Source organism: Streptomyces sp. NBC_00878 (genome assembly GCF_026341515.1).
Taxonomy (GTDB): domain Bacteria; phylum Actinomycetota; class Actinomycetes; order Streptomycetales; family Streptomycetaceae; genus Streptomyces.
Window position 1 is genome coordinate 4,993,234 of the sequence record NZ_JAPEOK010000001.1, and the last position, 112,374, is coordinate 5,105,607.

Annotated in this window: 107 protein-coding genes, 3 tRNA genes, 3 rRNA genes, 6 pseudogenes and 1 riboswitch (2 of these 120 cut by a window edge); of the genes and pseudogenes, 48 read left to right on the forward strand and 71 right to left on the reverse strand. The window is 69.2% G+C overall.

The window, feature by feature from the left end; translation table 11 throughout:
* From OHA11_RS21165 to OHA11_RS21175, 3 genes are all read left to right on the forward strand, one after another.
* Positions 1 to 619, forward strand: partial view of an ABC transporter permease gene (locus OHA11_RS21165; RefSeq protein ID WP_266498625.1) — the 3' portion only. Its footprint begins 155 nt before the window's first position; only the last 619 of its 774 coding nucleotides appear in the window; its start codon lies beyond the left edge, outside the window; the stop codon is at positions 617 to 619.
* A 281-nt stretch (positions 620 to 900) separates the two neighbouring features.
* Positions 901 to 2,121 carry a sensor histidine kinase gene (locus OHA11_RS21170; RefSeq protein WP_266507340.1) on the forward strand — a complete coding sequence of 407 codons (1,221 nt, stop codon included), beginning with the start codon at positions 901 to 903 and terminating at the stop codon, positions 2,119 to 2,121.
* Positions 2,118 to 2,786, forward strand: a complete 669-nt coding sequence (locus tag OHA11_RS21175) for a response regulator transcription factor (RefSeq protein WP_266498627.1) — start codon at positions 2,118 to 2,120, stop codon at positions 2,784 to 2,786. The genes OHA11_RS21170 and OHA11_RS21175 overlap by 4 nt, the downstream gene beginning before the upstream one ends.
* Before the next feature lie 93 nt (positions 2,787 to 2,879).
* On the opposite strand, the gene rrf is transcribed toward OHA11_RS21175, so the two are convergent.
* From rrf to OHA11_RS21195, 4 genes are all read right to left on the reverse strand, one after another.
* Positions 2,880 to 2,996, reverse strand: a 5S ribosomal RNA gene (rrf, locus tag OHA11_RS21180).
* Positions 2,997 to 3,084: 88 nt separating this feature from the next.
* Positions 3,085 to 6,207: ribosomal RNA gene (locus OHA11_RS21185) — 23S ribosomal RNA — on the reverse strand.
* Positions 6,208 to 6,522: 315 nt separating this feature from the next.
* Positions 6,523 to 8,050 (reverse strand): 16S ribosomal RNA (locus tag OHA11_RS21190).
* The 16S, 23S and 5S rRNA genes sit together here, the layout of an rRNA operon.
* A 734-nt stretch (positions 8,051 to 8,784) precedes the next feature.
* Positions 8,785 to 9,333 (reverse strand): MarR family winged helix-turn-helix transcriptional regulator, encoded by a 549-nt coding sequence (locus OHA11_RS21195; RefSeq protein WP_266498630.1) that lies wholly within the window; start codon positions 9,331 to 9,333, stop codon positions 8,785 to 8,787.
* 148 nt (positions 9,334 to 9,481) lie between these two features.
* Here OHA11_RS21195 and OHA11_RS21200 point away from each other — a divergent pair, with 148 nt between their 5' ends.
* Positions 9,482 to 10,753 (forward strand): MFS transporter, encoded by a 1,272-nt coding sequence (locus OHA11_RS21200; protein ID WP_266507342.1) that lies wholly within the window; start codon positions 9,482 to 9,484, stop codon positions 10,751 to 10,753.
* An 81-nt stretch (positions 10,754 to 10,834) separates the two neighbouring features.
* Here the strand turns inward: OHA11_RS21200 and OHA11_RS21205 are convergent, their stop codons facing one another.
* The 3 genes from OHA11_RS21205 to OHA11_RS21215 all read right to left on the reverse strand — a co-directional run bounded on the left by OHA11_RS21205 (position 10,835) and on the right by OHA11_RS21215 (position 14,928).
* A complete protein-coding gene (locus OHA11_RS21205) occupies positions 10,835 to 11,665 on the reverse strand; it encodes a class I SAM-dependent methyltransferase (RefSeq protein WP_266498632.1) in 831 nt (276 codons plus the stop codon).
* Between the two features lie 125 nt (positions 11,666 to 11,790).
* Positions 11,791 to 13,440 (reverse strand): SpoIIE family protein phosphatase, encoded by a 1,650-nt coding sequence (locus tag OHA11_RS21210; RefSeq protein WP_266507344.1) that lies wholly within the window; start codon positions 13,438 to 13,440, stop codon positions 11,791 to 11,793.
* A gap of 123 nt (positions 13,441 to 13,563) precedes the next feature.
* Positions 13,564 to 14,928: an NAD(P)/FAD-dependent oxidoreductase gene (locus tag OHA11_RS21215; protein ID WP_266498634.1), complete on the reverse strand. Its 1,365-nt coding sequence runs from the start codon at positions 14,926 to 14,928 to the stop codon at positions 13,564 to 13,566.
* A gap of 377 nt (positions 14,929 to 15,305) precedes the next feature.
* Here OHA11_RS21215 and OHA11_RS21220 point away from each other — a divergent pair, with 377 nt between their 5' ends.
* Positions 15,306 to 16,109, forward strand: coding sequence for a TetR/AcrR family transcriptional regulator (locus OHA11_RS21220; RefSeq protein ID WP_266498635.1), 804 nt, complete (start codon positions 15,306 to 15,308; stop codon positions 16,107 to 16,109).
* Between the two features lie 352 nt (positions 16,110 to 16,461).
* Here OHA11_RS21220 and OHA11_RS21225 read toward each other — a convergent pair whose 3' ends face one another.
* On the reverse strand, positions 16,462 to 16,677 hold the full coding sequence (locus OHA11_RS21225; RefSeq protein WP_266498638.1) for a hypothetical protein: 216 nt from the start codon (positions 16,675 to 16,677) through the stop codon (positions 16,462 to 16,464).
* Positions 16,678 to 16,724: 47 nt separating this feature from the next.
* Here OHA11_RS21225 and OHA11_RS21230 point away from each other — a divergent pair.
* Positions 16,725 to 18,188 (forward strand): annotated as a pseudogene (locus tag OHA11_RS21230) (NPCBM/NEW2 domain-containing protein); the annotation flags it as partial.
* Positions 18,189 to 18,419: 231 nt separating this feature from the next.
* Here the strand turns inward: OHA11_RS21230 and OHA11_RS21235 are convergent.
* Positions 18,420 to 22,154, reverse strand: a complete 3,735-nt coding sequence (locus tag OHA11_RS21235; RefSeq protein ID WP_266498639.1) for a BTAD domain-containing putative transcriptional regulator — start codon at positions 22,152 to 22,154, stop codon at positions 18,420 to 18,422.
* 228 nt (positions 22,155 to 22,382) lie between these two features.
* The gene (locus OHA11_RS21240; RefSeq protein ID WP_266498641.1) at positions 22,383 to 24,467 is read right to left on the reverse strand and encodes an asparagine synthase-related protein; all 2,085 of its coding nucleotides are present in this window, start codon (positions 24,465 to 24,467) and stop codon (positions 22,383 to 22,385) included.
* Positions 24,468 to 25,239: 772 nt separating this feature from the next.
* Here OHA11_RS21240 and OHA11_RS21245 point away from each other — a divergent pair.
* The 4 genes from OHA11_RS21245 to OHA11_RS21260 all read left to right on the forward strand — a co-directional run bounded on the left by OHA11_RS21245 (position 25,240) and on the right by OHA11_RS21260 (position 30,654).
* Positions 25,240 to 26,664: an MFS transporter gene (locus OHA11_RS21245; RefSeq protein WP_266498642.1), complete on the forward strand. Its 1,425-nt coding sequence runs from the start codon at positions 25,240 to 25,242 to the stop codon at positions 26,662 to 26,664.
* A 248-nt stretch (positions 26,665 to 26,912) separates the two neighbouring features.
* Positions 26,913 to 28,124 (forward strand): L-2-hydroxyglutarate oxidase, encoded by a 1,212-nt coding sequence (lhgO, locus tag OHA11_RS21250; protein ID WP_266498643.1) that lies wholly within the window; start codon positions 26,913 to 26,915, stop codon positions 28,122 to 28,124.
* Between the two features lie 205 nt (positions 28,125 to 28,329).
* Positions 28,330 to 29,088 (forward strand): tRNA (guanosine(46)-N7)-methyltransferase TrmB, encoded by a 759-nt coding sequence (trmB, locus tag OHA11_RS21255; RefSeq protein WP_266498646.1) that lies wholly within the window; start codon positions 28,330 to 28,332, stop codon positions 29,086 to 29,088.
* Positions 29,089 to 29,262: 174 nt separating this feature from the next.
* Positions 29,263 to 30,654 carry a PrsW family intramembrane metalloprotease gene (locus tag OHA11_RS21260; RefSeq protein WP_266498647.1) on the forward strand — a complete coding sequence of 464 codons (1,392 nt, stop codon included), beginning with the start codon at positions 29,263 to 29,265 and terminating at the stop codon, positions 30,652 to 30,654.
* Positions 30,655 to 30,735: 81 nt separating this feature from the next.
* Here OHA11_RS21260 and OHA11_RS21265 read toward each other — a convergent pair whose 3' ends face one another.
* From OHA11_RS21265 to OHA11_RS21275, 3 genes are all read right to left on the reverse strand, one after another.
* Positions 30,736 to 31,773, reverse strand: coding sequence for a M23 family metallopeptidase (locus tag OHA11_RS21265; RefSeq protein WP_266498648.1), 1,038 nt, complete (start codon positions 31,771 to 31,773; stop codon positions 30,736 to 30,738).
* 11 nt (positions 31,774 to 31,784) lie between these two features.
* Positions 31,785 to 31,941: riboswitch (cyclic di-AMP (ydaO/yuaA leader) on the reverse strand.
* Between the two features lie 403 nt (positions 31,942 to 32,344).
* Positions 32,345 to 32,418 (reverse strand) — tRNA-Met (locus OHA11_RS21270).
* Between the two features lie 138 nt (positions 32,419 to 32,556).
* Positions 32,557 to 33,696, reverse strand: a complete 1,140-nt coding sequence (locus OHA11_RS21275) for a dihydrofolate reductase family protein (RefSeq protein ID WP_266498649.1) — start codon at positions 33,694 to 33,696, stop codon at positions 32,557 to 32,559.
* Between the two features lie 104 nt (positions 33,697 to 33,800).
* Between OHA11_RS21275 and OHA11_RS21280 the strand changes: the two genes are divergently transcribed.
* Both OHA11_RS21280 and ribA read left to right on the forward strand, forming a co-directional pair.
* Positions 33,801 to 34,316, forward strand: coding sequence for a MarR family winged helix-turn-helix transcriptional regulator (locus OHA11_RS21280; protein WP_266498651.1), 516 nt, complete (start codon positions 33,801 to 33,803; stop codon positions 34,314 to 34,316).
* A gap of 115 nt (positions 34,317 to 34,431) precedes the next feature.
* On the forward strand, positions 34,432 to 35,100 hold the full coding sequence (gene ribA / locus OHA11_RS21285; protein ID WP_266498652.1) for a GTP cyclohydrolase II: 669 nt from the start codon (positions 34,432 to 34,434) through the stop codon (positions 35,098 to 35,100).
* Positions 35,101 to 35,191: 91 nt separating this feature from the next.
* On the opposite strand, the gene OHA11_RS21290 is transcribed toward ribA, so the two are convergent.
* From OHA11_RS21290 to OHA11_RS21320, 7 genes and pseudogenes are all read right to left on the reverse strand, one after another.
* On the reverse strand, positions 35,192 to 35,983 hold the full coding sequence (locus tag OHA11_RS21290) for an ABC transporter permease (protein WP_266498654.1): 792 nt from the start codon (positions 35,981 to 35,983) through the stop codon (positions 35,192 to 35,194).
* The gene (locus tag OHA11_RS21295) at positions 35,980 to 37,056 is read right to left on the reverse strand and encodes an ATP-binding cassette domain-containing protein (RefSeq protein WP_266498657.1); all 1,077 of its coding nucleotides are present in this window, start codon (positions 37,054 to 37,056) and stop codon (positions 35,980 to 35,982) included. The genes OHA11_RS21290 and OHA11_RS21295 overlap by 4 nt, the downstream gene beginning before the upstream one ends.
* A gap of 194 nt (positions 37,057 to 37,250) precedes the next feature.
* Entirely contained in the window at positions 37,251 to 38,099 is an 849-nt protein-coding gene (locus OHA11_RS21300; protein WP_266498659.1) for a DUF4097 family beta strand repeat-containing protein, read from the reverse strand.
* Positions 38,100 to 38,224: 125 nt separating this feature from the next.
* The gene (locus OHA11_RS21305; RefSeq protein WP_266498661.1) at positions 38,225 to 38,749 is read right to left on the reverse strand and encodes a toxin-antitoxin system HicB family antitoxin; all 525 of its coding nucleotides are present in this window, start codon (positions 38,747 to 38,749) and stop codon (positions 38,225 to 38,227) included.
* A 306-nt stretch (positions 38,750 to 39,055) separates the two neighbouring features.
* Positions 39,056 to 39,796 (reverse strand): hypothetical protein, encoded by a 741-nt coding sequence (locus tag OHA11_RS21310; protein ID WP_266498663.1) that lies wholly within the window; start codon positions 39,794 to 39,796, stop codon positions 39,056 to 39,058.
* Positions 39,797 to 39,883: 87 nt separating this feature from the next.
* On the reverse strand, positions 39,884 to 40,036 hold the full coding sequence (locus OHA11_RS21315) for a hypothetical protein (protein WP_266498664.1): 153 nt from the start codon (positions 40,034 to 40,036) through the stop codon (positions 39,884 to 39,886).
* A gap of 18 nt (positions 40,037 to 40,054) precedes the next feature.
* Positions 40,055 to 40,234 (reverse strand): annotated as a pseudogene (locus OHA11_RS21320) (transcriptional regulator); the annotation flags it as partial.
* Positions 40,235 to 40,353: 119 nt separating this feature from the next.
* On the opposite strand from OHA11_RS21320, the gene OHA11_RS21325 reads away from it, so the two are divergent.
* Positions 40,354 to 40,917 carry a dihydrofolate reductase family protein gene (locus OHA11_RS21325; RefSeq protein WP_266498665.1) on the forward strand — a complete coding sequence of 188 codons (564 nt, stop codon included), beginning with the start codon at positions 40,354 to 40,356 and terminating at the stop codon, positions 40,915 to 40,917.
* 37 nt (positions 40,918 to 40,954) lie between these two features.
* Complete coding sequence (locus OHA11_RS21330) at positions 40,955 to 41,089, forward strand: hypothetical protein (protein WP_266498667.1); 135 nt, start codon at positions 40,955 to 40,957, stop codon at positions 41,087 to 41,089.
* 443 nt (positions 41,090 to 41,532) lie between these two features.
* On the opposite strand, the gene OHA11_RS21335 is transcribed toward OHA11_RS21330, so the two are convergent.
* The 4 genes from OHA11_RS21335 to OHA11_RS48540 all read right to left on the reverse strand — a co-directional run bounded on the left by OHA11_RS21335 (position 41,533) and on the right by OHA11_RS48540 (position 45,846).
* Positions 41,533 to 42,168, reverse strand: a complete 636-nt coding sequence (locus OHA11_RS21335) for a hypothetical protein (RefSeq protein WP_266498669.1) — start codon at positions 42,166 to 42,168, stop codon at positions 41,533 to 41,535.
* A gap of 306 nt (positions 42,169 to 42,474) precedes the next feature.
* Positions 42,475 to 43,182, reverse strand: a complete 708-nt coding sequence (locus tag OHA11_RS21340; RefSeq protein WP_266498671.1) for an ABC transporter ATP-binding protein — start codon at positions 43,180 to 43,182, stop codon at positions 42,475 to 42,477.
* 43 nt (positions 43,183 to 43,225) lie between these two features.
* Positions 43,226 to 45,328, reverse strand: coding sequence for a hypothetical protein (locus tag OHA11_RS21345; RefSeq protein WP_266498673.1), 2,103 nt, complete (start codon positions 45,326 to 45,328; stop codon positions 43,226 to 43,228).
* Between the two features lie 266 nt (positions 45,329 to 45,594).
* Complete coding sequence (locus OHA11_RS48540; protein WP_353962973.1) at positions 45,595 to 45,846, reverse strand: lactococcin 972 family bacteriocin; 252 nt, start codon at positions 45,844 to 45,846, stop codon at positions 45,595 to 45,597.
* A gap of 734 nt (positions 45,847 to 46,580) precedes the next feature.
* Between OHA11_RS48540 and OHA11_RS21350 the strand changes: the two genes are divergently transcribed.
* Both OHA11_RS21350 and OHA11_RS21355 read left to right on the forward strand, forming a co-directional pair.
* A complete protein-coding gene (locus OHA11_RS21350; RefSeq protein ID WP_266498674.1) occupies positions 46,581 to 48,074 on the forward strand; it encodes a glycosyltransferase family 39 protein in 1,494 nt (497 codons plus the stop codon).
* A 148-nt stretch (positions 48,075 to 48,222) separates the two neighbouring features.
* Positions 48,223 to 48,732: a phage antirepressor KilAC domain-containing protein gene (locus OHA11_RS21355; protein WP_266498675.1), complete on the forward strand. Its 510-nt coding sequence runs from the start codon at positions 48,223 to 48,225 to the stop codon at positions 48,730 to 48,732.
* Between the two features lie 111 nt (positions 48,733 to 48,843).
* On the opposite strand, the gene OHA11_RS21360 is transcribed toward OHA11_RS21355, so the two are convergent.
* Both OHA11_RS21360 and OHA11_RS21365 read right to left on the reverse strand, forming a co-directional pair.
* Positions 48,844 to 49,668, reverse strand: coding sequence for a DUF5753 domain-containing protein (locus tag OHA11_RS21360; RefSeq protein ID WP_323186601.1), 825 nt, complete (start codon positions 49,666 to 49,668; stop codon positions 48,844 to 48,846).
* 6 nt (positions 49,669 to 49,674) lie between these two features.
* Positions 49,675 to 50,003 (reverse strand): annotated as a pseudogene (locus OHA11_RS21365) (DUF6879 family protein); the annotation flags it as partial.
* A 523-nt stretch (positions 50,004 to 50,526) separates the two neighbouring features.
* On the opposite strand from OHA11_RS21365, the pseudogene OHA11_RS21370 reads away from it, so the two are divergent.
* Positions 50,527 to 50,753 (forward strand): annotated as a pseudogene (locus tag OHA11_RS21370) (DUF6415 family natural product biosynthesis protein).
* A gap of 521 nt (positions 50,754 to 51,274) precedes the next feature.
* On the opposite strand, the gene OHA11_RS21375 reads toward OHA11_RS21370, so the two are convergent.
* Positions 51,275 to 51,538: a hypothetical protein gene (locus tag OHA11_RS21375; RefSeq protein WP_266498677.1), complete on the reverse strand. Its 264-nt coding sequence runs from the start codon at positions 51,536 to 51,538 to the stop codon at positions 51,275 to 51,277.
* A 177-nt stretch (positions 51,539 to 51,715) separates the two neighbouring features.
* On the opposite strand from OHA11_RS21375, the gene OHA11_RS21380 reads away from it, so the two are divergent.
* The 12 genes from OHA11_RS21380 to OHA11_RS21435 all read left to right on the forward strand — a co-directional run bounded on the left by OHA11_RS21380 (position 51,716) and on the right by OHA11_RS21435 (position 58,859).
* Positions 51,716 to 52,207 carry a hypothetical protein gene (locus OHA11_RS21380; protein WP_266498680.1) on the forward strand — a complete coding sequence of 164 codons (492 nt, stop codon included), beginning with the start codon at positions 51,716 to 51,718 and terminating at the stop codon, positions 52,205 to 52,207.
* A gap of 146 nt (positions 52,208 to 52,353) precedes the next feature.
* Complete coding sequence (locus OHA11_RS21385; protein WP_266498681.1) at positions 52,354 to 53,463, forward strand: hypothetical protein; 1,110 nt, start codon at positions 52,354 to 52,356, stop codon at positions 53,461 to 53,463.
* An 88-nt stretch (positions 53,464 to 53,551) separates the two neighbouring features.
* Positions 53,552 to 53,698 (forward strand): hypothetical protein, encoded by a 147-nt coding sequence (locus tag OHA11_RS21390; RefSeq protein ID WP_266498683.1) that lies wholly within the window; start codon positions 53,552 to 53,554, stop codon positions 53,696 to 53,698.
* Positions 53,695 to 54,018 (forward strand): hypothetical protein, encoded by a 324-nt coding sequence (locus tag OHA11_RS21395; protein ID WP_266498685.1) that lies wholly within the window; start codon positions 53,695 to 53,697, stop codon positions 54,016 to 54,018. Before OHA11_RS21390 ends, OHA11_RS21395 begins: the two co-directional genes overlap by 4 nt.
* Entirely contained in the window at positions 54,015 to 54,389 is a 375-nt protein-coding gene (locus tag OHA11_RS21400; protein WP_266498686.1) for a hypothetical protein, read from the forward strand. Before OHA11_RS21395 ends, OHA11_RS21400 begins: the two co-directional genes overlap by 4 nt.
* Positions 54,386 to 54,583, forward strand: a complete 198-nt coding sequence (locus tag OHA11_RS21405) for a hypothetical protein (RefSeq protein WP_266498689.1) — start codon at positions 54,386 to 54,388, stop codon at positions 54,581 to 54,583. Before OHA11_RS21400 ends, OHA11_RS21405 begins: the two co-directional genes overlap by 4 nt.
* Positions 54,580 to 55,386: a hypothetical protein gene (locus tag OHA11_RS21410; protein WP_266498691.1), complete on the forward strand. Its 807-nt coding sequence runs from the start codon at positions 54,580 to 54,582 to the stop codon at positions 55,384 to 55,386. The genes OHA11_RS21405 and OHA11_RS21410 overlap by 4 nt, the downstream gene beginning before the upstream one ends.
* A complete protein-coding gene (locus tag OHA11_RS21415; protein ID WP_266498694.1) occupies positions 55,383 to 55,559 on the forward strand; it encodes a hypothetical protein in 177 nt (58 codons plus the stop codon). The genes OHA11_RS21410 and OHA11_RS21415 overlap by 4 nt, the downstream gene beginning before the upstream one ends.
* Entirely contained in the window at positions 55,556 to 55,882 is a 327-nt protein-coding gene (locus tag OHA11_RS21420; RefSeq protein ID WP_266498696.1) for a hypothetical protein, read from the forward strand. The genes OHA11_RS21415 and OHA11_RS21420 overlap by 4 nt, the downstream gene beginning before the upstream one ends.
* A gap of 2 nt (positions 55,883 to 55,884) precedes the next feature.
* Entirely contained in the window at positions 55,885 to 56,061 is a 177-nt protein-coding gene (locus OHA11_RS21425) for a hypothetical protein (protein ID WP_266498699.1), read from the forward strand.
* An 86-nt stretch (positions 56,062 to 56,147) separates the two neighbouring features.
* Positions 56,148 to 58,283 carry a cell division protein FtsK gene (locus OHA11_RS21430; RefSeq protein WP_266498702.1) on the forward strand — a complete coding sequence of 712 codons (2,136 nt, stop codon included), beginning with the start codon at positions 56,148 to 56,150 and terminating at the stop codon, positions 58,281 to 58,283.
* 330 nt (positions 58,284 to 58,613) lie between these two features.
* A complete protein-coding gene (locus tag OHA11_RS21435; protein ID WP_266498703.1) occupies positions 58,614 to 58,859 on the forward strand; it encodes a hypothetical protein in 246 nt (81 codons plus the stop codon).
* Positions 58,860 to 59,496: 637 nt separating this feature from the next.
* Here the strand turns inward: OHA11_RS21435 and OHA11_RS21440 are convergent.
* The 5 genes from OHA11_RS21440 to OHA11_RS21460 all read right to left on the reverse strand — a co-directional run bounded on the left by OHA11_RS21440 (position 59,497) and on the right by OHA11_RS21460 (position 62,208).
* The gene (locus OHA11_RS21440; protein ID WP_266498706.1) at positions 59,497 to 60,225 is read right to left on the reverse strand and encodes a hypothetical protein; all 729 of its coding nucleotides are present in this window, start codon (positions 60,223 to 60,225) and stop codon (positions 59,497 to 59,499) included.
* Positions 60,212 to 60,430 carry a hypothetical protein gene (locus OHA11_RS21445; RefSeq protein WP_266498708.1) on the reverse strand — a complete coding sequence of 73 codons (219 nt, stop codon included), beginning with the start codon at positions 60,428 to 60,430 and terminating at the stop codon, positions 60,212 to 60,214. Before OHA11_RS21445 ends, OHA11_RS21440 begins: the two co-directional genes overlap by 14 nt.
* A gap of 175 nt (positions 60,431 to 60,605) precedes the next feature.
* Positions 60,606 to 61,460 (reverse strand): helix-turn-helix transcriptional regulator, encoded by an 855-nt coding sequence (locus OHA11_RS21450; RefSeq protein ID WP_266498709.1) that lies wholly within the window; start codon positions 61,458 to 61,460, stop codon positions 60,606 to 60,608.
* Between the two features lie 6 nt (positions 61,461 to 61,466).
* The gene (locus OHA11_RS21455; RefSeq protein ID WP_266498711.1) at positions 61,467 to 61,982 is read right to left on the reverse strand and encodes a DUF6879 family protein; all 516 of its coding nucleotides are present in this window, start codon (positions 61,980 to 61,982) and stop codon (positions 61,467 to 61,469) included.
* Positions 61,957 to 62,208: a hypothetical protein gene (locus OHA11_RS21460; RefSeq protein ID WP_266498713.1), complete on the reverse strand. Its 252-nt coding sequence runs from the start codon at positions 62,206 to 62,208 to the stop codon at positions 61,957 to 61,959. Before OHA11_RS21460 ends, OHA11_RS21455 begins: the two co-directional genes overlap by 26 nt.
* Positions 62,209 to 62,444: 236 nt before the next feature.
* Between OHA11_RS21460 and OHA11_RS21465 the strand changes: the two genes are divergently transcribed.
* From OHA11_RS21465 to OHA11_RS21480, 4 genes are all read left to right on the forward strand, one after another.
* Entirely contained in the window at positions 62,445 to 62,834 is a 390-nt protein-coding gene (locus tag OHA11_RS21465; RefSeq protein WP_266498716.1) for a DUF6415 family natural product biosynthesis protein, read from the forward strand.
* Entirely contained in the window at positions 62,831 to 63,034 is a 204-nt protein-coding gene (locus OHA11_RS21470) for a hypothetical protein (RefSeq protein ID WP_266498718.1), read from the forward strand. The genes OHA11_RS21465 and OHA11_RS21470 overlap by 4 nt, the downstream gene beginning before the upstream one ends.
* Before the next feature lie 224 nt (positions 63,035 to 63,258).
* Positions 63,259 to 63,822: a DUF4352 domain-containing protein gene (locus OHA11_RS21475; RefSeq protein ID WP_266498720.1), complete on the forward strand. Its 564-nt coding sequence runs from the start codon at positions 63,259 to 63,261 to the stop codon at positions 63,820 to 63,822.
* Between the two features lie 80 nt (positions 63,823 to 63,902).
* Positions 63,903 to 64,142, forward strand: coding sequence for a hypothetical protein (locus OHA11_RS21480; protein WP_266498723.1), 240 nt, complete (start codon positions 63,903 to 63,905; stop codon positions 64,140 to 64,142).
* On the opposite strand, the gene OHA11_RS21485 is transcribed toward OHA11_RS21480, so the two are convergent.
* The 10 genes from OHA11_RS21485 to OHA11_RS21530 form a co-directional block, all read right to left on the reverse strand.
* A complete protein-coding gene (locus OHA11_RS21485; RefSeq protein ID WP_266498725.1) occupies positions 64,134 to 64,496 on the reverse strand; it encodes a hypothetical protein in 363 nt (120 codons plus the stop codon). The genes OHA11_RS21480 and OHA11_RS21485 overlap by 9 nt on opposite strands.
* The gene (locus OHA11_RS21490; protein ID WP_266498726.1) at positions 64,493 to 65,341 is read right to left on the reverse strand and encodes a RodZ family helix-turn-helix domain-containing protein; all 849 of its coding nucleotides are present in this window, start codon (positions 65,339 to 65,341) and stop codon (positions 64,493 to 64,495) included. The genes OHA11_RS21485 and OHA11_RS21490 overlap by 4 nt, the downstream gene beginning before the upstream one ends.
* 228 nt (positions 65,342 to 65,569) lie before the next feature.
* Positions 65,570 to 66,046 carry a sigma factor-like helix-turn-helix DNA-binding protein gene (locus OHA11_RS21495; protein WP_266498729.1) on the reverse strand — a complete coding sequence of 159 codons (477 nt, stop codon included), beginning with the start codon at positions 66,044 to 66,046 and terminating at the stop codon, positions 65,570 to 65,572.
* 316 nt (positions 66,047 to 66,362) lie between these two features.
* The gene (locus OHA11_RS21500) at positions 66,363 to 66,779 is read right to left on the reverse strand and encodes a DUF4326 domain-containing protein (protein WP_323186605.1); all 417 of its coding nucleotides are present in this window, start codon (positions 66,777 to 66,779) and stop codon (positions 66,363 to 66,365) included.
* 73 nt (positions 66,780 to 66,852) lie between these two features.
* A complete protein-coding gene (locus OHA11_RS21505; protein WP_266498731.1) occupies positions 66,853 to 67,251 on the reverse strand; it encodes a hypothetical protein in 399 nt (132 codons plus the stop codon).
* Between the two features lie 87 nt (positions 67,252 to 67,338).
* Positions 67,339 to 67,584: a hypothetical protein gene (locus OHA11_RS21510; protein WP_266498734.1), complete on the reverse strand. Its 246-nt coding sequence runs from the start codon at positions 67,582 to 67,584 to the stop codon at positions 67,339 to 67,341.
* Positions 67,585 to 67,930: 346 nt separating this feature from the next.
* Positions 67,931 to 70,024: a hypothetical protein gene (locus OHA11_RS21515; protein WP_266498735.1), complete on the reverse strand. Its 2,094-nt coding sequence runs from the start codon at positions 70,022 to 70,024 to the stop codon at positions 67,931 to 67,933.
* Positions 70,021 to 70,902, reverse strand: a complete 882-nt coding sequence (locus tag OHA11_RS21520) for a bifunctional DNA primase/polymerase (RefSeq protein WP_266498738.1) — start codon at positions 70,900 to 70,902, stop codon at positions 70,021 to 70,023. Before OHA11_RS21520 ends, OHA11_RS21515 begins: the two co-directional genes overlap by 4 nt.
* Before the next feature lie 235 nt (positions 70,903 to 71,137).
* Entirely contained in the window at positions 71,138 to 71,320 is a 183-nt protein-coding gene (locus tag OHA11_RS21525; protein WP_266498741.1) for a hypothetical protein, read from the reverse strand.
* Positions 71,321 to 71,489: 169 nt separating this feature from the next.
* The gene (locus tag OHA11_RS21530) at positions 71,490 to 71,705 is read right to left on the reverse strand and encodes a hypothetical protein (protein ID WP_266498742.1); all 216 of its coding nucleotides are present in this window, start codon (positions 71,703 to 71,705) and stop codon (positions 71,490 to 71,492) included.
* Positions 71,706 to 71,829: 124 nt separating this feature from the next.
* On the opposite strand from OHA11_RS21530, the gene OHA11_RS21535 reads away from it, so the two are divergent.
* Positions 71,830 to 72,621, forward strand: a complete 792-nt coding sequence (locus tag OHA11_RS21535; protein ID WP_323186606.1) for a helix-turn-helix transcriptional regulator — start codon at positions 71,830 to 71,832, stop codon at positions 72,619 to 72,621.
* Between the two features lie 452 nt (positions 72,622 to 73,073).
* On the opposite strand, the gene OHA11_RS21540 is transcribed toward OHA11_RS21535, so the two are convergent.
* Positions 73,074 to 73,583, reverse strand: a complete 510-nt coding sequence (locus tag OHA11_RS21540) for a hypothetical protein (RefSeq protein WP_266498745.1) — start codon at positions 73,581 to 73,583, stop codon at positions 73,074 to 73,076.
* A gap of 3 nt (positions 73,584 to 73,586) precedes the next feature.
* Between OHA11_RS21540 and xerC the strand changes: the two are divergent.
* Positions 73,587 to 74,003 (forward strand): annotated as a pseudogene (gene xerC / locus OHA11_RS48545) (tyrosine recombinase XerC); the annotation flags it as partial.
* 257 nt (positions 74,004 to 74,260) lie between these two features.
* Here xerC and OHA11_RS21545 read toward each other — a convergent pair.
* The 5 genes from OHA11_RS21545 to OHA11_RS21565 all read right to left on the reverse strand — a co-directional run bounded on the left by OHA11_RS21545 (position 74,261) and on the right by OHA11_RS21565 (position 80,053).
* Positions 74,261 to 74,333 (reverse strand) — tRNA-Lys (locus OHA11_RS21545).
* 262 nt (positions 74,334 to 74,595) lie between these two features.
* On the reverse strand, positions 74,596 to 76,131 hold the full coding sequence (locus tag OHA11_RS21550) for an amino acid permease (RefSeq protein ID WP_266498747.1): 1,536 nt from the start codon (positions 76,129 to 76,131) through the stop codon (positions 74,596 to 74,598).
* A 237-nt stretch (positions 76,132 to 76,368) separates the two neighbouring features.
* Positions 76,369 to 78,660, reverse strand: a complete 2,292-nt coding sequence (locus tag OHA11_RS21555; RefSeq protein ID WP_266498750.1) for a DEAD/DEAH box helicase — start codon at positions 78,658 to 78,660, stop codon at positions 76,369 to 76,371.
* 323 nt (positions 78,661 to 78,983) lie between these two features.
* The gene (locus OHA11_RS21560; protein WP_266498752.1) at positions 78,984 to 79,514 is read right to left on the reverse strand and encodes a hypothetical protein; all 531 of its coding nucleotides are present in this window, start codon (positions 79,512 to 79,514) and stop codon (positions 78,984 to 78,986) included.
* Positions 79,515 to 79,702: 188 nt separating this feature from the next.
* Entirely contained in the window at positions 79,703 to 80,053 is a 351-nt protein-coding gene (locus OHA11_RS21565) for a metallopeptidase family protein (protein ID WP_055637702.1), read from the reverse strand.
* A gap of 125 nt (positions 80,054 to 80,178) precedes the next feature.
* Between OHA11_RS21565 and OHA11_RS21570 the strand changes: the two genes are divergently transcribed.
* The 3 genes from OHA11_RS21570 to OHA11_RS21580 all read left to right on the forward strand — a co-directional run bounded on the left by OHA11_RS21570 (position 80,179) and on the right by OHA11_RS21580 (position 82,844).
* Complete coding sequence (locus tag OHA11_RS21570; protein ID WP_266498759.1) at positions 80,179 to 81,768, forward strand: metallophosphoesterase; 1,590 nt, start codon at positions 80,179 to 80,181, stop codon at positions 81,766 to 81,768.
* 80 nt (positions 81,769 to 81,848) lie between these two features.
* Positions 81,849 to 81,924 (forward strand) — tRNA-Glu (locus OHA11_RS21575).
* A gap of 272 nt (positions 81,925 to 82,196) precedes the next feature.
* Positions 82,197 to 82,844, forward strand: a complete 648-nt coding sequence (locus OHA11_RS21580; RefSeq protein WP_266498760.1) for a DNA-binding response regulator — start codon at positions 82,197 to 82,199, stop codon at positions 82,842 to 82,844.
* On the opposite strand, the gene OHA11_RS21585 is transcribed toward OHA11_RS21580, so the two are convergent.
* Positions 82,735 to 83,748: a sensor histidine kinase gene (locus OHA11_RS21585; RefSeq protein WP_266498762.1), complete on the reverse strand. Its 1,014-nt coding sequence runs from the start codon at positions 83,746 to 83,748 to the stop codon at positions 82,735 to 82,737. The two genes, OHA11_RS21580 and OHA11_RS21585, sit on opposite strands and share 110 nt — an antisense overlap.
* 566 nt (positions 83,749 to 84,314) lie before the next feature.
* On the opposite strand from OHA11_RS21585, the gene OHA11_RS21590 reads away from it, so the two are divergent.
* The 4 genes from OHA11_RS21590 (at position 84,315) to OHA11_RS21605 (ending at position 88,152) form a co-directional block, all read left to right on the forward strand.
* A complete protein-coding gene (locus tag OHA11_RS21590) occupies positions 84,315 to 85,583 on the forward strand; it encodes a beta-ketoacyl synthase (protein ID WP_266498763.1) in 1,269 nt (422 codons plus the stop codon).
* A complete protein-coding gene (locus OHA11_RS21595) occupies positions 85,580 to 86,803 on the forward strand; it encodes a ketosynthase chain-length factor (RefSeq protein WP_266498764.1) in 1,224 nt (407 codons plus the stop codon). Before OHA11_RS21590 ends, OHA11_RS21595 begins: the two co-directional genes overlap by 4 nt.
* A gap of 51 nt (positions 86,804 to 86,854) precedes the next feature.
* On the forward strand, positions 86,855 to 87,112 hold the full coding sequence (locus tag OHA11_RS21600; RefSeq protein WP_266498765.1) for an acyl carrier protein: 258 nt from the start codon (positions 86,855 to 86,857) through the stop codon (positions 87,110 to 87,112).
* Between the two features lie 95 nt (positions 87,113 to 87,207).
* On the forward strand, positions 87,208 to 88,152 hold the full coding sequence (locus OHA11_RS21605; RefSeq protein ID WP_266498768.1) for an aromatase/cyclase: 945 nt from the start codon (positions 87,208 to 87,210) through the stop codon (positions 88,150 to 88,152).
* 54 nt (positions 88,153 to 88,206) lie between these two features.
* Here OHA11_RS21605 and OHA11_RS21610 read toward each other — a convergent pair whose 3' ends face one another.
* The 5 genes from OHA11_RS21610 to OHA11_RS21630 form a co-directional block, all read right to left on the reverse strand.
* Positions 88,207 to 88,563 (reverse strand): antibiotic biosynthesis monooxygenase, encoded by a 357-nt coding sequence (locus OHA11_RS21610; protein WP_266498769.1) that lies wholly within the window; start codon positions 88,561 to 88,563, stop codon positions 88,207 to 88,209.
* Complete coding sequence (locus OHA11_RS21615) at positions 88,560 to 89,645, reverse strand: acyl-CoA dehydrogenase family protein (protein WP_266498770.1); 1,086 nt, start codon at positions 89,643 to 89,645, stop codon at positions 88,560 to 88,562. Before OHA11_RS21615 ends, OHA11_RS21610 begins: the two co-directional genes overlap by 4 nt.
* A gap of 62 nt (positions 89,646 to 89,707) precedes the next feature.
* Positions 89,708 to 91,378, reverse strand: a complete 1,671-nt coding sequence (locus OHA11_RS21620; RefSeq protein WP_266498771.1) for an FAD-binding oxidoreductase — start codon at positions 91,376 to 91,378, stop codon at positions 89,708 to 89,710.
* A 126-nt stretch (positions 91,379 to 91,504) separates the two neighbouring features.
* Positions 91,505 to 92,959: an MFS transporter gene (locus OHA11_RS21625; RefSeq protein WP_266498773.1), complete on the reverse strand. Its 1,455-nt coding sequence runs from the start codon at positions 92,957 to 92,959 to the stop codon at positions 91,505 to 91,507.
* Complete coding sequence (locus tag OHA11_RS21630; protein WP_266498776.1) at positions 92,956 to 93,648, reverse strand: DsbA family oxidoreductase; 693 nt, start codon at positions 93,646 to 93,648, stop codon at positions 92,956 to 92,958. The genes OHA11_RS21625 and OHA11_RS21630 overlap by 4 nt, the downstream gene beginning before the upstream one ends.
* A 64-nt stretch (positions 93,649 to 93,712) precedes the next feature.
* Between OHA11_RS21630 and OHA11_RS21635 the strand changes: the two genes are divergently transcribed.
* A complete protein-coding gene (locus tag OHA11_RS21635; RefSeq protein ID WP_266498777.1) occupies positions 93,713 to 94,120 on the forward strand; it encodes a helix-turn-helix domain-containing protein in 408 nt (135 codons plus the stop codon).
* A gap of 119 nt (positions 94,121 to 94,239) precedes the next feature.
* Here the strand turns inward: OHA11_RS21635 and OHA11_RS21640 are convergent, their stop codons facing one another.
* Genes OHA11_RS21640 through OHA11_RS21650 form a run of 3 tightly spaced genes read right to left on the reverse strand, consistent with a single transcriptional unit; the run spans position 94,240 to position 96,833 of the window.
* Entirely contained in the window at positions 94,240 to 95,292 is a 1,053-nt protein-coding gene (locus tag OHA11_RS21640) for an LLM class flavin-dependent oxidoreductase (protein WP_266507348.1), read from the reverse strand.
* 15 nt (positions 95,293 to 95,307) lie between these two features.
* Positions 95,308 to 96,048 (reverse strand): SDR family NAD(P)-dependent oxidoreductase, encoded by a 741-nt coding sequence (locus OHA11_RS21645; protein ID WP_266498778.1) that lies wholly within the window; start codon positions 96,046 to 96,048, stop codon positions 95,308 to 95,310.
* Positions 96,048 to 96,833, reverse strand: a complete 786-nt coding sequence (locus OHA11_RS21650; RefSeq protein WP_266498779.1) for an SDR family NAD(P)-dependent oxidoreductase — start codon at positions 96,831 to 96,833, stop codon at positions 96,048 to 96,050. The genes OHA11_RS21645 and OHA11_RS21650 overlap by 1 nt, the downstream gene beginning before the upstream one ends.
* 155 nt (positions 96,834 to 96,988) lie before the next feature.
* Here OHA11_RS21650 and OHA11_RS21655 point away from each other — a divergent pair, with 155 nt between their 5' ends.
* The gene (locus OHA11_RS21655) at positions 96,989 to 97,420 is read left to right on the forward strand and encodes a nuclear transport factor 2 family protein (protein WP_266498781.1); all 432 of its coding nucleotides are present in this window, start codon (positions 96,989 to 96,991) and stop codon (positions 97,418 to 97,420) included.
* Positions 97,421 to 97,486: 66 nt separating this feature from the next.
* On the opposite strand, the gene OHA11_RS21660 is transcribed toward OHA11_RS21655, so the two are convergent.
* Positions 97,487 to 98,293 carry an AfsR/SARP family transcriptional regulator gene (locus OHA11_RS21660; protein ID WP_266498783.1) on the reverse strand — a complete coding sequence of 269 codons (807 nt, stop codon included), beginning with the start codon at positions 98,291 to 98,293 and terminating at the stop codon, positions 97,487 to 97,489.
* Positions 98,294 to 98,523: 230 nt separating this feature from the next.
* Between OHA11_RS21660 and OHA11_RS21665 the strand changes: the two genes are divergently transcribed.
* Positions 98,524 to 99,441, forward strand: coding sequence for an MBL fold metallo-hydrolase (locus tag OHA11_RS21665; RefSeq protein WP_266498786.1), 918 nt, complete (start codon positions 98,524 to 98,526; stop codon positions 99,439 to 99,441).
* Here the strand turns inward: OHA11_RS21665 and OHA11_RS21670 are convergent.
* From OHA11_RS21670 to OHA11_RS21680, 3 genes are all read right to left on the reverse strand, one after another.
* The gene (locus tag OHA11_RS21670) at positions 99,432 to 99,944 is read right to left on the reverse strand and encodes a flavin reductase family protein (protein WP_266498788.1); all 513 of its coding nucleotides are present in this window, start codon (positions 99,942 to 99,944) and stop codon (positions 99,432 to 99,434) included. The genes OHA11_RS21665 and OHA11_RS21670 overlap by 10 nt on opposite strands.
* A 178-nt stretch (positions 99,945 to 100,122) precedes the next feature.
* Positions 100,123 to 100,800, reverse strand: a complete 678-nt coding sequence (locus OHA11_RS21675; RefSeq protein ID WP_266498789.1) for a response regulator transcription factor — start codon at positions 100,798 to 100,800, stop codon at positions 100,123 to 100,125.
* Positions 100,797 to 102,023, reverse strand: coding sequence for a sensor histidine kinase (locus OHA11_RS21680; RefSeq protein ID WP_266498791.1), 1,227 nt, complete (start codon positions 102,021 to 102,023; stop codon positions 100,797 to 100,799). The genes OHA11_RS21675 and OHA11_RS21680 overlap by 4 nt, the downstream gene beginning before the upstream one ends.
* A 295-nt stretch (positions 102,024 to 102,318) precedes the next feature.
* Between OHA11_RS21680 and OHA11_RS21685 the strand changes: the two genes are divergently transcribed.
* A complete protein-coding gene (locus tag OHA11_RS21685; protein ID WP_266498794.1) occupies positions 102,319 to 104,553 on the forward strand; it encodes an MMPL family transporter in 2,235 nt (744 codons plus the stop codon).
* Positions 104,554 to 104,555: 2 nt separating this feature from the next.
* Here the strand turns inward: OHA11_RS21685 and OHA11_RS21690 are convergent, their stop codons facing one another.
* The 8 genes and pseudogenes from OHA11_RS21690 to OHA11_RS21725 all read right to left on the reverse strand — a co-directional run bounded on the left by OHA11_RS21690 (position 104,556) and on the right by OHA11_RS21725 (position 108,411).
* Entirely contained in the window at positions 104,556 to 104,831 is a 276-nt protein-coding gene (locus OHA11_RS21690; RefSeq protein WP_266507349.1) for a gas vesicle protein K, read from the reverse strand.
* 193 nt (positions 104,832 to 105,024) lie between these two features.
* Positions 105,025 to 105,183, reverse strand: a complete 159-nt coding sequence (locus OHA11_RS21695; RefSeq protein ID WP_266507350.1) for a gas vesicle protein — start codon at positions 105,181 to 105,183, stop codon at positions 105,025 to 105,027.
* A gap of 178 nt (positions 105,184 to 105,361) precedes the next feature.
* A pseudogene (locus OHA11_RS48550) lies at positions 105,362 to 106,036 on the reverse strand (GvpL/GvpF family gas vesicle protein); the annotation flags it as partial.
* Positions 106,033 to 106,314, reverse strand: a complete 282-nt coding sequence (locus tag OHA11_RS21705) for a gas vesicle protein (RefSeq protein WP_266507351.1) — start codon at positions 106,312 to 106,314, stop codon at positions 106,033 to 106,035. The pseudogene OHA11_RS48550 and the gene OHA11_RS21705, both read right to left, overlap by 4 nt.
* Before the next feature lie 109 nt (positions 106,315 to 106,423).
* A complete protein-coding gene (locus tag OHA11_RS21710; protein WP_266498797.1) occupies positions 106,424 to 106,690 on the reverse strand; it encodes a gas vesicle protein GvpG in 267 nt (88 codons plus the stop codon).
* A gap of 15 nt (positions 106,691 to 106,705) precedes the next feature.
* Positions 106,706 to 107,419, reverse strand: a complete 714-nt coding sequence (locus tag OHA11_RS21715; RefSeq protein WP_266498799.1) for a GvpL/GvpF family gas vesicle protein — start codon at positions 107,417 to 107,419, stop codon at positions 106,706 to 106,708.
* Positions 107,420 to 107,429: 10 nt separating this feature from the next.
* Entirely contained in the window at positions 107,430 to 107,846 is a 417-nt protein-coding gene (gene gvpJ / locus OHA11_RS21720; protein WP_266498802.1) for a gas vesicle protein GvpJ, read from the reverse strand.
* Between the two features lie 172 nt (positions 107,847 to 108,018).
* Positions 108,019 to 108,411, reverse strand: a complete 393-nt coding sequence (locus OHA11_RS21725; protein WP_266498805.1) for a gas vesicle protein — start codon at positions 108,409 to 108,411, stop codon at positions 108,019 to 108,021.
* Between the two features lie 454 nt (positions 108,412 to 108,865).
* On the opposite strand from OHA11_RS21725, the gene OHA11_RS21730 reads away from it, so the two are divergent.
* Both OHA11_RS21730 and OHA11_RS21735 read left to right on the forward strand, forming a co-directional pair.
* Positions 108,866 to 109,798: a hypothetical protein gene (locus OHA11_RS21730; RefSeq protein ID WP_266498807.1), complete on the forward strand. Its 933-nt coding sequence runs from the start codon at positions 108,866 to 108,868 to the stop codon at positions 109,796 to 109,798.
* A gap of 183 nt (positions 109,799 to 109,981) precedes the next feature.
* Positions 109,982 to 110,497 carry a peptidase inhibitor family I36 protein gene (locus OHA11_RS21735; RefSeq protein ID WP_266498808.1) on the forward strand — a complete coding sequence of 172 codons (516 nt, stop codon included), beginning with the start codon at positions 109,982 to 109,984 and terminating at the stop codon, positions 110,495 to 110,497.
* A 90-nt stretch (positions 110,498 to 110,587) separates the two neighbouring features.
* On the opposite strand, the gene OHA11_RS21740 is transcribed toward OHA11_RS21735, so the two are convergent.
* On the reverse strand, positions 110,588 to 111,760 hold the full coding sequence (locus tag OHA11_RS21740; protein ID WP_266498810.1) for a CdaR family transcriptional regulator: 1,173 nt from the start codon (positions 111,758 to 111,760) through the stop codon (positions 110,588 to 110,590).
* Positions 111,761 to 111,948: 188 nt separating this feature from the next.
* On the reverse strand, positions 111,949 to 112,374 hold the final stretch of the coding sequence (locus tag OHA11_RS21745; protein ID WP_266507352.1) for an ABC transporter permease. Its footprint extends 699 nt past the window's final position; the window shows 426 of its 1,125 coding nt (coding positions 700-1,125); its start codon lies off the right edge, out of view; its stop codon occupies positions 111,949 to 111,951.

The window sequence follows — 112,374 nt, forward strand, 5'->3', positions numbered from 1 at the left end:
CAGAGCCGAACGCTTCGACCCCGTCCAGTTCCTCCTCTTCGGCACGCAGTTCTCGCAGATCTTCCTGGCCGTCGTCGCGGTCCTGTTCATCGCGGGCGAGTACGGCACGGGGATGGTCCGCTCCACGATGGTCGCCGTACCCCGCCGACTCCCCGTGCTGTGGTCCAAGGCCGGCGTCGTCGCCGCGGTCACCTTCACGACCACGCTCGCCACGCTCACCACCACGTTCACGGCCGGTCAACTCTTCCTCGACGGCACGGACAAGGAGCTGTCGCTCACCGCCCCGGGCGTCTTCGGCACTCTCCTTGCCAGCGCGGCGGGCCTCACGTTCCTGACCCTCATCGGCCTCGGCCTGGGCGCCCTGCTCCGCTCGGTCCCCGGCGGCATCACCGCCTTCATCGGAGGCGTCACCATCCTCCCGGAGGTGCTCAGGATGTTCCCGTACGACGCCATGGACAGCGCCGCCAAGTACTTCCCCGGCAGGGCCGCCGAGGGCCTGATGACCCTCCAGAACACCCCCGACTACGCGGCCACGGGCCCCGCCCTTCTCGCCCTCACCCTGTGGACGGCCGCGACCCTGGGCGTGGCGGCACTGCTCCTCAGGCGACGGGACGTATGACCAACTCCCGTACGACCGGTTCTCGTACGACCGGCCCTCGTACGACCGGCCCTCGTACGAGGGTGTACGAGGATGGAGCCGTGACCGAGAAACAGGACCGGCACAGGAACAGGCCCTGGAACGGCCCTTGGAACGGGCCCTGGAACTGGCTGCGCACAGCCCGCGACCAGAGCCACCGCGACCGCGCCCGAAGGGACCAGGTCTGGCGCGACCAGTCCTGGCGCGATCAGTCCTGGCGGGGCTGGTCGCCGAACGGCGCGAGGCAGCAGCCGTTCACCCGCCTGACCCACCGCCTCACCCAGCGGGTGCGCGCCTTCGACCGGCTCCACCCGCTGCTGTGGGACATCCTGCTCACGGGCTTCTTCGTGACCGCTGCCTTCGGCGACTTCCTGAGCGGCGGCTGGCGGAACATCGACGCGAACCCGGACGTCCCGCCGACCTGGCTGCTCACCATGCTGACACTGGGCTTCTCCGTCCCCCTGCTGTGGCGCCGCACCCGCCCCGTCACGGTCCTCCTGGTCATGCTGCCGCTCGCCCTGACCAACGCCTGGACCGGCGCCGACCTCCAGGCAAGCCTGACCCTGCTCGTCGTCACCTACAACATCGCGGTGCACACCCGCCTGCGTACCCTGCTCTGGTCGTACGCCCTGATCCTGGTGCCCATCACCGTGGACAGCTTCCGCTACCCCGCCGAGCAGGGCGCCGACCAGACCTTCTTCCCGCAGGCGACCCGCCTCGCCATGGTGGCCATCGTCGGCATCTCCTACCGCACCCGCCAGGAGTACCTCGCCTCCCTCGTCGAACGCGCCCGCCAACTGGAGGTCGAACGCGACCAGCAGGCCCAACTCGCCACCGCCGCCGAACGCGCCCGCATAGCCCGCGAGATGCACGACATCATCGGCCACAACCTCTCGGTCATCACCAGCCTCGCGGACGGCGGTTCGTACGCAGCCGCCAGGAACCCGGAACGGGCCGCCCAGGCCCTCACCGCCATCGGCACCACCAGCCGCCAGGCACTCGGCGAACTCCGCCGCCTCCTGGACGTACTGCGCGCCGATCCCCCAGGAATCGAGATGGCCCCCCAGCCCTCCCTCATCGACCTCGACCACCTCATCGACGGCGTACGCTCCGCCGGCCTCCCCGTCCGCACCACCCTGCACGGCCACGCCACCGCCCTCCCCCCGGGCCGCCAACTCACCGTCTACCGAGTCATCCAGGAAGCCCTGACGAACACCCTCAAACACGGCGGCCCCGACGCGACATCGACAGTCGTGGTGTCGTACGCGGACGGAGGCGCCGTAACCGCCACGGTGACCGACACCGGCCGCGGAAGCACAGACCACGACGCCACGGCCACTGCCGCCGGCACCGGTACCGGGGGCCGCGGCCTCACCGGAATGCGCGAGCGAACCGCCTTGTACGGCGGCACACTTGAGTCCGGCCCGCTCCCGGACCACGGCTGGCGCGTCCACCTTCACCTACCGGAGGAACCCCCGCAGTGACCACCGTGCTCATCATCGACGACCAGTCGCTGCAGCGCTTCGGCTTCCGCATGCTCCTGGAGAGCCAGGACGACATGACGGTCCTGGGCGAGGCGGGCAACGGCAGCGAGGCCGTCCGCATGACCGCCGAACTCCACCCGGACGTGGTCCTGATGGACATCCGCATGCCCGGCCTGGACGGCATCGAGGCAACCCGCCGCATCGTCTCCTCCGGAGCCCGCACCCGCGTCCTCATCCTCACCACGTTCGACCTGGACGAGTACGCATACGCAGGCCTGCGGGCGGGCGCCTCCGGCTTCCTCATCAAGGACGCCCAGCCCGAGGAACTCCTCGCCGGCATCCGCGCGGTGGCCACGGGCGACGCGGTCGTGGCCCCGAGCCTCACCCGCCGCCTCCTCGACGCGTACGCCGAGCACCTCCCCGCACCGGACAGGGAAACGGCCCCCGGCGGGGACCCACGCCTGCTCTCCCTCACGGACCGCGAACGCGAAATCCTGACAGTCATCGGCCAGGGCTGGACGAACGCCGAGATATCCGCCCGCCTCCATCTCGCAGAATCGACGGTGAAGACCCACGTGAGCCGCATTCTCGCGAAGACGGGTTCCCGGGACCGCATCCAGGCAGTGATCCTGGCGTACGACACAAAGCTGGTACAGCCATCCTGAAAAGGCCCGGGGAAAGAACCGGGAAGAGCCGGGAAGTGCCCTGAAACGCGAGAAAGCCCCCGCACCGAAGTGCGGGGGCTTTCTGCAATATTCGTTCGGCGGCGTCCTACTCTCCCACAGGGTCCCCCCTGCAGTACCATCGGCGCTGTAAGGCTTAGCTTCCGGGTTCGGAATGTAACCGGGCGTTTCCCTCACGCTATGACCACCGAAACACTATGAAACTGACAAACCGGAGCCGTGACCATGGCTACAACGGTTGTTCGTGGTTTCAGAACCAACACAGTGGACGCGAGCAACTGAGGACAAGCCCTCGGCCTATTAGTACCGGTCAGCTTCACCCCTTACGAGGCTTCCACATCCGGCCTATCAACCCAGTCGTCTACTGGGAGCCTTAACCCATCAAGTGGGTGGGAGCCCTCATCTCGAAGCAGGCTTCCCGCTTAGATGCTTTCAGCGGTTATCCCTCCCGAACGTAGCCAACCAGCCATGCCCTTGGCAGGACAACTGGCACACCAGAGGTTCGTCCGTCCCGGTCCTCTCGTACTAGGGACAGCCCTTCTCAAGACTCCTACGCGCACAGCGGATAGGGACCGAACTGTCTCACGACGTTCTAAACCCAGCTCGCGTACCGCTTTAATGGGCGAACAGCCCAACCCTTGGGACCGACTCCAGCCCCAGGATGCGACGAGCCGACATCGAGGTGCCAAACCATCCCGTCGATATGGACTCTTGGGGAAGATCAGCCTGTTATCCCCGGGGTACCTTTTATCCGTTGAGCGACGGCGCTTCCACAAGCCACCGCCGGATCACTAGTCCCGACTTTCGTCCCTGCTCGACCCGTCGGTCTCACAGTCAAGCTCCCTTGTGCACTTACACTCAACACCTGATTACCAACCAGGCTGAGGGAACCTTTGGGCGCCTCCGTTACCCTTTGGGAGGCAACCGCCCCAGTTAAACTACCCATCAGACACTGTCCCTGATCCGGATCACGGACCCAGGTTAGACATCCAGCACGACCAGACTGGTATTTCAACGACGACTCCACAGACACTGGCGTGCCCGCTTCACAGTCTCCCAGCTATCCTACACAAGCCGAACCGAACACCAATATCAAACTGTAGTAAAGGTCCCGGGGTCTTTCCGTCCTGCTGCGCGAAACGAGCATCTTTACTCGTAGTGCAATTTCACCGGGCCTATGGTTGAGACAGTCGAGAAGTCGTTACGCCATTCGTGCAGGTCGGAACTTACCCGACAAGGAATTTCGCTACCTTAGGATGGTTATAGTTACCACCGCCGTTTACTGGCGCTTAAGTTCTCAGCTTCGCCACACCGAAATGTGACTAACCGGTCCCCTTAACGTTCCAGCACCGGGCAGGCGTCAGTCCGTATACATCGCCTTACGGCTTCGCACGGACCTGTGTTTTTAGTAAACAGTCGCTTCTCGCTGGTCTCTGCGGCCACCCCCAGCTCAAGCAGCAAGTGCTATCACCAGTGATGGCCCCCCTTCTCCCGAAGTTACGGGGGCATTTTGCCGAGTTCCTTAACCATAGTTCACCCGAACGCCTCGGTATTCTCTACCTGACCACCTGAGTCGGTTTAGGGTACGGGCCGCCATGAAACTCGCTAGAGGCTTTTCTCGACAGCATAGGATCATCCACTTCACCACAATCGGCTCGGCATCAGGTCTCAGCCTCAATGTGTGACGGATTTACCTGCCACACGGCCTACACCCTTACCCCGGGACAACCACCGCCCGGGCTGGACTACCTTCCTGCGTCACCCCATCACTCACCTACTACCACCTTGGGCCGACGGCTCCACCACTTTCCTTTCCCCGAAGGGTCCGGAACGGCTTCACGGTCTTAGCATCAGAAGGTTCGATGTTTGACGCTTCACAGCGGGTACCGGAATATCAACCGGTTATCCATCGACTACGCCTGTCGGCCTCGCCTTAGGTCCCGACTTACCCTGGGCAGATCAGCTTGACCCAGGAACCCTTAGTCAATCGGCGCACACGTTTCTCACGTGTGTATCGCTACTCATGCCTGCATTCTCACTCGTGAACCGTCCACCACTAGCTTCCGCTGCGGCTTCACCCGGCACACGACGCTCCCCTACCCAACCCAGCGGGCGTTGGCCCTCATGCTGGATTGACACGACTTCGGCGGTACGCTTGAGCCCCGCTACATTGTCGGCGCGGAATCACTAGACCAGTGAGCTATTACGCACTCTTTCAAGGGTGGCTGCTTCTAAGCCAACCTCCTGGTTGTCTCTGCGACTCCACATCCTTTCCCACTTAGCGTACGCTTAGGGGCCTTAGTCGATGCTCTGGGCTGTTTCCCTCTCGACCATGGAGCTTATCCCCCACAGTCTCACTGCCGCGCTCTCACTTACCGGCATTCGGAGTTTGGCTAAGGTCAGTAACCCGGTAGGGCCCATCGCCTATCCAGTGCTCTACCTCCGGCAAGAAACACACGACGCTGCACCTAAATGCATTTCGGGGAGAACCAGCTATCACGGAGTTTGATTGGCCTTTCACCCCTAACCACAGGTCATCCCCCAGGTTTTCAACCCTGGTGGGTTCGGTCCTCCACGACCTCTTACAGCCGCTTCAACCTGCCCATGGCTAGATCACTCCGCTTCGGGTCTTGAGCGCGCTACTAAACCGCCCTGTTCGGACTCGCTTTCGCTACGGCTTCCCCACACGGGTTAACCTCGCAACACACCGCAAACTCGCAGGCTCATTCTTCAAAAGGCACGCAGTCACGACGCAAGGAACAAGTTCCTTGCGCGACGCTCCCACGGCTTGTAGGCACACGGTTTCAGGTACTATTTCACTCCGCTCCCGCGGTACTTTTCACCATTCCCTCACGGTACTATCCGCTATCGGTCACCAGGGAATATTTAGGCTTAGCGGGTGGTCCCGCCAGATTCACACGGGATTTCTCGGGCCCCGTGCTACTTGGGTGTCTCTCAAACGAGCCGTTGATGTTTCGACTACGGGGGTCTTACCCTCTACGCCGGACCTTTCGCATGTCCTTCGCCTACATCAACGGTTTCTGACTCGTCCTGTCGCCGGCAGACGACAGAAGAGAGATCCCACAACCCCGCATACGCAACCCCTGCCGGGTCTCACACGTATACGGTTTGGCCTCATCCGGTTTCGCTCGCCACTACTCCCGGAATCACGGTTGTTTTCTCTTCCTGCGGGTACTGAGATGTTTCACTTCCCCGCGTTCCCTCCACACACCCTATGTGTTCAGATGTGGGTGACAGCCCATGACGACTGCCGGGTTTCCCCATTCGGAAACCCCCGGATCAAAGCCTGGTTGACGACTCCCCGGGGACTATCGTGGCCTCCCACGTCCTTCATCGGTTCCTGGTACCAAGGCATCCACCGTGCGCCCTTAAAAACTTGGCCACAGATGCTCGCGTCCACTGTGCAGTTCTCAAACAACGACCAACCACCCACCACCCCACCCTCACGGGCGAGTTCACTGGGGCCGGCACTGAAGGCAGCCAATCAACCGGCCGTACCCTCAGACACCCAACAGCGTGCCCGGCACCCTCGCCACTCGTGATCAGCTTTCCACGCCCCGAAGGACAGTACTGGCAGCCGAGATGACTGAGAGTGCCGAATAATCAACGTTCCACCCATGAGCAACCACCGTCGGACGTGTGCCGACGTAATGGCCCTGGACCACCAAGTGAACCCGGCGGCCTAGATGCTCCTTAGAAAGGAGGTGATCCAGCCGCACCTTCCGGTACGGCTACCTTGTTACGACTTCGTCCCAATCGCCAGTCCCACCTTCGACAGCTCCCTCCCCACAAGGGGGTTGGGCCACCGGCTTCGGGTGTTACCGACTTTCGTGACGTGACGGGCGGTGTGTACAAGGCCCGGGAACGTATTCACCGCAGCAATGCTGATCTGCGATTACTAGCAACTCCGACTTCATGGGGTCGAGTTGCAGACCCCAATCCGAACTGAGACAGGCTTTTTGAGATTCGCTCCGCCTTGCGACATCGCAGCTCATTGTACCTGCCATTGTAGCACGTGTGCAGCCCAAGACATAAGGGGCATGATGACTTGACGTCGTCCCCACCTTCCTCCGAGTTGACCCCGGCAGTCTCCTGTGAGTCCCCAACCTCCCGAAGGAGTTGCTGGCAACACAGAACAAGGGTTGCGCTCGTTGCGGGACTTAACCCAACATCTCACGACACGAGCTGACGACAGCCATGCACCACCTGTCACCCGACCACAAGGGGGGCACCATCTCTGATGCTTTCCGGGCGATGTCAAGCCTTGGTAAGGTTCTTCGCGTTGCGTCGAATTAAGCCACATGCTCCGCTGCTTGTGCGGGCCCCCGTCAATTCCTTTGAGTTTTAGCCTTGCGGCCGTACTCCCCAGGCGGGGAACTTAATGCGTTAGCTGCGGCACCGACGACGTGGAATGTCGCCAACACCTAGTTCCCACCGTTTACGGCGTGGACTACCAGGGTATCTAATCCTGTTCGCTCCCCACGCTTTCGCTCCTCAGCGTCAGTAATGGCCCAGAGATCCGCCTTCGCCACCGGTGTTCCTCCTGATATCTGCGCATTTCACCGCTACACCAGGAATTCCGATCTCCCCTACCACACTCTAGTCTGCCCGTATCGAATGCAGACCCGGGGTTAAGCCCCGGGCTTTCACATCCGACGCGACAGACCGCCTACGAGCTCTTTACGCCCAATAATTCCGGACAACGCTTGCGCCCTACGTATTACCGCGGCTGCTGGCACGTAGTTAGCCGGCGCTTCTTCTGCAGGTACCGTCACTTGCGCTTCTTCCCTGCTGAAAGAGGTTTACAACCCGAAGGCCGTCATCCCTCACGCGGCGTCGCTGCATCAGGCTTCCGCCCATTGTGCAATATTCCCCACTGCTGCCTCCCGTAGGAGTCTGGGCCGTGTCTCAGTCCCAGTGTGGCCGGTCGCCCTCTCAGGCCGGCTACCCGTCGTCGCCTTGGTGAGCTTCTACCTCACCAACAAGCTGATAGGCCGCGGGCTCATCCCTCACCGCCGGAGCTTTCAACCCCCACCCATGCGGGCAGGAGTGTTATCCGGTATTAGACCCCGTTTCCAGGGCTTGTCCCAGAGTGAAGGGCAGATTGCCCACGTGTTACTCACCCGTTCGCCACTAATCCACCCCGAAGGGCTTCATCGTTCGACTTGCATGTGTTAAGCACGCCGCCAGCGTTCGTCCTGAGCCAGGATCAAACTCTCCGTGAATGTATTCCCGTAATCGGGACAACACCACGAGAGCGGAACAGTCGGACGGAATAAGCCCGGCTGTTCACAACGTCCTCGCTGTGCGCCTGCCAGGACCATGCCCGGCAGGACTTTTTCAAAGGAACCTCCACCCACCACATAATGCGGTGGACGGGGTATCAACATATCTGGCGTTGATTTTTGGCACGCTGTTGAGTTCTCAAGGAACGGACGCTTCCTTCGTACTCACCCGAGATAATCTCTCGCGGCTTTCCTCCGGGCGCTTCCCTTCGGTCTTGCGGTCTTGCGTTTCCGACTCTATCAGACCGTTTTCCGATCCGATTTCCTCGGTACTTTCCAGGTTTTCGCTTTCGCGTTTCCCTTTCCGGCGGTGTTGACTCTAGCAGATCCTTTCGGGCCTGACTCCCTGTCAACCGGGTTTGCCTTCGCGGCTGTTGGGCCGTTCCGACGTCCCAAACGTTAGCGGATCCTCTCGGCAGGTCCTAATCGGAGCTGCCGACCCCACATCGAATTGAATTCGGGCACGCCGAATTCGCCCCGGTGGGGAGATCGTGCTGATGGTTTGGTGTGCCGCTTCTGCGGCGGAGGTGCTGTCGCAGAACCGTTACGGCCCCGTGGCAACTCGAAGAACCTTACGGATCGGCGAGGGGAGTGTCAAGTCTCCCCCGGGCGACCGTCCGGCAAACCAGCGGCGGGCAGGAAGTCCGAGCCGGAGCCAAGGCCCAACTCAGGCCTCAGTCAAGGTCGGTGAGCCGACCGCCGGCGTCCGGCTGGGCGTGCTCCACACGGCGCAGCAGGCGGGTCAGCACCTCGCCCAGGACGCCGCGCTCCTCCGGGGAGAGGTCCTGGAGCAGGTCCTCCTCGAAAACGGAGGCAAGGCGCATGACCGCCAGCCACTTCGCTCGCCCCTCCTCCGTGAGTTCGACGATGACGCGTACCCGATTGGACTCGTCGCGTTCCCGGGTGACCAGGCCCTCCGCGACCATGCGGTCGATGCGGTGGGTCATCGCGGCCGGGGTGAGGCCGAGGCGCTTGGCGAGGTCGCTCGGGCCCATGCGGTAGGGGGCGCCGGAGAGGACGAGTGCCTTGAGGACCTCCCACTCGGCGTTGCTCATGCCGAGGGTCGCGGTCTGGCGGCCGTACGCGACGTTCATACGGCGGTTCAGACGGCCCAGTGCCGAGACGATCTTCTCGACCTGGGGGTCGAGGTCCTGGAACTCGCGCTGGTAGGCGGCGATCTGTTCCTCGATCGTCGGCTCGCTGACGCGGCGGGTGTGACCCATAGCCGCAGTATGGCACGCGGTCGCTTGGCGTTGAAGTCCTTCGAGATGTACTGTTTAGATCCTAACTTTAGCTTCGAAGTCTTCACATCTAACTCCTGAGGCAGACGTAAGACTTCCCCTACCAAGGCAGGTGAAAGTGACCAGGGCGATGGGCGCGGAGATGCGCCGGATCCATGTGGGCAACGCACTCAGCGCGTTCGGGCTCGGCTTTACCGTCCCGTATCTGTACATCTATGTGGCGCAGGTACGGGATCTTGGTGCGATGACGGCGGGTCTCGTGCTCGCCGTCTTCGCCGTGGCCGCGCTCGTGGTGCTGCCGTTCGCCGGGCGGGCCATCGTCCGCCGGGGCCCGCTGCCGGTGCTGTTCGCCGCCCTGGTCGCCGCCGCCGTCGGAGCGCTGAGCCTGGGACTCGCGAGCAGCTCGACGACCGTGCTGCTGTCCGCTGCCGCGCTCGGTGCCGGTCAGGCCGTGATGCAGCCGGCGCTCGCGACGATGATCGTGGACTGCTCGTCGACCGAGACACGGTCGCGCGCCTTCGCCACGCAGTTCTTTCTGCAGAACCTCGGGCTCGGGGTGGGCGGGCTCATCGGCGGTCATCTCGTGGATGCCTCGCGGGCGAGCTCGTTCACGCTGCTGTTCTCGATCGAGGCGGCGATGTTCCTGCTGCTCGTGGTGGTCATGGCGACCGTACGGATGCCGCGGGCGCCGCAGGTCGAGGGTGCTCCGGGAGGGGCCGGGGGCAGCTGGAAGCAGTTGCTCGGCAACCGGGCCATGGTGCAGCTGTGTGCGGTGGGCTTCGTGCTGTTCTTCTCCTGCTACGGGCAGTTCGAGTCGGGGCTCAGCGCGTACGGCGTCGAGGCGGTGGGGATCTCCACGTCCGCGCTCGGGACCGCCCTTGCCGCGAACACGGCGATGATCGTGGTCGCGCAGTTCGCCGTGCTGCGGTTCGTCGAGCGGCGGAAGCGGTCCCAGGTGATCGCCGCTGTCGGGCTGATCTGGGCCTTCGCCTGGGTCGTCGCCGGGTACGCGGGGCTCGGGCACGGCAGCCAGACCATGGCGACGGCCGCGTTCGTGTCCACGTACGCGCTGTTCGGGCTCGGAGAGGCGATGTTGTCGCCGACCGTGGCGCCGTTGGTCGCGGATCTCGCGCCGAACGGGATGGCGGGGCAGTACAACTCCGCCTTCGCCCTGGTGAAGCAGCTGGCGCTCGCGGTCGGTCCCGCGGTGGGTGGGCCGATGGGGGCCTCGCTGCACGCTCCGTACGTGGTGACGTTCCTGCTGTTCTCGCTGGGGATCACGTTCCTGGCGGTGCGGCTGGGGAAGCAGCTCACTCCCGTACAGAATCAGCCGTCGTTGGCGAAGAGTCGGGTCGTGGCGCGGGGTGGGGCTTCGGCCGAGTCCGTGCGGACCGCGGCCTGATGGGCGTACGGAGGCTGGGGAACTGAGGACGGCCGTCGCCACTGATGTGGTGGCGGCCGTCTCCTGTTCGCCTCGAAGGGCTCAGTGGACGGCTGTTACCAGGGTGGACGTGAACGGGAGCGTTGCCGTGCCGTCGGGGTTCGTGTGGGTGGCGAGGGTTTCGGCGATCGTCTCGGCCGCTCGGGTGAGGCGGTCCGGGCCGCCCGCGTCCTCGATGGCCTGGCCCCAGGGGACGGCCGACAGGTGGCCGCGGGCGAAGGCGACGAGTGGGGGCAGGGTGATGTCGAAAGTGATGTCACGGCTGATCACGTCGTGGAAGCCCGCGTCGGTGAGAGCAGCCGTGAGGCGTTCGGCGGGGCAGGAGAAGGCCATCGCGAAGTGCGCCTCGGCCTCCGGGCCGCCGTACTCGGTGATGGCCCGGTGGTGCGCCGCGAAGTACGGGGAGCGGTCCCGGGCGGCCCAGGCGGTGGCGGCGAACCTGCCGCCGGCGCGCAGGACCCTGGACGCCTCGACGAGGGCCGCGCCGAGGTCGGGGAAGAACTGGACGCCCTGCTGGCAGAGGACCGCGTCGAACGTGTCGTCGGGGTAGGGGAGGTGGTCGGCGGGGGCCGGCGTGAACTCGATGTCCGGGTACATGCGGGGTGCCTTGGCGGCGGCCACCTTGAGCATGCCCTCGTTGAAGTCGGCGGCCGCGACATGGCCCGTGGGGCCGACCCGGGCAGCGGCCGCGCGGGCCACGAAGCCGGTGCCGCAGGCGAGATCGAGGACCTGGTGACCGGGACACAGGTCCACGGCGTCCAGCACCGCCTCGACGAACGGTGCGTTGATCGGTGCGCCGTACTCCTCGTAGCGCTCGGGAGCGCTGCCTTTGAGCTGAAAGCCCGTTTCGTCTGCCTGGGGTGAGCTAGCCATGGGTGAGCTACTAGCACCGCGGGGCGGGTCCGACCAGATGCCGCGCGGCCTGTGGGTCAGATGGTGGGTGGCTTGTTGGTCAGGTGGTGGGGGGCTTGTAGGTCAGGTGGTGCGCGGCTCCTGGGTCAGGTGGTGCGCGGAAGTGCGAACTCGCACCACACCGCCTTGCCGCCGCCCGGGGTGCGGCGGGAGCCCCAGTTCGAGGCGATGGTGGCGACGATCGCGATGCCGCGGCCCGACTCGTCGGCGGGCTCGGCGCGGCGGCGGCGCGGGAGGTGGTCGTCGCCGTCGGTGACCTCGACGATGAGGCGGCGGTCGGTGCGGCGGAGTCTGAGGCGCATCGGCGGGGTGCCGTGCTGGAGGGAGTTGGCGACGAGTTCGCTGGCGGCCAGGACGCCGAGGTCGTGCAGGTCGGGCGGGAAGCGCCAGCTGGTGAGGACGCCGGAGGCGAAGGCACGCGCGCGTGGGGCCGCTTCCACGCCGCCGAGCAGCTCCAGGGCGGCGTTGCGGAAGAGCTCGCCGTCGGGTCCCGTACGGGCGGGGTGCTGGAGGACCAGGACGGCTACGTCGTCGTCGTGGTCGGCCGTCACGCCCGCCGAGCGGACCAGGCGGTCGCAGACCACCTGGGGGGTGCCCGTGGCGCCCGCGAGGGCGCGCTCCAGGGAGGCGATGCCCTCGTCCAGGTCCTCGTTGCGGCGCTCTACCAGCCCATCGGTGTAGAGCACGGCGGTGGAGCCGGGGCCGAGGGGGATCGAGCCGGAGGCGTGCATCCAGCCGCCCGTGCCGAGCGGGGGGCCGGTGGGTTCGTCGGCGCGCAGGACCGTGCCGCTCTCGTCGCGGACGAGGATCGGGAGGTGGCCCGCGGAGGCGTACACCAGCCGGCCCTCGTTCGGGTCGTGGACCGCGTACGCGCAGGTGGCGATCTGGTTGGCGTCGATCTCCATGGCGAGGCCGTCCAGCAGCTGGAGGACTTCGTGCGGGGGCAGGTCGAGGCGGGCGTACGCGCGGACGGCTGTGCGGAGCTGGCCCATGACGGCCGCCGCGCGGACGCCTCGGCCCATGACGTCGCCGATGACGAGGGCCGTGCGGCCGCCGCCGAGGGTGATCACGTCGTACCAGTCGCCGCCGACCGCGGCCTCCGTGCCGCCCGGGTGGTAGGTGGCGGCGACGCGCAGGTCGTCGGGTTCTTCGAGTTCCTGGGGCAGCAGGGAGCGCTGGAGGGTGACGGCGGTCTCGCGCTGCCGGCGCTCGCTGGCGCGCAGCCGCTCGGCGGCCTCGGCGTGGTCGGTGACATCGGCGGCGAAGATCAGTACGCCACCCCCTTCGGGGGTGGCCGAGATCTCGACGGGGGTGCACGTGAACGTGTAGGAACGGCCGCCGGGGGCCTTGCGGGACTTGACCGTACGCGGCTTGGAGCTGCGCAGGACCTGGTCGAGGAGCGGCAGCAGGCCGACCTCGGCCAGCTCGGGCAGCGCGTCCCGGGCGGGTGCGCCGGCGGGGCGGACGCCGAAGGCCGCCACATAGGCGTCGTTCACGTACGCGAGGCGGTGGTCCGGGCCGTGGACGAGGGCGACGAGGGCCGGGATGCGGTCGAGGACCTCGCGGGCCGGCAGCTCGTCGACGGCGGGCAGGAGCACCGCCGCGTCGGTCAGCTGCTCGGCGCGTGCCGCGGGCACGGAGCCTTCCGAGGAAAGCGCCGTCGGCGCATCCTCGGTCCGCGCTGCGGCGCGGCGCTGTGTTCCGGGGAGCCGGGCGCTCCAGCGCGTGAAGTTCACTGTGGGACAGGCCTCGTGGGTTTGAAGGGCGAGCGGTCGGCCCGCCCAGGTCATGGACCAGTGTGTCCGACCGGACCGACATCCGTCAGACGTGGGCCCCGCCGCTGGAGTTCCTGGGTCCGGTCAGGACGACCCCTTCGGGTTCTGAGGAGTCTTTCCACCGGCCGCGAGTTCGAACTCCGCACGGGGATGTTCGAGCGAACCGAGGGAGACGATCTCCCTCTTGAAGAGCCCGGACAGGGTCCATTCGGCGAGCACGCGGGCCTTGCGGTTGAAGGTGGGCACCCTGCTCAGGTGGTAGACGCGGTGCATGAACCAGGCAGGGTAGCCCTTCACCTTGCGCCCGTAGATGAACGCGACGCCTTTGTGCAGTCCCAGGGAGGCGACCGAGCCGACGTACTTGTGCGCGTACGTCTCCAGGGGCTCGCCGCGCAGGGAGTGGGCGATGTTGGCGGCGAGGACCTTGGCCTGGCGTACGGCGTGCTGGGCGTTGGGGGCGGTCTCCGTGCCGGGTTCGCCGACGGTGACGTCCGGGACGGCCGCGGCGTCTCCCGCGGCCCACGCGTGCGTGGCGCCGTCGACGGTCAGCTGGGCGGTGCATTTCAGGCGGCCGCGTTCGTTCAGCGGGAGGTCGGTGGCCGCGAGAACGGGGTGCGGTTTCACTCCGGCGGTCCACACGACCGTACGGGTCGGGAAGCGCGCCCCGTCGCTGAGGACGGCGACGCGGTCCGCGCAGGAGTCGAGGCGGGTCTCCAGGCGTACGTCGATGTTGCGGCGGCGCAGCTGGGTGACGGTGTACTTGCCCATTTCCTCGCCGACCTCGGGGAGGATGCGGTTCGAGGCCTCGACGAGGATCCACTTCATGTCGTCGGGCTGGACGTTGTGGTAGTAGCGCGCGGCGTAGCGGGCCATGTCCTCCAGCTCGCCGAGGGCCTCCACTCCGGCGTAACCGCCGCCTACGAAGACGAAGGTCAGGGCGGCGTCGCGGATCGCGGGGTCGCGGGTGGAGGAGGCGATGTCCATCTGCTCGATGACGTGGTTGCGCAGCCCGATGGCCTCTTCGACGGTCTTGAAGCCGATCGCGAACTCGGCGAGTCCGGGGATCGGGAGGGTCCGCGCGATGGAGCCGGGGGCCAGCACGAGTTCGTCGTACGTGATCTGCTCGGGGCCCGTGCCCTCCTCCTCGGTGGCGAGGGTGGTGAGGGTCGCGGTGCGCTTGGCGTGGTCGATCGACGAGGCCTCGCCGATCACGACCCGGCACTGGTCGAGGACACGACGCAGCGGCACGACGACATGACGCGGTGAGATCGAGCCCGCGGCGGCCTCGGGCAGAAACGGCTGATAGGTCATGTATGGGTCGGGCGTCACCACCACGATTTCCACATCGCCCCGCCTGAGCTCGGGTTTCAGCTTCCGCTGGAGCCCGAGAGCGGTGTACATCCCGACGTAGCCGCCGCCGACAACGAGAATGCGCGCACGTTCCTTCACTCACCCATGACGCAACGGCGACGGGAGTTTGTCCACAGCCCCGTCAATTTGTGTGACCGGGCGCCTGAGACGCGCAGGGTTGGCCGAATTGCCGGAGTGTGGGGAAGGTTCGCAGGTCAGCTGGTGTGAGCGGGGTAGCAGTAGGGGGCGCAACCGGGACGTAAGCGGCCCGTACTCCGATCGGGGGGCGCTCCGTGCGGAACCTGCCCCTTCTGAATTGACTCCCGCTCAACTATGTTCGTGTGTCATCGGAGTGTAGGGGGATGCGCTCGACGGGTCCGTGCGGTGAGCCGCACGGCGAAGGCTGTTCCGCTCGCTCCGGCTGTCAATGGCGGGGAGAGTCTCCGGGGGGAGACGTCATTACCGGGGGAACACATATGCACATTCAGGACTCTCAATGGTCTACCGCGTCTGCCATCGGGGCGGGCGGCGCGATCAGTGCGGCGGCATCGAACGGACGCGGCGTGGGGGACCCGTCGCGTACGACGCCACTGCGCGTGGACGCACAGCGCAATCTTGAGCACGTACTGCGAGCGGCCCGTGAGGTCTTCGGCGAGCTGGGGTACGGCGCGCCGATGGAGGACGTGGCGCGGCGCGCGCGGGTCGGCGTCGGCACGGTGTACCGGCGCTTCCCGAGCAAGGACGTCCTGGTCCGGCGGATAGCCGAGGAGGAGACCTCCCGGCTGACCGACCAGGCGCGTTCGGCGCTGGGTCAGGAGGACGAGCCGTGGTCGGCGCTGTCGCGCTTCCTGCGGACGTCGGTGGCCTCGGGTGCCGGGCGGCTGCTGCCGCCGCAGGTGCTGCGGGTGGGAGTCGGCGACGAGGGGATCGAGGGGATCGAGAGCACGGTCCTCGACGAGACGCGGGTGCCGCAGCAGCGGTCCCAGCCCCTCTCGCCCGACCTGCGGCTCGTGGAGCAGCGGCCGGTGCCCGGCCGTGAGGCCGTGGAGGCGCTGACGGCCGATGACGACGCGGGTGCGGCGCAGCTGCTCGAAGTCGTGGGCCGGCTGGTGGAGCGGGCGCGGGCGGCGGGCGAGCTGCGGCCGGACGTGACGGTGTCCGACGTGCTGCTGGTGATCGCCACGGCGGCGCCCTCGCTGCCCGACGCGGCGCAGCAGGCGGCTGCGTCGGCGCGGTTGCTGGACATTCTGCTGGAGGGGCTTCGGTCTCGGCCGGTGTGACGTGCCTGGGCGCGCGGTGCCTCCGGCGGGGGCGGGTTGCCTCCGGCGGGGGCGGGTTCGTTGTCGGTGCGGGGCTGTAGGGGTTGGTCGCGCCCACGCGGCGGAGCCGCATGGTGTCACCGCCCCGCGCCCCTGACGGGGCGCTTTCGTCAACCCGTGTGCTGCGGAACGCGGTTGAACCTTTCCCGTTCCAGTGAACGGTAGCGCTGTGGTTCGGCACGTCCTCACGGACGAGTGGTTGGTCCGTTCCTCCGGGTAACAGTGGAGGATCCGTGCGGCACTCTTTCCCGGTGTTCGGGTCCGAGTGTGCAGGCGGGGGCTTTCCGCGATGAGCGTTGACGGGCGGGACGAGTCACTCGGTGACGGTGACACGGAGGCCGGTGGGCCGCCGCCGCGGCAAGTACCGGGCCACGTGCCGAACCAAGTGCCGAGCCAGGGAGGCCGACCGAAGGGCAGCCCGGCCGGGCCCCCGAAGGACGTGCCGGTCGGCGGCACCGTCGTCCCGGAAGTTGGTGCCGTCGTCCCCGAAGTCGGCGTTCCGCCGCAGCGGGAGCGGCGTGAGTGGCACGACAGTGGCGTGAGTGGCACGACAGTGGCGTGCTGCCGCCCCCGATCGAGATGCCGCCGGCCGACGCCGAGCTGATCGAGCGGATGCGCTCGGGCGACGACACGGCGTACGAGGAGCTGTACAGGCGTCACGCGGACGCCGTCCGCCGGTACGCGCGCTCCTGCTGCCGGGACGCCCACACGGCGGACGACCTCACGGCCGAGGTCTTCGCCCGCATGCTCCAGGCCGTACGCGGCGGGCACGGCCCCGAGCACGCGTACGGGCTTATCTGCTGACGACCGTACGACGCGTCGCGGCGGGCTGGACCAAGTCGGCGAGGCGCGAGCATCTCGTCGACGACTTCGCCGTGTTCGCGGCGCAGGCCGCACGCGGCTCCGAGGTGTCCGACACCACTGCGTCCGTTGACTCCTTCGGAGCGGGGCTGGACCTGGGCGCGGACGTACGGGCGATGCACGAGGCCGAGCAGTCGATGGCCATGCAGGCGTTCCGGTCGTTGCCGGAGCGGTGGCAGGCCGTGCTGTGGCACAGTCGCCAGCGGGATTCCCGCGGTCGTACCGGTCGCGGTCATCGGCTGGTTCGGCGCCGCCGGGTACGCGAAGGCGGCCGCGCTCATCGCCGGCGGGGTCGGCGCGGGTGCGGCCGGTGCCGCGGGCGCCGCGGGCGCCGCGTCGGCGGCGGGCGGCAGCTCCGGGGGCGCCGGTGGTGGGGTCGCCGCCGAGGGGCTCGGGGCGCCCGCGAAGGCGGGGATCGCGGCGGGTGTCGTCGCGGCGGCCGTCGCCGTGGTGGCGCTCGCGCTGGCCGGTGACGACGTCAAGCCCAAGGACCCCGTGGCCGAGCCGGATCCGTCCCCGCCCGCCGTCGAACCGCGCGTACCGTCGCCGTCGCCGAAGCCCCCGAAGGCGGCGCCCGCGCCGAATCGGCCAGTGCAGATCGCCGCGCCCTCGCCGCGCACCACACCGAGCCCGACCCCGAAGCCCACTCCCACTCCTACGCCCGCCCCGAAACCGAGGCCCACGCCGCCGAAGCCGTCGCCCCCACCGCCCCCGGCACCTCCCGCACCTCCCGCTCCTGCGCCGCAGCCACCGGCGGACTTCCAGTGGAACGAGCTGGAGTACGGCGCCACCGGTGACGGCACCAAGCCCGAGATGCGGCTCGGCGAGAGCAGCTGGGTCTGGCAGCGGTACGGCCTGTCGATCGCCGACAAGCGGTACGCGAACGGGGTCACCGTCCACGGCGCGTCCTCGGTCACCATCGATCTCAACCGCACGTGTTCCTCGTACGACGCGATGGTCGGCGTCGACGACATGACGATGGGGCTCGGTCAGGTGCGGTTCTCCGTGTTCGCGGACGGGGCTCGGACGTGGCAGTCGGGGCTGGTCCAGGGCGGGCATGCCGCGGTGCCCGTGCATGTCGATCTGACCGGCAGGAAAACGATCCGCCTGGTCGTCGAGCCGCATTCGCCCTTCGACTCGGTGTCGTTGGCGGACTGGGCCGATTCGCGGTTCCGGTGTCGGTGAGGTCGCGCGTCGGTGTCGGGGGGGGGTGGGGGCGGGTGGTCGCTGGGTACGGGTTGCGAGCTGCGGGTTGCGGGTTGCGGGTTGCGGGTTGCGTGCCGACGTCCGCGAGGCTGGGGGGGGACGTAGGGCCCGTGCCTGGGCCCGTGCCTGTGCCTGTGCCCGTGCCTGTGTCCATGCCCGTACTCGTGGCGGCGAGTTCGGGGCGCCGTGGGTTTCGCGTCGGCCTCAGCGGGGGCTGGTGTTCGTGACGGTGGCCGATGCCTCGGCGAGTTCCCTTAGGACGTCGTCCGGGGTGAGGGGCACGCCGGTCGACCACTCGGCGTCGTAGACCTCTCGGCCCAGGTGGGACAGGGCAGCGGCCTCGATGCGGTCGAGCTCCAGGCTGTCGGGCAACGGGCGGGGGTGGCCCTCGCGCCAGCGGGAGCCGGCCGCGAGGAGGCGGACCACGCGCGCGTGGTCGTCGACGTCGGCCAGGACGCCCGCCGCCCGCTCGGCCAGCGTGGCGAGGACCGCCTCCGCGCACCCGGCCGACGCGGCCTCGCGCAGCGTGTCGGCCAGCTTGCGCAGCCCCTGCCCGGGACCCGCCTCGACCACGGTGAGCAGCGCGTCGATGCCGTTCAGCCCGGCCACGAACTGTGGCGGCGGCGTGCCCCGGTTCGACTCCGCGCGGGCCGCCTCGCACAGTTCGCGCGCCCATACGAAGTCCCCGTCGTCGAGGGCCATTTGGGACCGCATGATGAGGACGAACGCCCGGGAGTCCGGCACCGCGTAGCGATCGGCCAAGGCGGTCGCTTCGTCCAGAGCGGCGAGGGCTCCGGCCCGGTCGCCCGCGCGGTACGCGATCTCGCCGAGGCGGGCGATGAGGAACGGCGTCTCGGCATACGCCCCCACCTCGTGGGCGAGCCGCAGCGCCTCCTCGTACTCCCCCTTCGCCTCGTCCAGGCGGCTCCGCACCATGGCCGTCTCGCCGCCCGCGCTGCGCATCTGGGCGAGCATCCAGCGGTCACCCGCGCGCACGGCGAAGACACGCAGCTCCGCGAGGCGCTCGTCGACGCCCGCCATGCCGCCGGGGGTGTCGACGGCCACATGCACACAGAACAGCAGGGCGGCGCCGATCTCCCAGTCGCCGCCGTGCGTCCGGCAGTTGGCGAGCGACACGTCCATCGAGTGACGTATGTCGTGGGTGTTGCCGAGCACGAACGCGATCAGCGGCCAGATGATGCCGGGGAAGCGCGCCGCGTCCGGGCCGCCCTTCGCCAGCGTGTTCCGCAGGCGTGTGACGTACTCCAGCGTCCGCTCGTCCACCGGCGGGACCTGACCGAGCTCCGCCCTCAGGAAGAGATGCAGCACGCGCACTTGCATACGGAGCCGGTGGTAGGGGTGGTCCTTGTCGGCCTCGGGGTCGGCGAGATACGCCTCCATGGGGTCGACCGCGTCGAGATGGGGCAGCTCCTTCGAGAAGCGTCTCTCGCATCTCTTGTGTCCCTCGCGGGCCGGGTGTCCGTAGCGTCCCTCGGGGACTGGTTCTCCCTCTCGCCCTCGTCCTTCCAGTCCTTCCAGTCGTTCCCGTCGTTCCAGTCCTTCTAGTCGTTCCAGTCCTTCGGGGACCGGCTCGGTCGGCGTCGGTGCTTCGCAGAAGCTGGAGAGGTCGGTCGAGGCGCAGAGGTCGGCGGAGTCGGAGGGGTGGGCGGAGTCGGCGGCGAACTTGTCGAGTGCCGCTCCCAGGCGCAGCGCCCGGTCCGCCCATGCCGCGCCCTCGCTCCGGAAGTTGCGCAGCCACCAGAACCAGCCCATCGCGAGGACCATCGCGTGCAGCTCCGGCTCGTCGGCGGCGACGAGGCTGCGGTGGAGGGCCGCACGGATGTTGTCCATGTCGGTCTCCAGGCGGTGGATCCACCGGAGTTGGTCGGCGGACCGCAGGAGCGGATCGGCCTCCTCGACCAGGGCGCGGACCCACGCGCGATGCCGTCGCTCGGCCGTCGCACGCAGCTCGGGGGTCTCGGCGGCGCGCTCCGCGGCGTACTCGTGGATCGTCTCCAGCAGGCGGTAGCGCATGCCGCTGATTCCCCGCCGGCAGGGCGCCGCGACGACCAGGGACTTGTCGACGAGCGCGCCGACGATCTCGGCCACGGGCCCGGTGCACACCGCCTCCGCGGCCTCCAGGTCCCAGCCGCCCGCGAAGACGGAGACCTCGCGCAGGACGGTCCGCTCGGGCTCGTCGAGCAGGTCCCAGGACCAGTCGACGACCGCGCGCAGGGTCTGCTGGCGGGGCAGCGCCGTGCGGTTTCCGGAGGTGAGGAGGCGGAAACGGTCGTCGAGGCGGTCGGCGATCTGGCGCGGGGTGAGCATGCGCAGCCGTGCGGCGGCCAGCTCGATGGCCAGGGGCAGGCCGTCGAGACGGCGGCAGATCTCGTCGACGGCGGGGTCCTGGGTGACGTCGTCGCCCGGGCGGACCGCCACCGCCCGTTCCGTGAAGAGGCGGTGTGCCGGGGCGGGGAGCAGGGGTTCGACCGGGCGCACGGATTCGCCGGGCACGCCCAGGGGTTCACGACTGGTGGCGAGGATCGTGAGTCCTGGGCAGTGGGTCAGGAGGGTCTCGGCCAGCTCGGCCGCCGCACCGATCACATGTTCGCAGTTGTCAAGGATCAGGAGTTGGCTGCGCGGGGCGCAGTACTCGATGAGCAGGGCGACCGGGTCGTCCTGCTGCACCGTCATCTCATGGGTCATCAGCATGGTCTCGCGCAGACCGAGGGCGCTGACGACCGCGCCGGGCACCGCCTCCGGCCGGTCGAGCGGAGCGAGCTCGGCCAGCCATGCCTGTGGATGCCCGGTGGCGGCTTCCTCGGCGAGGCGGGTCTTCCCGGATCCGCCCGGTCCCGTGAGGGTGACGAGTCGGACCCTGTGCAATTCGGAACGGATGGCGTCGAGTTCGGGTTCCCGGCCCACGAAGGAATTCAGGCGGGGGCGGAGGTTGCCGATGCGCTCGGCTCTTGACGGGGTGGTGGGGGCTGCGTACGGGCTCGGGGGCGGTGTCGGTATTGGTGCCCGTGTCGGTGTCGGTGTCGGTGTCGGTGTCGGTGTCGGGCTCACGGTGTGGGCGTGGCCTGAGCCGCCCGCGCCGTTGGCCGAGCCCTGGCCGGAGCCGAAGCCGGAGCCTGTGCGCCGGCCCTGGCTCGGGGTGGGACCCGGGGTGGGACCCGGCGTGGTGCCTGGAGTGGGACCCGAGGGGGGACCCACGTCTCGCCGAGGTGTCAGCAACTCCGTGTGCAGGGTCCGGAGTTCCGGGCCCGGGTCCGTGCCCAGGCCCTCCGCCAGGCCCCGGCGGGCCGACTCGTACGCGGCGAGGGCGTCCGCCGTGCGGCCGGTGTCGCGCAGGGCCCTGATGAGGAGGGCGTGCAGGGGTTCGTCGTACGGGTGGGTCTCGGTGAGTTCCCTCAGTTCCGGTAGGGCGTCGTGGGCGTGGCCGTTGCGCAGGTCCGCCTCCACGCGCGCGCGGGTGGCCTCCTCGCGGAGGGAGTCCGGGCGGGTCGCCGCCGTCGTACGGTCGGGGAGGTCGGTCAGGGCCGGGCCCCGCCACAGGGCGAGTGCCTCGCGGAGGGTGCGGGCCGCGGTCTCCGGGGCTTCGTCCAGTTGCGCCCTGCCCTCGCGGACCAGGCGCTCGAAGACGAACAGGTCCACGTCCTCTTGGGTGGCGGCGAGGCGGTAGCCGCCCGGCTCCGATGCGATCGCGGCCCTGCCCAGGGCTCGGCGGAGGCGGCCGATGAGGGCCTGGAGGGCGGCGGGGGCGGCGTGCGGGGGGTGGTCCGGCCAGACCTCGTCGATGAGGGTCTCCGGAGACGTCGTGCGGCCTGCGCGCAGCGCCATCGCGGTCAGGAGTGCGCGGAGGCGGGGGCCGCCCAGGGGCACGTCGTTGCCCTGGGCGTCCGTTGCCTGGGTGACGCCCAGGATTCTGTACCGCACGGGGTCATTGTCGCCGGTACGTTGCGGTGGGGCCGAGTCTTTCGCCCCCGCCGCCCTTACCCTTCCCCACTCTCGGCTTCGCTCGAGCGGGGGGACCCCCATCATCCCTGTTCTGGGGGCTCCGCCCCCAGACCCCCGTATCGCGCTGAACGCGCTCGTCCTCAAACGCCAGACCGGCTGAAATGTCGGCCCCCGCCTCTCAGCTCAGCCGGCCGCTCAGCGCGCCACTCAGCGCGCCGCCCCCAACGCCCCCCTCTGCGGCCGGATCCCCGCCGGAACGGCCCGCTGACGCGCAGGCGTCCCCGTCCAGCACGTGCCCCGGCGGTCCAGGAGGCGGCGTAGCCACAGTTCCAGGGAGACCAGGTCCGCGAGCCCCTCCAAGGGCAGGACCTCGCCGTCGGCCGCAGCCCGGAGGGCCTTGCGGACCACTCGGGCCTCGACCAGGCCCGCCTGGGCCAGGAGGGGTGTGTCGAAGAGGGCGATCAGGTCGTTCACGGCGACCCGGAGGCCCGTACGCGCCGCGGCCGTGGAGGACGCGTGGGACGGGGCGCCCCAGCCGGGCGGGAGGTCTGCCACGCCGGCGCCCTCCAGGACCGTACGGAGGATCGCGGCCCGTGCGCCGGGCTGGACGCGCAGCGCCTCGGGAAGGGCACGGCAGGCGCGTACGACCTGGTTGTCGAGGAAGGGGGCGTGCAGGCGCTGGAAGCGGACCTCCGCGGCCTGCTCCAGGATGCGGAGGTCCGCGGCGTGCCGGGCCAGCGCGGAGCGTGCGCGGAAGTCGCCCGGACGCTGGCCGGGGCCGACGCTCGCCCGGGACGACGCACCCGCCAGGCGAACCGATACTTCAGCGAGGGCCTCGCCGGTGAGCCAGCGTGCGGCGGGCCCCGGTCTGGCCCACGTGAGCGCGGCGAGCGACGCCCCCACGGCACCTCCCGGCTCCTCGAACCGCTTGTGCAGCAGCCGGTCGGCGAGTCCCTCTATGCCGACGAGATACGGCGTACGGGACAGCTTGCGTGCCGCGCCGTACACGCGCGCGGGGACCATGACGGAACCGTCGGCCTTCGCCAACGCCGCGACCGGGCGCACCAGATGACGTCGTTTGCGGTCCATGAGGAGGTCGGCGAGGCGGGCCGGGTGCGCGTCCAGGACCTGCCGGGCTCCGTAGCCCGTGAAGTGGTCCGCGCTGCCCGCGGCCAGCCGCGCGCGGTGACGGGCAGCCGTCACCAACGAAGGCCCCGGCTCGTCCGTCAGGGGCCCCTCCAACTCGGCGTAGGGGAGGACCTCTTCGCCGCCCGCGACGACCACGTGGTGCAGGCGCGGATTGGCCGCCAACGTGCCCGCCCGCTCCAGTTCGGCCTCCCGGCCCTTCACCGCGAGGTCGTTGAACGTGACCGCGAGGAGGCGTTCGCCGGCGCCCGTGCCATGGCCCAGGACCGTGCCCGGCGCGCCGGGGAGGCCGGCGGCGAGGAGGGCGAGCGTGCCGGAAGCGGGTCCTCCGGAGAGGTCGGCTCCTATGCCGGGCACGGGCATGCCGCGCGCGGCGCGCCGCTCGGCGGGGCCCATGCCGGGGACGGGACCGGGGTCTATGTCGGCCCCGGGTACGTGCCTGGGGGCGGCGAGTCGGGCCCGTACGGCCTCTACCAGGGCGTCGCGTACGGCGTTCACCGCGCTGTCCGCGTCGGTGATCGGGGCCGCGACGGCGAGGGAGGCCACCGGTTCGTACCCGGCGATCTCCCGGGCACCCGCGCGCAGGATCAGCGCGTGTCCGGGCGGGATGCGCCGTACGCCTTCGTAGGGGGTCGAGTCCTGGATCGCGGCGGGTACGTCGGGAGCGGCGAGGAGGGCCGCCAGGTGCCCGAAGTCGAGGTTGGCCTCGATGAGGTCGGCGAGGGGGAGGGCCGCGGTCGCGTACGCCGTGCCGCCCGCCCAGGGGGTGTAGAACACCGGCCTGGCGCCCGCCAGATCGCCGCAGACCATGACCCGGCGGCCCACCTGGACGACGGCCGTGTAGCTGCCGGACCAGGCCGTCAGATGCCGCAGCGCGCCGCCGCGCGCGGCGAACAGGCCCACGCGCAGTTCCTCGTCGGAGGCGCCGCAGGTGCCCAGCACCGCGATGCGGTTCTGGTCGTCGGCCTTGACGACGCGCACCTCGTCGGGGCGCCAGTCGCCGACCGCCCAGAGGGGGTCGGGATCGCCCCACAGGATCTGGGACCCCACCGGGTGCACCGTCTCGCCGCCGCTGCCGGTCGCTCCCGCGGAACCGATCTCAGGCGCACGAGCGGCGGTACTGCTCCATCCCACCAACCACCGCATCGCCGCCTCCACAGGCTGTGGACAACCCAGTGCACCGCACGAACGGTCACCATGCTGCCACGAAGAGAGCGCACCGGAGGGGCAGAGCGGCTGCTTGTGCTCCCCGGAGTGCGCCCCTTGGAGATGCCCGGGAAGGGGCGAACGCACGCACGAAGAACGGCGATCGCACAGAATTTACCCAATGGCTACGACCTGAATGCGCCCCCGCTACGCTCCCCCAAGGCACCCAACGCGCCCTCAAGTGCCATGGTGGGAGGGGTAATTGCCCTCAGAAGGCATGGGCGAAATTCGGCCAAATCGGTGATGGCCGAACGGGCGTGCACACGCTCTGTACATGCTGTGCGCAACGCACAGTCCGGGAGGCGGAGTTCGCCTCCCGGACCGGTCCGCCGCCCGCGGGGATGTAGGCGGCAGTGTCCCCCAGCCCACTGGATCCAGTACAGCGGGCCGACCCACGCACGATCCATGGAACCGTTACCCCCATGGCCGGAGAAGAGCGCACGGACAGGCGCACGGCCACACAGCGGGAGCACGGGACAACGCTCCGTGCTCGCCCCCGGACCACAATCCCGCCATCCGGAACAATGCCCCTTAACGCTTGGGATGCGGCGAACTACCCTGTGTTTGCCTGTGTTTTCGCGGGAGGCATATACCTGAGGGCTCGGCCACGTGCTTGTGCGGGTGGGGTTCCAGAGGTTGGCTCCCGGGAAGACGCAGCACGAATGCCGCGTGGCCACACCGCGCGGCAGCCGTCTGTGTCGAGGGGTGGCGCATGTCCAGGGAGCAACGCGGGCCGAACGAAAAACTCGGCGCCGTTCTCGCCCTCGCGGGAATCAGCAACGCAGGACTCGCGCGACGCGTCAACGATCTTGGCGCTCAACGCGGGTTGACTCTTCGCTACGACAAGACGTCGGTGGCGCGCTGGGTGTCGAAAGGCATGGTGCCGCAGGGTGCCGCGCCACACCTCATCGCGGCCGCCATCGGCCAGAAGCTCGGCCGCCCCGTGCCGCTCCACGAGATCGGCCTGGCGGACGCGGATCCCGCACCGGAAGTGGGCCTCGCCTTCCCCCGTGACGTCGGACAGGCCGTGCGATCAGCGACGGACCTCTACCGACTCGACCTCGCCGGACGCCGGGCCGGCTCCGGCGGCATCTGGCAGTCGCTCGCCGGATCATTCGCAGTGAGCGCATACGCAACGCCCGCGTCCCGGTGGCTGATAACACCGGCCGACAGCTCGGTGGCACGGGACGCGAGCCCGCTGGAAGGCTCCGGAACACCGCTGAAAGTCGGCCACAGCGACGTTCAGAAGCTGCGGGAGGCCGCCGAGGACGCCAGGCGCTGGGACTCCAAGTACGGAGGCGGCGACTGGCGTTCGTCCATGGTGCCGGAGTGCTTAAGAGTCGAGGCGGCCCCGCTCCTGCTGGGCTCGTACTCGGACGAGGTCGGCCGCGCCCTCTTCGGAGCCAGCGCCGAACTCACCCGCCTCGCGGGCTGGATGGCCTTCGACACGGGCCAGCAGGAAGCCGCCCAGCGCTACTACATCCAGGCCCTGCGCCTCGCCCGCGCGGCGGCCGACGTGCCCCTGGGGGGCTACGTACTGGCCACCATGTCCCTCCAGGCGACCTACCGGGGCTTCGGCGACGAGGGCGTCGACCTCGCCCAGGCCGCTCTGGAGCGCAACCGTGGCCTGGCCACCGCCCGCACGATGAGCTTCTTCCGCCTCGTCGAGGCACGGGCCCACGCGCGCGCGGGTGACGCCCAGGCGGCCGGCGGCGCCCTGAAGGCGGCCGAGGGCTGGCTGGAGCGGGCCCGCGACGGCGACCACGACCCGACCTGGCTCGGCTTCTACTCGTACGACCGTTTCGCGGCCGACGCCGCGGAGTGCTACCGCGATCTGAAGGCCCCGCGCCAGGTCCGCCGCTTCACGGAGCAGGCCCTGTCGAAGCCGACGGAGGAGTTCGTACGCTCGCACGGCCTGCGCCTGGTGGTGTCGGCGGTCGCCGAACTCGAGTCGGGCAACCTCGATGCGGCGTGCGAGCAGGGCGTACGGGCGGTGGAGGTCGCCGGGCGCATCTCGTCCGCCCGCACGACCGAGTACGTGAAGGACCTCCTCCACCGCCTGGAGCCGTACGGCGACGAGCCCCGGGTGGTGGAGCTACGCGAACGGGCTAGGCCGTTGCTTATGGCACCGGCCTAGTGGGAAAGCCCCCTTAGCGTCTGCGGGGCGTGGGGTGCTGGGGCTACCAGCCGCATGCGGCTGGTAGCCCCAGCACCCCACGCCCCTGAAGGGGCGCGCCCGCCACCATGAACATGCCACAGGGGTGTTCTGTGGGTTTGAGGGATTGTGGGTTTGAGGGTGTTGTCAGTGGCGCAGTGCACTATCGGAGGGGGAGCCGAAGGCGGGAATCCGAGGCGGGAAACGAAGGCGGGAGGTGGAGCGGGCAGATGGGGCGGAAGGTCGCTTACGACTGTGACGTGCTCGTGATCGGCGGCGGGATCGTCGGTCTGTCGACGGCGTATGCGATCACGCGTGCCGCGCCGGGCACGCGCGTGACGGTGCTGGAGAAGGAGCCCGGCCCGGCCCGCCACCAAACAGGACGCAACAGCGGCGTCATCCACAGCGGTATCTACTACCGCCCGAACTCCCTCAAGGCCCGGTACGCCGTCCGGGGCGCCGCCGAGATGGTCAAGTTCTGCGCGGAGTACGACATCGCCCACGCCGTCACCGGCAAGCTGATCGTCGCCACGGAACGCGACGAGCTGCCCCGCCTGCACGCACTCGTCCAGCGAGGCCGGGAGAACGGCATTCCGGTCCGTGAGCTGGGCGCCACCCAGATCGCGGAGTACGAACCCCAGGTGCGGGGCCTCGCCGCGATCCACGTGGCCACCACAGGCGTGTGCGACTTCGTGGCCGTAGCCCGCCAGCTCGCGGACGCGTCCGGCGCCCACATCCAGTACAACGCGGAGGTCACACACATCGACCGCCGCCCCGACCTCGGAGTAGCGGTCCGCACCCACGACGGAACGATCATCCGGTCCCGCGTGCTGGTCAACTGCGCCGGCCTCCACTGCGACAGGATCGCCCGCCTGACGGGCGACGACCCCAACATGCGGATCGTCCCTTTCCGAGGCGAGTACTACACCCTGGCCCGCCCCTCCCTCGTCAACGGCCTCGTCTACCCCGTGCCGGACCCGGCCTTCCCCTTCCTCGGCATCCACCTCACCCGGGGCATCGACGGAAGCGTCCACATCGGCCCGAACGCGGTCCCGGCCCTGGCCCGCGAGGGCTACGACTGGCGGACCGTACGCCCCCGCGACCTGGCGTCGACCCTCGCCTGGCCAGGTTCCTGGCGGATAGCCCGCCACCACTGGCGCTACGGCGGCGGCGAACTGCACCGTTCCCTCTCGAAGACAGCCTTCACTCACGCAGTCCGCCGCCTGCTCCCGGCAGCCACCCCCGACGACCTGATCCCCTCCACCGCAGGCGTCCGAGCCCAGGCGGTCCTACGCGACGGCACCCTCCTGGACGACTTCCTGATCCAGGAGTCCCCCCGCACGGTCCACGTACTCAATGCCCCCTCCCCCGCAGCCACAGCCTCCCTCCCGATCGGCCGAGAGGTGGCAAGCAGGGCCCTCAGGTCAATGACGACGATCTGAGACTCAGAGACCAACGGAAGGGGCCGTGCCGGTACGTCGAGTCCGCCGCGTAGGGCTCCTCCAGGAAGCGGTTCCCTCCAAAACTGACAGCCGGATACCCGGAAAGCGGTGGACTCGACGTACCGGCGCGGCCCCGACCCACGACGGCGCACGGCCACCGCGAGCGCCCACCCCGTAAAATCGACGTACTGTGTCTGACTCCTCCATGCCCCGGACCCCCCGCCCAAAGGGCGAGCCCCGCTTCCCCGACGGCCCTCGCGCCGACCCGGCCGGCTCCCACTTCGAGCGCCGAATCCGCAGCTTCCAGCCCCGCCGAAGCCGCGTCACCCACGGCCAGGCGGACGCCCTCCAGCGCCTGTGGCCCAAGTGGGGCCTCGACATCGACGGACAACGACACCTCGACCTCAAGGAACTCTTCGGCGCGGACATCCCCGTCATCCTGGAGATCGGCTTCGGCATGGGCGAGGCCACCGCTCAGATGGCCGCCGAGGCCCCCGACACCGGCATCCTCGCCGTCGACGTCCACACCCCGGGCCAGGGCAACCTGCTCAACCTCGCGGACCAATCAGGCCTGTCCAACCTCCGTGTCGCCAACGGCGACGCGATCATCCTGCTCCGCGAGATGCTGACCCCGGACTCCCTCGACGGCCTCCGTGTCTACTTCCCGGACCCGTGGCCCAAGAAGCGCCACCACAAGCGGCGCCTGATCCAGCCCGAGTTCCTCACCCTCGCCGCGTCCCGCCTCAAGCCGGGCGCGCTGCTGCACTGCGCCACGGACTGGGAGCCGTACGCCGAGGTCATGCTCGAAGTCCTCACCGCCCACCCGGACTTCGAGAACACCCAGCCGGACGGCGGCTACGCGCCGCGCCCCGACTTCCGTCCCCTGACACGTTTCGAGGGCCAGGGCCTGGACAAGGGACACGTGGTGAACGACCTGCTCTTCCGCCGCGTACCGCACAAGTAGTAGGAGCCGAACGCCCACGCAGGTGAACGCACCCACTCAAAGGAACCCACCCGCTCAGGGGAACCCACCCACAGACATGAACGCACCCACAGCGAAGCCACACCACGCAGCGCCCCCGCGCCCCTGACAGGGCGCCCTCGCGGCCCAAGCCCCTCCCTCGTTAGGGTCATTGTCATGGCCACCGGTCCCCCACTCCCACCGCACTCCGGCCCACACAACAACCCGCACAACGACCCGCACACCAGCCCGCAGTCCGGCCCACCCCCCAGCGTCGCCCCCAGCATCACCCCCGCCACCGTCCCCGGCGGAGCCGCACACTGGTGGCACCGCAGGTGGGTCCGCTACAGCGCCCTGACCACGCTGCTGGCCCTCTCCGGCCTCGTCATCCTGGCCCTGGTCCGCAAACAGACAGGCACCGAGGGCTTCCTGGTGGGCCTGGGCCTCGCCGTACTGCCCGTCCCACTCCTGGTCGCCGCGTTCCGCTGGCTGGACCGAGTGGAACCGGGCCCATGGCGCAACCTGCTCTTCTCCTTCGCCTGGGGCGCCTGCGCAGCCGCACTGATAGCCATCGTCGCGAACAGCTTCGCGACGAGATGGATAGCGACGGCGACGGCGGACCCGTCCAGCGCCGACACCCTCGGCGCGACGGTCATCGCGCCGATAGTCGAGGAATCGGCGAAGGCGGCCGCGGTGCTCCTCGTCTTCCTGTTCCGCAGACGGGAGTTCACCGGAATCCTCGACGGCGTGGTGATAGCCGGCGTCACGGCGACCGGCTTCGCGTTCACCGAGAACATCCTCTACCTCGGCACGGCGTTCGGGACGGACCAGCTCTCCGGCGAGACCGGCCTCTTCTCCGTCACGGCGGCGACCTTCTTCGTCCGCGTGATCATGTCGCCCTTCGCGCATCCGCTGTTCAGCGTACTGACGGGCATCGGCTTCGGCATCGCGGCGCTCTCCGCGGACCGCCACAAGGTACGCCGCGTACTGCTCCCGATCGTCGGACTGCTGCTCGCGATGGGCATGCACGCGATGTGGAACGGCTCGTCGGCCTTCGGCGAGTACGGCTTCTTCGCGGTCTACGCGGCGTTCATGGTCCCGACGTTCGGACTGCTCACCTGGCTGGTGATCTGGACCCGCCAGCGCGAACTCGGCACGATCCGCTCCGAACTGCCCGCGTACGCCATGGCGGGCTGGCTCACCGCCCCCGAACCGTTCGCCCTCGGCTCGATGAAGGCACGGCGGCTGGCCCGCGAGTACGCCACCCACCACGGCGGGCGCGCGGCGGGCCGGACGGTCGCGGAGTACGAGGCGTACGCGACATCGCTGGCGTTCCTGCGCCACCGGGGACATCAGGGCCGCGCGGACGCCGACTTCGTCTTACGCGAACGGGAGTTGCTCCACGAACTGTGGACGCGCCGCGAACCGGCCCGCCCCGCCCTGCTGTACGCGGCCCACGCGACGGCTCCGGCACCAAGGGCACCCCAATGGCCGGGCTACGGATCCCCGTACACGAACCCGCACCCGGCACAGACGCCGTACCCCGCATACAACCCGTACCGCTCGTGACCCGAGGCAATCAAGGCACCCGGCACCCCAGACACCACGTCCCGGGCACCCAAAGCGCCCAAGACGACCCGGTCGTCGGTGTTACGGAGTGAGCCCCTTGCCCCGCAGCCAAGCCATCGGGTCGATGTCGCCGCCACCAGGGGTGTGGACCTCAAGGTGGAGGTGCGCCCCGGTGACGTTGCCGGTCGCGCCCACGCGGCCGATGACGTCGCCCGTGTTGACCTTCTGCCCCACGCTGACGTTGATCGACGACTGGTGGGCGAACCACAGCTCCGTACCGTCGTCGAGGGTGAGGACCGTGCGGTAGCCGTACGACCCGTTCCACCCGGCCTCGGTGATCGTGCCGCTGTGGACCGCCTTGATCGGCGTACCGGTGGGAGCGGCGAAGTCCAGACCCGTGTGGTACCCGGAGGACCACAGCGCACCGGACTGCCCGAAGGTCGAGGTGATCGTGTACGAGGAGGTCGGCAGCGTGTACTGCTTGGCGAGCTCGGCGAGGCGCGCGGCCTCGGCCTTCTCCTTGGCCTCCTCGTCCGCCTTCTTCTTGGCGGCGGCGACCTTGGCCTCGGCGGCGTCCCGCTCCTTGGCGGCCTGGTCGGCGGCCTTCTTCGCGGCGGCGGCCTCGGCGGCCCGCTGGGCCTCGCGGTCCACCTGGTCCTGCTGCCGCTCGGCCTGGAGCATGATGCGGGCGCGCAGCGCCTCGCCCGCGTCCGAGTTGCCCTGCTCAGCGTCGGCGGTGGTGAGGCCGACGGAGGTGATCGGCGTGCTGGAGCCCTCGGGGGTGTCGTCGTCCGTGAACGGCGAGCCCACATTGGGCAGGTCGGGCATCGAGATCGACACCGGCGGCTTGCCGGTCTGCGCGGAGGCCATGCCACCCGCGCCGACGGCGGCTATGACACCGACGCCGAGAACGGTCGAGCTACGGGCGAGTCCTCCGCCGCGCTGCTTGGAGACGCGGTGCCGGCCGCGGACGGGAAGGACGGTCTCCGCGCTGGGATTCCAGACCTCCCACGTCTCCTCGTCCTGGCGGACGCCGTAGCCGAAGGTGTCGGGCTTCTTCTCACCCGACGACTCACTCGGCGCGAACGAGGTGGTGGGGGCAGGCCGGTTGGACGCCACGTAGGCGCACTCCTTTCCTTCCTTCTCGCCTACCGGGTTAGCTGACGGGTTCGGAGCAGGAAGGTCTCCTACGCGCGTCAACCGCGGTGTGTTCCACCGCGAAAGACACGCGATTCACCCCAAGTGGTGGTTCCCCGGTTCCCTTGCGGAATTCGGCGCGTGCGCACGGCGCCGACTCTAGTGACGGCAGGGACGACCGCGCTGCGTTATCGAACGTTAATGGACCCCGGTACCGGATTCCAAGCTGTTCCTGATGATCGTTACGACCTCCGGCCTGGACTTACGGGTGATGAGCGGGCCAAAACGGGCGAGTTGATCGTCATTCAGGCATGGGGGCTTTGTTGATGGTGCGTCAGTTGTTATGCGGAGGGACGCCGTTCGACTACCACCAGTGACAGAGCCTGAAAAGAGCGACGCATCTCACGATGGCCGCGGTCGCCACGACTCCCGACCTGTCCAGGCTTCCGAGAGCAGGAGTAGCGGGCGGCCGACGGGAGTTGGGCGAGTGAAAACACCTGGGGAAACGTCCAGGGCCGGAATCCTGAATCGGATTCCGGCCCTGGGCCTTCAGTAGCGGGGACAGGATTTGAACCTGCGACCTCTGGGTTATGAGCCCAGCGAGCTACCGAGCTGCTCCACCCCGCGTCGTTAAGACCACTGTACGCCATCCGCGGGACCCGAAGCACACGCATTGATGTCGACCGCGCTTCATCGGAGGTTTGACATGAAACGTGCCGATCACCGCACCGGCCAACCGAGATGGCGGCGCGCCGGTCGTACGCGTCAACCGAGATGCCGGTTGGGCGACTTCGCGTCGGCCTCGTACTCGGGGAGCACCAGGACATCGGCACCGGCCGCGGCCAGCAGCCCGCTCCCGTCCGCGCCGGTCACGAAGGTGTCCGGCTCCCGCCACGCGGTCACGACCCTGCGTACGCCCGCGTCGAGGATCAGCCGGGCGCAGGGCGCGGGCCGTGACGACCGGCGGGCGCACGGCTCCAGGCTGCTGTAGACCGTGGCGGTCGTGAGACGCGGATCACCCGGCTCGACCTTGGCGAGCGCGGCCTCCTCGGCGTGCGACACGGGGTCGGACTCGCGGGAGTACCCGCGGGCCAGCTCCGTACCGTCGGCCGCGACGACGACCGCGCCGACGCTGAACGCGGTCCGCGAGGGCGGGCACTGGGCGGCCAGTTCGCAGGCGAGGGCCAGCCACCGGTGGTCGGCGGCGGAGGGTACGTTCCCGGTGCCGGGCGCGGTGGGGACGTACCGCATGAGGACGACGTCGCCCACGGGCCGTGTCTCGGTCAGCCGCATCCGGTTGCGGGGGCCGCCCGGATAGTCGCCGGGCCCGAACAGCCGTGGCGCGTCCGGCTCGCCCACGACGAGGGGGGCGACCGCGAGTTGAAGTTCGTCGGCGAGGCCCTGCCGGAGGAGCTGGGTGTGGACGCGACCGCCGCCCTCGACCATGAGCCGCCGTACGCCGCGTACGTCGTGGAGGTGGGTGAGTACGGCCCGCCAGTCGACGTCCGGGCCCACGGGGACGATGTCGACGCCCAGCCCGCGCAGCGCTTCGGCGGCCGTCACCGCCCCCTTGTCGGACGTATAGACGATCTTCTCGCCGCCCGTGGACCAGAAGTTGGCGTCGGGGTCGAGGTCGCCGCTGCCGCTGACGGTGACCTTCAGCGGGTACTCCGGCCGGCCGGCGGCGACCCGGGCCGCGCGCCGCTCGGCGGAGTTGACGAGGAGCCGGGGGTTGTCGGCGCGCAGGGTGCCCGCGCCGACGAGGATCGCGTCGGACTCGGCCCGTACCTCGTCGACCCGGTCGAAGTCGGCCGGTCCGGAGAGCAGCAGCCGATCGGGGCCGGTGTCGTCCAGGCAGCCGTCGAGGGAGACGGCGGCGGACAACAGGACGTAGGGGTGAGGCATTGACGCGCTCTCTTTCAGGGGCGGAGCCTGGGCTTGTCCGGGGTCAGGGGGAGGGTTCAGGGGCCGGTCTTGGTTCAAGTTTGAAACAAAACTACACTGGGGGTATGACGACCCGCTGGCTCACCCCCGAGGAGCAGCGCGCCTGGCGCGCCTACATCGCCGCCTCCCATCTTCTGGAGGACGCGATCGACCGGCAGCTCCAGCAGGAGGCCGGCATGCCACACCTGTACTACTCCATCCTGGCCAACCTCTCCGAGGCCCCGGACCGCAGCCTGCGTATGACCGACCTCGCCGAACGGACGAAGATCACCCGCAGCCGGCTGACGTACGCGGTGACCCGGCTGGAGAAGGACGGGGCGGTACGCCGTGAAGGATGCCGCACGGACAAACGGGGCAGCATCGCGGTCCTCACGGACGAGGGGATGGCCGTCCTGGAGCGCACGGCGCCCGGCCATGCCGAAACGGTCCGCGCGGCGATCTTCGACAAGCTCACCCCCGAGCAGGTGAGCCAGCTGGAGGAGATCTGCACGGGGATCGCGCGGGGCCTGGAGGGAGATGACCCGCAGGCGGCGCCGGACGACGTCCCGTGGCGCCGCCGCTCGTCCACACCCTGCACATAAACCTCAGCACAACCGCTCCCAAGCATTGCTTCAACTTTAAAGCATGGGGTAAGGTCTCGCTCCGAGGAGCTGCTTCAAATCTGAAGCAGTTGAGAGATCGGACCGGGAGAACCGCATGCCCGACTACCCCGCCGCCACCCAGCGCTCGCGCGTCCGGGTGCCGCTGCGTTTCCACGACGGCTACAGCGTCGACGCCGAACTGGTCACCTTCCACGGCCTGACCGACGGCCTGGAACACGTGGCGATGGTCCTCGGCACCCCTTCGGCCTCGGCGCCCCCTCTCGTCCGCCTCCACTCCGAGTGCCTGACGGGCGACGCCTTCGGCTCGTCCCGCTGCGACTGCGGCCCCCAGCTCCGCGAGGCCGTCGAGCAGATCGCCACCCGGGGCGGCGTACTCCTCTACCTCCGCCAGGAGGGCCGGGGCATAGGCCTCTACAACAAGCTCGACGCGTACGCCCTCCAGGACCAGGGCCTCGACACGTACGCCGCGAACACGGCCCTGGGCCTCCCGGAGGACGCCCGCGACTACACGGCGGCGGCCCAGATGCTGACAGCCCTCGGCATCACGGAACTGGACCTGCTCTCGAACAACCCGGACAAGGCGAACCAGCTCCGGGACCTCGGCATCACGGTCGGCCGCCGCGTCCCGACGGGCGTCTTCACGACGGCCCACAACGTCCGCTACCTCCGGGCGAAGGTCTTGCAGACCCAGCACACACTGCGGCTCCCGGACCTGACGGAACCGACGGAACTGGCCGGTCTGGCAGAACTGACGGCGGGCTGACGCCTGCTTGTGCTGGTCGCGAAAAGGCGGCGTACGCCGACACGGTGTCGACGTACGCCGCGCTCGCGCTGGGAACGCTCGCTCAAGTCGCCTACTTCGGGTCGCGGTTGAACGAGGCCTTCGACCAGAAGTAGCCCAGCACGGTCAGCGCCAGGGACCAGGCGATCGCGAGCCAGCCGTTGTGGCCGATCTCGGTGCCGAGCAGCAGGCCTCGCAGGGTCTCGATGGCCGGGGTGAACGGCTGGTACTCGGCGATCGGCTGGAACCAGCCCGGCATCGCGTCGACCGGGACGAAGGTGCTGGAGATGAGCGGCAGGAAGACCAGCGGCAGCGCGTTGTTGCTGGCCGCCTCGGCGTTCGGGCTGATCAAGCCCATCCCGACCGCGATCCAGGTGAGCGCCAGGGCGAACATCGCGAGCAGCCCGAACGCCGCGACCCACTCCAGGGCGGTGGCATCCGTGGACCGGAACCCGATGGCCACCCCGACGGCCCCGACGAGGACCACGCTCATCACACACTGCAGCACGCTGCCGACGACGTGCCCTATGAGCACCGACCCGCGGTGGATCGCCATCGTGCGGAAGCGGGCGATGATGCCCTCGGTCATGTCCATGGAGACGGACACCGCGGTGCCGATCGTGGTGCCGCCGATGGTCATCATCAGGATGCCCGGGACGAGATACGCGATGTAGTCGGACCGGTCGCCGCCGCCGTTGCCGATGCCGGCGCTCATCACGTCGCCGAAGACGTAGACGAAGAGCAGGAGCAGCATGACCGGTGTGAGCAGCAGGTTCAGGGTGAGGGACGGGTAGCGCCGCGCGTGCAGCAGGTTGCGGCGGAGCATCGTGTTCGAGTCGCGCACGGCGAGGGAGAGGGAGCTCATCGGACGTCCTCCTTGGACTGGCCGAGCTGGCTGAACTGGCTGAACTGGCCAGGCTGGTTGGGCTGGTTGGGCTGGTTGGGCTGGTTGGGCTGGTTGGGCACGGTGGTGGTGCCGCCGGTCAGGGCGAAGAACACGTCGTCGAGGTCGGGGGTGTGCACGGTCAGCTCGTCCGCCTCGACACCGGCCGAGTCCAGCCAGTTGAGGATGGAGCGCAGCTCACGCTGGGTGCCGTCGCTGGGGATGCGCAGCGACAGCGCCTCGTCGTCCCGCGCCGCCTCGCTCAGCGAGACGGCGGCGCTCTGGTACGCGGCCGGGTCGTCGAACCGCAGCCGCACGTGCCCGCCGGGGACGAGCCGCTTGAGCTCGTCGGCGGTGCCCTCGGCGGCGATCTTGCCGTCGTTGAGCACGGCGATGCGGTCGGCGAGTTCGTCGGCCTCCTCCAGGTACTGGGTGGTGAGGAAGACGGTGACGCCGTCGGAAACCAGCTCGCGGATGATCCCCCACATGTTGTGGCGCGAGCGCGGGTCGAGACCGGTGGTCGGCTCGTCGAGGAAGATGATCCGCGGGCTGCCGACCAGCGTCATGGCGATGTCCAGACGCCGCTTCATACCGCCGGAGTAGGTGGAGGCGGGCTTCTTGGCGGCGTCGACGAGGTCGAACCGCTCAAGGAGTTCGGCGGCGACGTGCCGTCCCTCACGCTTGGACAGGTGGTGCAGGTCCGCCATGAGGAGCATGTTCTCCTCGCCGGTGATCAGCCCGTCGACGGCGGAGAACTGCCCGGTGACGCCGATCGCGGCACGCACCCCGTCCGGTGACGCGGCGACGTCGTGGCCCGCGACCTGGACCTGCCCGCCGTCGGCGGAGATGAGCGTGGACAGGATCTTGACGGCGGTGGTCTTGCCCGCGCCGTTCGGCCCGAGCAGCGCGAACACGGACCCGGCCGGGATGCACAGATCGATGCCGTCGAGGACGGTCTTGTCGCCGTACGACTTGCGCAGACCGATGGCGGAGACGGCGGTCGGCGACGGGTGACCGTCGGTCCGGCTGGACGTGGACATGACAGAAGAAGGCATGGGCCCTCCCGTTCGAAGGCTGAAGGGGCTGGGGGGTGGTGAACGAGTTGCGGCTGGTTCGGTTCTCCGGCCAGGGCCCGGCCTGCGAGGTCGGGCCCTGGCCGGAGTCAGGTCCTGCTGGAGTCAGGCCCTGCCGGAGTCAGGCCCTGTTGAAGTCAGGCCCTGTTGGAATTTGGAGTAGGGCCTCGGTGAGGTCAGACCTTGGCGCGGCGGACGTCGATGTTGCCGTACCGGGTGCGGGCGCGGACCTTGACGGCGTCCTCGGTCTTCTCCGGGGCGTCGGACGAGGCGAGGGTGTTGCGCACCTGGCCGGAGCCCGAGCTGACGTCGAGCCAGGCGGCCGTGCCCTCGCGGACGCCGACCTCGATGGCGCCGTAGGAGGTCTCCAACTGGACGGTGCCGCGGGCCACGTCGTCCACGCGCAGGGTGCCGTGGGCGGTGGTGGCGGTGACCGAGTCCTCGGCGCGCCGGATCTCGATGTCGCCGTTGGCGCCGCTCACCCGCAGCTCGCCGGTCGCGGCGCCGACGGTGGTGGTGCCGTGCGAGTTCTTCAGGACGGCGGGGCCGTCGATGAGGCCGACGCGCAGGCTGCCGGAGCTGGTGGTGATCTCGGCCATGCCCTCGACCCGGTCCACACTGATCGAGCCGTGCGACGCGGTCAGTTGCAGCGGGCCGGTGGTGTCGAGGCGGACATCGCCGGACGAGGTCTTCACACGGACCTCGCCGAGCCGGCCCTCGCCGAACACCTGGGCCCAGGCGCCGGTCATGTCGACGCGCGAACCCATGGGGAGTTCGACCGTCACGTCGACGGTGCCGGTGCGGCCGAGGCCGAACAGATTGGACTTGGGCGTCCTGACGGTCAGTGCGCCGCTCGCGTACGTGACCACGGTCTGATCGACCGCCCGTACGTCCAGGTCCTTGTTCGGATCGCGGGGGCGCACCTCGACGACGGTGTCGAGGCGGTCGCCCGCGGTGAACTGGATGGATCCGGCCTCCACGTGCGCCGTGACCGAGATCGCTTCGGGAGTGTCGAAAGAAGGCATGGCTGTCCCGTCCTCTTGGGTCTTCAGGGCGTCCCCGCTGGTGGGACGTGGTGTGGGTGAAGTGGTGTGAGCTGAGAGGTGGTGTTGGCCGAGAGATGGTGTTGGTCAAGTGCTGCGGGGCACGGCTAGCGCACCCAGCCCGTGATGCTCTGTCCGATGGTCGGGATCTTCTCCGTCGTACGCGGCCGGGTGCCGCCGTCGACCGCGGCCGACACGGCGCGCACCAGCCACGCGTTGACCGACAGGCCCTCGCGGGCCGCGGCCTCCTCGGCGCGGGCCTTGAGGTGGGCCGGCAGACGCAGGTTGACGCGAGCGGTGCCGCCCTCGTCGCCGTCGGCCGGGGCCGAGGCCGGGGCGCCGAGCGGTTCGACGGGCGCGGTCGGCTCCGCGGGGGCGCCGCCGTCGCTGGGCGGCAGCGTCACCACAAAGTCGGGGTCGAGCCCGCGCAGCCGTACGTCGACCGAGCCGGGGGCGAGTTCGCGGGTGATCTCGTCCGTCGCGGCGGAGAGCACGTTGAGCATGGTCAGCCGGGTCGCCGACTCCAGGGGAGCGGTGAGCCTCTCGGCCAGCTCGCGAGCTTCGTCGCCACCGGCTTCGGCAGCCACCGCGAGTTCGCGGCGGAGGGTTTCGACGTACGGGGTGAGGTCCATGACGCCATGATGGCACCACATTGGCTCAGCACGCAAGCCGCAAGGTGACACCACTGGGACTGAGCCCGATGAAAACGACCTGACCTGCAAAAACATGATGGCGTCTACCTGAGCAACCATGGCGCCACGCGCGCTCACCCACTCTCAGGAGCGCGATATGGCGTCGCAGTAGCGCGATATGGCATCGAATGGCACCCGAATGACACCCTGGTGGCACCGCGCGACACTGGATGGCGCCAGATGACGCCAGGCGGCGCCGCCCGACGCCATGGTGACGCCAGAGCCGAGGCGCACCGCCGCCGCGAACTACGCGCCGCGGTGCTGGTAGAGGCAGGTGTACAACAGCTCGTCCTCCCAGCCGCCCACCTCGGCGAAGGTGAGCAGGGCAGCCCGCGCGGGCACCTCACACGTCGGCGCCTCGGTGGAGAAGGGAGGCTGCTGCCCCGTCGGGTCGACCGGCAGCATGTCCTGGCACTGGTAGCCCGCCGCGTTCATGAGCAGGATCGCCTCGCGCTCCGGACCGGAGTAGCCGCCCGTGTAGACCAGGCAGTACGAAGCGCCCGGGTCGCCGCCCGTCTGGGGCGTCTGAATGACACGGACCTGCTCCAGCACGGGCCGCGGTTCCTGCCATACCGACTCCGCGGGGACCGGCGCCTCGGCCACGTGCGGCGGGCTCGGCGACGGCGTGGGCGGGGCGGAAGAAGCCGGTGCCTTCCTCATGGCGGGAGGTTCGGGGGTCGCGGCGGCCGCACGCGCGGCCGGAGACGTCGGCTGTGCGGCCGACTCCGGGCCATGATCGGCCAGAACGAACGCCCCGACACCGGCCAGCCCGCCAATGACACCCGCGACCGGGATCACGAGGGCGAGCAGCGGGAGGCGGGGCCGGACCCGACCGCGTACTACCGCCGCGGCGACCGGTCCGGCCGGACCGGCAAGTGCGACCGGACCGGCCGGGCGCACGACAGGGATGTCGTCGAGGGTGTCACCGTTGTGGAAACGGCGAAGCTCCTCGCTGAGATGCGGTGGACGGTGCGGCTTGTCGCTCATGGCTCCCCCTGGCGGTGCGACGCGCGGTGCGCGAGGGAGGGAAGTCTTCCGCGACTTTGCGGTCGTTGTGGGCGCTATGAGCAACTGTCACCGCTCCGTGCACATCCTCGCGGCAACGGTGGACGCCTGGGCCACCAGGAGGCGGACGATCATCGTCTGGCCCGCTTCATCCCGTACCGCCGGCGTGACGATCCGGCACATGGACAGCGACGGGCCGGCCGCGCCGGCCACAGACCGCATCCAGCCCGTCCGGCCGGGTCAGTGGAGCGCGTCGATGGCTTTCACGATCAGGGCGCGGGCGTCGGCTCCGTACACGGCCATGCTGCGCAGCTTCTCGAACGCCCTCAGGTACACGGCAATCTCGCTGGGCTGAGTGATCTTCACCCGGGCGGATACGAGTTCAACCGCCACCATGCGGTCGTCGGAGACATGGAACGTCCCAACCCCACCACCCTGATTTCGTGAGGTGACTCGGACCAAGGGATCCCGCGCGCCGCGACGAGTTCTGCGGTGTCCGGCGGTCGTACTGTTGAACCCGCTACCGAGGAGAACTCCCGATGCGCAGCGTGACCTATTCGATGAGCGTCTCGCTTGACGGCTACATCGTCGGGCCGGACGGCAGTTTCGACTGGTCGGTGCCCGACGAGGAGGTCTTTCGCTTCTGGATCGAGGAGATTCGCGGGGTAGGCGTCCACCTGTTGGGACGACGGCTGTACGAGACGATGCTGTACTGGGAAACGGCCGACCAGGATCCATCGCTCGACGACTCAAAGCTCGAGTGGATCGCGCTCTGGAACCCGCTGCCCAAGGTGGTGTTCTCCACCACTCTGCCGGAGGTGCAGGGCAATGCCCGGCCGGCCTTCGGCGGCCTGGCGGAGGAGATCGAGCGGTTGCGGGCCGGGCTGGGGGAGGGCGACATCGCGATCGGCGGCGCGACTCTCGCCGCCGAGGCGGCCGCGCTGGATCTGATCGACGAGTACCAGACCATGGTCTACCCGGTGCTGGTCGGTGGCGGCATCCCGTACTTTCCCCGGCGCGAGCGCCAGGTGGATCTCGAACTCGTCGAGACCCGCACCTTCAACTCGAAAGTCGTCCACCAGCGCTACCGCGTGACTCGCTAGCCCGCTCGTCCGCCGAGCCCTGGCCTCCACGTTTCGGTTGAGTTCGCTGCAGGCTGCCACGTCGTGGGCCCTGCCACTTGGCGGTGACGAGCGGGACGTCGTGCCCGACGAGTGCGCCATCCCGCGGGCGCCCGGCAACCTCGGCATCGCCCCGAGCAGCGCGAGTGGCTGACGGCTCTCTTTGTCCCTACACGGAAGCCGGATCAGCGAGCGCGACGCTGGGGTGTAGCCACGGCAGGGCCTCAGCCGGCGCGGACGGCTCCTGACACCGTACGTACCTACGACGACGGCATCGTCTGCCGAGGAAGGGCACCTTACGGGCTGCCTTCCCTCGCGAAAGAATGGGCCCATGTCCGATCCTCCTGGATGGCTCCGCCACCTGCACATCGCCCTCGAACAGGCGGCGGGCGACCGTGCAGCTCTCCGCCCACCGCTGATGCAGGTAGGGCTTGTCGGGATCGAGAATGCTGGTCATGCCGGTCCGCCGTCCGACCAGGAACTCGTCTGCGGTGGCCACATTCGCAAGTCGGCGAACCGCGTTGCGGGCCAGGCCCAGTCGGCGGGCGATCGGCTGCTTCCCGAAGCGGAGCTGGGCTACCGACCTGCCCGCGGCCCTCACCACCAGCCGAAACGCCCGGAGAGATACCGGCGGACCCTTACGATAGATCGAGACTCCGCCGACATGCCCGAGACGGACACCGCACCGCTCAACCTTGAAGGCTCGGTTGCCTCCCGGGTGGTCGTGGCATTGGCAGCGAGGAACGCGCCGGCTGCGGCTTCCTCGCTGGAGCTGTAGGTGGCTTCCTCGGGAGCCTCGTCGCCCTGCCCGCTGGCTGCGTTCGCGATCCACCACCAGGTGCCTTCTTCCGGGCGCCAGGTAGTGAGGGCCTCTCCGCCGAACGCCTTGAAGTGGCTGGGCCCGGCAAGCGCCTTCTCGGGGAGCACCGCTCCGGGCCAGCGCTTGCGGGCGGCTTGCCGGGAGATCTTCCACGCAGCTCCCAGGGCGGCGTAGCTCGCACCCTTGGCTCCCGCGATCCGAGCAGACCTCGCAGCAAGGCGCTCGGTCTCGTCGGACGGGGGCCGCCAAGCGGCCAGCGTTGCCAGCGCGGCCTCCATGGAAGTGTCGTCCCACGGGGTGTTGTCGTGGGCGTCGCTGGTCATTCGCCTGCGCATGGCCTGGGCCAGCGGTTGAATCGCGCCGTACAGCGCTCCGATCAACGCGGCCATCTCGGGCTCGGTCGGTTCTGGCATGTCCACGGACGTAACTCAAGTCACGACAACCTGACATGCCGAGACAACCTAGGCTGTCGCCCAATGTGCGGATTCTGGCACCTTGTCCACGTGCAGCGAGGAATGACGGCGGTCTCCAGGAGCACCACGAGCGCCTGCATCACATCCGTGTCCTCAATCAGCGTCACCAGGTCCACACGGAGTGCGGGAGAGGGATTGCTGTAAAAAACGCTCGCCGACAGTACTTTCGCACTTGGGCAGCAACGCAATGTCCGCGGCGACGTCGATGCGTGCGTTGTCTGGGCCGGGTTCCGAGAGCACCTACCCTTACTCAACCGTGACCGCTGCCAGCCGGGCAGCCGTAGAGGGCGCCGCCTTCATGGGGGAACTGACCAGAGACGACTCATTCACGGCAAAGACGGTGTCACATCGATCCTGGACACGATCGTCGTGAGTGGCAATGACTACGGCACATCCGGCCTTGCTCATCTCGCGGAGGATGTCGACGACCATGGTGGCATTGTCATGGTCGAGGGCGCCGGTCGGCTCGTCCGCGAGCACGAGGGCCGGCTGCTTGACCATGAGTCGGGCGAGGGCCACACGCTGCTGTTCTCCGCCGCTGAGGTGGTAGATCTTCTCCTTCTCCCGCTCGCCCAGGCCAACGCGATCGAGGGCCTTGGCGATAGCTGTGCCGACCTCGCTCCGCGAAGACCGCTGTGGTTTGACGGCCACCTTCAGATTTTCGGCGACGGTCGCGTTCTCGATCAGGGCATAGTTCTGGAAGAGGTAGCCGAGAATACTGCTGCGGAAGCCTCGAATCTCGCGTCGACCGAATCGGGTGATGTCCTTTCCCTCGTGACGGATCGCCCCCGCGCTCGGCCTGTCGAGCAGGCCGAGACAGTTGAGAAGGGTGGACTTGCCCGATCCGCTAGGGCCGACAAGGGCGAGCATCTCGCCGCGGCTGACCGTGAAGGTGACATCGGACCACAGGGTCCGGCGGCCGAAGGACTTCGACAGATTCTCGATTTCGATCACGACAGTGCTCCTGCTGAGTGGAAGAGAATCGCATGTGCGGAGCTCACGCCTCGGTTGCCCCTTCTCTGACGATGCGACCGTGGAAAACTGCAAGAGCGAGGAGCACGGCGCCGAGTTCGACAGTGACCAGCCCAGCGATGATGCTGAGATCTAGTTCGGTGAGATGGACGAATGGGCGGGGAAGAGGGGTGCCAGCAGCAGCTAGCTTCTCCAACTCCTGGTTCTGCAGCCATGTTTCGAAAGGTACCCGCGTGGCGAGGAGAACTGCAATGCCCACCTCTATGCTGAGGATGAAGCGGTGGGTGACCGTGTATCTCCAACCACTGATGTGCTGCACGAAGATGGCCTGGGAATTCTTGCGCGAGTAGATGATGCAGACGCCGACGCCAGCGATAAGAAGGACGATCACAGCCAGCACAAGGTTGAAGAGCTGTACTCGAAACTCGTTGACAGCATCCCTCAGTTTCAGGGCGGAGTTCTGGCCGACTGGGCGTACGGCTGTCACATATGTCTGCAGTTTGTTCGCCTCGATGGCACCCAGGACGTCATCAGGGTCGGGAAAGACGACTCCTTCCTGGGTAGCGAATGCGGTATAGCCGTCGTCGGAGAGAAATTTCGAGCCGTTGGGGACCACGACAAGAACCGGGTCGCGCACCAAAGACCGGTCGTCCTTCGGGCTGTGGGCTGCGTTGTAGACCTGGTTTCCGGGGTTGTAGGCGAAGAGACGTTGGCCGCTCTTCGCCCTCAGCGTCTCCAGCTGGGTATGCCGGTTAAAACTTGAAGCCAACACGTTGGGGATTGCCGCGGTTATGGCTGCTGTATGGCGACTGAGGGATTCAGGGATTATGAGCCGCACCGGGTACGCTTCTGGCGCCTTGCCGTCCTGGGCCACCGGGGTGTAGCGCCGTCCCGTCGGGGCGAGAACCGACTGTTTCGCAAGAAAGGTCTCATTCACGACGAGCACCTCTCCCGGCGGCATGTGCGAGTCCTGGGCAAGGCTCTGGAGATCTCGGCGCCCAGCCAGAATGATCTTGCCTTTCCCGTCAGCTTGGCGCAGCCACGGACCCACCTCCTTGATCACCTGGTCCGTTTCGCTGGGCAGGCTGCCGTTGAGGCGGATGGTGACGGCATCACCGGCTTCGGCGTAAGCCTCCCGGCTTTTCTGTCGGACCAGTACATCCTGGCCCGCCGATGCGACATCCATGGCGATGCCGAGGGCGAGCAGCAGTGCGGGGATACGCACCAGGTAAACACTGACAGATGCCGCCCGGGCGGGCAGTTCACCCTTGAGAGCACGCAGTACGTCAACCTTGAAGGTGAGGGCGAGCACGGCCGCGTGGGCGGCTAGCACCAGGAGAACGAACAGACCGGCAAGGCTCGCGGCAACGGCGGCAAACATCCCCAGCCAGGCAAGGCCATTGTAGAAGCCGAGGAAAGCGAGCACCCCAGCTGCCACAACGCCGGCAGCCACCGACCAGGACGCCGTCAGCTGCCTCAGATCACGAACAAGGAGGTCAGCGAAAGACATGCCCTGCAGCCGCAGAACTCCGTACGCCTTCGCACTGAGCAGCACGCTCGCTCCGGTCATCGTCACCGCAGCGAGCGCAACCACCCAGAAGGACCAGGCCAGGACATCACCGATATACGCAGCGGCCAGAGTGGTGTACGAGAGAGGATGGGACACGCTTGCGCGCAGGCCGAGGTCCGCGAACTCGGCAACCAGCGCATCAGCAGCCGCAGGTGACCCGAACACGTAGTACTCGCCCCGCGGATCACGCTGCCCGATCTCGGCGATCGGGTGCACGTCCGTCGTGTAATTCCTGCTGAACGCCGGATAGCCCTCGTCCAGCCACGCGCCCGCACCGGACTGCCGATTGTCCGGGGCCATATACAGATGCCGGTGACCGTCGGGGTCCCTCACATCGGGCACCTCACGAGCCACCGTGACTCCATGGTCGGCCGAAAACGACGCGATCGCCTGGGCGACCTGAGCGCCGCTCACCGAATCGTCGGAGTCGAAGACCCAAATCAGAGCCGAGTTTCCCAGCACCCCGCCCTCATCCAACCCCCGCACGAACAGAAACGCCAACACTGCAGAGAAGGCCAACACGGCGGCGTGAACGAATTTAATACCTCGGTGCAGCATGGGTTTCCTAGATCAGGGCATTCGAGGAGCAAACATCTCTGAACAAGACTGGGATTGTGAAGCGGTCCAGCCGTGTGACGCAAATCTCTCGCCCCGACAGCTGATGCCGAGTCAGGCACGTTTGCCTACGAGAAGCCTCATACGGTGCGATCGCAAGGCGGCCGAGAGCCCTGGCAGCAGAGCTACCTGAACTCTCGGCCAACGCAGCAATCCTGCCGGGCCGCAGGAGACTGACCGCGACTACCGAAAGGCCCAGGAATGCAAAACTACCTCGTGCAGCCCTTGTCCCAGTAGGACGAGCCGACCGAAGAGCTGTCCACCTCCGCCGAGGCCAGAGACCACGGCCCAGGCGCGGTGCAGGCGCTGTAGGACCAGTAGTTACCGTGCACCGAAGACGAGTGGTTTGCGGTCGGGTGCTTGTAGTTCGACCACACGCTGCAACAGCCCACGCCGTAAGCCCACGTGCCGCCACCGACGTTGACAGACGCCAGCGCCGGAGTGGCAGCAGCCATGACCATGGCGGCGCCTGCCACCGCAGCCTTAACCCCGTTGGAGAGTCTCAAGATTGACCCCTAGTCATTTTGTTTTGATCGGGACAGGTCAAGAGCTTGATCGCGAAGCATGGTCTGAGCAACCGGATATCCATGTGATCTAGGTAACGTCGAAATCCGGCCGTGGCCGAAGGAGTAGAGGCCGCAGGCGCTCGAGGTTGACGGCATCAAGAAGTCGTCAGCGTAAGCGGAATGTGGCCACATATTTTCTCCAATAGGACATAAACGCCGGTTGATATCGACGAAAGGTGGCGTTCGTCCGTTGTGTCGAGACGTCGCGCGCACGCCGGGGGAACGAGGGCGCGGAGGCGGAATGCGCCATTCAATGGCCGGATCGATGGCCCAGTGGTGGTGGCCGAAGTCATGGGATCTACTCCCCACCGGGGCAGGTTGGGGCTAAGGTAATCGCTCCTGTCGCGCCGTAATGAGTGGAGGGCATCGGCATGAAGGTGCTCACGCTTAGGCCCTGACGGTGCCTTGCCGCGCCGCGGCCCCGGAAAGCGGCGTCATCTTCCAGGAGCGGCTGTTGTCGAACGAGTCCCGAAGCAGTGGAACTATGCCTCCTGCCATCCGCAGGCGGTGTGGAATTCGCGCCTCTCTGGCGCTCCGCGCTGCACAGCAGTCGGCCGGATAGCTCACTTTCATTGACATAGACCGCTGATGTCGATCCGCACCGCTATCCCGAGGGCCTGAACACCTTCATGACTTCCCACATAGCCGTTCTCCGGCGCTGTCTGCCTGTCTGGGCGATCCCGATGCTGTGGACTCTCGCCTTCGGCCTGTGGGGGCTGTCCCGGCAGCACAGCGTGTGGCGGGACGAGGCCGCGACCTGGCAGGTGGCACAACGGTCAGCAGCCGACATCTGGCACATGCTCGGGCAGGTCGACGCCGTGCACGGGCTCTACTACCTGCTGATGCACGGACTCTTCGAATGGTTCGGACCCAGTACCACGACCCTGCGGCTGCCCTCCGTGCTGGCGATTGCGGTGGCGGCGGGCAGTGTGGCGGTCATCGGCCACCGGCTGGCGGGCGCCCGGGCCGGCCTGGGAGGAGGACTGGCGTTCGGGCTGCTTCCGGCCGTGCAGTTCTATCTCCAAGAAGGCCGCCCGTACGCGCTGGTCGCGGCCGCCGCCGCGATTTCCACACTGCTGCTGGTGACCGCGTTCGAGGGGCGTGGTGGGGCGATGTGCTGGGCGGCGTACGGCACCACAATCCTCCTGTGCGGGCTGTTGAACTGGCTGTCGCTGCTCATACTGCCCGCGCACGTGGCGACCCTGGTCTGGACACGGGCCCGGCGCGGGATCTGGACACGCTGGGCGTCTGCCTCAGCGGTCGCTACAGCGTGTGTGCTGCCGTTGATCCTGTTCAGTCGGAGCCAGTCCAGACAGATTTCCTGGATACCGCCGCTGACCTGGCACATGATGATCGGCCCGGCGGTCCTGCTGGCGATCGGCGGCCTCGGAGCCCTGCTGAATCGGCCGCAGGTAGGCCAATTGTCGGCGGCAGCCATCGGGCTGCCACTGCTGGCCGTGCCGCAGATCAGCCTGATCGGTCTCTCGCTGGTCCAGCCGCTGTTCTTGGACCGGTACGTTCTCTTCAGCCTGCTGGGTCTGGCACTGTTGACCGGTGCGGGGCTGAGTGCGGCGGTGCGAGCAGCCACACCGCGGTTCCCGAGAGCATCGACGTGGGCTCTCCCTGTGGTGGTCGCCGTATCGATGGTGGCGCTGCTGCCGCAGTCGCTTGCCAAGCGGTCTTCGTCGAGCCGGGTGGACGACGTACTGGCGGTGGCAGTAGACGTGCGACGTCTGAAGGAGACCGGGGACGCGGTCCTCTTCGTGCCTGCGGCGCGGCGCGACACCAAGTTGGTCTCCCCCGACGCCTTCATCGGTCTGCGGGACATCGCTCTGACCGAGAGCCCGGCGAAGTCCGGGACACTGAAAGGTGTGGAGGACAGCCAAGTCCGGATACGGGCTGCGATGCTGACCCAGCGGCGGATCCTGCTGGTCACGGACGCAACGAAGGTGGCGAAGCCGGTGTCGGCGAAACGGGACAGGATGAAGATCTCCGTGTTGAAGGAGTACTTCACGGCGGTGGCGGACAAGCAGGTCCGCGGCCGGAGAGTGACGATGTACGAGCGGCTCGCACCAGCCCAACGATCTACCGACGGAAGTCCAGCGGGTAAGCCGGACGTGTAGTCGGAATTCTTTGCTGAGGACACGGGCTCGTCGCCCGACCTGCTGTGTTCCTACCCTAGAACGGCAACAGCGTCGCCTGGGACGGCAACCGCTTCAAAAGGCAGAGTGAACCGCCCTGGTTCGCAAGAAGACGTCGGACTGTCCCGAGTTGGGTGAAGTCGAGGGCAGCACTCTCCCGGGCGCCAAGGTGATCAAGAAGCAGGTGAAGGAGGTCCTCCGGGAGATCCGGGAGACGGGACGGTACGAGGCCCCGGAATCCGGAGCGCCGCAGGACTACGAAGAGGCCCTCGTAAACCTCCTCGACAAGGGCCGGCAGAACAAGGCACTGGAGGCGGCGAACAAGGTCCTCGCGCCGAAGGCGAACAGGTGGGACCAGTTCATGAACTCCGAGGGCCTGATCGGCATGACCGCCATCGCCGACATGCTCAACATGCCCGTGAGGGACATGACGAACTGGCTCGTCGACGAGGGCGTCTTCCATGAGCAGCCCTCCAGGTTCGGCGCGAACAAGAATATGCCGCGCCGCGCGTACCAGTCCTCGGATCACTTCAAGGTCAAGCTGGAGACGAACGGGAAGGTGTCCTACGAGGTGGCTTACGCCACCGTTCTCGGAGCCGACTTTGTCTTCGACCGCTGGCAGGCTCACGCCGCCGCCTAACCGAACGCCTGCAGCTCCGCTCTTCTCTGGGAGGGCGGAGCCGCTGTCGTGCGGACAGGGGTACCCGCCAGCGGGTACCCCTGTCCGCGCAGGGCGTCGATGGCTTTCAGATCAGGGCGCGCGATCCGCCCCGTACACGGCCAGATCCGCCAGCCGGGCGAACGCCCGCAGGTACATGTCCAGTTCACCGGGAGCCGTGACGGTCACCTTCGCCGCGAGCAGTTCCACGTGAACCCGCACGTCGTCGAAGACCGTGAACTGTTCGAGCGGCCACATGTCCCCCTCCCTCGCGGCCGCGGCCGGGATGATGCCCAGCGACATGGACGGCAGGGTCATCGCGACGAGCACGTTGCCGAGCTGGCCGGCCATCACGTCCTGGTCGCCGACCCGATGGTTGAGTACGCTCTCTTCGATCAGCGTCGCGAACCGGTGGTCGCCCTCGTGGATGACCCGGGCGCGGCGCATCCGGACCTTCACCGCATCGGCCACATCGTCGGGAGTGCCGCGGAAGCCCGCGATCGTGCCCATGAGCGCCGTCGCGTAGCCGGGCGTCTGCAGGTAGCCGGGCATGACGTGGGAGGCGTACACGCGGAACAGGCGGGTGCGCTCGTACAACCTCGCGGACGTCTCCGCCAACTGCTTCATGCCCGTGCGCTGGAGCCGCTTCCAGTGCAAGTACATGGAGTCGGCCCGGCGGCTGGCCTCGATCAGGTCTGCCGCCTGGCAGTCGGCATCGCACGCCGCACACCAGGCGCGGATGTCCGCGTCCGCCGGGGCGGTGACGGCGTTCTCGATCCTGGACGACTTGGCGACGGACCAGCCGCACAGGCGGGCCGGCTCCTTACCGGAGATGCCCGCGTCCAGGCGCAGCTCCCGCAGACGGGCCGCGAGAGCCGCGCGCGCTTCCTGCACGCTGGACGTCGGGAACGTGGACATGGCTGGCTACTTGACCTCGTACTCGTCGTGCGGAGTGGCCCGCTCCCAGACGAACGCGGCCGCATGCTGCTCGACCACCGCGGGATCGTCGCTCAGTTCCTTACTGATCCACTCGCCGTCCCCGGCGAAGTGCGGACCCGCATCAGCCGGCCGTCGAAGACCCACAAGTCGGTGCCGGGCAGCAGCAGATCCCAGGCCGCACGGCGCGGCAGCCACCGCACCTGTTCGCCGGCTTCGACGTTGGCGCGGGTCTGGTAGTGCTCCCAGCGGATGTAGTCGGTGACCGGCTCGGACACGACCCGGGCACGGCGCACGGTCACGCCGCGGGCGACAGCGTGTCGCATGAGCTCGTCGTCTCCTCGTCGGCTTAGTAGCTCTGGGTCAGCAGGTCTGATGCGTCCGTGTCTACCCAGACCGTGGGGCATCCGTCCTCGTCTGTCTCGGGGTTGATCCCGACGAAATGAATGTTCATGGTGGCTGGCCTCCCGCGCTAGTCGGTTGCAGCGATTTACACCACCGTCGTGGCCTGGAGTCACATGGCCAAGAGCGCATACCGGCCATGGCCAGGGGTGTCCAACTGCCATGTAATTCGGTGCAACTTCGTAGCCGAGCCGATGCGCGGGTTCCTGGCGTCGGCAGGTACCGACAAGACCCCGACGAGTCGGTCAGGACTCCCGGGGCGTGGCCAACGCTGAGCAGGAGCGCCGGCATGGCAACAAATACCATCCACCCGACCGCCAGCGAAGCCCAGAATCAGGCCCCGCCGGACATTGAGACAATGCGCGAGACCGCTGATCGTCTGCTGGACCGGACGCCATCCCGCTGGCCGCTGCCGAGCTGGACACGCTCACTCTCACGATGCGCGGACATCTGGAGTTGCTGATCCCCGACGTCGAGCGCTCCGTTGGCGGACGCCCCAAGAACGTGGCGCAGTACTGCGCTCTGGCGTGGGTCGGGGAAGCGGGGGGAAGCTGCGCGTCGAGCCGCAGCCCGGCCCTGATGGGGCGGCCGCCCACGCGCGGCGCCTGGCCCGCGTCCTGAACGCCCTGTGCCACCACTACGAGCGGCTCGGCGGGTGCCCGTGAGTGGGACCCGACGCGTATGCCGCTACTGCGACGATCCCAACACCGACCTGGACGGCGCCGTGTGCCTGTGGCATGAGCCCGGCATGCTCGGCCCGGGGTGGGGCGTCTACACACACCGCGAGCACGCCGACCTCCTCACGCCGACCCCCGTGCGAATCCTGATCACGAAAGCGCCGCGGTCGGACGACCGACCCCCGGCCGGGCATGTCCACCGGCCGAGGCCGACCCATGTCCCGGGCCGTGATCGTCTGCACTTCGGGCGAGCACCGGGCGAGCTAACGATCTCTGCGGCTTCGAAACGGACCAAAGGCCCAGGTCAGATTGCCTCTGACCTGGGCCTTGTCGGTAGACCCTGTGGGACTCGAACCCACAACCAATGGATTAAAAGTCTCGATGACTTCATGCCGGACGGTGACGCATGATCCGGCATCGTCCTTCCAGTCCAGGTCAGACGCCGTTTCTCGGTGATGCGGTATCGATCGATACCGCATCGTCCGAAGGTGTCCGGGCTCACGGCGGGCTCACTCGCCTGCCGTCCGTTTCGGCCGGCCGCCCTTCCGTGCGCGACGCTCGGCCAACTCCTGTTCGGCCTTCACGAGGTCGGCGCGGTCCTGATCGTCGCCATGCTCACGAACGCGGCCTCGCATGTGGTCGAGCAGGTCGTTCGTGCGGTCCGTGTCGAGCCTCTCGCAGATCCGTCCGTACGCGTCCCAGAGCGGCCCGGGTACTCGGATGGGGCGGGTCCTCGTATGCCGGGGGGATGGGCTTTCCTGCTCGCCGCTCACGCTGCTCCCTCTCTGTAGATACAGGGAATCTTTGCATGAGCCTTGTGCAACTACAAGGTTTCCGGATACTCTGTAGTTGCAAGGTTAGCTACTCCGGAAACGGAGCGGCCCTCGGACGGTGTTACGAGCACCGACTGAGGGCCTGACGGAACAACCTGATCTAGGCAGGAGCCCGCTGTGTTCAACCTTCTCACGTCCCCCCGGACCGTTCGTACGGTCCGCGGCATCCTCGGCACCGTTGCCGACGCCGTCCGCTCCGTCGTCGCCCCGGCGACGCTCGTCGAGCAGACCGAGACCTCCACGGTCGTTACGACCGTCGAGGCCCCGGACCCGGCTGGCGTCCTCACCGCCGACGAACTCCCCCCGGTCGACACCATCGAGACCGCCGCCCGCGAGTACGAGCGCGCCGCCGACCAGGCCCGCCGCGCCGACCGCGGGAAGCGCGCCGCGAAGAAGGTCCTCGACCGCCTTCCGGCCGGGATCTACGGCGGATGGAAGGTGTTCCGCACCCCGTCCTCGCGGCAGACCCCGGACCTCGCTGCCATCACGGAGACCTACAAGCGCCTCGGTCTCGGCCCGGTGCCGATGAAGCCGTGCGCCCCCTCGCTGAAGGTCGAGCGCGTCGAGTTCGTCCCGGCCGCCAACGAGCTCGCGGCCCTGGCTGCCTAGTCCGCCACCCGCCCGCGCCTGCCCCGCCCGCGTTCTGAAGGACGCGAATTCTACCGCCGGGTAACGGAGTTGGGCCGGACGTCCCCCAAACGGAGAAGGGACGCCTGGCCCACCCCCGGCGGGACGACTACGAGGAGAAGAGCCGCATGCACACCACACCCGAGGGGACAGAGACCATGCAGAACACGACCGCCCTTGCCGCCGCCACCGCCCACCTCGTCGACACCGACCAGCCCCCCGCGACCTTCCGCGCCCGCACCGCGGAGACGGGTGCCGGCAGCCAGCAGCGGGCCCGCGCCGAGGAGCTCGTCGAGGACGGAGCCCGCGAGCACACCAACAACCAGGCCGCCGAGGCTGAGCGCGAGGCAACCCGCCGAAGCCTCCTCGACGACTGGAAGAAGGTCGGCGACCTCCACCGCGAACGCGGCACCTACACCCCGGCTGTGGAGAACTTCTACAACGAGGTCGCGCTCCTCGTCTCCGTCTCCCCGGACCCCGCCGCCACCTTCGACACGCTCCTGAACGTCATCTCCAGCGAGAACGCCAAGAGGAACAAGACCACCGCCGAGTGCCCCGTGTGGCCCGGCATCTGCACCGACACCGCCCCGGGGCACTTCGACCACTTCAACCACGAGCACCGCGTCCTCGACAAGAGCGGCAACCCGCTGCTCGACGTCGGGTTCGTCCAGCTCTCCGACCTCGGCGGCAACAGTCCGGCGAAGATCTACGTCCGCGGCGAGGACTTCGCCCCGGAGGAGATCCCGGCGAAGACCGCGGAGCTCCGGCGGCTCCTCGACACCGCCGACGCCATGGCCGAGAAGGTCCTCGCCATCGGCAAGCCCGAGGTGGCGCCGCACTCGTGGGCGTACACCCTCCGGGGCACTGACACCAGGGTCGACGTCACCTGCCCGCCGTGGTGCGAGAACACCCACGAGATGGATCAGTACTCCACTCAGGTCGCCTCGGACATCTACCACCAGGCGTGGGGCCAGGAGCGGACCGTCGAGGCCACCGACGAGTGCGAGAAGTACGAGCCGCGGCGTCTTCTGTCCGCGCAGCTCGCCGTGATCCCGGACTCCGAGCTGGGTGAGGCCGAGCGCGCCCCGCACGTGAGGGTCGAGGTCGTCGACGAACTGTGGACCCGCGCGATGGGCCGGGACGAGCTGGCCGAGTTCATCGGCACGGTCGAGGGCCAGCTGACCGAGCTGCGGAAGCTCCACACCCGCCTCGTCCAGGTCCGCGCCGAGACCGCCTGAGTCCCACCCGCAAGACGGCCCCGAGGCCGGCGACCCTACCGCCGGCCCGGGGCCTGGATCCGACCCTTTCAACGCAAGGAGTCAGACCTTGTCCAGGACCGTACCCGAGCAGGCCGCGCCCACCCGCCGCCTCGTCGCCGCGGGCGTCATCCGCCGGAGCGCGGACCGCACCACGACCGTGCGCGTCACCGCGGCCGGCGTCACCGGCACCATCCGCAAGGGAGCCGGGCGATGACCAACATCCCCGAGCCCGTCCGCGAACTCCTCGCCGCCGTCCTCGAAGCCATCGACCTCCCGCACCCCGCGACCATCGGCGGTAACGGAACCCACGACCAGCTGCTCGCCGTCCGCGCCTCGCACGCGAGGATCGCGCTGCGGGCCGTCCTCGACGGCGGACCCGACTTGGGCCCCGCCTGGAACGCCGGCTACCTGCGTGAGCGCCTCGCCGAGCACCCTGTCGCCGGGTACGTCACCGCCGACCAGGCGCACGCTGCTCTCGACGCCGGGAAGTCCTGGTCCGAGGCCGTCGCCCTTCCCGTCGGGGAGGGTCAGTGAGCGTCGGCCGCACCGTCACCCTGCAGACCAGCGACCACGGGGACGTCACCCTGCCGTGCCCGGCCTGGTGCGTCGGCCACGCTGACCACGACCCCGAGTCCGCCCGGGCCGACCTGATGCACGTGGGCCCTGAGGTCGACTGCACCCACCTCGGCGTCACCCTGTTCACCGCCGAGCTGGTGCAGTCCCCGTTCGCCGGGCCGAGCTCGCGCTACCTCGGCGGCCGTACGCCTGGCGTCTCCATTCATCCGCTCGGCAAGACCCTCGACCCGGCCGACCTGTACTCCCTCGCCGCGCAGCTGGACGCGTACGCCGACCGGCTGCGCGACATGGCCGACCGGCTCTCCACGATTCTCGGGGGCGCCGAGTGAAGCGCGGCCCCGTCCGTCGGCCGACCGAGCATGCGGCCCTCGCGGCCGTGTGCCGGTCCGCCCGGCGCCTCCCGCCTGTTCCCGCCTTGATGGCCGCGCTGCTCGACGCGAACGAGCGCCGTGACCGCGAGGGCGTCATCATCTGCGCGCACCGTGTGGTGCGCGCCGCCGCCCCGGAGGTGGGCGAGTCGTGACAACTGACAGCACCCGTACGTGGATCCGCCGGACGTCGACCGCGGCCGGCCTCGCCTACACCGCCATCGCCGAGTACGAACTCGCCCGAAGGTTGGGGGCGCAGCAGCCCATCGCGGTCATGCTGCCGCTCTCCCTCGACTGCTACGTGATCGCCGCCCTGAAGTGGTTCCGCGCGTTCGACGTCGCCCTGTCGCTGATCCTGATGTGCGCGGCGCAGGTGGCCGCTCACGCTCTCGACGCGGGTGTCGTGAAGGTGAGCCTCGAACTCGTCACGGTCGTCTCGGTCCTCGTACCGGTGGCTCTGTGGAGGACGCACGCGCTCGCCCGCGGCGAGGATGCGCACGAGGTGCGTGCCCCTGAGCCGGAGTACGCGGCGGCCGTCGAGCGGGTACCCGTACCCGTCGCCGCGCCGCCTGTACCCGAGGTGTACCCGGCGCTCGCTGAGGCCGTACCCGCCGTACCCGCGGCCGTACCTCCGGGCGTCCGACTGCTGCCCACGGCGGCACCCTGCGGGCTCCCTCCGCTCATCCCCGAGCCGGTCGTGCGGGTACCCGTACCCGAGCCCGTACCTGCCCGCGAGTACCCCGTACCCGAGGAGCCGGAGACCCGGGAGCGGACGGTCCCCACGGAGCCCGACGAGGAGCCGGAAGACGAGCCGGTGTACCCGGACCCGCTCATCCGTGAGGTACGCCTCGCTTTCCCCGACGAGGCACCCGGGGTACGGCGCCTGAGGGAGACGTACAAGATCGGCCAGGCCCGCGCGCAGCGCATCCGTGACGAGCTGATGGGGGTGCGGGCATGACGCGTGTCCTGTTCGGCCTCGTCCTCGCGCTGCTCGTCGCGGTCCCGCCGCTCTTCGACATCGTCCTCGCCGCCGCGACCCTGGCCGCTTCTCAGCCGCCGGTCCTCGCGTTCGCCGCAGGCGTCTTCCTCTGGCCGCGCATCGTCCGCCGCGTCCGGGGGTGGCTGTCGTGAGCGACGCCCTCGACAAGGCCGAGGCCGCGGTGAGAGAGGCCTCGACGGACACGGCCGCCGTACAGCTGGCGTTCGCCGCGATGGAGCTGGCGAAGCTCGCCACCCAGCAGCAGGCGCAACAGCCCTCCCAGCAGCACGCATGCGAGCACCAGCACAAGCAGGGCCGCAGCGCCGGCGAGTGGATCGGCATCGCCTGCGCGGTGTGCGTCGGCTCCGTCGGCCTGGCCTTCGCGTCCCTCGCCATCGCCATCGCCGCGTGCTGCGCCACCGGCTGCTTCCTGATCCTCCGGTCCATCTGGCAGAGCACTCAGAAGGGGAAATGACCATGGCTGCGACCAGCAAAGACCCGCACAACGCCCGCGAGTTGGCCCGCGTCGTGATCCTCGGCGCACGCATCGCCCGACGCGAGGCCCGAGGCAAGAAGGTCAAGGCGCTGGAGAACCGCGTCGACCGCATCCGCGAGCAGGCGCAGGCCCGCGAGGACGCCAAGCGCAAGAAGTAGGTACCCCACGGGGCGCCCGCACCCGGCCAAGGAATCCGGGCGCCCCGTGGTCCGCACGCCCCTCTCAGGAACGACGGAGAACCAGGATGACGGACACAACCGCACCCGCCCACACCGACCCGACGGGTACACCCGTACCCGATGTACCCGAGCCCGCGGGTACCCGTACCCCGCCCGTACCCGCGACCGAGGTACAGCCCCGCCGCCGCGTCCGAATCGCCGCCCTCCGGCAGGCCGTCGTCGAGGCCCGCGAGCACGACGCGTACCGCGTACTCGTACGACACGGCGCCTACGTACTCGGGGGTACCCGCGTCCTCACCCGACGGGCATGGGAAGCCCGGACCACCGCGATGCACTCGCGGATGATCCGCCAGGCCGAGGCCGCGGGGAACGAGGAACTGATCCGGCAGTGGGAGCAGCGCGCGTACGCGTTCCGCTTCGCCCGGCACAAGCGGCGCATGGACATCCTGCAGATGCTCCTCAACGCACCGAAGGCCATCGCGTCCGCGGTCCTCAGCGCGGGCAGCGTCCTGCTCGTCCTCGGCCTGATGCTGGCCTGGTACAACCACGACGTCTCCGACCTGCTCACCCCGCTCGATACGGCGGTCGAGCTGGTCGGCTGGGTCGCGTTCGTCGCCGGGGTGCTGTGGGAGCCCGTGCTGTACTCGCTGCCCTGGCTCGCCCTCGCCGGAGCGTGGGCCGTCGGCCGGCACCGCCAGACCGCACCCTTGTGGGCGCTGCCCGTCGGCGGCGACGAGCGGGACATCGTGCCCGACGAGGGCGCCATCCTCCGGGCGCTTGGCAACCTCGGCATCGCCCCGCTGAACAAGGCCATCAAGGATGGCTGGCAGCCTCGTTGGGAGCAGCCCACCACCCGCTCGGGGAACGGCTGGCACACGCAGCTGCAGCTGCCCATGGGCGTCACCGTGGAAATGATCTGCGGGCGGAAGAACGTCCTCGCGCACAACCTCCTGCGGAAGCCGGTCGAGGTGTGGCCGATCGAGCCCCCGAAGCAGCCCGGGGTGCTCGATCTGTGGGTCGCCGATCAGGGCTCACTGTCCGGGGCGGTGCCGCCGTGGCCGCTGCTCACGGAGGGCGTGACCGACTACTTCAAGGGCGTGCCGGTCGCGGTCTCGCAGCGGGGTGACGCCATCATCGGGAAGCTGATGGCCGCGAACTACATGGTCGGCGGGATCATGGGTTCGGGTAAGTCGTCGCTGGTCATCGCCCTGTTGCTCGGTGCGATCCTCGATCCGCTCGTCATCGTCGAGGCGTACGTCATGGCATATAACACCGATTACGACCCCTTGAAGCCTCGGCTGCGGACGCTGGTCAAGGGCGACGACGACGAGGACATCGAGGCCGCGCTGAAGGCGCTGCGCAGCCTGCGCGACGAGGTGACCCTGAGGGGCAAGCTGCTGGAGGAACTCGGCGAGGGTGCCACGAAGGTGACGCGCGAGCTGGCGCTGAAGGACCCGCGGATGCGGCCGAAGGTCGTCGTGTTCGACGAGTGCCACGAACTGTTCATGCACAAGGAGTACGGCAAAGAGGCCGCTGAGCTGGCCATCAAGGTGATGAAGAAGGCCCGGAAGGTAGCCATCACCCTCGTGTGGGTCACGGTCTCCCCGACCGCCGATTCACTGCCGCGGGACGTCACCCGCAACACCTCCCACCGGGTCGCGTTCGCCGTCGGCGACCACGTTGCGAACGATGGCCTGCTCGGCTCCGGCAAGCACAAGGCCGGCATCACCGCGACCACCCTGATCCCCGGCGAGGACGTCGGGACCGCGGTGACCGTGGGGTTCAGCAACAAGCCGTTCGAGGTGGTGCGCGCTCACTACGTGGCCCGCGACCCCGACAAGGGCATCGACGAGGTGACGCCGATCGTCGTACGGGCGATGGGGCTGTACGAGGGTGGCGTGCCGGTCGACGACGAGCCGATGTTCCAGCCGGCCGACCCGCTCGCCGACACCGCGGCCGTCCTCGCGGATGAGACGCGCATCCTCGCGCAGGAGGTGCTGCACCGTCTCGCCGCCCGGAACCCGGAGGCGTACGGCAGTTGGGGGCCGACCGACCTGAAGCGTGCGCTGGAGCCGTACGGGGCCGAGCAGTACAAGTCGAACGGGGTCATGGTCGTGGCCAGTGAGCGCATCCAGGACGCCATCCTGGAGCGGTTCGCCGAGGACGTCGCGGATGTCGACGACGAGGAGGGACCCTCCTAGATCTTGGGGAGTTCTCCCTGAAGCCTCCCTGTCCTGCCTCCCCTGGGATGACCTGCGCATATGCCATTTCAGGGAGGGCAGGGAGGCTGATCTCCACACCTGTGGAAACCGGGAAACGGGAGGGTCTGCCTCCCCCGACCGGCCTCCCTCCCCGTACGACAACGGCCCCCGCATCGAGCGGCGTAGCGGACGCTACAGAGCTCGATGACGGGGGCCTTTCCCATGCTCACGCGGCCCACCCTGGACTGCTGACGACCGATCGCGTTACCTTGACGATGGCCCGCGCCGAGCCACGGAGTGCATCATGCGCTCACTACGAAAGGTTCGGCCGTGTCCATCCTTCTCACCCCCGCGCGTACCGCGCGACTCTTCGCCGCCGTCGCCGCCCAACAGCAGGCCTTCCCCAGCAAGCAGCATCCAGTGCCGCTGCCTTCCTGCCCTGCCTGCCGACGCCGCCCGCAGCAGATCGTCATCGAGGCCTACGGCACCCGCGTCGACTTCGACCAGTGCGGCCACGTCTTCGCCCTCACCCGCGAGGCGCTTCTCGCTGGTCTCGCGGCGCAGCGCGCGGTCTGAGCAGTCCGCGGCCCACTGCCCAGCACGGGCGGTGGGCCGCGTCTGTCTGTCCACGCGGGTTCGCCAGCCGCCGCTCTCGTAGGGCGGCTGTAGTCCGCATCCTCATACCTCTGTCTGAGTGGCAGGCGCTCAGCAAACCGCGCGATCAGGCGGAGCCGGACCGATACCCCAAGGGCAGCCATGAAGGCATGAAGAAGATTCCGTGCCAAGACTGCCCAGCCGTGACGCCAGCGGAACGACGCCGGGCCATCCTCGGCGACGATGTCATCGCGCACATCCGCGAACGAGTCGCCGCCGCACCTGATCCGAGCCCCGAGGTTGTCGAGCAGCTCCGTAGGATCCTCACTCGGCCCGGCGGCTCCGTACCGGAACGACGAGAGGTCTGCTGTCATCAGCCCGATTCCCCATGAGCGCGGGCCCGCTGTTCGACCGCGAGCAGGCCGAGCGTCGTCTCGGCCCGGCCGCTGTCGAGGCGTCACGCCGTAACGCGGCGGCTGCCCCTCCTCTTCGTCCCGAGCAGCGCGAATGGCTCAGGGCTCTCTTTGCCTCCGTACGACGACGAGACGACGGCTCCCGCTGAAACGCCACTGCGCCCCCTGCACGGTCGCAATGACCGTGCAGGGGCGCTTCGGTTGTCTCAGCCTCGCCTCGGCTGTACTGGAAGAGACCCACTACGGGGTGGTGGTACACGCTGCCACCCGAGCTTCTCGCCGTACTTACCGAGGTACGCCTCGACCACGTCGGGTCGTTTACGCATAGCCGCCCTGAGCTGGACGGCCTGAAAGCCCTCCCGCCCCTCTTCTATGACTTTCTGCCAGTCGGGGTGGCCTCTGGCGAGCCGCTCGGTGATGAGGAACTCGATGACGTCTTCCAAGCAGGGACGAAAGCGCCGACCACCGACCGGGAAGTGCAGCTTGGCCAGGGTGTCATCGTCGCGGCGTGCGGCTTTGCAGATCTTGGTGAGAGCTGGAGGCGTGGGGCCATGAATCTGCAGGTGTGCTTCTGGGTAGCCGTCGCCCTTGTCCCGCTCGTAGTCGAAGTGGCACAGCTGCGCCTCACCCACTGGGTCCGCTGCAATGGCGATGTAGGAGGAGCGCACCATGAGGTACTCCCCCTGATCGTCCATGCACATCTGGAAGATCAGGTCCAGCCAAGCGGTAGGCGTCTCATTCCGCAGATGCAAAGGAATCAGCGTGGCGACGAGGCTGCGCTTGGTCAACCCCTGGCCAACGGGGATGAGGCTGCCGTCGGATCCGTCCGGCACGACAGCCTTGATCTTCGCGTTGTTGGTGATCGTCCGGTTAAGGGTCTTCTCGATCTGTCCCGCGAAGGCGTTGGCCAGGTTCCTGAGGTCAGCTCTGCTCACCGAAGTGCCCCACGGCCGCCCACAAGGCGCGGGCGTCACGCGAAGAGAAATCTCCGCGCCGGGCTTGGTCCTGCAACTGTTCCCAGGTGAGCTCAAGCTGTTTCAGCGCGCGGCTAATCGCCTCGCGATACTCGTCTGCGGTTACCTCAACGACATGCGACTCTTCGTGCTCTAACGTCCGCTGCTCGTTCGTTGTCACGCTCATCTATTACCCCCCAGCCTCTGCCGCCAGTGTGCGGCATAGGTGTGACACTCTGACGCATCATCAACATCAGTTCTAGCCATCGAACTTCCTGTTGTGAGGATTCCCTCAATCGGGTCAAAGACACGCCATCCACCCACTTCCTCCGGGCAGGCGGGGGCGCTTTGCCGTGCCGGGGTCAGCGCAGGCCGTCGATTGCCTTCACGACCAGAGCACGTGCGTCCGCCCCGTACACGGCCAGATCCGCCAGCCGGGCGAACGCCCGCAGGTAGATGTCCAGCTCACCCGGGGCCGTGACGGTCACCTTCGCCGCGAGCAGCTCCACGTGGACACGCGCGTCGTCGAAGACCGTGAACTGTTCGAGCGGCCACATGATCCCCTCCCGCGAGGCCGCGGCCGGGATGATGCCCAGCGACATGGACGGCAGGGTCATCGCGGCGAGCAGGTTGCCCAGCTGGCCGGCCATCACGTCCTGATCTCCAACCCGATGGTTGAGGACGCTCTCCTCAATCAGCGTCGCGAACCGGTGGTCGCCCTCGTGGACGACCCGGGCGCGGCGCATCCGGACCTTCACCGCGTCCGCCACATCGTCCGGGGTGCCGCGGAAGCCCGCGATCGTACGCATGAGCGCCGTCGCGTAGCCGGGCGTCTGCAGATAGCCGGGCATGACGTGGGAGGCGTACACGCGGAACAGGCGGGTGCGCTCGTACAGCTTCGCGGACGTCTCCGCCAGCTGCTTCATGCCCGTGCGCTGGAGCCGCTTCCAGTGCAGATACATGGAGTCGGCCTGCCGGTTGGCCGCGATCAGGTCCGCCGCCTGGACGTCGGCATCGCACGCCGCGCACCAGGCCCGGATGTCCGCGTCCGCCGGGGCAGTGACGGAGTTCTCGATCCTGGACGACTTGGCGACGGACCACCCGCAGCGGCGCGCGAGTTCCTTGCCGGAGATGCCCGCGTCCAGGCGCAGCTCCCGCAGACGGGCCGCGAGAGCTGCGCGCGCTTCCTGCACGCTGGACGTGGGGAACGTGGACATGACTGGCTACTTGACCTCGTACTCGTCGTGCGGAGTGGCCCGCTCCCAGACCTTCTCGAACGCGGCCGCATGCTGCTCGACCACCGCGGGATCGTCGCTCAGTTCCTTACTGATCCACTCGCCGCCACCGGAGAAGTGGTGAACCCGCATCAGCCGACCGTCGAAGACCCACAAGTCGGTGCCGGGCAGCAGAAGATCCCACGCCGCACGGCGCGGCAGCCACCGCACCTGTTCGCCGGCCTCGACGTTGGCGCGGGTCTGGTAGTGCTCCCAGCGGATGTAGTCGGAGACCGGCTCGGACACGACCCGGGCGCGGCGCACTGTCACGCCGCGAGCGACAGCGTCCGCGATGTCCTGGTGATAGGGCCGCCACCAGGACGCGCGATCGTCCCAGTCGACGCGCTGGCCGTCCTGCCACGCCTCGAACCGGGGGTTGCTGAAGTAGGCGTCCCGCATCTCCAGGTGGACGGCCGACTTCCCGGTGTCGGCGAGGAGTTCAGCGAACTCCGGGATCGAGCTCATCGCACGCCTTCCTGATGATCGGGATCATGCGCGCCGGGATCCTGATGACCGTCTCGCCGGGCGGGATCGGCGCCCGTGCGGGAGACAGGGTGTCGCATGAGCCCGTCGTCTCCTCGTCGGCCTGGTAGCTCTGGATCAGCAGGTCTGATGCGTCCGTGTCTACCCAGACCGTGGGGCATCCGTCCTCGTCTGTCTCGGGGTCGATCCCGACGAAATGAATGTTCATGGTGGCTGGCCTCCCGCGCTAGTCGGTTGCAGCGATTTACACCACCGTCGTGGCCTGGAGTCACATGGTCAAGAGCGCATGCCAGCCATGGCCAGGGGTATCCAACTGCCGTGTAATTCGGTGCAACTTCGTAGCCGGGGCCATGCGCGGGTTCCTAGCGTCGGCAGGTACGACAAGACCCCGGCGAGTCGGTCAGGACCCCCGGGGCGCGGCCAACGCTGAGCAGGAGCGCCGACATGGCAACAGATACCATCCGCCCGCCGGCCAGCGAAGCCCAGGATCAGGCTCCGCCGGACATCGTGACGATGCGCGAGACCGCTGATCGTCTGCTGGATGCGGACGCCGCCGCGGACGCCCTCCCGCTGGCCGCCGCCGAGCTGGACACGCTCACCCGCACGATGCGCGGGCAACTGGAGTTGCTGATCCCCGAGATCGAGCACGCTGCGGGGCCACGCCCCAAAGACGTGGCGCAGTACTGCGCTCTGGCGTGCGTCGGGGAAGCCCGGGGGAAGCTGCGCGTCGAGCCGCGGCCCGGCCTTGATGGGGCGGCCGCGTACGCGCGGCGCTTGGCCCGCGTCCTGAACGCCCTGTGCGACCACTACGAGCGGCTCGGCAGTCGACCATGAGCGAGACCCGGCGCGTATGCCGTTACTGCGACGAGCCGGTCGCCGACCTGGACGGCGCCGTGTTCCTGTGGCACGAGCCCGGCCTGCTCGGCCCGGGCCGGGACATCTACACACACCGCGTGCACGCCGACATCCTCGTATCGAGACTCCCGCCCGTCCTCGCACCCCAGGCTCAAGGGGGCGGGCGGGACCATCCCTGACGCCGCGGCGTACGCGTCTCCGCCGACCCGTCAGAGGGTGCCCGGCCTCGGCCCGGGCACGGCCGCCCTGCCCCTCCCCGGTACGAACAGGGGGCGGGGCGGCCCCACGTTCGAGAGGTCGCACCGCACACATCACCCCGCAGGGTCACAACACGGCCAACACGCCGCACAACGGTGCCCGTCCCACGATGATGCGACTCCACTGCACACGTCCTGGGGGGACCATGCGTCGTACCACTGTCCTGCTCGCAGCCTGCCTGCTCGCCACACTCACCGCTTGCGGAGGAAGCGACGACGACAAGCCCACCGTGTCGAAAGCCACCGACACTCCATCGGCCACCACGAAGCCGACCCCGAGCCCGTCGCCAAGCAAGGAGGCTCTGCGCCTCGGGGACACCGCCAACGTCAACACGGGTGGCTTCAGCTTCTCCGCCGCCGCGCTCGCCTACAAGGACAAGGGCGTCAGCAGCCCGCCGGGCATGCTGCAAGACGGGATGAAGCTGGCCCTGGTCGAGGTGAAGGTGTGCAACAAGAACGACGAGCCGATTGAGGTGAGTCCGTTCGTGTGGTCCCTGGCCTACGAGGACGGGGTCCGGGTGGAGCCGTTCCACATGAGTGGGAGCGGGTTGCCGCAGCCGGTGTATCCGATGGACGCGAAGGTTCGTGGTGGGGATTGCGTGCGCGGCAATGTCTTCTTCGAGGTGCCGGAGGAGTCGGGCAGGGCGGAGCGGGTTCTGTACTCGCCGCAGGATTTGGATGAGCCGGTGGAGTGGCCGGTCGGCAAGTAGCCGAGCAACGACTGAGGGGTGGGCACTGGTGCCCACCCCTTGCAGTGACCAGCGTCGTCCCGATGCCGCATCATCTGCCCATGACACTCGCGCCGCAGCCGCTGGTACTCCGTGACCGCATCCGCCACGCCCTCGCCGACCAGCCCGGGCCCGTGACTGCCGCCCAACTCGCCGAGCAACTGCTCCCGCCCGATCTGGAGTCCGCCGCACAGCAGACGGCCCGAGCCCTGGGCCAGCTGGAGACCACCGGCCTCGCCGTACGACAGCGCGGAGGCTGGCACGGGTACGGCCGAACCCCCGACCGGTGGACGTCACGGTGACAGCCGCGCGCCCCCATCGGCCAACACGCCGGCCGCCCTCAGATGGTCCGTGATCTCGTGGGCAACCTGCGCCGGAATCACCTTCAACAGCGCACCCAAGGGACGTCGGTCGGTGGGCAGCATCCAGCGCCTGATCAGCACCATGGCTGCCGCGTAGTGCTGGGTCTGCTCCTCCATCGCGGCCAAGTCCCCGAGCGCGGCATCGAGCACTCCCGGGCGTCGTACGAGAAGCCTCTCGCCGGTGTGCTGCTGCACCTCGCTGACGACGCTCTCCACCGCGACCTCGTGAGCGTGCTGCAACCGGGCGAGCGCCGCGTACCCGGCCTCCACCATTGCCTCGCGCTCGCCGGTCACGACATGGCCCGCTTCGAAGCCCGTCGCGGGCACGCGCAGCCCGCCGCCAGAAGGTGACCGCAGCGCAGCGTCCCCGGCCGGGCAGACGCCGTCAGCCGCCCGTCGACGACAGCGGCATCCGCTTCCAGACCGCGCGCTATCTGCGTCAGCCGGATCGCGTACGCCTGGTCCCCGCGCCGCTTCGCATCCTTCAACCGGGCCCGGGTCTCACGGAGTCGAGACGCGACCAGCGCCTTCCCGTCGTCGTTCTGGACCGGCTGAGCGGGCTGAGGACGAGTAGCCGGAGCAGGGGGCCCCGCGGCCTCCGTACGGGCGCCAGACGGCCGCACGTCAGCCGGATGGACGCGCGCCCGCAGCCGCTCCATCTCCACCCCGGTGAACCGCTTCATGTCCTTCGGGCACGGCTTGCCGAGCAGCGCAAGCATCGCCTCTCCGTACACCGGCGGCTCGGTCCCCAGCAGCTGCGCCGCGATCTCCGACGCACACCAACAGCAGCCCTCCCGAACTCCGGCCGCGTGCAATGCCGCCGCGCCGAACGCCGCGACCACATCCGAGCCAACCGCCGACACCCTCCCGGTATTCGCACCGGGGTACGGCCGCATGAAGGCCCGCGTCGAGTGGGCGAGCCGGACCATGTCCGTCCCCTTCGCCGCGTACCGCTCCAACGCCGCCGTCTGCCTGGCCCTGCGGAACCGCTCAACGTCCGCCGGATCCAGCCGCGCCGGGCCACGCCCTGGAAGGCCCTTCAGATCGCCCCGCTCCAACGCCTTATAGGCGCCCCATTTGCTGATCCCGAGCCGGGTCGCAGCCTGCTCGACGGACACCCCTTGCTGCTGCTTGCCCACGCTTCCGACCTCCTGGTTGACCAACCGTGGAGGGAGCGTAAGAGCAGTACACACCTTGATCGTTCCGGCGCCGGAACGACAGTTGGTCAACCACCGCTACCGTGGAACCGTGAAGAGGAAGTGCCGCCCCGGGGCCGGACCGCGAACCCGGCGCCCTTTACCGGGGCGGCACCACAACGGCCCGCCCCCGGTGTACGACGGGAGCGGGCCGCTGTGCGTCACACAGACTCAGACGACCCCGTCCTGCCCCTCTCGGAACAGCAACTCCTGAGCCTTCGACAGCGCCGCAATCCTCTGCTCCTGCGACAACCCCGGCAACGCATCCATCGCCGCCGCTAGCGCATCCGCAACCAACTGCCCAACCACGTCCATCCGCGCGTCCAACACCAGCTCAAGAGGCTCACTCGGATCGGTGCCCAGGGCCTTCGCCCGCCGCTCCAAAATCCTCAGCACCGCCGCCGTCGCCTTCGCATCCCCCGCCAGCGCCGGCGGCATCATCCCCGTCATCAACAGGTCCAACCGCTCAAGATCCAACAGGGCAGCGGCCACACGGGCAACCTCCGGAATCGACTCGCGCACCTCGTCGATGATCTGGCTCACACGCTGCTGCGAGATACCGAACCTCTCTGCGATGGCCTCTTGGGTGTGCCCCTCCAGGAACAACCGCCAGACCTGCCCGTTCCTGCCTTCCAGTCGCTCTCCCACGGTGGCCTCCCTTCTAGTAAAAACTTGTGAACCAGAGCGCTCACGACAGTGTCGGGCAGCGAAAGGGGCCGGCCTTCCGGAGAGGGAAGACAGGGCCAGGACGGGTCCAAGACGACGTCTCGTCACCCATCACAACCACCCCTTTCCGCCGCACCTCACCACCCCCACACCCCCACCAACACCCCACCGCTACTGAACATCCATTCAGTAGACCGACCCGAGACCATGGAGGTCAGGACCAACCCGCCCCCACACCAACCCGCAACATCAACGCAAAACGGGTCCGGCCGCCGCGGGGACGACCGGACCCAGATAGTCAGGCGAGCCGCTCGAACAGTGCCGCCTCGCCTCGACTGGCCGCCGCCTCCAGATCAGCCGCACGCTCGGCAAGCCGGCCGGAGTCGAGGCTGTCGGCGTACCAGGCGATGGCGTGCGCGTGGCAGAGCTGCGGGGCGCACCAACAGGCGAGGGTGCGGTCACGGAGTTGGGCCGCGGCGGCGAGGAGGGCGGGGCGGTCGAGGAGGTGGCGGATGTACGCGGCGACCGCGGCCTCGGGGGTGCCGGTCTGGCGCAGCGTGAACGGGTTGGCTAGCGGGTGCTTGTGCAGCTGCCAGCCTCCGGCCCGTACGCCGGTCATCGTGCGGCCGACGTAGACGAGGGCGTCGGTGACGCGTTCGAGGCAGGGGCCGTACTCGTGGATGCGGCCTTTGAGGCTGATCACGGTGGTGGTCATGTCGGTGTCCTCTGCGATCCTGTCGGGGTGGCCGGCCCCGATACCCGCGGGGCCGGCCGACTGCGTGTGCGGGTCAGGCAGAAGTGCTGCTCTGCCACGGGTCGGTGTTGACGAGCCGCTCCCGCTGGAACGCCTGGGCGAGGTCATCCAGTTCAGCGGCGAGCCGGTAGACCGGGCCGAGGGGCATGCCGACGGGGGTCTCTGCGCTGCGGAAGAAGTAGGCGAGCCAGCCTTGGACCGCGTCGCGGAACACGACAGGGTTGGCGTGCAGTTCGCCGCTGTCGAGGCGGCGCAGGAGGGACTCCAGGCTGGTGAGGGCCGTCCGTTCCCCGGCGTTGAAGGTGGCTTCCTCGGGGGCGTAGTGGAGGTCTTCGGCGAGGCCTTCGATCATGCTGGGGGCTACGGCGTTCCATAGGTCGGCGAGGCGGGCTGCGGTGAAGTCGTCGACGTCGGTGAAGGTGGTGCGGTGCATGGTGGTCTCCCTTGTCGGGGTTGGCCGGCCGCCGAGTGACGGCCGGAAGTTCGTACGCCTGAGGAGGGTGGTATCCGGATACGCGGCTCAGGCCCGGAAGGTCTCGGGCACGTGCCCGACGACGGCGCGCACCGTGTCCGGCATCGCCGACAGGACCCCGTTCGCGACCGGGCATCCCGAGTCGTGGGCGACCTGGACGTGAGGGAGACCGGTCTCGGAGTTGATGCTCAGGGTGGCGGGATCGCTGTTGCAGTGGCTGCACCGGTAGTGCTCGGTGAGTGCCAGGCAATCGACGTCGCCGAACAGGTAGTCGGTGCGGAGTGGGTCGCTCATGACGGGTCTCCTGTGTGTCGTATTCGCCTATGGGTCTGGGTGCCGCGCGGGAAAGCGGTAGCACCGGTAGCGACGGTGGGCATTCGCAGGTCAAGGGGCGGTTCTGCTGCTACCGGTTTGGGTCTCGAACCGGTAGCTGACCGGTAGCGGGCACCGGTAGCAGCGGCGGTAACCGGTAGCGCGCTACCGCTCTCACACCCCGCTGCTACCGGTCTGCTACCGCTGTCGGCGCCATACTGGTAGCACGGCGGTAGCTGGTTGAGCTGGGGCGATGCACCCCGGGGGGCGCGCTGCTACCGGTGCTACCGCTTTTCTCATAGGTAGGGCGCGCCTAGAACGGAAAGCACTACGCGCTCTCTCCTGTGATCCGGTCGACTCGGACATGGAGCACCCGCCGGCTTCTGCCCGCAATCCTCCGCACGACGGACGGCCTACCGTCTTCGCTGTAGGAAGCAAGGTGATCGCCTTCCTTGAGCCGCTTGTGGATCGTGACCTTCGTCGTTGCCAGCGGCTCGGCCGCACGTCCGGCGTGGTCGCGCGCCACCTCGTACGCCACGTCCGGGTGCAGGTAGATGTCTCCGGACTTCGAGAGCCACCCGATGCACTTGCCTTTCGCGTGGTACGCAGTCGCGTAGGCCGTCGGCCGCGACTCCCACCCCCACTTCTCCGGCTCGGCAGGCTCGCATCCGGTCTCCTGGTCGCCCAGGTGCGCGCCGCCGCCGACGAGGGCCGCAGCCAATGCCCGGAGATAGATCTCCGCGACGCTCATGTTCTTGGAGTAGGCTGCCTGGTCGGCAGCGACCTGGAGGAGTGCCGCCTTCACCTTGTCCATCTGCGCCTTCGCCTCGTCGCCCGTGAAGGCGCCGACGGTGACCGCATAGGTGAGGAACTCGCAGTACCCCGTCAGCAGGCCGGCTGTTGCCTCGGGGACGCGGGCATGCCCCACGGTTCCCCCGGCCAACTCGGCTCGGCGCTCGGCGATCTGCCCTCGCAGCCGGTCGGCGTACCCGGCGTCTCCGTCGAGGAGCCCCGCGAGGTGTCGTACGTACCCGGCCATCGCGAGTTCGTACACGCCGTTCGCCGCTCGCCGCTGGGCCTCAGTCAGCTTGGTGACGTCGATGGCTCCGGCGTCGACCGTGGTGACCGTCAGCCGGGCGCGCAGGGATTCGCCTGGCGGCACGTCCTCTCCGGTCGCAGCGATCTGCGCCCTGGGAGGACGCTCAGGGCGCCGGGTTCCGTCTGGGCGTAGCCGTCCGCGTCCAGCACTGTTCGCCGCCCCACGGAAGATCCGATCCGCTGCGGTGGCCAGACGGCGGGGGTCGTCCGCGGACTGTGGCGCGTAGTCGTCGATGACCAGCAGGACATTCGCAAGCTGGTTGGCGATGGATTCCAGAGCGTTGCCCGTGAAGTTCCAGTTCGCCGGAAAGTGCCGTGCATCGAGGAGCCGTCCGAAGTGCTGAAGCACCGTGGCGGACGCCGCGCTTTTAAGTGATCCGCTGGGCCCTACTACGTACGCGGACGTTTCCGGTAGCAGCGGTAGCGGCGCGCGGTAGGCGGCACCGAGCAACGGCGCGGTGATGGTCAGCGGCGCCACGTCCAGCAGTGCCATGGACGCGCGCACGGCCACGGCCAGTGACTCGGCGCCCACCTCGGACGGGTCGCGCAAGGCGTACATGTTCAGCGCCTCGGTGCCCAGGTCGACGGTGACGGACGTGTCCAGGCCGGCCGCGCCCAGGGCGCCGGAAGCAGTGAGGAACCTCCACGTTCCGTCGATGTCCGCCCGCCATCCGGTGTGGGCATAGGTGGTCTGGCTGTCCCACTGGTCGTTGCCGAAGTACTGCGCGGCCGTGGCGACGTGGGCCTCGTCGCGAGACATCGGGGTGATGACCGCTGAGGCGCCGATCGCCTGCGCTGCCCAGCGGCGGGCCATGGGGAGCCGATCGGCGGGAACCTCCACCTCGACCGAGTAGCCACCAGGCCGCGTGACCCGGATCTTGATGAGCGTGGTGACCTCGGCGCCGTCGTCCCGGATCACCTGCGCCACGACCTCGGGCACGAAACGGGCGAGGAGCATCTGACCGCCGTCCGGGGTGGCCAGGTACAGCAGACCGTTCTCGGAGGTGTACGGGCAATCCGAGCGGACGGCCGTCCTGATGGCGGTGACGTGCCGCTTCTTCGCCTCCGAGGCAAGGGAACGCCAGTCTCCGGCACCGATCAGCTCCGCCTCGACGACCGCTTTCTTGTACCGCTGGAGTTCGAGTTGGCTATGACCAGCTGCCCATGCCACAAGCTCACCGATGCGGTCGAGCCGCTTGTCATCCTCCAGCCCGGCAAGCTCGTTGACGGCTTCCTCGGGTGTGCCGAAAGGGCACTGTTCGACCTCGTCAGCGTCGATGCCGTTGGCCTGGAGGAGTTCGCGGGCCCTGTCGTCGTTGCTCATGCGCTGTTCCTCACAGGTGCGTTGCGGGCACTGCTCACGGTGCGTTCAGCAGCACGTTCGGGGTGCCCGAGAGAGACGGCGGCATCGACCAGGGCGCGGCTGATGGAGTCGGCATCGACGCCGGTCTCGTACGCCCGGCAGGCCGACCAGTACAAGCGGGTGTTCAACTGCCCCTCAGGCGCCTCCAGCACGAACTTGACTAGGCCGACCAGGGCCGCGCCCCGGCGAGGGCCAGGCAGCAGCACCGGGCGCGGCCGAGACGGAGGGGGAGGCAGCATCAAGGCGAGCAGTCCGTCCGGAAGTTCAGCGGCCGGCCGCCGCTCGACGAACCGGTAGATGCCTTTCGGGGTCCAGGAGCCGGGGCCGACGAGGTATCCGCCGTATCCGCGGACGTCGATGCCCGGACCGAGCTTGCCCGCGCTGTTTCGTACGGGAGCGCCGGCCGGACCGGTGAACCAGCGGTGTTCGCCGCCGGACGGGGTGGCGATGACAGCCGTCTCGGGCACGGTGAATCGGTGCTGCTCGGCAAGGGCAGCGAGGGAGGCCACGCCGTCGACACCGTTCTTCCGGTCGAGGTCGACGCCGAGGAGCGGCTCGTTACCGTGACCGCAGGCGATCCCATAACCGGCGGCGTACGGAGCCGCGTCGAACAGTTCGTCGAGCCGCGTCGCGTCGGTCGTCGCGTCGTGCACGCCGTGCCCGATTCGCCCGCAGGTTCCGCGGCAGGACGGTGTGCCGGGCGAGTCGTCGCGGTGTGGTGAGCGGATCGCGGGCAGCTTGGACCGGCCGATCGGGAAGACGTGCATCCCGCGCTGCGCCGCCTGGTGTGCGGACTCGTACGCACGGAGCCAAGCAGCGCGGGTGTACTGCGTGCTCATGCGCCCCTCCCCCGACGTACTCGTCTGGGCTGGAGGTTGTAGCGAGCGCCACACGGGCCGGTGACCTTGCCGAGGTGAATGTGTCGGTGCCAGCCCTCGCACTTCGGACAGCGGCCGGTGAACTCGACTCGGCCACGGGTGGCGATGGCGATGGGTCGTACGACCGGCAGATGGCTATCGACCGCGCCCGAATCGACCGGGAAGAGCGCCGCCTGATCGGCGGTCGTACGGCTCTTCACGCGGACCCCACGGTGAGCTGGACCTCGCGGAGTTCGGCGCGCGTCTCGGTACGAGACGGACCGGCCAGGGCGCGCAGCTGCGCGGCGGACTTACAGGCACCGATCCGCATCCGCGCACTACGCGGGCGGCCCCTGCGGCGCCGCTTGCCTCGTTCCTTGGGCGGCGGCTGATGTGCCATGCTTGCCATTGGTGATGGATCCACTTCTGTGAAGCGATGCCCTGGGTGCTGTGGTAGGCGGCCTGGGGCATCGCTGTTGGGGTCTGTTGCTTGGCGCCCCTCGCCGCTGGTGCTGAAGACACCGGCGCCGGGGGGCTGTCTCGTGGGGGGGGACAGCGCGGGCGCGCTGTCAGGCGACCTCCGCGGAGCGGCCGTCCTGGATGCCCAGGACACGGAGGAGATCGGCCCTGGTAACGCGATATGCGTTCCCGAAGCGCAGGACCGGGACTGGGTATTGGCCGCGTTTTGCCAGGTCATAGCCGGTCGTACGGCCGAGAGACAGAGCCCGGTTCGCCGTCTCCAAGGGGAAGGACACCGGGAGGCTCAGGAGCTCCGTCTGGGTCATAGCGCGCTCGGTCTTCCTACGGGCATGTGATTTCACGTGGCAACTCCGATGGCTCAGGTGCTCACCGAGCACAATACCGTGCCGTGCTAGACGATGCCACCGTGTCCGCGTATTGTGATCGTCCGTGACAGATGAACCGTGGGCCGCACAGATCGCAAGGGCAGTAGCGGGAGAAGTCCGCCGCCACCGCCTGCGCCGCGGCATGAGCGCGCAACAGTTGTCCGACGCCTGCACTCGGCTTGGGCATCCCATCGCGAGAAGCGTGCTGGCGAACTTCGAGAGCGGGCGCCGGCCGACGGTATCCATCCCGGAGCTACTGGTGTTCGCCCGCGCACTTGAGGTCCCGGCTGTCCAGCTCGTGTTCCCCATCGGGCAGGCCGATACCGTCGACGCGCTACCAGACTCACCCGCAACCACCTGGGAGGCCCTCAAGTGGTTCACCGGCGAGGCCAACCGACTCCCCAGCGACCTGGAGAAGACCCAGGACGTTGAGGCCGTCCAGCTCTACCGCGAGCATGAACGGCTCGTCTTGGACTGGTGGACAAACCGGCAAGAGATGGACCAGATCATCGCGACCAGGGGACGGACAGACCTTCGTGAGTTCCGCAGGGAGGCCGACCCCGACGCGATCGATGACCGGCTACTTGAACTCAAGGTCGACCGGATGCGCGACCTCTCAGACGCGATCGCAGCCGTCCGGCAGGAGATGCGCAACCTAGGCCTGACGCCTCCCCAGCTTGGGGCCGAGGCAGCGTACGTCGAGCCGGAGTCCTTCAGTGAGGGGACGACGCTCGACGAGCTGGCCCGGACCGTTGCGTACACAGAGCGGATCAGCCTCGCGGAGGCGGTCCGCAAGGTGTATCGCCGGGCCGGTGAAGCGCCGCCGGAAAACAGTAGGGGGGAGGGGACCCAGTGAAGGGCTCCACATTCCGGCGGTGTGCCTGCCGCAACCCAGAGACCGGCAAGCAGTACGGCCAGGCGTGCCCAAAGTTCTCGCAGAAGCGCCACGGTCTGTGGGCCCTCCGCCAGGAACTCCCTCCACGCGAGGACGACACCCGTCGCACGTTCCGCCGAGGCGGCTACACCTCCGCCAAGGACGCCCAGGACGACCTCGACAAGGTCCGCGCGCTCCTCGGACTCCCCGAGCCCGACGACGACGAAGGGCGCCGCCGTGTCGCCGAGTTGTTGGAGCAGGTCGCCAAGGACCGAGCGCCGCTGCCTGACCTGGAGGAGACGCGTCGCAAGCTGAACTATGGGCAGTCGCTCACCAGCCGCATGACCGTGGGCGAATGGCTGGACACCTGGTTCGCGGCGAAGAAGACCAGGAAGAACACGAACAACGGCTACGCCTCCCACATCCGCGTGCATCTAAAGCCCCGCATCGGGCACATCCGGCTCGACCGACTGAACGTCGGCCACGTTCAGGAGATGTTCGATGCGGTCGCCGACGACAATGAGGTGATCGAAGCTGAGAACGCCGCACGACGGGAGCAGGAAGCACGGTGCCGGCCAGGCAAGCCGGGCGCACCGAAAGCTTCGGAGCGGCCCGCGCTGACAGCAGAGCGGGCGAAGCTCGCCGAGATGAAGCCGCACCGCAAGACGAACGGGCCAGCCACCCGCCAGGCCATCCGTCGGACGCTGCGCACCGCCCTGAATGCGGCCATCGCTCGTCAGCTCATCGTCTTCAACCCGGCCTCCCACGTCGAGTTGGAGTCCGGCAAGCGGCCGAAGCCACAACTGTGGACCCAAGACCGGGTACAGCGATGGCGGGAGACGGGCGAAAAGCCCAGTGCCGTCATGGTGTGGACCCCGGCGCAGTTCGGGGTGTTCCTCGACCAGACCGAGGCCGACGGCGAGCGCCTGTACGCCCTGTTCCACCTCATGGGCTTCCGGGGGCTTCGCCGCGGCGAGGCAGTCGGCCAGGGTTGGACGGACGTAAACCTCGATGGTGGGGAACTCACGGTGTCCACAGAAATCGTGATGGACGGCTGGATGCCGTACGAATCGGCTCCCAAGACGGACAGCAGTGCCGCCACGATCGGACTCGACAAGGCCACGGTGTCGGCGCTGCGGGCGCACCGGGCCCGGCAGAACCGGGAGCGCCTGAAGTGGGGCGGGGCCTGGATGGACACCGGCAAGGTGTTCACCCGCGAGGACGGAACGTGGCTTCACCCCGAGGCGGTGTCAGAGGCCTTCCGCCGCATCTGTGCCCGTACGGACCTTCCGCCGATCAACCTCCGGGATCTGCGGCACGTGGCGGCGACCTTGATCCATGCGGGTGGCGGCGACCTGCACACGATCAAGGAGACCTTGCGGCACGGCACGATCGTGCTGACGTCGGACACGTACACGAGCCTGCTCCCCGAGGTCGACCGTGAGGTGTCAGAGAAGGCCGCGGCGATCGTGCCAAGGGCTCGCAGGGAGGCGGTTGGCGAAACCTCCGGGCTCACTTCGGGCTCACCTGCGCCCGACCAGAAGAAAGCGCCCCGGCTGAACAAGATCAGCCGGAGCGCTCCGCTACTGGTCAACAAGGGTTTCCCTGCTGACCCGTTCGGTAGACCCTGTGGGACTCGAACCCACAACCAATGGATTAAAAGTCCACTGCTCTGCCAATTGAGCTAAGGGTCCGTGCGTTGGACCGCGCCAGCGCACGCACCGACCCGTGTCGATGCAGGAACGAGCATAGCCGGACGCGGCCGGGACTCCGATCGGGTATCGGTGTCCCGGCCGCGCGGGAGGGCAACTCAAGGTGCGACGCAGGGCGCGAGCCAGGCACGAGGCCACGTGCGACGCAGAGCGCAACTCGGATGAGACGCCCAGCGCGACGCCCAGCGCGACGCCCAGCGCGGCGCCCAGCGCGACGCCGAGCACCGGCTCGGTGTCCCGCGTGTCAGGGGTCCACCGGATCCGGCGCCCCCGCCCGAGCCGCCTCGCGGGCGTGGGTGCGTTCGTGGTCCGGGTTCAGGAACCAGTGGCGGGCCGAGGCGAACCACCAGGCCGCGGCGAAGCCCAGGACGGCCAGGACGGCGAGCGGGGCGTAGTTGAAGGTCTCCCAGGTGACCGGGGAGACCTGGGGCAGCATGAAGAGGATCGTGATGACGACCACCCACGCCACCGCCACCACGCCGATCGGGCGGGACCAGCGGCCCAGGTGCCACGGGCCGCGGTCGAAGGCCTCGCCCTTGCGCAGGCGCAGCAGTGTCGGGATGACGTACGCGATGTAGAGGCCGATCACGGCGATGGACGTCACCGCCGCGTACGCGGTCACGTTGATCAGGTACGGCAGGCCGAGCACCAGCGCGCCCATCGCCGCCAGCCACACCGCCGCGACGGGCGTGCGCGTACGCGGGCTCACCGTGTGCCAGACGTGCGAGAACGGCAGGGCCCCGTCGCGCGAAAAGGCGTAGATCATGCGGGAGTTGGCCGTCACGGACGCCATGCCGCAGAACAGCTGGGCGCCGATCACCACCAGCAGGAGGAGTTTGCCCGCCGTGGCGCCGAGCGCGTCCAGGAGGATCTGGGCGGGCGGTACGCCGGTCGGCGAGCCGAGGGCACCGTCGTACGACTGGATCGCGAAGGTGAAGCCGAGGAGCAGGACGAAGCCCGCTATCCATGATGTCCAGATCGATTGGACTATGCCCTTCGGGCCCGCCGTCGACGCGTCGTGCGTCTCCTCCGTCATGTGCGCGGAGGCGTCGTAGCCGGTGAAGGTGTACTGCGCCATCAGCAGGCCGAGCAGCACCACGTAGAAGCTGCTGCCCCAGCCCGTGTTGTTCACGAACTCCGTGAACACGAAGGACGCCGACTGGTGGTGGTCCGGCGCGAACGTCAGCGCGCCCACGAGGACCGCCACACCCACCACGTGCCACCACACGCTGACGCTGTTGAGGAGGCCGACGATGCGTACGCCGAAGGTGTTCAACAGGCCGTGCAGGACCAGGATCCCGGCGAAGAGCAGGATCGTACGGCCGGGCGTGACCTCGAAGTCGAACTGCAGGTTCAGGTACGCGCCCAGGAAGGAGGCCGCGCCGAAGTCGACGCCCGCGGTCACCGCGATCTGGCCGAGGACGTTGAACCAGCCCGTGAACCACGCCCAGGCCGCCGCCGAACGCGGCGGGGCAAGGCGGTGGGCCCAGAAGTAGAGGCCGGCGGAGGTCGGGTATGCCGAACAGATCTCGGCCATCGCCAGCCCGACGAACAGGGTCATCAGGCCGACCGCGACCCAGCCCCAGGTGATCACGGCGGGCCCGCCGGTGTTCATGCCGAACAGGTAGAGCGTCAGGCACCCGGAGAGCACCGAGATGATCGTGAAGGAGACCGCGTAGTTGGAGAACGCCGACATGCGGCGGGCGAGGACCTGCGTGTAGCCGAGCTGCGCGAGACGTTCCTCGTCCGACAGCCCACTTGCTCTGGCGTCATCTGTCATGCCCCCAGCAATTCCCCCGCCGGGGGTGTGACATGCGCCACGGAAGGGCTCATTTGGCTAAATATGAGCCCTCCGGCAACTGACCTAGACGTCCGTGGCCCCGGCCCCCAGGTGAGCGACCTGTGTGGCGAGCCGGCGTCCGGAAAATGCTGAAGGGGCCCGGACGACCAAGGTCGTCCGGGCCCCTTCAGTTGCTCGGCGGTCGCCCAGTTGATGGGCGGTGCCGCTCAGGCGACCTCAGCCGTTGCGCTTCCAGCGCGGCTTGTCGTCACGGCGGCCGAAGGACGGGCCCGAGCCGGAACCGGCGCCGCGGTGGTCGTCACGACGGCCGTACGGGCGGTCGTGGCCGCCGGCACGGAAGCCGCCGCCCGCGGGGCGGTCGCCCTGGCGGTCACGGTTGAACGGACGGTCGCTGCCCCGGTGACCGGCGGGACGGTCGTCGCGGCGGAAGCCACCACGGTCACCGCCACGGTCGCCACCGGAGGGACGCTCGTCACGACGGTCACGGTTGAAACCGCCACCCGAGGGGCGGTCGTCGCGGCGGAAGCCGCCACGGTCACCGCCGCGGTCGCCACCCCGGTCGTCACGACGGTCGTCGCGGCGGAAGCCACCCGACGGACGGTCGTCACGGCGGAACCCGCCACGGTCACCACCGGAAGGACGCTCATCGCGACGGTCACGGTTGAAACCGCCCGACGGACGGTCATCGCGACGGTCACGGTTGAAGCCACCCGACGGACGGTCGTCACGGCGGAAACCGCCACGGTCGCCACCGGAAGGACGCTCGTCACGACGGTCACGGTTGAAGCCACCCGACGGACGGTCATCGCGACGGAAACCACCACGGTCACCACCCGAGGGACGCTCGTCACGACGGTCACGGTTGAAACCGCCCGACGGACGGTCGTCACGACGGTCACGGCGCTCGTAGTTGCCGCGCTCGTCACGACGCTGACGCGGCTGCTCCTCGCGCACGGCCGCCGCGGCTTCCGCCGCCACCGCCTGCTCGGCCACGGCGGCCGCTGCCGCCTCGACCACGGCGGCGGCCTCGGCGAGCGCGGCCTCCGGGTCCTCGCCGCGCTCACGAGCGGCACGGGCGATCAGCCGGTCCGACTCCTCGCGCAGCTCGGTCGCACGCCGCTGCGCGCGCTCCAGCTGCTTGGTGAGGTCGGTGACCTCGCGCTCGGCCTGCTGCGCCGCGTTGCCCGCGGACTCGGCCTGGACCTCGGTCATCGACCGGGCACCGGTGATGTCGGCGACCTCCGGGTCGAAGGTCGTACCGCCCTGGATGATGTGGCGCGAGGCGTCGACGCCCGCGTCCTCCATCAGCCGGAAGATCTGGCGGCGCTGGTGCGGCAGGGAGAGCGAGACGACCGTGCCGGAGCGGCCCGCGCGGGCCGTACGGCCGGAGCGGTGCAGGTAGTCCTTGTGGTCACCGGCCGGGTCCACGTTCAGGACCAGGTCGATGCCGTCGACGTGGATACCGCGGGCGGCGACGTCGGTCGCGACGAGCGCGTTGACGTAGCCCTTCTTGAAGTCCTCAAGCACGCGGGTACGCGCGCCCTGCGTCATACCGCCGTGGAGCGCGTCGGCCTTCACACCGGAGTCGCAGAGCTGCTCGGCGATACGGTCGGCGCCCAGCTGGGTGCGTACGAAGATGATCGTGCGGCCCTTGCGGGAGGCGATCGCGGCGGTGACCGGCGCCTTGTCCTTGGGCTTCACGATGAGGATGTGGTGCGACATGGTCGTGACGTTGCCCTGGGCGCTGTCGACCTCGTGCGTGACGGGGTTGCTCAGGTAGCGCTTGACCAGCGTGGAGATCTCGTTCTCCATGGTGGCCGAGAACAGCATGCGCTGGCCGCCGCCCGGGATCTGGTCGAGCAGTTCGGTGACCTCGGGCAGGAAGCCCAGGTCGGACATCTGGTCGGCCTCGTCGAGGACGGCCACCTGGACGTTCTCCAGGGAGCAGGCGCCGCGGTTGATGATGTCGCGCAGCCGGCCCGGGGTGGCGACGAGGACGTCGACGCCGCGCTCCAGGGCGTAGATCTGGTTGCCCATCGACGTACCGCCGCAGACGACCTTCATCTTCAGGCCGAGCACGTCGCCGTACGGCTGGAGGGCGTCCGCGACCTGCATCGCGAGCTCACGCGTCGGCGTGAGGATGATGCCGCGGGGCTTCTTCTTCTCGGTGTGGCCGCCGGAGAGCTGCGTCAGCAGCGGCAGGCCGAACGAGAGGGTCTTGCCGGAGCCGGTGCGGCCACGGCCGAGGATGTCCTTGCCTGCCAGGGCGTCCGGGATGGTCGCGGCCTGGATCGGGAAGGGGGCGGTCACGCCGTTCTGCGCGAGCTTGCGCACGACGCCCTCGGGCAGACCGAGGTCGCCGAAGGTGACCTCGGGGGCCGCGGGAGCGGCGGTCTCGTCGACAGAGTCGATGGCCTCGATGGTGTCGACACCATCGACCACATCGGCAACGTCCCCGATGTTCTCGTTCTCGGGCACGACGACGTGATCAGTACTGGAAATGGACATGCGAATGCGAAACCTTCCGGAGTCTCGTACGGCACGCGCCCGTCAACTCCGTGATTTCGCAAACGACCGCCTCAATGCGGTCAGCCACGGCAAGGGAGAGTACGCGCCACACGGCGCGCTCTACTTGGCGCCGGGCAATGGGATCAAACGATCTACCACCATACGCACCCCCCACCCCCCAAGGCAAACCGGCTCCGAGAGGCTCTGGTCACACCCCACCTCCGGACATCTCCAAGCCCACCCAAGCCGACCCCCAAGCCGACCCAAGCACATCCAAACCCACCCAAACTCGTTCAGGCCCGTTCAAGGCCGTTCAAGGCCGTTCAGGCCTTGACCCCGGCCTCCGGGGCCGGTTCACGCCGCTCGACGAGCTGCGGCTCGGGCTCCGGATGGGCCGAGGACGACGGCTCGGCGGTGGTCGGATCCGGCGACGGCGGCGGGGGCTCCTCCTTGGTGGGCGTCGGCTCGGGATCCGGCCGCGTCGGCGTGGGCTGCGCGTTTGTCGGTGAAGGCGCCCCCGGCTTGGGCTTGTTCACGTCCTTGCCGCCCTTGCCGTCCTTGCCCGGCTTGGGCGGAGCGGCCGTCCCGCTCTCCCCCGCGGACGGCGACGCCGACCCGGACGCGGACCCGCGCGGCTTCCCCGCACCGTGTTTTCCGTCACTCGCCCCGTGATAGCCGGGTCCCCCGCCGCTCACCGCCGACCCGCCGTCGGGCGCCGCACCGCCCCGCTGCCCCGCCGAGTGCGAGGGCTTCGCGTGGTCCCCTCCACCGTCACCGACGCTCATACAGCCGGTGGACGCGGCGACGGCCAGGGCCGCGGCGGCCAGACGGACGGGTACGTACATGGCGCGCACGAGCAGCCACCTCCGAGGCGGTGTGGGGAGTCCCCCTGCCCAACTCCCGCCGCCCGCAAGAAGACACGCCGCCACTCAAGAGACCCGAGCGACACAAAGGATTACGAGAGATACGTCACGCCCGTGCCGTGCCACCCCTACCGCGCCACCCGTATCGCGGCACCGGCGCCGCGCCACCCCCGTACGCGTCACCCGTACCCGAGGGCGTGCAGCCGTGCGTCGTCGATCCCGAAGTGGTGGGCGATCTCGTGGACCACGGTCACCTCGGTCTCGGCCACCACTTCCTCCCGCGTCGCGCACATCCGCAGCGTGGGCCCCCGGTAGATCGTGATCCGGTCCGGCAGCACCCCGGCGTACCACTCACCGCGGTCGGTCAGCGGAGTCCCCTCGTAGAGCCCGAGCAGCTCGGGATCGTCGGCGGGCGGCTCGTCCTCGACGAACACCGCCACGTTGTCCATCAGCCGCGTCAGTTCCGGCGGAATCCGGTCCAGCGCCTCGGCGACCAGTTCCTCGAACTCCTCGCGCGTCATCTCCAGCACAGGGCCATTGTCCGGCACGAACGCACGGGCGCCACGGGACGCGGCGTACGAGAACACACCCCGAGCACGCCCGAGAGCGGGAGCCGCACCGCATATCCACCCCCGACCTTGGGCATACGGGACCAATGGCCCGCGTCCCCGCTGCCGCCACCGCTCTGCACCGTGTACGAAGGGCTCCCCGTGCCCTCGTACGCCGCTACCGCGCGCGCCGCACACACCCGGTCGACCCCGTCGTCGAACTCGTCCACCAACCCCACCCGTGGTCCCGCGCCCTCGGGCTCATCGCTGTCGTCCTGCTCGGCGCGTGGCTGGGCCTGCTGATCGTCGGGAACGTCCGGGCGCCGGTGGGCCCCATGGACACCACGATGACGCTGCGTCCCTCCCTCACGGGCGGCACGAAGATCAACGTCTCGCCGCTGGGCGCCCTGGAGCTGCGCAGCCACACGGCGCCGCTCCGCCTCGACGTGGACGTCGACCAGCTCGACCCGGTCCGCTCCCAGGCCTTGGTCGACCACCCCGAACGCCTCTCCGGCCTCCAGGACGAGGTGGCCCAGGACGTCGGCGACGGCACGCTCGACCTCGCCGTACGGTCCGTCGTCGCCGTCGTCTCCGGTGCGACCGCGCTCGGCCTCGCGGTCTACCGCCGTCCCCGCCGGGCCCTGGCGGCGGGCGGCCTGGCCCTGACGCTGCTGGCGGCCTCGGGAGTGACGGCCTTCGCGACGTGGAACCCCAAGTCGGTCCTGGAACCGAAGTTCTCGGGCCTGCTCTCCTCCGCCCCCTCGGTCGTCGGCAACGCCCGCAGCATCGTCAGCGAATTCGACGTCTACCAGAAGGAGTTGGCGCGCCTGGTGACGAACGTGACGAAGCTGTACGACGCCACGTCCACGCTCCCGGCCTACGCGCCCGACCCCTCCACCGTCCGGGTCCTGCACGTCTCCGACATCCATCTGAACCCGGCGAGCTGGAAGATCATCGCCTCGCTGGTGAAGCAGTACAAGATCAACGTGATCGTCGACTCCGGCGACACCATGGACCACGGCACGGCGGCGGAGAACGGCTTCCTGGACCCGGCGGCCGACCTCGGCGCCCCGTACGTGTGGGTGCGCGGGAACCACGACTCCGGGATCACCCAGGACTACCTGGAGCGCATGAAGAACGTGCACGTACTCGACGACGGCCGGGCCGTCACGGTCGCGGGCCTGCGGTTCGCGGGCATCGGCGACCCGCAGTTCACCCCCGACCGCACGGCCAAGCTGGGCGGCGACCAGGCGGAGGAACTCGCGGGCGCCCGGCTCGCCTCCTCCCTCCGCGACCAGGAGGCGGCGGGCACCCCCGTCGACATCGCCGTGGCGCACAACCCGACGGCCGCGCGCCAGACGGACGGCGACGTGCCCCTGGTCCTGGCCGGCCACCTTCACCACCAGGAGATGGAGGTCATGAAGTACGGCACCCGGCTGCGCATCGAGGGCTCCACGGGCGGCAGCGGTCTGCGCGCGGTCGAGGGCAAGAACCCCGACCCGATCGAGACGTCGATCCTCTACCTCGACCGCGACACCCGCCGCCTCCAGGCCTGGGACGAGATCAAACTCGGCGGCCTGGGCCTCACCACGGCCGAGGTCAGCCGCCATCTCCCCGAGGAGAACCAGCCGGGCGCGTCGACCACCCCGACCCCTTCCGCCTCCACCCCCTCACCCCCTTCAACCCCCACCCCGTAAACCGTTTTGGCGATCCCTCCCGCTATCCCATATGCTTTTGACGTCCCCGACGCGCCGCGAGGCGCCCAGGTGGGCCGATAGCCCTCATCGTCTAGCGGCCTAGGACGCCGCCCTTTCAAGGCGGTAGCACGGGTTCGAATCCCGTTGGGGGCACCAGAACGTTTAGTTGTTTTCGCAGGTCAGACAGGCCTTTTGCCCTACCAATGGGAACCCCCAATGGTAGGGCTTTTGGTATTTTCTGCGCTCGGCAAACCGCAGGCTTCGCGTGATGCCACGGACCGGTTCGCCGCTCCCCCGCCACCGTATGCCGCCCATGACGTCCGCTGGGCGCCCCCGCCCGGCCGTGCTCCGGGAGTCCTCGAGGCAGGGCCACGTACGATCGAACGGCGCGGCCTGTACTGACAGTTCGGACGCTTCTCGGAGGCCTGATGATCCGTGTCCTTCTCGCCGACGACGAGCACCTGGTCCGCGGTGCGCTCATCGAGCTCCTGCGAGGTGAGCGCGATCTGAGTGTCGTCGCGGACACCGGTGAGGGGCTCCAGGTCCTGCCCCTCGCCCGGGAGCACCGCCCGGACGTGGCCGTCCTCGACGTGAACCTCCCGGACCGGAACGGGATCGAGGTGGCGGCACTCCTGCACGAGCAGCTTCCCCGATGCCGCACGCTGCTCGTAACGAGCCTCGGCCGGCCGGCCACGGTGCGGCTTGCCGTGGAGCGCAACATCGGCGGCTATCTCATGAAGGACGCCGCCCCCGGCGAACTGGCCGCCGCCATCAGGAAGGTGGCCTCCGGGCAGCGGGTCATCGCTTCCGAGCTGATGCTCGCGGCCTGGGAGAGCAGCCGGATGCCCCTCACCCCGCGCGAGGCCGAGATCCTGATGCGGGCCGCGGAAGGGTCCCCCGTGCGGGAGATCGCCGCCGCCACGAAGCTGTCCGTCGGCACCGTCCGCAACTACCTCAGCAACTGCGTCACAAAGCTCGGTGCGCGTAGTCGTCTCGACGCGGTGCGCATTGCGCGTCAAGCGGGATGGCTGCCCCTCGCCGGCGATCGCGCTCCTTCACCGGACACACCACCGTGAAGCGGAACCATCCGGCGGGGGTGACCCGTGCCGTGCACGTACCGCCGAGTTCCGCGGCCCGCGCGGCCAGGTTGCCGAGGCCGTGTCCCGGGGCGACCTCCACGGAGCCCGGCGGCGCGCTCACCCCGTTGTTCGCGACGGCCAGTGTGACCGTCTCCCGGTCCTGCCCCAGGGTGATCGCGCACGCATCGGCCTCGCTGTGCCGCAGGACGTTGGTGACGGCCTCGCCCACCGCGACCGCGAAGAGGTTCTCGACCTCACCCGGTGGAACACGCGCGCCGTCGCGCACGGTCACGACGAGGCCCATGCCGCCCAGCACGGTGCGGGCGGTGTCCATCTCCTCGTGGAGGGTGCGGTCCCCGAAGCCGTGGGCCATGGACCGCATGTCGGCGAGCACCCCGCGGGTCAGCATGAGCAGCCCCCGCAGCTCGGAGCGCGCGCGCTCGTCCTCCACGCCCAGGTAGCGGTTGACCAGTTCACCGCGCAGGGCGGCGAACGTCAGCCGGGCCGCCAGCAGATCGTGCAGGTCGCGCCCGATCCGTATGCGCTCGTCCTGGAGGGCGCGCTGGATCGCGCTGGCCTCCGCCCGTCTCATCCAGCTGAGCCGACAGGCGATCCGCATCAGGGAAGCGGCCACCAGCCCGATCATCAAGGTGACGGCGAGGGCGACGGCGCTCTCTTCGTACGAGAGGCCACTGAGTCTTTGCGCCGCCCAGTCGGCCGCCAGCACAGCACCGAACGCCAGGGCCCCCGCCCGCCCGCGCAGAACGGCCAGCACCGATCCGGCCGCGAAACCGCCCATGCCCCGCCATTCGGCGCCGATGAGAAACAGCGGCGCGTACGTCAGCACCACCTGGAGGGCCAGAGTCCACGGCGCGAGGGGTCGCCTCAGCCGCTTGGTCACGGGAGCGCTGTGCAGTGTCTGCAGGAGCACGAGGGCGGCCAGGAGCGACGGCCAGAGGGCGATCGGCGATCTCCCCTCGCCTCCCCGGGGCACCACCAGAGGCCCCGACGATCCCTGCAGCGCCACACCGCACTGCAGTCCGCATATGACGAATGTTGTGATCCATGCCATCGAAACGTCTCGCTGGAGTTTACTCATTCCACCCCCGCGGGCCATCGGCAGCCGATCCAGCGCCAACTCCCGAATCATAAACAAGCGATCAGCGATGTGCGCGGAAATACCGAGACCAGCCTCGCATCCCCATCACCTACATGGCACATGAAATATTGTCGACTCCTGCCCGTCACCGGCTCGTCATTTCATTTCACGCGGATCGATTCGGATCGATCCGAATCGCCGCGGAAACACCGAATATCGGCCACCGCGGCGAAATCGATACCCGTCCCGGACCCCATCCGCTCCCGAGCCGGGCTCAAGTGGGCCCCTGGAGTGTTGCCCCCGTCAACGCAGCGCAGGCACGACCGGAGAGGCTTTCGGACCATGGCGGATTACACGGGAGGCACGCGATGAACCGGCGGGTGGTGATCACGGGAATGGGTGTGCGGACACCGGGCGGAGCCGGCACGAAGGAGTTCTGGGAACTGCTGACCGCGGGACGCACCGCTACCCGGCCCATCACGTTCTTCGACGCCTCACCCTTTCGTTCCCGAATCGCGGGAGAAGCCGACTTCGACGGACGGGCGGAGGGGTTCAGCCCGCGGGAGCTGAGGCGAATGGACAGGGCAACGCAATTCGCCGTGGCATGTACGCGGGACGCGGTCGCCGACAGCGGCCTGGACTTTACGTCGTCCGACCCGCACCGGGTCGGCGTGGTGCTCGGCAGCGCTGTCGCCTCGGCGACCAGTCTGGAGCGGGAATATCTGGTGATGTCCGACGCGGGCCGCGAGTGGCTCGTCGACCCCGCGCACCTGTCGCCGTACATGTTCGACTACCTCAGCCCCGGTGTGATGCCCGCCGAGGTCGCCTGGGAGGTGGGGGCCGAAGGACCCGTCACGATGGTCTCCGACGGCTGCACGTCGGGGCTCGACGCGGTGGGATACGGCGTCCAGCTCATCCGCGAGGGCGCCGCGGACACGGTGCTGGCGGGCGCCGCGGACACCCCCGTATCGCCGATCGTCGTCGCCTGCTTCGACGCGATCAAGGCGACGACGCCCCGCAACGACGAGCCCGCGACCGCGTCGCGTCCCTTCGACGGCACCCGCAACGGCTTCGTCCTGGCCGAGGGCGCGGCGATGTTCGTTCTGGAGGAGCACGAGGCGGCGCGGGCCCGCGGGGCGACGGTCTACGCCGAGATCGGCGGCTACGCCACCCGCAGCAACGCGTATCACATGACCGGCCTGAAGAAGGACGGCCGGGAGATGGCCGAGGCGATCCGCGCCGCGCTCGACGAGGCACGGCTCGACCGCACCGTGGTCGACTACGTCAACGCCCATGGCTCCGGCACGAAACAGAACGACCGGCACGAGACGGCCGCCTTCAAGCGGAGCCTGGGACCGCACGCCCACGACGTGCCGGTGAGCTCGATCAAGTCGATGGTGGGGCACTCCCTGGGAGCGATCGGATCCATCGAGATCGCCGCGTCCGCGCTGGCGATCAAGTACGGCGTGGTGCCGCCGACAGCCAACCTGCGCACCCCCGACCCGGAGTGCGACCTGGACTACGTGCCGCTCACCGCCCGGGAGCAGCGGGTGGACACGGTCCTGACCGTGGGCAGCGGATTCGGCGGCTTCCAGAGCGCCATGGTGCTGCACGCTCCTGAGGTGAGGGCCGCATGAGCGACGTCCGCACGGTGGTGACCGGGCTCGGCGTATTGGCACCCACCGGCCTGGGCACCGAGGAGTACTGGAAGGCGCTGCTCGCCGGCGAGAACGCCATCGCCCGGCTCAGCCGCTTCGACCCGGCCGGCTATCCGGCGACGCTCGCGGGCGAGATCCGGGACTTCGACGCCACGCGGCATCTGCCGAACAGGCTGCTGCCGCAGACCGACGTCTCCACGCGCTACGCGATCGCCGCGGCGGACTGGGCGCTGACCGACGCCGGTGTCGGTCCCGAGTCCGGTCTCGCCGACTACGACATGGGGGTCGTCACGTCGACGGCGCAGGGCGGATTCGACTTCACGCACCGGGAGTTCCACAAGCTGTGGAACCAGGGCCCCCAGTACGTCAGCGTCTACGAGTCCTTCGCCTGGTTCTACGCGGTCAACACCGGACAGATCTCGATTCGCAACGGCATGCGCGGTCCGAGCGCGGCACTCGTCGGCGAACAGGCGGGCGGCCTGGACGCCGTGGGCCACGCCCGCCGCACCGTCCGGCGCGGTACTCCCCTCGTACTGAGCGGAGGGGTCGACTCGGCCTTCGATCCATGGGGCTGGTCCGCCCAGCTGGCCGGTGGACGGGTCACCGCCTCCGCAGATCCCGAGCGTGCCTATCTGCCCTTCGACCGCGAGGCCGACGGCCATGTCCCCGGTGAGGGGGGCGCGATCCTCGTCCTCGAGGACCTCGCCACGGCCAGGGAGCGCGGCGCCGAGCGGATCTACGGCGAGGTCGCCGGATACGCGGCCACCTTCGACCCGGCGCCCGGATCCGGGCGGCCCCCGGGCCTCCGGCGTGCCGCCGAACTCGCTCTCGCCGACGCGGGCCTCGATCCCTCCGACATCGGGGTGGTCTTCGCCGACGCGGCGGCGGTCCCCGCACTGGACCGGGCCGAGGCACAGGCACTGCGCCAGCTCTTCGGCGTACGCGGCGTCCCGGTGACCGCGCCCAAGACGCTCACCGGGCGGATGTACGCCGGCGGCGGCCCGGCCGACATCGTCGCGGCGTTCCTCAGCCTGCGCGACCAGATCGCTCCGGCCACCGCCCACACCCACTCCGTACCGGACGACTACGGCCTCGACCTGGTCCTCGGCGAGCCGCGCGCACTGCGGACCCGGGCGGCGCTCGTCCTGGCCCGCGGACGGCATGGATTCAACTCGGCCGTGGTGCTCACCACCGCCTGATCAACCACTCACACAATCCGCTGCACGCGGCACACAAGGGAGACAACCGCCATGGCACAGATGACCCTGGACGAACTCCGCACGACGCTCATCGCCTGCGCGGGCGAGGACGATTCCACGGACCTCAGCGGCGACATCCTCGACATGGCCTTCGACGACCTGGGCTACGACTCGCTGGCACGGATGGAGAGCGCCGCCAGGATCGAGCGCGAGTACGGCATCGCGCTCCCCGACGAGGCCGTCGCCGATGCGGAGACTCCCCGGGCCCTGCTGGACCTCGTCAACGGCATCACCGCGGCGTCCGCCTGAGCACGACGGCGTGACGAGGGCCCGTCCCACCGCGGAACGGGTCCTCACCCCCGTCCGCTTCCCCCACCGTCCCGACATCCCGAGCAGGAGACCCGATGGCCTCTGTCACTCCGCTCCACCGCACCGAGCACACCTGGACCACCGACGCGCCGGCGGACGTCCTGTACGCCCTCGTCGCGGATGTCACCCGCTGGCCCGCGATCTTCGAACCCACCGTTCACGTACGGCACATCGAGCGGTCGGCGCGGTCCGAGCGCTTCGAGATCTGGGCCGTGATGAACGGCGAGGTCGCGCACTGGACGTCACACCGTGTCCGCGACGCCGACCGCCACTGCGTCACGTTCCGTCAGGAGCACGCCAGGCCCCCCGTCACCTCGATGTCCGGCAGCTGGCTCTTCCGCGAACTCCCCACCGGAAAGACGGAGATCGTGCTGCGCCACCGGTTCACCGTGGAGGACGACGACCCTTCCGCGGTCAGCGCCGTATCGGCGGCCCTCGACCGCAACAGCGCGCGCGAACTCGCCGCTCTGACCCAGGTCGCCGGGGCCGGACACCCCGTGGACGAACTCGTCTTCGCCTTCACCGACACCATCGAGCTGACCGGCACCGCCGCCGAGGCGTACTCGTTCGTCGCCCATGCCGAGCGCTGGCCGGATCTGCTGCCCCATGTGGCCCGGGTACGGCTCACGGAGAACGAACAGCGTGTGCAGGACCTGGAGATGGAGACCGTCACCGCGGACGGCGCCCGGCACACCACCCGCTCGTCGCGGATCTGCCGCCCCGGGCAGTGGATCGCGTACAAGCAGCAGATCACGCCACGGCTGCTGAGCGGGCACAGCGGTGAGTGGACTTTCACCGACGGCCCTTCGGGGTCGGGGGCGGTCGCCACCGCCCGGCACGTCGTGGCGATCGCTCCCGGTGCGGTCGCCGAGGTGCTCGGCGCGCACGCCTCTTTGGCCGACGCCCGCGCCTACGTCCGGGAGGCACTCGGCCGCAACAGCCGCACCACGCTGGAACACTCTGCCGCGGTCAGGGCCTGAGCTGTGTACGAAGGGGGGGCTGCCCGGCCGGGCAGCCCCCCCTTCGTACACAGCTCAGGAAGGGGAGACGGCCGCCGCCACCGTGCGGTAGGGGTGGCAGGCCACCAGGTCCGGTCCGGCCTGCACTCCGGGCAGAGACCGCATCTCGCGGCCGAGCGCCGCGCGGTCCTCGTCGGTGGCGAGGAACTCCCGGTAGCACTCCTCGTCGCGCCAGTCGGCCACGAGCACGACCTGTCCTCCGTCGGTGCTCAGGTGGACGGTCGCGCGCAGGAAGCCCCTGCGGTGCCGTACCCAGCCCTCCGCCCCCTTGAGGAACAGGCCGGCGACGGCGCGCTGGGTGGACGGACCGTCCACCCGGGTGGTGATGACGGCGGTGAACGTGCCCTCGTCCGGCGCCGGTCGGCTCATCATGCCTCCCGTGCCGCGTGGGCAGCGGCGCCGAACGCCGTGGCGGCCGTGGGGAACCTGAGGACGGCGTGGGTCGTCGCCGTGCTGACGTCCCGCCACACACGCTGGGCGGGGTGGGCCTCGGACTGTCCTCGCGTGCCGTGTGCGCGAAACAGCCGTCCCGTCGCGGTGGCGAGCAACTCCGCCGCCACGGCGCAGTCCCTCGTCGCGCGGGCGGTGAGCAGAGGGCTGTACTCGCCCGCGTCGGCGGCGGCCGCCGTCCGCTCCAGCAGGAGCTGCGCCGCGTCGATCTCGGCGCCCGCGCGCACCACTTCGGGTTGCGGTGCCTCCCAGTCAGTCCAGCGGCGCAGCAACCCGCGTGCGGCGCCCAGGACCGGTGCGACGAAGGACAGCCCGTTGACCGCCCGGTGCGGGACCCGGTAGCACCTGCCTCCCCGGTCGCTGCCACGGAGCAGATCGTCGTACGGAAACGACAGGTGCGCGGGGACGACGGCGCCCTCCACCACCAGCGTGTGGCTGCCGGTGGCACGCATCCCGACGCTGTCCCAGGTCTCCTTGATCCGGTATGTGCTCCGGGGCACGGCGAAGAACCTCAGTTCACCGCCCCCGACGCCGGGGACCCGGCCGCAGAGCAGCGCCCAGTCGGAGAAGTCGACGCCGCTCACATAGGGCCACGCGCCGTCGAGGAGCCAGCCGCCGTCCGTCGCCGTGGCCGAGCCGGACGGGACGAGTCCGCCGACGAGCAGAGTGTCCGGGCCCTCGCGCCACACCGCCCCGCCGCCCTCCTCGGGCAGGAAGGCGGCCATGCGCCCCACCTGGGCTCCGAGCGACGCGATCCAGGCCGTGGAGGTGCACCCTTCCGCGAGCACGGAGACGGCATCGAGGAGTTCGGTGAATCCGCCTTCCTGCCCGCCCCGGCGCTCCGGTACGAAGTGACGCGCGAATCCGGCGGCCAGCAGGGCCTTCACCGGCTCGGGCGCGAGCCGCCGGTCGGTGTCCGCCTGGGCCGCGTACGCCGCCGCCACCTGCAGGGCGTCGCGGGCCGTCGCCCGCAACCCGTTGGCCGACAGGGGGTGTTGGGGCATCACTGCACACACTCTCCTTGTTCTCGAAGGCCGTCCCGAAGTCCGTCCCGAAGGCCGCGCGCTCAGGTTCCGGGGAGTTCGACCGACTGCCGGTGGTGGAAGATGTCACGCGGGTCCCAGCGGGCCTTGACCCGTTGCAACCGGGGGTAGTTGCCCTTGTGGTAGAGGCGGTGCCAGGACACTCCGGAGGTGTTGGCATCGGGATCGTCGACGCCGGTGTCCGGGTAGTTGATGTAGCAGCCGTCCGTCGTGCCGTTCGGCACCGGGACGCCTCCGCTCTCGGCATACACGGCTCGGTAACAACCGCTGGTCCAGGCGATGTTGGCCGCGTCGTCCGCCGGGTCCTGCCACCTGCTCTGGTACAGCAGTTTGAAGATCGCGTCCCGCTGGGCGACAGCCGTCTCGTCGGGCCCCACCCGGTCGATGGCACCGCCGACCAGGTTGATCACGACCATGGCCATCGGGTTGTCGACGCTGTCGCTGCTCAGCCAGTCGTGGATGCGCCGGATGTGCTGGGCCGGCAGGCGCCTGCGCAGATAGGCGGAGTGGTGGTCGCTGCGCACCGCGGGATCGGTGATCATCGGAGAGCTGGTGCCCAGCCTGCGCGTGGCGCGCAGCCATGGAAGGCGGGTGGGCTCGGCGAGTTCGGGCAGCGGGCCCAGCTCGCCCGTCTGCGTGGTGGCGGCTTCCGGGGCGGCCTGGACCCCGTCGGTGATGGCGTCCACGTACTCCTGGAAGAGCCGCTCCGCGTCGGGGACGGTCGCGTCGATCTGGGTCATCATGCCGATGCCGCCGCCGGCGCGGTGGGTGAGGCTGAAGGAGCCGCTGAGCGCCGCGAACGGTGAGTCGGGCGCGCTGTTGTCCTCGTACCAGGCACCGATGTTCTCCAGCAGCCGCTGGAAACGGCGTGCGTCCAGCCGGTCCCAGGGCAGGGTCACCGCCTGTACGAGCACCTCCTCCGGGGGCCGTACGAGCAGCCGGCCGGGGTCGCTGCCCGACGTGCCGGGGGTGCGGAACCAGTAGCGGGTGATCACGCCGAAGTTGCCGCCCCCGCCACCCGCGCACCCCCACCACAGGTCGCGGTGGGGATCGCCCGGCTCCCTGGTGGCCACCACGCTGCGGACGCGGCCCGTGCCGTCCACGACCACGACCTCGACGGCGTACAGGTGATCGACGGTCAGTCCGTGCTGTCGGGAGAGCAGGCCGAACCCGCCGCCGGACACGTGCCCGCCGACCCCGACCGAATAGCACAGGCCCCCGGGGACGGTGACGCCCCACTCCTTGTACAGCGTGTCGTAGACGTCCATCAGGGTGGCGCCGGCCTCCACCGCGAAGGCCCCGCGCGACTCGTCGAAGTACACCCGCTTCATCAGGGACATGTCGACGACCAGGTCGACATCCCGGTGGAACACGAAGTCGGCGAGGCAGTGGCCGCCGCCGCGCACCGTGATGCGGAGCCCGTCGCTCACGGCCTTGTCGACGGCGTCCCTCACCTCTGCCGTGGAGCGGACCAGGCGTACCTCGCCGGGTGAAGCGGTCCACCGTCGGTTCACGCCCGTGGTGAGCTCGGCGTACCTGCTGTCGCCCGGCCGCACCGACACCGGCGAGGCCGCCGGGGCGGCCTCCCGCACGGCCCCCGCGGCACTCGCCGGACCGGTACCGGCGGCCACGGCGGTGGAGGCCAGGCCGGCCGCACCGAGGACGATTCTTCTGCGACTTACGTCCCGGTCCACGGGATTTCCTTCCTCTTCTCCAGCCTTCGTCAACTCGTTGGTTTTCGTTCGCCGCGACGGACCGGCGCTGCGTGGCCAGGGCAACAGGCCGCCCTCGCGGGGCACTTGAGCGATCCCGGCGCGGAGTCAGCCGCTCAGCTCCTTCTCGGTGTGCCCGGACGCCGGCACGCGGGCCGCCCCGGAGCCCGCGCGGGCGACCGCGGCGAGCGGGGCGATGACGGCGCCCGCCAGGCCGACGGCGGTGGCCAGCCAGAACAGCGAGGTGTAGGTGGAGCCGGTGACCGTGCCGCCCGTCGCGCCGGCGCTGAGAAAGGCCGCCGCCAACTGGCTGCCGACGACGCCGCCGACGGTGCGGGCGATGTTGTTGATGCCGTTGGCCGTACCCATCCGGGTGGGCGGTGCCAGCGCGCCGATGAGTTTGGGCAGGGCGGCCATCACCAGTCCCGTCCCGACCCCGACCAGGGCGTAGAAGACCAGGTGCTGCCACATGGCGGTGTGTGCCGCGGCGAGCAGGGCCGAGCCGACCGCGCACACGAGGAAACCGATGACCAGTGGCGCCCGTTCGCCGGCGTGCCGGGCGATCCAGCCCACAGCCATGCTCGCGGGCAGCACGGTGAGCGCGCCGGGGAGCATCAGCAGGCCGGCCAATGTGATCGTGGCGCCGAAGCCGAAGCCGGCGGCCTCGTGGGGCGTCTGGGCGAAGCGGGGCAGGGCCACGTAGAAGACGTAGGAGAGCACGCCGAAGGCGAAGGCCGACAGATGGGTCAGCAGCATCGGCCGGTGGGTGAACTCCGCGATGTCGACCAGGGCGTTGCTCCTGCCGGACTCGACCGCCGCGAGCACCGCGAAGAAGCAGAGGGCGAGCAGGAAGAGCCCGAGGACCCGCCAGGAGGTCCAGCCCCAGCCCGGGCCCTCGGTGAGGGCCAGCAGCAGGGCCACAAGACCCAGGCCGAGCAGCGCCGCACCGGCCAGATCCAGGCGCCCGCCCTCGGTGTGCCGGCTGTCCGGCACCCACCAGGCGACGAGGACGAGGCTCACCGTGGCGAGGATCGCGCCGAGGACGAACAGCGCCCGCCAGGAGAAGTGGTCGGCGAGCAGACCGCCGACGACCAGGCCCCCGCCGGCCCCGACGCCCACCACACCCGAGACCATGCCGGTGCCGAGGTGCAGTCGCTTCGGCGGAAGCGTCTCGCGCAGGATGGCGAAGGCCAGCGGCAGCACGGAGAGCGCCGAGCCCTGCACCACGCGGGCGGCGATGAGCTGTCCGATGGTCTGGGCGGCGGCCGCGCCGAGGGTGCCCAGACCGTAGACGGCCAGCACCCACAGCAGAACGCGGCGCTTGCCGTACTGGTCTCCCATCCTGCCGATGAGCGGGGTGAGGACCGCGCTGGACAGCAGGAAGGCGCTGAGGATCCAGGCCGACCACTCGGGTGTGGTGTGCAGTTCGCTCTGCAGCAGCCCGAGGGCCGGTACCAGGAGGGTCTGCATGAGGGCGTAGCCGAAGACGGCGATGACCAGGGCGGCGAGAATCCTGCCCGATCCGGCCGTTCCCTCCGCGGGGGCGTCGGTAGGAGTGGTCATGCTTCGTTCCTCTCACGGCTGAGCAGATGGAGTTCGGCGGCGATCGCCTCGGCGGTCGCGGTGGCGCCCAGGGACCAGCGGTCGCCGACGACGAGGGCGGGCACGCCCATGACGCCCAGGTGCGCGGCGCGTTGCTGGTCCTCGGCCACCTCGGCGGTGAACTCGTCGCCGTCGAGCACCTCTTGGGCCCGCCGGGCGTCGAGACCGACGTCCGCCGCCAGCTCGCGCAGGACCGTCCGGTCGGCGATGGGCCGTCCTTCGGTCCAGTACGCGGTGTACAGGCTCAGTACGGTCTCGGTGTCCCGGCCTTCCCGCCGGGCCAGGTGGACCAGCCGGTGGGCGTCGGTGGTGTTGCCCGGCCGCGCGCGGTCGGGGCGGAACGGCAGGCCGTCGGCCGCGGCGACGGCACCGATGCGGTCCATCGCCGCCCGCCCCGCCGCCCGGCTTCCGTTGAACTGCGCCAGGTAGTCGTACAGGTCGCCGGAAGGCCGCGCCCCGGCCGGCCGGGGGTCGAGCTGGAAGCTGCGCCAGCGCAGCCGGAAGGCGTCCGGGTCGGGCAGCAGGGCGAGCGCGGCGACGATGCGACGAGTTCCGTAGTAGCAGTGCCCGCACACGAAGTCGGACCAGACGTCGAGGTCCGTCGCGCGCGTCCCCGAGGTGTCGGTACTGGTGGGTCGAGGGGCAGTCATGACACCGACCATAGGAACCATGGCTAACTTTCAGAAAGGACATACCTGGAGGTAAGCTCATTCCATGAAGGATGGTTCCCAGCGTGCGGTCCACGAGCCGCTCGACCCCTGTGACGCATTTAACAGCGACTGTCCGGGACGGGAGGTTCTCAACCATCTGACCAGCCGCTGGGGCCTGTTGATCCTGGTCGCCCTGCGCAGCGGCCCGCTGCGCTTCTACGAGCTGCGCGCGCTGGTGGACGGCATCAGCGAGAAGATGCTGTCGCAGAACCTCCGCACACTGGTGCGCGACGGACTGCTGTCGCGCGAGGTGCTGCCGTCCGTGCCGCCGAGCGTGCGGTACGCGCTCACGCCGTTGGGTGCGGATGCGGCCCTTCCCCTGGAGACCATGCTCCGCTGGGTGCGCGACAATGCCCTGACGGTGCTCGCCGCACAGGAGGACCACGACCGCCGGGCCGACTCGCCCGTCTGAGACCAAGAAGCGCCGGGCGCCGTACCGGACGTACCGCGCGCCGTCCCGGACGAGCCGCGTGGTGCCGTCCCGGATGTGCCGTGTGGTGCCGTCCCGGATGTGCCGCGTGCCGCGGGGGCTCATCCCGCCACGCCCGACTTCTCCAGTGCCTGTGCGCATCCCCGCAGGATGGCCAGGCGCTCCTCGGGGGCGACCGCCGCGGCCGAGACCATGATGCCGAGCGTGGTGACCCCGGCCCCGGCGTACTCGGCCATCCTTTCGGCGATCCGCGGGACGGGACCGATGAGCGCGGTCCGGTCGATGAGGTCCACGGGCAGTGCCGCCCCGGCCCCGGCCCGGTCGCCCGCGGCCAGCCGGGCCCTGAGCTCCTCGGCCGCCCGGCCGTGTCCGAGTCGGCGGGCCAGCGCGCAGTACACGTTGCGCTCGGCGTCACCCATGCCCATCAGGTACACGTACTGGCCGCGCAACCGGTCCGCGGCGGTGGCCGGATCCGGCCCCACGGCCGTGGGCAGACAGGGCAGTACGTCGAAGCCGTCCAGGTCCTTGCCCGCCCGCTTGCGTCCCTCGGTGATCGCGCCGACCGCGTCGGCCACCGCCTCGGGCGAGGTGAAGACCCCGATCCAGCCGTCGGCGATCTCACCGGCCAGCCGGAGGTTGCGCGGCCCGACGGCCCCGAGATAGACGGGGAGGTCCACCGGCGCCGGGCCGGTCAGGAGCCGGACCGGAGCCGGATCGCCGACGGAGTAGTGGCGGCCGCGGTACACGACCGGTTCGCCGGACAGCACCCGGCGGACGATCTCCACGTACTCGCGGGTCCGGCCGAGCGGCCGGTCCGCGTCCGCGCCGTACCAGCCCCGCGAGACATCGGGGTTGGAGATGCCGAGACCGAGCCGGAAGCGGCCGCCGCTCAGTGCGTCGAGGGTGGCGGCGGTCAGCGCGGCGAGCCCCGGCGGGCGCGCCGGCATCTGCATCACGCCGGAGACCAGGGCCAGGCGCCGGGTCTGCCCGGCGACCAGTCCCAGCAGGCTCGCGGCATCGGACCGGAAGCCCTCCGGGGCGAGCACCGCCGCGTATCCGAGCTCTTCCGCGGTACGGGCGAGGTCCGCCGCACCCTGAAGGGTGAGATTGACGGCGAGGCGCATGGCGCCGGCCTCCTGGGGTGTGGGGGTCAGGGGGTGGTCGGTGTGTCAGAGGAGGTGGCAGCCGCCGTCGACGTACACGACCTGCCCGGTGGTGTACGTCGCGTCGAGGAGGTGGCCCACGGCACGGGCGACGTCCTGCGGGACGCCCACCCGGCGCAGGGGCGCGTTCTGCCGTACGTAGTCCGCGATCGGCGCGAAGAAGGGGTCGTTCGCCGTCCAGTGGGTCTCGATCAGGCTGGGGGCGACGGCGTTCACCCGGACCTGTGGCCCGACCGCCTTCGCGAGCAGCCTGGTCATGTGCTCGACGGCCGCCTTGCTCACCGCGTACGGGATGGAGCTGCCCGCCGTCCTGCTCCCCGCGATGGACGAGACGTTGACCACCGTGCCGTTTCCGGTCGCGGCCAGGTGCGGCATGGCGGCCACCGTGGTCTGCCAGGTGCCGATGACGTTGAGGTCCAGGATGTCGCGCCAGACGTCCGGGCCGGCGGCTTCGAGGTCGTGATGGGGGATCACTCTGGTCCGGCCCGCGCTGTTGACCAGCACATCCAGGCGGCCGAACCGCTGGACGACGGCGGCCACCAGAGCACGGGCCCCGGCCTCGTCCGCGACATCGGCCCGGACGTACACCGCGTCCGGCAGCGAGGCCGCCACCTTCTCGCCCTCCTCCACGGAACGCGAGGAGTTGACCGCGACCCGGTGTCCGAGCTCTCCCAGGTGTCGCGCGATCGCCTCCCCGATCCCGGACGAGGAGCCGGTCACCAGCGCGACGGGGGCGTCGGCGCGCATCAGTAGTTGCCCAGTCCACCGCAGACGTTGAGCGCCTGGGCGGTGACGGCCGCGGCGTCGTCGCCGACGAGGTACTCGACCATGGCGGCCACCTCCCGCGGCTCCACGTAACGGCCCATGGGTACCCGCGCCGTGATCCGGTCGAAGGTCTCCTGCTCGCTGACCCCCCAGATGCCCGCGTAGTGCGCGCGGACCCGTTCGGCCATCGGCGTCTCCACGAAGCCCGGGCACACCGCGTTGACGGTGATGCCGGTGCGGGCCAGTTCCAGCCCCAGGGCCTTGGTGAAGCCGACCACACCATGCTTGGAGGCGGAGTACGGAGCAGCGTGCACCACACCCTGTTTGCCGCCCGTGGACGCGATGTTGACGATGCGGCCGCGCTGCCGCTCCCGCATCCCGCCGGTGGTGAGCACCTCCTTGGTCATGAGGAAGACGCCGGTGAGGTTGGTAGCGACGACGTCGTTCCACAGCTCGTCGGGGATCTCGGTGGTGGCACCGCCGCCGCTGCGGCCGGCATTGTTGACCAGGATGTCGACGGGCCCGTGGCGCTCCACCGCGGCGCGGACATACGCACGGATCTGCCCGGGGTCGGTGACGTCGCACACGATGCCGTCGGCATCGTGTCCCTGCTCCCGCAGTTCCTTGACGGTGGCGGCCAGCCTGCCCTCGTCCCGGGCGCAGAGGTGGAGGCGGGCGCCGAGTCCGGCCAGCCGCTTGGCGATCTCTAGGCCGATGCCGCTGGTCGCTCCGGATACCAGGGCCACCGGCGAGGCGGTCGCGGTCATGAACCCTCCGTAGGGTCGGGGCCATTCGTTCCGCCGAGACTCCAAGGACCCGGTGGAGCCGTACTGGAGGCCCCGTGGACCGCCGCGCTCCACCGGGCCTCCAGCGTCCCGGCCGACGATGTGCCTCCCCGCAGCCGAACGGCAGGAGGAACCCGGTGACCGAGAGCAATGCCGTACTGGCCGAGCTCTATGCGCGAGTCCAGCACTTCTACGCCCATCAGATGCAGGCTTTGGACGCGCTCCGCTTCGAGGAGTACGCGGCCACGTTCACCAAGGACGGCACTTTCCAGCACTCACCAGGAGTCGAGCCGGCGGTCGGGCGGGACGGGATCGTCGCCGAACTCGTCGCCTTCCACAAGCGGTTCGACGACGACCCGGTACGACGCCGCCACTGGTTCAACCACATCGCCCTGGTGCCGCAGGCCGACGGTGCCCTGCGGTCCACGGTCTACGCGCTGGTGGTGACCGTACGGCCGGGCGCCAGGCCGGAGATCGCCCCCAGCTGCCTGGTGCACGACGTGCTGGTGGTCGAGGACGACGCGGTACGCCTTCGGTCCCGCCGGATCGAGCACGACCAGATGTTCTGAGCCGCCGGGCTCGGTCGTCGGCGGAACCTCGCGGACCGTCCGATCAGCTCGCGTACCTCAGGGGAATCAACTCGCGTACCGCACAAGGGAGTCGGCGGGACCGTCCAGGGCGGGGTCCCCGTCGAGCATCGCCTGGTGCAACCGCTGCAGCCGCGGGGTCGGCTCCACGCCCAGTTCCGCGTGGAGCCGGCCCCGCAGCTGCCGGAACTCCTCCAGGGCGCGCCAGGGACTGCCCGCCCGGTAGAGCGCCGTCATCAGCTGGGCGCAGAGGTTCTCGCTGAGGGGATGGCCGGCGCTGAGCATCCTCAGTTCGGCGAGCAGAGAGCTGTGCCGGCCGAGGCGAAGGTCCGCCTCGATGCGCTGTTCGAGCGCGGTCAGCCGGGCCTCCTCCATGCCGATCACCTCCAGTGCGAGGGCCGGCCCCGTGGGCACGTCGGCCAGCGCCGGCCCCCGCCACAGGCCCAGGCCCGCGCCGAGCAGAGCCGAGGCGGACGACGCGTCGCCGGCCTCCAGTGCCCTGGCACCCCGTGCCGAGAGGTCGTGGAACTCGGCCAGGTCGTTGCCCAGACCGGCCGGGACGAGCCGGTAGCCGCCGTACGACGTGGAGAGCACGTCCTTCGGCGAGACACCCGGGCTGTGCCCCAGGGCGTCGGCGATGCGCCGACGCAGCTGCAGGATGTACGTCTGCAGTGTGGTCGTGGCACTGCGTGGCACCGCGTCTGCCCAGACCTCCTCGATCAGGGTGTCGATCGGGACACTGCGTCCGGACCGGAGCGCCAGCAGGGCCAGGATCTGCCTGGGTTTGCCGGCGGTGGGGACGATGGATGCGCCGTTGTAGTCGACGGTGAGCGGACCCAAGACCCGTGTCTTCACAGGTTTTTCTCCGTTCTGCGATCGTCTTGTGGCGAAGCGCAGTCGGATCCTGACACTCCGTGCCGCTTGATTCCCAGGGCGTACGACACGAGTTGGCGCGTGAACTCCGCACAGCGGGACGTGAGTTGTTCACACTCCGCTGGGCGACGGCCCGTCGGCGGCGCTCAAGTCGGCCTCCATCCCCGGAGCCGACGATGCGCGAGACCCACGATGCCCAGGAGGAAATCCGTATGACTGTGGAACACGCAGGAGTGGAACCGCGGCTCGACGAGGTCGCCGACGGCGTCTTCGCGTATGTACAGCCGGACGGCGGCTGGTGCCTCAACAACGCCGGGTTGATCGTCTCGGGCCGGCATGCGGCCCTGGTGGACACCGCCGCCACCGAGGCCCGCACCCGGGCGCTGCGCGGCGCTGTGCTCGCCGCGGCGCAGGCTCCGCCCCGCGTGGTGGTCAACACCCACGCGCACGGCGACCACACCTTCGGCAACTTCGTCTTCCCCGAGGCCGTCGTCGTGGGGCATGAGCGCACGCGCGAGGAGATGGCCACGGTCGGCCTCCATCTGACGGGCCTGTGGCCCGAGGTGTCGTGGGGCGCCGTCGAGGTCGTCCTTCCCGACATCACCTACCGGGACCGCATGACCCTGCACATCGGCGGGACCACGGCGGAACTGCTGCATCCGGGCCCCGCCCACACCACGAACGACACCGTGGTCTGGCTCCCCCGGGAGCGGGTCCTGTTCACCGGAGACCTGGTGATGTCCGGGGTGACGCCCTTCTGTCCCATGGGCTCGGTGGCCGGTTCCCTGCGTGCCCTCGCCGTGCTGCGGTCCCTCGGTGCCCACACCGTGATACCGGGCCACGGCCCGGTCCGCGGCCCTGAGGTCCTCGATGCCGCGGAGGGATATCTCCAGCTCGTCCGGCGTCTCGCCCGCGAGGGCACGGCGGCCGGAATCACTCCGCTCCAGGCCGCTCGGGCCGCGGACCTCGGTCCGTACGGGGAGTGGGTCGACGCGGAACGGCTGGTGCCCAACCTGCACCGGGCGTATGCCGAGGAACGGGGCCAGGCCGTCGGTGATCCCGCCGACATGCCCGCACTCTTCGCCGAGATGGTGGAATTCCACGGAGGACGCCCGGTCTGTCAAGCCTGAACGACCTCCTCGGCGAGGCCGCCCCAGGCGCGGAAGGACCCCCGCTGGTACAGCACGGGCCGGCGGGGGCGCACGCGCGCCGTCTCCATCCGCCCGATGAGCAGCGTGTGGTCCGCCACCTCCACGGCGCGCAGCAGGGAGCACTCGGCGTGTGCCAGCACCCCCTGGTCGAGGATCGGCACCCCGGGCACCGCGGCCCCCGGCAGCCACCGCAGGCCCTCGAACTTGTCCTGTGCCCGGCCGGCGAACGCCCGTGCCGTCGGCTCACCGTCGTCCGCGAGCAGATGCACCGCGAACGCGCGCCGCAGCAGCAGGGACGGCAGGGTGCGCGAGCCTCGGTCCGCGCACACCAGCAGCAGGGGCGGGTCCGGAGAGACCGCCGAGAACGCGTTGCAGGTGAAGCCCTGGGGCCTCCCGTCGGCATCCGCCGTGGTCACCACCGCCACGGCCGTGGGTATCGAACCGAAGAATCCCCGGAACGCTGCCGGATCCACCCGTGTCATGCCGCCTCCGTGCCAGCTGAGGGACGGCCGGGCTCCTCCCGGCCGGCACACCCAGAGCGTCACCGTCCGCGGTGGAGACGCGGTCGAGACGTACTGGTGCGCGAGGCTTTTGGTATTTTTTGGGTCCCAGGCTGACCGACACCCAGGATCTGCCGCTTCCCGACCCGCCTCGGTTGTCTCAGTGACCGATGTCGTGGTCGCCGGCCTCGACGACTCCGCTCTCGTAGGCGAAGATCACGATCTGGATTCGGTCACGCAGGCCGAGTTTGTTGAGAATGCTCGACACGTGCGATTTGACGGTGGCGGGCCCGATGAAGAGCTGGGCGGCGATCTCCGAGTTGCTCGCGCCTCGCGCGACGGCGCCCACGATCTCGCGTTCGCGGTCGGTGAGTCGCTCCAGGCGGCCCGCCACGGTGGTGTTGACGACACGTCGCTCCGCGAACTGGCCGATGAGGCGCCGGGTGATCGACGGTGCCAGCAGCGCCCCGCCCTCGGCCACGGTGCGCACGGCAGTGGCGAGTTGCTCGGGAGGAATGTCCTTGAGCACGAAGGCACTGGCACCGGCACGCAGCGCCTTGTACACGTACTCGTCCGGATCGAACGTGGTCAGGATCAGCACGCGCACATCCCAGTCCGCCTCCCGCAGGATCCGGGAGGTGGCCTCGATGCCGTCCATGCCGGGCATGCGGATGTCCATGAGGACCACGTCCGGACGATGCGTACGTGCCGCGTCCACGGCCTCGAGTCCGGTTCCGGCCTCGGCCATGACCTCGATGTCGTCATGGACCCGCAGAATCATGACGAAACCCCGGCGGACCAGCGCCTGGTCATCCACGACGACGACACGGATAGTCACGCGGGCTCTCCTCCAGTGGGCAGCTGGGCGGCCAGCCGGAATCCGCCACCGGGACGCGGCCCCGCATCGAGGCTGCCCCCGAGGAGGAGCGCTCTCTCCCGCATGCCCACGATCCCATGGCCGGGCACACCGCCGTTGGCTCCGGCCGACACCGACGGGACGGCGGCTCCGCGGCCGTCGTCGAGCACCTCGATGGTGAGGCCGCCACTCTCGCAGCTCAGGCGCACCTCGGTACGGGTCCGCGGTCCGCTGTGCTTGAGCACGTTGGTCAGTGCCTCCTGGACGATGCGGTACGCCGACAGCTCCACGCGGGCCGGGAGCGCACCGTGGACACCGCCGGTGACCGAGACGTCCAGACCCGCCTCGCGGACCTGCTCGACGAGTTGGTGAAGGTCGGCCAGCCGGGGCTGGGGGCCCAGCCCGTCGCGGCCGTCGTCCGGCCGCAGTACTCCCAGCAGGTGACGCAGTTCGTCCAGCGCCTGGCGCCCGGCCTTCTCGACAGCGGCCATCGCTTCGATGGCCTCCTGAGGATCGTGGGCGGCCACCATCCGGGCGGCACCCGCCTGCACCGTCATCATGCTCACCCGGTGGGCGACCACGTCGTGCAGTTCGCGGGCGATGTGGGTGCGCTCCTCGGCGACGATCCGGCGCGCCTCGGCGGCCTGCTCCTGGCCGCGTCGGGCGCGGCGCTCCGCACGCAGCCGCAGACGCCGGCCGACGTACCAGGCCACGCACATGACCACGGCGCCGAAGCCGACGTCCCCCCAGGGGGAGGAGTGCAGCAGGCCGTCGATCACGAGCGCGGCCATGGCGCCGACGATGGCCGCGGCGGTGGCGAGGCTGCTCCGCCGGGTGTCCGCGGTGTATCGCCCGACGCTGTACAGCGCCACGATCACGTACCCGCCCGCGTTGGAGTAGTTGCTCGCCAGCGTCGGCGCCCAGGCGGCGAGGGCCACGAACACGACCGCGAGGGGTTCGCGGCGACGCCGGTAGAGCGCCCCGCCGGCCACCGCGAACAGCAGCAGGACCGGGACGGGCACCTCGGTGATCGGGCGAACGCCGACCGCGTCGCCGGGTCCTTCCTCCAGGAACACCGTGGCCACAAGCATGGCGGCAGCCAGGACGGCGTCCGCGCTCCGCGGCCACCGGGCGAAGGGCCCGCGGAACCTGCCCGGCACGTCGCGGACCAGCTTCTCCGAAGGCAGCGCCGTGCGGTTCATCATCGCTCCGTCACAAGGCTTCCGGCCATCTGGCGTTGGTCATCAGGGTGCACCGGGCACGCCATCGTAGGTCCAGGTCGAAGACGCGGTCACCCGCCTGTGGGCGGATCCCGCCCTCCCCCGTCAGCGGGAGATGCCGCCGCGTTCTCCCCCTCCCGCGCCGGAGCCCCGAACCCGTCCGGCGGCGGGGGACAGCACCGGCGCCGGAACCCACGATGGAACCGCTCACGAATCCTGCCTCCGGGGCGCCACGGACCGGCGGCGGACGGCGGCCATCTCACGGGGAGCCCACACAGCCATGAACCGATTCACCCGTCGTATCGGCAGGGCGAGCGCACGCCGGCCATGGGTCACCATCGCCACCTGGGCGGTTGCCCTCCTCCTCGTGCTGCCCCTGGCCGGCACGGTCGGCGGCTCGTTCGTCGACGACCTGGTCGCTCCCGGCAGCCAGAGCGAGGAGGCGATGGAACTGCTCGAAGAGCGCTTCCCTGAAGCGTCGGTCGGCACGGCCATGGCGGTCTTCGCCGTGCCGGAAGGGGAACGGCTGGAGCGCCACCGGCCTGCTGTCGAAGCCGCCGTCGCCCGGATCGCCGACGTGGAGCACGTCGCAACGGCAGCCGATCCCTTCACCACGGACGCGCTCTCGTCCGACGGACGTATCGGCTTCGCCCGGATCACGTTCGACGTGCCCACGATGAACGTGCACCCCAAGGAGACCGCTGCGCTGGCCGACGCGATCGAACCCGCGCGCGGGGACGGCGTCGTCGCCGAGCTGGGCGGTGACGCCGTCTTCATCAACGCCGAGACTCAGACGTCGGGTGCGGAGGCGGTCGGCCTGCTGATCGCACTCGTCATCCTGGTGGTGGTGTTCGGCACGATCGTGGCCGCGCTGGTCCCGATCGCGCTCGCCCTGGTGGCCGTCGCCGCCGGCCTGGGCAGCATCACGCTGCTGGCCAACGCGATGGACGTCTCCACCGCCGCACCCACGATCGGCGCGATGATCGGCCTGGGCGTCGGCATCGACTACGCCCTGTTCATCGTGGCCCGCCACCGCGAGAACCGCGCGGCCGGCCAGGACAACGCCACCGCCCTGTCGAACGCCATGGCGTCATCGGGCGCGGCCGTCCTGTTCGCCGGCGGCACCGTCATCGTGGCGATGTCCGCTCTCGCGCTGACCGGCCTGGGCTTCCTGACGTCGATCGGCCTGAGCACCGCCCTGGTCGTGCTCTTCTCCGTGGCGACCGCCCTGACGTTGCTGCCCGCCCTGCTGTCGTTGCTGGGCGACCGCGTCCACGAAGGACGCCGTGTCCGCAAGGGGCGCCGTGTAGGCAAAGGGCGCCGTGTCCGCGAAGGACGCCGCCTGGACCGCGAGCGCCCTGTGAAGAAGGCCGAGGACTCGGCGTGGTGGCGCTTCGCCCACCGGGTGTCCGGACGCCCGTGGCGCTACCTGCTCGCCGCGTCAGCGGTCCTGCTCGCGCTGGCCGCCCCCGCGCTGCGTATGGAGACCGGCTTCCCCGACGCCGGCGACGATTCCACGAGCTTCACCCACCGCCGCGCCTACGACCTGCTGGCCGAGGGCTTCGGTCCGGGCTTCAACGCCCCCCTGCTGATCGTCGTCGACCTGACCCGCCCCGGTGCCGACGCCGAGGACGTCCCCGCGCTGTCCGGGCGCATCGCCGCCGACCCCGGCATCGCCACGGTCGGCGAGCCACAGACCTCCGCGGCCAAAGACACCGTCGTACTGCCCACGTTCCCCACCACCGCCCCCGCGGATGCCGAGACCTCCCGGACCCTTGAGCGCGTCCGTGACCTCGTCCCCGACAACGTCGCCGTATCCGGCCTGACCGCCATGACCGACGACCTCACCGAGCAACTCGCCGACACTCTGCCGGCCTTCATCGCCGCGATCCTGGCCACGTCGTTCCTGCTGCTGATGGTGGTGTTCCGCTCCGTCGCCCTGCCGCTGAAGGCCGCCGTGGTCAACCTGTTGTCCATCGGCGGGGCATACGGCGTGGTGGTCGCCGTCTTCCAGTGGGGCTGGTTCGGGGGCCTCTTCAACCTGGAGGGCCCTCTGCCGATCGCCTCGCCCATGCCGACGATCTTCTTCGCGGTCCTGTTCGGCCTGTCCATGGACTACGAGGTGTTCCTGCTCTCGCGCGTCCGCGAGGAGTACGCCGCCACGGGCGACGCCACCGAATCGGTGGCACGCGGCATGGCGGCCACGGGCCGCGTGATCACCTCTGCCGCACTGATCATGACGGTGGTGTTTCTCAGCTTCGTCGCCAACCCGTCGCCGCTCGTCAAGATGATGGGCCTGGGCCTGGCGACCGCGATCGTGCTCGACGCCACGATCGTCCGCATGGTGCTCGTGCCCGCGGCCATGGCGCTGATGGGGCGCGCGACCTGGTGGCTGCCCCGCTGGCTCGACCATCGGCTGCCCCACATCAGCGCCGAGGACGCCGCCGACCGGCACCCTCGCCCCGAGCCGGTGCGCCCACAACCAGGTACCTGGCCGTCCCAACAACCCCGGTGACTTCACTCGATCCTTCCGTCCCGCGGCAGGAGGGTGCCGAGTGGGCCCAGGTCGAGGTTGAGGTCTTCGGGACGGAGCCCGTAGCGGTGGCGCAGTTCCGTCATGCGGTCGTCAAGGATCATCAGTGTCATGCCGACTCGCTCCTCTTCGGCCTCGGAGAGATCCCCCTGGTCCACCCTGCGGATCGCCTGTCGCTCCATCAGCTGCCGCAGCAGTTCCACGACGGTCAGCACCAGCTTGATGAGATCGCGCTCGACGGTCTCCTGGTCCAGGCGCAGCCGCTGCGAAGGCGAGCCGTTCCGGCGGGCGGCATCGTGCTGGACCCGCTCGGACTGGACCGGCTCGGACTGGACCGGCTCGGACTGGACCGGCTCGGACTGGACCGGCTCGGACGAATCCGACAGTGCGGCGAACGGCGTTGGTCGTCCGTGGACCGGCCCTTCGTTCTCCATGCCCCTTCCTCCCGTCCTTTCAACTCGGCCACGGCGGTGGCGCCGCGGCTTCCACCGAGGTGATCAGGGCGCGTAACGAGACATGGACCAGATCCACATCCGCGATGCACAGCGTGAGGTCGCCGGTGAGGACCACGCCGCCGGCCAGCAACCGGTCCAGCAGGTCGACCAGCGCGATGTCCCCGGTCCCTGTCCCCGCCTCGTACGACCCTGGCCCCGCCTCGTACGACCCTGTCCCGTTCACAGCAGCCCCCGCGGCTCGTCCTGTGGCACCGCGGCGAAGGAGTACGGCGCCCAGGGGCCGTCACCTCCAGCCTTACTCCCTCCACCCCGCCGCCGAGTTCCCGCACGCGCGCCCGGAACTCCTCGGAGCGGTCCCGGGGCACCAGATAGGCGGCGTTGACGACGTTCTGGCCGGGGCCCGGGGAGAGCTGGGCGGATTGCGGGCGGTGGCGGCGCGAGTCGGCGGCCAGCCCGGCGAGTCCGGCGTCGACGCGCTCACCGAGCCGTGCCGCGGCCTGCCACGCGCCCTCCCGGCTGAGCCGCTCGTTCCGTCGCCGCCGCAGGTAGTCCCGACCCGTACCGGCGCTCGCCCCGGACCCGGACGGCTCACTGGGCACGACGCCGCCCAGCGCGTACACCTTGACGCCCCACTCCACGTGCCCGGACAGGCGCGAGAGCAGATCGGCGAAGTGAACGCGCCGCTCCCTGAGCCGCAGCTTCAGCCGCTCGTCATCGATGTGGACGGTGGCCAGCCGCAGCGGGAGTACCGCGGTGCGGCCGGCCAGCGCCTCCACCACGGTGTGATGCTCGCGGGCCAGCCGCTCCAGCTGATCAAGGTCGTCCAGCCGTAGCTTGACCGCCTGCTCGGTGAACTCGTCGGCGGGTACGTCGCTCGCCGCCGACGCGAGACCGCAGGCCTCCACCAGACGCACCGGGCGGCCCGCGATGCCGCGCAGGCCGCCGACCGTCTCCTCCGAGCCGTCGAACGGCAGCAGCACTCCGTACGCGTACAACACCGATTCGGTCATGGCCCCTTCTCCGCGGCGCGCTCGCGCAGCGCCGTGAGCTCGGCGCGCAGGCGCGTGTTCTCGTCCGCGAGTTCCGCCTGCCCACCGACGGCACGGGCCCGCGAGGAGAGCGACGGGTCGTGCTCCCACCAGTCGATGCCCATCTCCCGAGCGGTGTCGACGGAGACGATCAGAAGCCGCAACTTGATGGTGAGCAGTTCGATGTCGAGCAGGTTGATCTTGATGTCTCCGGCGATGACCACGCCCTTGTCCAGCACACGCTCCAGGATGTCGGCCAGGTTGGCCGATCCGCCCTGCTGGGGCCCGAAGGACGCCTGTCCGGTGGCGCGCGGCCTGGGCGCCGGTGGCGGTGCGCCGCTCCATAGGGTCGGTTCGCTCAAGGTCGGTTCACTCAAGGCTGTCCTCCCAGCGCTGTGGGTTCACGGTGGGACGGATGCGTTCGAGCCGATCGAGCAGTTCGTCCTCCCGTCTGTCGAACTCCGCCTGATCGATGTCCCCGGCCAGCAGTGAACCCTCCAGCTCGGCGAGTTCACGATGAAACGGGGTGGGGTCGTAGTACTCGCGTTCCGCCGCGGCCAGGGCCTGATCGAGTGCCCAGACGATTCCGCGTACGGGCCCGAACGGCGCACCGAGCAGGCCGGTCAGCAATCCCATGTGGAGCCCTCCGCCTCACACGAAACTGTACGGCGGCAGCGGCCCGGAGAGTCTGAACTCCACTCCGTGGCCGAAGCCGTCGGCGAGCTTCCGCACGGCGGCCGCGCACTCCTGCGCCCGCTCCCGCTCCACGAGAAGGCTCAGGCTGAAGAAGGCCTCGCCGCTGGGACCTCCCACCGACTCGCGGAAGGCCAGCGGGCGCAGGGCCCGCCGGATCTCCTCTCCGAGCTGAGACTGCCGGGCCTCGACCTCGGCACTGATGATCTCGCCGAGCGCGACACGGTCCTCGTGCGTTCCCTCTCCGGCCCGGGTGAGCGCGTTCAGCCGCCGCGCCTCGTCGTTCTGGCTGAGCACCTCAAGCAGCGCGGTGTCCTGGTCCTGCAGGACCTTGACGTTGAACTCGACGCGGTCCTCGACCGCCCTCAACTGCCCCGTGAACTCCGCTTCGTGCCCGGCGAGTACGTCCCGCACGGCCTCGTCGTCCGCGGCGAGCATGCCGAACCGCATCGGAAGGACCGGCCCGGACTCGCTGAGCGATCGCGTTACTTCCTGATGCATCATCAGATCGCGGCGTTTGGCGCGCAGTTTCCCCGGCGCGTCACTGATGACGGCGGCCACCGATCCGCCGCGGACGACCCGCAGCGGGGCCGGGGTCTCCCCGACCCCCCTGGCGCCGTCGACCGCCAGGGGATGCCCGGCGTCGGTGATGGCGTAGACGTAGACAGTCATGCCTCAGCCCTCAACTCTCGTCCATCCGTTGCGTGGTGGCGCGAATGGGGGCGTCTGCCGGGGCCTCCGCCTGCTGGCCTCCGAGCAGTTTCTGGGATTCGGTCAGCGCGCCCGCACCGACCGTGTGGGGCAGCGCGGACTGGCCCGCGTTCTGGATGACTGCCGGGGCGTCGCCGAAAACGGGGAGGCCGCCGTTGCCCTGGTGCTCCAGGTCGAGGCGGTTGCAGGCCTCGGCGAAGCGCAGATAGGTGTCGACACTGGCGACCACGACGCGTATGTCGACGCGAAGGACCTCGATGCCGATGACCGCGACCCGGATGAACACATCGATCACCAGCCCCCGGTCGAGGATGAGTTCGAGGATGTCGTAGAGTCCGCCATCGGTCTTCTGGGCTCGTGGTGCGGCGTTTTGAGTGATCACGGTCATGGATGTGTTCCCCCTGACTGCCTTTGCGTGGAATGGGCGCAGAGTCCCTGCGCCGTGGGGTTCGGAGCGGCGCGGATCGGTGAGCGCTTACTGCCGGTCGGCGTTTACTGCCTGTTGACGCTTACTGCCCGTCGACGTTTACTGCTCGTCGACGTTTACTGCTCGTCGACGTTTACTGCCGGTTGACTTGACCACGGGGATAGCGGCGGCTGCGCGCGTAACTGATCACGTCGCCGTCCGCGTCCAGTTGGACGATGTACGTAGCCAGCACACTGGTCGAGTCGGGGACCCGCTCCAGCTCCAGCACCTCGACGTTCACCGTCCAGCCGTCCTTGCTGCGGGCGAGCGCGGAGACGGACTCCGTCTCCCGCCCGAGCAGTACGGACAGCTGCTCACGGGCGTTCTGGATCGCGGTCAGGAGGCTGGTCCGCACGGGCACGGCGCGCGGTAGACCCGCGGCGCCTTCCACATTGGCCCGACCAGCCTCGACGCCGCCCCTGTCCGGTGTGTTGTCCGTGTGCTCGCTGATGATCAGGCCCCCGCCCGCATCTTGCCGACGCTGCACTTCGCCTTTCAGACTGGCACTTGGCTACTCCCCTTACCCGGCATCAGTCACGCCACACCTCAGACATCCCCGTTTTTTCGCTCGCGTGACATTTCGACGTCCACGACCGGGCCGCGAATTGGATCACCGGCCCCTGGGATTGCACGTCACAGCCGTTGAGCTGCCCGTGGCACGGCATCTTGCCAGTCATTTGATCAAACCCTTTGATCCAATCCTTTGATCGAAAAGCGCCGCGTGTGTCGGCGAAACCGCTGCCCGAGGCTCGCTGTCCCGTCCGCGCCGGGCGGACGACCAGGCTTCTTCGCACCGCATTGCGCGCAGTGACAAATTGGCGTTCGCCTCGGCGCGGTTGTTCTCGCTTCATCACGAAGGAATCCGCTCCACCGCGCTGAAAACATGGCGGGGCTGTCGCCACTTGGAAGGTCGACACCGACATTGTGCTGCGAGGAGCCAGATGCGGAATTCCAAGGTCCGAAGGAGCAAGCTCCGGCCAATTCGTTCCAGGAATGTGATCGCGGGAGCCGCGGTCCTGTTCCTGGCCGCCACAGTGGGGTGTACGGGTGGGTCCTCGGCGTCTTCCGGCGAGAAGAACCGAAGCGGGAGCACTCCGGTTCTGGTCAGCAGTGTCGACCTGGACCTCCCCCTGGGCGCCTACCTGCTGACACCAAGGCAGGTGAACGACCTCTCCCAGGCCCACAGCAAGCTCGTGGAACGGTGCATGGCCCGTCTCGGTTTCGACAACGCCACCACCGAGCCGGAGGAACTCAAAGCCCCCATGGGGCTGCGTTCCTTGAACGAACGGCGCTACGGGCTCACGAACGCAGAGGAGGCGGCCGACCTGGGCTACCGGTTGGGTGACCGGGACCCCGCGGCTCAGCCGCAACGGGAACCGGGCAAGTGGAGCCCCGCGCAGGCCGACGCCTTGACCGGCGAGGGTGCGGCCACCGTCAACGGACGGCCGGTCCCGAGAGGCGGATGCGTCGGGGAGGCACAGCGAGAGCTGCGGGCAGACAGCCCTGAGCTCACCGACCGCGACCTCGCGCAGCGGTTGTCCACGGACAGCTACAACCGTTCCCGGCAGGACTCCCGGGTGCACGACGTCATAGGCGAGTGGTCCGCCTGCATGGCGAAACGAGGCTTCCACTACGCCGACCCCTTCGAGGCCACGCGAGACCCACGCTTCAGGGGTGCGCTCTCGGCCGCGGAGATCTCGACCGCGACGGCGGATGTCTCCTGCAAGCGGGAGACCAATCTCGTCGGCGTCTGGTCCACCGTCGAGTCCTCCTTCCAGCGATCGCTGGTGAAAAAGCATCACGACAAACTGCAACGGCTACGACGAGCCAATCAGACCGAATCAGCGGCCGCACGAACGGTGCTTCGCCGCTGAGGCCCGTGCCCCTACCGAGGGGCGTACGAAGAAAAGAACACCACGGAACACCAGACACCGGACACCGGACACCGGACACCGGAACACGGGAAACCGGGAAACCGGGAAACCGGGAAACCGGAACACGGGAAACCGGAACACAGGAAACCAACAACCCGATCTTCAGAGAGGGACACCGACACCATGAGACAGAAAGCCAAGGCCACCACATTACGAATGGTCGGCATTGTCGCCGGGCTGATGCTGGCGCTGACCGTCCCATCCACCGCATCAGCGCAGGAAGCCCCCTTCAGCGCCGACACGTCAGGCGGGTTGGGCACGGCAAAGAGCAGCGCGCCGTCACTGAACCAAGGCCGCGGGATCATGGCCGGCAAGGACGGACTGTGCAATCTGGGAGAGTTCTGCCTCTGGTACCAACCGGACTTCGGGGGCGCCCTGATCGACTTCGCAGGAAATGACCCCAACTACTTCGACGACAAGTTCATCGCGTCGGAATTCACCGTAGCCCAGAACACCGGCAGCTTCCTCAACGGAAATCCATACAGCTACGTGCTGGGCTGCATCGACGTGAACTACATGGGGGTCTGTGGATACGCCGATCCGTACGGATCGCCCTACGGCTGGTACGGCAATTTCGTTCCGCAGTTCGACCGGTTGCTCGTGTCGCACTACTTCTTTGGCACAGGCGACCCGGCCTGACCGTCAGAAGGCACGCCGCAGGACGCGTTCGCGTCCTGCGGCGTCGCCGTGCCGACGTCCACCGCTGGTTCTCCACCGAGCGGTGCGCGTTCAGCCCCGCGCGAGTGTCTGGTTCACCACGACGCTCAGGACCCGTATGCCGTGAGTGGAAGCGGGATGGATCCCGATGAGGTCCTGAACACGTTGGAGGCGGTAGTCCAACGTCCGAGGATGGACGTTCAGCGCCTCCGCCGTACGCGCCCGGTTCATATCGTTCCGGTAGTACATGTTCAGTGTGGTGATGAGGTCAGGCCCGTGAGAGAGCCTCCTGCCGAAGTCGCGCAGCCAGTCGGTGGCCTCCGGCAGCCGCGCGACGCCGAGTTCGACGAAGACATCGGCCAGGGTGTGCAGCTGCCGTGGCCGGGCCTGGACCGGGGCCACCCGGCTGACACTCCGCGCTTGGGCGAAGGCGTCGGCCAGCGCACCGACGCAGCCGGCACTCGTGCCGATCGCGCACCCACTCCCCACGGCCTCGGCGGCATCGCGCACCAGGCGGAGCGCCTGGTCCTCCACCATGGCATCGGCCGACTCGCCGGAATTGCCGGGCGTCAGGGCTACCAATTCCTCGGGGGCGTGCCACATGATCGGCATTCTTCGGTGCTGCAGCAGGGCCTGGGTGATCTCCTCACGCCGGGCGTCCGTGGGACGGGCGCGGCCGGGGAAGCGGAGGACGGTCACCAGATAGCGCGGGCTCAGGCGCACGCCGACGCTGTCCGCCAGGCTCGGCGCGGCAGGATCGTCGGCGACGAGAGCTTCCGTCAGCGTACGGACGCGGCCGACAAGGGACACACCCTGCTGCTGCCTCTCCACGTAACCGGACATGTAAGCGTCAGTGCCCCGCGTTCCCTGCGGACCGAACCATCTCATCAGCCGCATGAGATCGTCTCCGTCGCAGGCCTCGGTCGCCTCCTGGATCTCACGCAGCATCAGGCTGGTATGCAGGACGACCAGCCGCTTGTGCGATAACAAGGGCAGCCGCTTCTCGGCCCGCTGTCCCCCCACCGACGCCATCAACGCGAGATCCTCCGCGTCGAGGGGCTGCTCCTGCTCCGCCAGTTCAACGGTCCGGCGCCTCAACCACACGGTGTAGTCCAGCGCCTCCGCCCGAGAACGCATGTCCCGCTCCAGCACGTGGTACTCGTTGATCTCACGCCGGTAGACGTCCACCGCGTGGTGTGCGTTGGCGTCCACTCGTTTCATCAGTTTCGCGAAGAGATTCTCCATGTCACCCTCCGGATCTCACCCTGGTTCGACACGTGTCGCGTGCAACCGGCCCCGCGCGGGCAGGCCTCACGGGTTCGTCCGAACTGCCGTTGCTGGATTGCCCTGTTGTGACGTTTCTCGGCGAATCCGATCGTCGACGGACGCAGCTCTTCGGCAGGGACAGTCACCGTGAGCCCAGCCCGCGTTCGTCAGGTTGTGGCGAGTGCTTCGGTGGGGGTGAGCCGTGAGGCGCGGATGGAGGGGTAGACGCCCGCCGCGATACCGACGAGGAAGGCCCCGCCGATACCTCCGGTGACGGAGGTGAGCGGGATGACGGGCGGCCACCCCTGGTAGGCGGCGTAGCCGAGGGTGGCGAGGGTGCCGAGGAGGGCGCCCGCGAGACCGCCGAGGCTGGAGAGGATCACGGCTTCGACGAGGAACTGGCTGCGGATCTGGGCGCGGTTGGCGCCCAGTGCCCGGCGCAGCCCGATCTCACGGCGGCGTTCCAGCACAGAGATGATCATGGTGTTGGCCACTCCGATCCCGCCGACCAGCAGAGCGACACCGGCCAGGCCGAGGAACAGATCGGAGAAGGCGCTCTCGGTGACGCGCTTGGCGGCGAGGGCGTCGGAGGG

Coding starts and splice junctions, on each gene's coding strand:
- lhgO (WP_266498643.1), top strand. CDS start 26,913: ATGGGGCGGAAGGTCGCTTACGACTGTGACGTGCTCGTGATCGGCGGC.
- OHA11_RS21650 (WP_266498779.1), bottom strand. CDS start 96,833: ATGACCGCGACCGCCTCGCCGGTGGCCCTGGTATCCGGAGCGACCAGC.
- OHA11_RS21350 (WP_266498674.1), top strand. CDS start 46,581: ATGACTTCCCACATAGCCGTTCTCCGGCGCTGTCTGCCTGTCTGGGCG.
- OHA11_RS21360 (WP_323186601.1), bottom strand. CDS start 49,668: ATGTCCACGTTCCCGACGTCCAGCGTGCAGGAAGCGCGCGCGGCTCTC.
- OHA11_RS21580 (WP_266498760.1), top strand. CDS start 82,197: ATGATCCGTGTCCTTCTCGCCGACGACGAGCACCTGGTCCGCGGTGCG.
- OHA11_RS21595 (WP_266498764.1), top strand. CDS start 85,580: ATGAGCGACGTCCGCACGGTGGTGACCGGGCTCGGCGTATTGGCACCC.
- OHA11_RS21520 (WP_266498738.1), bottom strand. CDS start 70,902: ATGAGCACGCAGTACACCCGCGCTGCTTGGCTCCGTGCGTACGAGTCC.
- OHA11_RS21195 (WP_266498630.1), bottom strand. CDS start 9,333: ATGGGTCACACCCGCCGCGTCAGCGAGCCGACGATCGAGGAACAGATC.
- OHA11_RS21205 (WP_266498632.1), bottom strand. CDS start 11,665: ATGGCTAGCTCACCCCAGGCAGACGAAACGGGCTTTCAGCTCAAAGGC.
- OHA11_RS21685 (WP_266498794.1), top strand. CDS start 102,319: ATGAACCGATTCACCCGTCGTATCGGCAGGGCGAGCGCACGCCGGCCA.
- OHA11_RS21240 (WP_266498641.1), bottom strand. CDS start 24,467: ATGCGGTGGTTGGTGGGATGGAGCAGTACCGCCGCTCGTGCGCCTGAG.
- OHA11_RS21615 (WP_266498770.1), bottom strand. CDS start 89,645: ATGCCCCAACACCCCCTGTCGGCCAACGGGTTGCGGGCGACGGCCCGC.
- OHA11_RS48540 (WP_353962973.1), bottom strand. CDS start 45,846: ATGGTCATGGCTGCTGCCACTCCGGCGCTGGCGTCTGTCAACGTCGGT.
- OHA11_RS21570 (WP_266498759.1), top strand. CDS start 80,179: ATGGCCCGCGTCCCCGCTGCCGCCACCGCTCTGCACCGTGTACGAAGG.
- OHA11_RS21710 (WP_266498797.1), bottom strand. CDS start 106,690: ATGGGATTGCTGACCGGCCTGCTCGGTGCGCCGTTCGGGCCCGTACGC.
- OHA11_RS21305 (WP_266498661.1), bottom strand. CDS start 38,749: ATGGACCTCACCCCGTACGTCGAAACCCTCCGCCGCGAACTCGCGGTG.
- OHA11_RS21630 (WP_266498776.1), bottom strand. CDS start 93,648: ATGACTGCCCCTCGACCCACCAGTACCGACACCTCGGGGACGCGCGCG.
- OHA11_RS21635 (WP_266498777.1), top strand. CDS start 93,713: ATGAAGGATGGTTCCCAGCGTGCGGTCCACGAGCCGCTCGACCCCTGT.
- OHA11_RS21555 (WP_266498750.1), bottom strand. CDS start 78,660: ATGTCCATTTCCAGTACTGATCACGTCGTCGTGCCCGAGAACGAGAAC.
- OHA11_RS21335 (WP_266498669.1), bottom strand. CDS start 42,168: ATGCCAGAACCGACCGAGCCCGAGATGGCCGCGTTGATCGGAGCGCTG.
- OHA11_RS21245 (WP_266498642.1), top strand. CDS start 25,240: ATGTCCAGGGAGCAACGCGGGCCGAACGAAAAACTCGGCGCCGTTCTC.
- OHA11_RS21345 (WP_266498673.1), bottom strand. CDS start 45,328: ATGCTGCACCGAGGTATTAAATTCGTTCACGCCGCCGTGTTGGCCTTC.
- OHA11_RS21480 (WP_266498723.1), top strand. CDS start 63,903: ATGACACTCGCGCCGCAGCCGCTGGTACTCCGTGACCGCATCCGCCAC.
- OHA11_RS21290 (WP_266498654.1), bottom strand. CDS start 35,983: ATGAGCTCCCTCTCCCTCGCCGTGCGCGACTCGAACACGATGCTCCGC.
- OHA11_RS21450 (WP_266498709.1), bottom strand. CDS start 61,460: ATGTCCACGTTCCCCACGTCCAGCGTGCAGGAAGCGCGCGCAGCTCTC.
- OHA11_RS21730 (WP_266498807.1), top strand. CDS start 108,866: ATGCGGAATTCCAAGGTCCGAAGGAGCAAGCTCCGGCCAATTCGTTCC.
- OHA11_RS21455 (WP_266498711.1), bottom strand. CDS start 61,982: ATGAGCTCGATCCCGGAGTTCGCTGAACTCCTCGCCGACACCGGGAAG.
- OHA11_RS21385 (WP_266498681.1), top strand. CDS start 52,354: ATGCACACCACACCCGAGGGGACAGAGACCATGCAGAACACGACCGCC.
- OHA11_RS21260 (WP_266498647.1), top strand. CDS start 29,263: ATGGCCACCGGTCCCCCACTCCCACCGCACTCCGGCCCACACAACAAC.
- trmB (WP_266498646.1), top strand. CDS start 28,330: ATGCCCCGGACCCCCCGCCCAAAGGGCGAGCCCCGCTTCCCCGACGGC.
- gvpJ (WP_266498802.1), bottom strand. CDS start 107,846: ATGACCGTGATCACTCAAAACGCCGCACCACGAGCCCAGAAGACCGAT.
- OHA11_RS21275 (WP_266498649.1), bottom strand. CDS start 33,696: ATGCCTCACCCCTACGTCCTGTTGTCCGCCGCCGTCTCCCTCGACGGC.
- OHA11_RS21665 (WP_266498786.1), top strand. CDS start 98,524: ATGACTGTGGAACACGCAGGAGTGGAACCGCGGCTCGACGAGGTCGCC.
- OHA11_RS21530 (WP_266498742.1), bottom strand. CDS start 71,705: ATGACCCAGACGGAGCTCCTGAGCCTCCCGGTGTCCTTCCCCTTGGAG.
- OHA11_RS21715 (WP_266498799.1), bottom strand. CDS start 107,419: ATGACTGTCTACGTCTACGCCATCACCGACGCCGGGCATCCCCTGGCG.
- OHA11_RS21625 (WP_266498773.1), bottom strand. CDS start 92,959: ATGACCACTCCTACCGACGCCCCCGCGGAGGGAACGGCCGGATCGGGC.
- OHA11_RS21505 (WP_266498731.1), bottom strand. CDS start 67,251: ATGCACCGCACCACCTTCACCGACGTCGACGACTTCACCGCAGCCCGC.
- OHA11_RS21645 (WP_266498778.1), bottom strand. CDS start 96,048: ATGCGCGCCGACGCCCCCGTCGCGCTGGTGACCGGCTCCTCGTCCGGG.
- OHA11_RS21475 (WP_266498720.1), top strand. CDS start 63,259: ATGCGTCGTACCACTGTCCTGCTCGCAGCCTGCCTGCTCGCCACACTC.
- OHA11_RS21680 (WP_266498791.1), bottom strand. CDS start 102,023: ATGATGAACCGCACGGCGCTGCCTTCGGAGAAGCTGGTCCGCGACGTG.
- OHA11_RS21460 (WP_266498713.1), bottom strand. CDS start 62,208: ATGAACATTCATTTCGTCGGGATCGACCCCGAGACAGACGAGGACGGA.
- OHA11_RS21500 (WP_323186605.1), bottom strand. CDS start 66,779: ATGACCACCACCGTGATCAGCCTCAAAGGCCGCATCCACGAGTACGGC.
- OHA11_RS21425 (WP_266498699.1), top strand. CDS start 55,885: ATGGCTGCGACCAGCAAAGACCCGCACAACGCCCGCGAGTTGGCCCGC.
- OHA11_RS21740 (WP_266498810.1), bottom strand. CDS start 111,760: ATGGAGAATCTCTTCGCGAAACTGATGAAACGAGTGGACGCCAACGCA.
- OHA11_RS21200 (WP_266507342.1), top strand. CDS start 9,482: ATGGGCGCGGAGATGCGCCGGATCCATGTGGGCAACGCACTCAGCGCG.
- ribA (WP_266498652.1), top strand. CDS start 34,432: ATGCCCGACTACCCCGCCGCCACCCAGCGCTCGCGCGTCCGGGTGCCG.
- OHA11_RS21670 (WP_266498788.1), bottom strand. CDS start 99,944: ATGACACGGGTGGATCCGGCAGCGTTCCGGGGATTCTTCGGTTCGATA.
- OHA11_RS21590 (WP_266498763.1), top strand. CDS start 84,315: ATGAACCGGCGGGTGGTGATCACGGGAATGGGTGTGCGGACACCGGGC.
- OHA11_RS21510 (WP_266498734.1), bottom strand. CDS start 67,584: ATGAGCGACCCACTCCGCACCGACTACCTGTTCGGCGACGTCGATTGC.
- OHA11_RS21605 (WP_266498768.1), top strand. CDS start 87,208: ATGGCCTCTGTCACTCCGCTCCACCGCACCGAGCACACCTGGACCACC.
- OHA11_RS21515 (WP_266498735.1), bottom strand. CDS start 70,024: ATGAGCAACGACGACAGGGCCCGCGAACTCCTCCAGGCCAACGGCATC.
- OHA11_RS21310 (WP_266498663.1), bottom strand. CDS start 39,796: ATGAGCGACAAGCCGCACCGTCCACCGCATCTCAGCGAGGAGCTTCGC.
- OHA11_RS21550 (WP_266498747.1), bottom strand. CDS start 76,131: ATGACAGATGACGCCAGAGCAAGTGGGCTGTCGGACGAGGAACGTCTC.
- OHA11_RS21300 (WP_266498659.1), bottom strand. CDS start 38,099: ATGCCTTCTTTCGACACTCCCGAAGCGATCTCGGTCACGGCGCACGTG.
- OHA11_RS21470 (WP_266498718.1), top strand. CDS start 62,831: ATGAGCGAGACCCGGCGCGTATGCCGTTACTGCGACGAGCCGGTCGCC.
- OHA11_RS21325 (WP_266498665.1), top strand. CDS start 40,354: ATGCGCAGCGTGACCTATTCGATGAGCGTCTCGCTTGACGGCTACATC.
- OHA11_RS21735 (WP_266498808.1), top strand. CDS start 109,982: ATGAGACAGAAAGCCAAGGCCACCACATTACGAATGGTCGGCATTGTC.
- OHA11_RS21415 (WP_266498694.1), top strand. CDS start 55,383: ATGACGCGTGTCCTGTTCGGCCTCGTCCTCGCGCTGCTCGTCGCGGTC.
- OHA11_RS21295 (WP_266498657.1), bottom strand. CDS start 37,056: ATGCCTTCTTCTGTCATGTCCACGTCCAGCCGGACCGACGGTCACCCG.
- OHA11_RS21395 (WP_266498685.1), top strand. CDS start 53,695: ATGACCAACATCCCCGAGCCCGTCCGCGAACTCCTCGCCGCCGTCCTC.
- OHA11_RS21610 (WP_266498769.1), bottom strand. CDS start 88,563: ATGATGAGCCGACCGGCGCCGGACGAGGGCACGTTCACCGCCGTCATC.
- OHA11_RS21315 (WP_266498664.1), bottom strand. CDS start 40,036: ATGCGGTCTGTGGCCGGCGCGGCCGGCCCGTCGCTGTCCATGTGCCGG.
- OHA11_RS21465 (WP_266498716.1), top strand. CDS start 62,445: ATGGCAACAGATACCATCCGCCCGCCGGCCAGCGAAGCCCAGGATCAG.
- OHA11_RS21600 (WP_266498765.1), top strand. CDS start 86,855: ATGGCACAGATGACCCTGGACGAACTCCGCACGACGCTCATCGCCTGC.
- OHA11_RS21445 (WP_266498708.1), bottom strand. CDS start 60,430: ATGAGCGTGACAACGAACGAGCAGCGGACGTTAGAGCACGAAGAGTCG.
- OHA11_RS21280 (WP_266498651.1), top strand. CDS start 33,801: ATGACGACCCGCTGGCTCACCCCCGAGGAGCAGCGCGCCTGGCGCGCC.
- OHA11_RS21220 (WP_266498635.1), top strand. CDS start 15,306: ATGCACATTCAGGACTCTCAATGGTCTACCGCGTCTGCCATCGGGGCG.
- OHA11_RS21430 (WP_266498702.1), top strand. CDS start 56,148: ATGACGGACACAACCGCACCCGCCCACACCGACCCGACGGGTACACCC.
- OHA11_RS21525 (WP_266498741.1), bottom strand. CDS start 71,320: ATGGCACATCAGCCGCCGCCCAAGGAACGAGGCAAGCGGCGCCGCAGG.